Source organism: Synechococcus sp. HJ21-Hayes (assembly GCF_024345835.1).
GTDB lineage: Bacteria > Cyanobacteriota > Cyanobacteriia > PCC-6307 > Cyanobiaceae > Vulcanococcus.
In genome coordinates this window covers 1-113064 of the sequence record NZ_JAGQBW010000004.1, presented here as the reverse complement: position 1 = coordinate 113064, position 113064 = coordinate 1, and the positions used below count along the sequence as shown (strand labels likewise).

General features: G+C 63.7%; 106 protein-coding genes, 1 tRNA gene, 1 other RNA gene and 1 riboswitch (1 of these 109 only partly in view). Of the genes, 85 read left to right on the top strand and 23 right to left on the bottom strand.

Annotated features, from left to right (window positions below; translation table 11 throughout):
- Nucleotides 1–228: the 5' portion of an ergothioneine biosynthesis protein EgtB gene (egtB, locus tag KBZ14_RS04860; RefSeq protein WP_255117184.1), read on the bottom strand. The gene continues 1026 nt to the left of window position 1, outside the view; 228 of the gene's 1254 nt are visible here — the first part of the coding sequence; its start codon is at nt 226–228; the stop codon falls past the left edge of the window.
- A 78-nt stretch (nt 229–306) separates the two neighbouring features.
- Between egtB and KBZ14_RS04855 the strand changes: the two genes are divergently transcribed.
- Together KBZ14_RS04855 and KBZ14_RS04850 are read left to right on the top strand one after the other, a co-directional pair.
- On the top strand, nt 307–1314 hold the full coding sequence (locus KBZ14_RS04855) for a cysteine synthase A (RefSeq protein WP_255117183.1): 1008 nt from the start codon (nt 307–309) through the stop codon (nt 1312–1314).
- Nucleotides 1311–3236 (top strand): serine/threonine protein kinase, encoded by a 1926-nt coding sequence (locus KBZ14_RS04850; RefSeq protein ID WP_255117182.1) that lies wholly within the window; start codon nt 1311–1313, stop codon nt 3234–3236. The genes KBZ14_RS04855 and KBZ14_RS04850 overlap by 4 nt, the downstream gene beginning before the upstream one ends.
- Before the next feature lie 42 nt (nt 3237–3278).
- Here KBZ14_RS04850 and smpB read toward each other — a convergent pair whose 3' ends face one another.
- Nucleotides 3279–3776, bottom strand: a complete 498-nt coding sequence (gene smpB / locus KBZ14_RS04845; protein WP_255117181.1) for an SsrA-binding protein SmpB — start codon at nt 3774–3776, stop codon at nt 3279–3281.
- A gap of 62 nt (nt 3777–3838) precedes the next feature.
- On the opposite strand from smpB, the gene ruvB reads away from it, so the two are divergent.
- The 6 genes from ruvB to thiC all read left to right on the top strand — a co-directional run bounded on the left by ruvB (nt 3839) and on the right by thiC (nt 9397).
- Nucleotides 3839–4891, top strand: a complete 1053-nt coding sequence (gene ruvB, locus KBZ14_RS04840) for a Holliday junction branch migration DNA helicase RuvB (protein WP_255117180.1) — start codon at nt 3839–3841, stop codon at nt 4889–4891.
- The gene (locus tag KBZ14_RS04835; RefSeq protein WP_255117179.1) at nt 4888–5706 is read left to right on the top strand and encodes a tetratricopeptide repeat protein; all 819 of its coding nucleotides are present in this window, start codon (nt 4888–4890) and stop codon (nt 5704–5706) included. Before ruvB ends, KBZ14_RS04835 begins: the two co-directional genes overlap by 4 nt.
- On the top strand, nt 5703–6953 hold the full coding sequence (locus KBZ14_RS04830; RefSeq protein ID WP_255117178.1) for an amidohydrolase: 1251 nt from the start codon (nt 5703–5705) through the stop codon (nt 6951–6953). The genes KBZ14_RS04835 and KBZ14_RS04830 overlap by 4 nt, the downstream gene beginning before the upstream one ends.
- Nucleotides 6950–7198 carry a DUF3188 domain-containing protein gene (locus KBZ14_RS04825; RefSeq protein ID WP_255117177.1) on the top strand — a complete coding sequence of 83 codons (249 nt, stop codon included), beginning with the start codon at nt 6950–6952 and terminating at the stop codon, nt 7196–7198. Before KBZ14_RS04830 ends, KBZ14_RS04825 begins: the two co-directional genes overlap by 4 nt.
- 4 nt (nt 7199–7202) lie before the next feature.
- On the top strand, nt 7203–7790 hold the full coding sequence (locus KBZ14_RS04820) for a HEAT repeat domain-containing protein (protein ID WP_255117176.1): 588 nt from the start codon (nt 7203–7205) through the stop codon (nt 7788–7790).
- 62 nt (nt 7791–7852) lie between these two features.
- Nucleotides 7853–7956, top strand: a riboswitch (TPP riboswitch).
- 58 nt (nt 7957–8014) lie between these two features.
- Complete coding sequence (thiC, locus tag KBZ14_RS04815) at nt 8015–9397, top strand: phosphomethylpyrimidine synthase ThiC (protein WP_255117175.1); 1383 nt, start codon at nt 8015–8017, stop codon at nt 9395–9397.
- Between the two features lie 160 nt (nt 9398–9557).
- Here thiC and tkt read toward each other — a convergent pair whose 3' ends face one another.
- Genes tkt through acpP form a run of 3 tightly spaced genes read right to left on the bottom strand, consistent with a single transcriptional unit; the run spans nt 9558 to nt 13133 of the window.
- Nucleotides 9558–11576, bottom strand: coding sequence for a transketolase (tkt, locus tag KBZ14_RS04810; RefSeq protein ID WP_255117174.1), 2019 nt, complete (start codon nt 11574–11576; stop codon nt 9558–9560).
- Nucleotides 11577–11635: 59 nt separating this feature from the next.
- The gene (fabF, locus tag KBZ14_RS04805) at nt 11636–12883 is read right to left on the bottom strand and encodes a beta-ketoacyl-ACP synthase II (RefSeq protein WP_255117173.1); all 1248 of its coding nucleotides are present in this window, start codon (nt 12881–12883) and stop codon (nt 11636–11638) included.
- 7 nt (nt 12884–12890) lie between these two features.
- Entirely contained in the window at nt 12891–13133 is a 243-nt protein-coding gene (gene acpP, locus KBZ14_RS04800; RefSeq protein WP_255117172.1) for an acyl carrier protein, read from the bottom strand.
- Nucleotides 13134–13297: 164 nt separating this feature from the next.
- Here acpP and psaC point away from each other — a divergent pair, with 164 nt between their 5' ends.
- Together psaC and glmS are read left to right on the top strand one after the other, a co-directional pair.
- Entirely contained in the window at nt 13298–13543 is a 246-nt protein-coding gene (psaC, locus tag KBZ14_RS04795) for a photosystem I iron-sulfur center protein PsaC (protein ID WP_006850103.1), read from the top strand.
- A 112-nt stretch (nt 13544–13655) separates the two neighbouring features.
- A complete protein-coding gene (gene glmS / locus KBZ14_RS04790; protein ID WP_255117171.1) occupies nt 13656–15560 on the top strand; it encodes a glutamine--fructose-6-phosphate transaminase (isomerizing) in 1905 nt (634 codons plus the stop codon).
- Here glmS and KBZ14_RS04785 read toward each other — a convergent pair.
- Together KBZ14_RS04785 and rimM are read right to left on the bottom strand one after the other, a co-directional pair.
- On the bottom strand, nt 15547–17025 hold the full coding sequence (locus KBZ14_RS04785) for a mannose-1-phosphate guanylyltransferase/mannose-6-phosphate isomerase (protein ID WP_255117170.1): 1479 nt from the start codon (nt 17023–17025) through the stop codon (nt 15547–15549). The genes glmS and KBZ14_RS04785 overlap by 14 nt on opposite strands.
- A 127-nt stretch (nt 17026–17152) precedes the next feature.
- A complete protein-coding gene (rimM, locus tag KBZ14_RS04780; protein ID WP_255117169.1) occupies nt 17153–17725 on the bottom strand; it encodes a ribosome maturation factor RimM in 573 nt (190 codons plus the stop codon).
- A 56-nt stretch (nt 17726–17781) separates the two neighbouring features.
- On the opposite strand from rimM, the gene KBZ14_RS04775 reads away from it, so the two are divergent.
- On the top strand, nt 17782–17964 hold the full coding sequence (locus KBZ14_RS04775) for an NAD(P)H dehydrogenase subunit NdhS (protein ID WP_255117168.1): 183 nt from the start codon (nt 17782–17784) through the stop codon (nt 17962–17964).
- On the opposite strand, the gene rnc is transcribed toward KBZ14_RS04775, so the two are convergent.
- On the bottom strand, nt 17930–18679 hold the full coding sequence (gene rnc, locus KBZ14_RS04770) for a ribonuclease III (RefSeq protein WP_255117167.1): 750 nt from the start codon (nt 18677–18679) through the stop codon (nt 17930–17932). The genes KBZ14_RS04775 and rnc overlap by 35 nt on opposite strands.
- A 22-nt stretch (nt 18680–18701) precedes the next feature.
- An RNA gene (gene rnpB / locus KBZ14_RS04765) (RNase P RNA component class A) lies at nt 18702–19080 on the bottom strand.
- Nucleotides 19081–19102: 22 nt separating this feature from the next.
- On the opposite strand from rnpB, the gene KBZ14_RS04760 reads away from it, so the two are divergent.
- From KBZ14_RS04760 to KBZ14_RS04750, 3 genes are all read left to right on the top strand, one after another.
- Nucleotides 19103–19176: transfer RNA gene (locus KBZ14_RS04760), tRNA-Arg, on the top strand.
- A 190-nt stretch (nt 19177–19366) separates the two neighbouring features.
- Nucleotides 19367–19702 (top strand): DUF8670 family protein, encoded by a 336-nt coding sequence (locus tag KBZ14_RS04755; protein WP_255117166.1) that lies wholly within the window; start codon nt 19367–19369, stop codon nt 19700–19702.
- Nucleotides 19703–19766: 64 nt separating this feature from the next.
- Complete coding sequence (locus tag KBZ14_RS04750) at nt 19767–20240, top strand: DUF8661 family protein (RefSeq protein ID WP_255117165.1); 474 nt, start codon at nt 19767–19769, stop codon at nt 20238–20240.
- Here KBZ14_RS04750 and KBZ14_RS04745 read toward each other — a convergent pair.
- The 3 genes from KBZ14_RS04745 to KBZ14_RS04735 are packed head-to-tail and all read right to left on the bottom strand — an operon-like array spanning nt 20237 to nt 26249.
- Nucleotides 20237–21289 (bottom strand): acetate/propionate family kinase, encoded by a 1053-nt coding sequence (locus KBZ14_RS04745; protein WP_255117164.1) that lies wholly within the window; start codon nt 21287–21289, stop codon nt 20237–20239. The two genes, KBZ14_RS04750 and KBZ14_RS04745, sit on opposite strands and share 4 nt — an antisense overlap.
- An 11-nt stretch (nt 21290–21300) precedes the next feature.
- Nucleotides 21301–23826 carry a glycogen/starch/alpha-glucan phosphorylase gene (locus KBZ14_RS04740; RefSeq protein ID WP_255117163.1) on the bottom strand — a complete coding sequence of 842 codons (2526 nt, stop codon included), beginning with the start codon at nt 23824–23826 and terminating at the stop codon, nt 21301–21303.
- The gene (locus KBZ14_RS04735) at nt 23823–26249 is read right to left on the bottom strand and encodes a phosphoketolase family protein (protein ID WP_255117162.1); all 2427 of its coding nucleotides are present in this window, start codon (nt 26247–26249) and stop codon (nt 23823–23825) included. The genes KBZ14_RS04740 and KBZ14_RS04735 overlap by 4 nt, the downstream gene beginning before the upstream one ends.
- A 92-nt stretch (nt 26250–26341) precedes the next feature.
- Here KBZ14_RS04735 and KBZ14_RS04730 point away from each other — a divergent pair, with 92 nt between their 5' ends.
- Nucleotides 26342–27679 carry a cation:proton antiporter gene (locus KBZ14_RS04730; RefSeq protein ID WP_255117161.1) on the top strand — a complete coding sequence of 446 codons (1338 nt, stop codon included), beginning with the start codon at nt 26342–26344 and terminating at the stop codon, nt 27677–27679.
- Entirely contained in the window at nt 27648–28211 is a 564-nt protein-coding gene (locus KBZ14_RS04725; RefSeq protein WP_255117160.1) for a methyltransferase family protein, read from the top strand. The genes KBZ14_RS04730 and KBZ14_RS04725 overlap by 32 nt, the downstream gene beginning before the upstream one ends.
- A 4-nt stretch (nt 28212–28215) precedes the next feature.
- On the opposite strand, the gene KBZ14_RS04720 is transcribed toward KBZ14_RS04725, so the two are convergent.
- Nucleotides 28216–28527, bottom strand: coding sequence for a hypothetical protein (locus KBZ14_RS04720; protein WP_255117159.1), 312 nt, complete (start codon nt 28525–28527; stop codon nt 28216–28218).
- 59 nt (nt 28528–28586) lie between these two features.
- Here KBZ14_RS04720 and KBZ14_RS04715 point away from each other — a divergent pair, with 59 nt between their 5' ends.
- Genes KBZ14_RS04715 through KBZ14_RS04700 form a run of 4 tightly spaced genes read left to right on the top strand, consistent with a single transcriptional unit; the run spans nt 28587 to nt 31504 of the window.
- Nucleotides 28587–29468 (top strand): alpha/beta fold hydrolase, encoded by an 882-nt coding sequence (locus KBZ14_RS04715; RefSeq protein WP_399210324.1) that lies wholly within the window; start codon nt 28587–28589, stop codon nt 29466–29468.
- 16 nt (nt 29469–29484) lie between these two features.
- The gene (locus KBZ14_RS04710) at nt 29485–29880 is read left to right on the top strand and encodes a GtrA family protein (protein WP_255117158.1); all 396 of its coding nucleotides are present in this window, start codon (nt 29485–29487) and stop codon (nt 29878–29880) included.
- A gap of 26 nt (nt 29881–29906) precedes the next feature.
- Complete coding sequence (locus KBZ14_RS04705; RefSeq protein WP_255117157.1) at nt 29907–30617, top strand: glycosyltransferase family 2 protein; 711 nt, start codon at nt 29907–29909, stop codon at nt 30615–30617.
- Nucleotides 30614–31504 carry an aldose epimerase family protein gene (locus tag KBZ14_RS04700; RefSeq protein WP_255117156.1) on the top strand — a complete coding sequence of 297 codons (891 nt, stop codon included), beginning with the start codon at nt 30614–30616 and terminating at the stop codon, nt 31502–31504. Before KBZ14_RS04705 ends, KBZ14_RS04700 begins: the two co-directional genes overlap by 4 nt.
- Here the strand turns inward: KBZ14_RS04700 and KBZ14_RS04695 are convergent.
- Nucleotides 31495–32700: an FAD-binding oxidoreductase gene (locus KBZ14_RS04695; protein WP_255117155.1), complete on the bottom strand. Its 1206-nt coding sequence runs from the start codon at nt 32698–32700 to the stop codon at nt 31495–31497. The genes KBZ14_RS04700 and KBZ14_RS04695 overlap by 10 nt on opposite strands.
- A gap of 14 nt (nt 32701–32714) precedes the next feature.
- On the opposite strand from KBZ14_RS04695, the gene KBZ14_RS04690 reads away from it, so the two are divergent.
- Nucleotides 32715–34091: a four-carbon acid sugar kinase family protein gene (locus KBZ14_RS04690; protein ID WP_255117154.1), complete on the top strand. Its 1377-nt coding sequence runs from the start codon at nt 32715–32717 to the stop codon at nt 34089–34091.
- On the opposite strand, the gene KBZ14_RS04685 is transcribed toward KBZ14_RS04690, so the two are convergent.
- On the bottom strand, nt 34045–35424 hold the full coding sequence (locus tag KBZ14_RS04685; protein WP_255117153.1) for an APC family permease: 1380 nt from the start codon (nt 35422–35424) through the stop codon (nt 34045–34047). The two genes, KBZ14_RS04690 and KBZ14_RS04685, sit on opposite strands and share 47 nt — an antisense overlap.
- Nucleotides 35421–36758, bottom strand: coding sequence for a (Fe-S)-binding protein (locus KBZ14_RS04680; RefSeq protein ID WP_255117152.1), 1338 nt, complete (start codon nt 36756–36758; stop codon nt 35421–35423). Before KBZ14_RS04680 ends, KBZ14_RS04685 begins: the two co-directional genes overlap by 4 nt.
- Nucleotides 36759–36815: 57 nt before the next feature.
- Between KBZ14_RS04680 and KBZ14_RS04675 the strand changes: the two genes are divergently transcribed.
- Genes KBZ14_RS04675 through KBZ14_RS04665 form a run of 3 tightly spaced genes read left to right on the top strand, consistent with a single transcriptional unit; the run spans nt 36816 to nt 39235 of the window.
- Entirely contained in the window at nt 36816–38654 is a 1839-nt protein-coding gene (locus tag KBZ14_RS04675; RefSeq protein ID WP_255117229.1) for a carbamoyltransferase family protein, read from the top strand.
- 5 nt (nt 38655–38659) lie between these two features.
- Entirely contained in the window at nt 38660–39067 is a 408-nt protein-coding gene (locus KBZ14_RS04670) for an SxtJ family membrane protein (protein WP_255117151.1), read from the top strand.
- A 6-nt stretch (nt 39068–39073) separates the two neighbouring features.
- The gene (locus tag KBZ14_RS04665; RefSeq protein WP_247909660.1) at nt 39074–39235 is read left to right on the top strand and encodes a DUF5989 family protein; all 162 of its coding nucleotides are present in this window, start codon (nt 39074–39076) and stop codon (nt 39233–39235) included.
- A 22-nt stretch (nt 39236–39257) separates the two neighbouring features.
- Here KBZ14_RS04665 and KBZ14_RS04660 read toward each other — a convergent pair whose 3' ends face one another.
- On the bottom strand, nt 39258–40688 hold the full coding sequence (locus KBZ14_RS04660; protein WP_255117150.1) for an NADP-dependent isocitrate dehydrogenase: 1431 nt from the start codon (nt 40686–40688) through the stop codon (nt 39258–39260).
- A 102-nt stretch (nt 40689–40790) separates the two neighbouring features.
- The gene (locus KBZ14_RS04655) at nt 40791–41480 is read right to left on the bottom strand and encodes a hypothetical protein (protein ID WP_255117149.1); all 690 of its coding nucleotides are present in this window, start codon (nt 41478–41480) and stop codon (nt 40791–40793) included.
- 88 nt (nt 41481–41568) lie between these two features.
- Here KBZ14_RS04655 and KBZ14_RS04650 point away from each other — a divergent pair, with 88 nt between their 5' ends.
- The 5 genes from KBZ14_RS04650 (at nt 41569) to KBZ14_RS04630 (ending at nt 48101) form a co-directional block, all read left to right on the top strand.
- Nucleotides 41569–42018 (top strand): hypothetical protein, encoded by a 450-nt coding sequence (locus KBZ14_RS04650; RefSeq protein WP_255117148.1) that lies wholly within the window; start codon nt 41569–41571, stop codon nt 42016–42018.
- 76 nt (nt 42019–42094) lie between these two features.
- Nucleotides 42095–42808, top strand: coding sequence for a biliverdin-producing heme oxygenase (locus tag KBZ14_RS04645; protein ID WP_255117147.1), 714 nt, complete (start codon nt 42095–42097; stop codon nt 42806–42808).
- Nucleotides 42809–43864, top strand: coding sequence for a glycosyltransferase (locus tag KBZ14_RS04640; protein ID WP_255117146.1), 1056 nt, complete (start codon nt 42809–42811; stop codon nt 43862–43864). It abuts the gene before it with no gap.
- Between the two features lie 23 nt (nt 43865–43887).
- A complete protein-coding gene (locus tag KBZ14_RS04635; RefSeq protein WP_255117145.1) occupies nt 43888–45708 on the top strand; it encodes an ABC transporter ATP-binding protein in 1821 nt (606 codons plus the stop codon).
- Nucleotides 45709–45725: 17 nt separating this feature from the next.
- Nucleotides 45726–48101, top strand: a complete 2376-nt coding sequence (locus tag KBZ14_RS04630) for a UvrD-helicase domain-containing protein (protein ID WP_255117144.1) — start codon at nt 45726–45728, stop codon at nt 48099–48101.
- Nucleotides 48102–48153: 52 nt separating this feature from the next.
- Here the strand turns inward: KBZ14_RS04630 and asnB (KBZ14_RS04625) are convergent, their stop codons facing one another.
- Nucleotides 48154–49881, bottom strand: coding sequence for an asparagine synthase (glutamine-hydrolyzing) (gene asnB, locus KBZ14_RS04625; protein ID WP_255117143.1), 1728 nt, complete (start codon nt 49879–49881; stop codon nt 48154–48156).
- Between the two features lie 62 nt (nt 49882–49943).
- Here asnB (KBZ14_RS04625) and KBZ14_RS04620 point away from each other — a divergent pair, with 62 nt between their 5' ends.
- Complete coding sequence (locus KBZ14_RS04620; RefSeq protein WP_255117142.1) at nt 49944–51197, top strand: tRNA nucleotidyltransferase/poly(A) polymerase family protein; 1254 nt, start codon at nt 49944–49946, stop codon at nt 51195–51197.
- On the opposite strand, the gene KBZ14_RS04615 is transcribed toward KBZ14_RS04620, so the two are convergent.
- Nucleotides 51149–52075 carry a glycosyltransferase family 92 protein gene (locus tag KBZ14_RS04615; RefSeq protein WP_255117141.1) on the bottom strand — a complete coding sequence of 309 codons (927 nt, stop codon included), beginning with the start codon at nt 52073–52075 and terminating at the stop codon, nt 51149–51151. The genes KBZ14_RS04620 and KBZ14_RS04615 overlap by 49 nt on opposite strands.
- A complete protein-coding gene (galE, locus tag KBZ14_RS04610) occupies nt 52018–53052 on the bottom strand; it encodes a UDP-glucose 4-epimerase GalE (protein WP_255117140.1) in 1035 nt (344 codons plus the stop codon). Before galE ends, KBZ14_RS04615 begins: the two co-directional genes overlap by 58 nt.
- A 69-nt stretch (nt 53053–53121) precedes the next feature.
- Here galE and hisS point away from each other — a divergent pair, with 69 nt between their 5' ends.
- From hisS to KBZ14_RS04380, 46 genes are all read left to right on the top strand, one after another.
- Complete coding sequence (hisS, locus tag KBZ14_RS04605) at nt 53122–54393, top strand: histidine--tRNA ligase (protein WP_255117228.1); 1272 nt, start codon at nt 53122–53124, stop codon at nt 54391–54393.
- Between the two features lie 18 nt (nt 54394–54411).
- Nucleotides 54412–54642 carry a FitA-like ribbon-helix-helix domain-containing protein gene (locus KBZ14_RS04600; RefSeq protein ID WP_255117139.1) on the top strand — a complete coding sequence of 77 codons (231 nt, stop codon included), beginning with the start codon at nt 54412–54414 and terminating at the stop codon, nt 54640–54642.
- Entirely contained in the window at nt 54632–55054 is a 423-nt protein-coding gene (locus KBZ14_RS04595) for a type II toxin-antitoxin system VapC family toxin (RefSeq protein WP_255117138.1), read from the top strand. Before KBZ14_RS04600 ends, KBZ14_RS04595 begins: the two co-directional genes overlap by 11 nt.
- Nucleotides 55051–55812, top strand: coding sequence for a glycosyltransferase family 2 protein (locus KBZ14_RS04590; RefSeq protein WP_255117137.1), 762 nt, complete (start codon nt 55051–55053; stop codon nt 55810–55812). Before KBZ14_RS04595 ends, KBZ14_RS04590 begins: the two co-directional genes overlap by 4 nt.
- 29 nt (nt 55813–55841) lie before the next feature.
- Nucleotides 55842–56021 carry a hypothetical protein gene (locus KBZ14_RS04585; RefSeq protein ID WP_255117136.1) on the top strand — a complete coding sequence of 60 codons (180 nt, stop codon included), beginning with the start codon at nt 55842–55844 and terminating at the stop codon, nt 56019–56021.
- 165 nt (nt 56022–56186) lie between these two features.
- A complete protein-coding gene (locus tag KBZ14_RS04580; RefSeq protein WP_255117135.1) occupies nt 56187–57233 on the top strand; it encodes a glycosyltransferase family 4 protein in 1047 nt (348 codons plus the stop codon).
- A 246-nt stretch (nt 57234–57479) separates the two neighbouring features.
- Nucleotides 57480–58079, top strand: a complete 600-nt coding sequence (locus KBZ14_RS04575; protein ID WP_255117134.1) for a hypothetical protein — start codon at nt 57480–57482, stop codon at nt 58077–58079.
- Nucleotides 58076–58606, top strand: a complete 531-nt coding sequence (locus KBZ14_RS04570; protein ID WP_255117133.1) for a hypothetical protein — start codon at nt 58076–58078, stop codon at nt 58604–58606. The genes KBZ14_RS04575 and KBZ14_RS04570 overlap by 4 nt, the downstream gene beginning before the upstream one ends.
- Before the next feature lie 256 nt (nt 58607–58862).
- The gene (locus tag KBZ14_RS04565; RefSeq protein WP_255117132.1) at nt 58863–59885 is read left to right on the top strand and encodes an NAD-dependent epimerase; all 1023 of its coding nucleotides are present in this window, start codon (nt 58863–58865) and stop codon (nt 59883–59885) included.
- 9 nt (nt 59886–59894) lie between these two features.
- Nucleotides 59895–61241 (top strand): nucleotide sugar dehydrogenase, encoded by a 1347-nt coding sequence (locus KBZ14_RS04560; protein WP_255117131.1) that lies wholly within the window; start codon nt 59895–59897, stop codon nt 61239–61241.
- Between the two features lie 19 nt (nt 61242–61260).
- Nucleotides 61261–61869 (top strand): acyltransferase, encoded by a 609-nt coding sequence (locus tag KBZ14_RS04555; RefSeq protein ID WP_255117130.1) that lies wholly within the window; start codon nt 61261–61263, stop codon nt 61867–61869.
- Nucleotides 61869–63032: a DegT/DnrJ/EryC1/StrS family aminotransferase gene (locus KBZ14_RS04550; protein ID WP_255117129.1), complete on the top strand. Its 1164-nt coding sequence runs from the start codon at nt 61869–61871 to the stop codon at nt 63030–63032. Before KBZ14_RS04555 ends, KBZ14_RS04550 begins: the two co-directional genes overlap by 1 nt.
- Nucleotides 63033–63038: 6 nt before the next feature.
- Entirely contained in the window at nt 63039–64151 is a 1113-nt protein-coding gene (locus KBZ14_RS04545) for a Gfo/Idh/MocA family protein (protein WP_255117128.1), read from the top strand.
- Nucleotides 64152–65936 carry an ABC transporter ATP-binding protein gene (locus KBZ14_RS04540; RefSeq protein WP_255117127.1) on the top strand — a complete coding sequence of 595 codons (1785 nt, stop codon included), beginning with the start codon at nt 64152–64154 and terminating at the stop codon, nt 65934–65936.
- Nucleotides 65933–67165 (top strand): L-2-hydroxyglutarate oxidase, encoded by a 1233-nt coding sequence (gene lhgO / locus KBZ14_RS04535; RefSeq protein WP_255117126.1) that lies wholly within the window; start codon nt 65933–65935, stop codon nt 67163–67165. The genes KBZ14_RS04540 and lhgO overlap by 4 nt, the downstream gene beginning before the upstream one ends.
- Nucleotides 67165–68163, top strand: a complete 999-nt coding sequence (locus KBZ14_RS04530) for an NAD-dependent epimerase/dehydratase family protein (protein WP_255117125.1) — start codon at nt 67165–67167, stop codon at nt 68161–68163. Before lhgO ends, KBZ14_RS04530 begins: the two co-directional genes overlap by 1 nt.
- 1 nt (nt 68164) lies before the next feature.
- Nucleotides 68165–69313, top strand: coding sequence for a DegT/DnrJ/EryC1/StrS family aminotransferase (locus KBZ14_RS04525; RefSeq protein WP_255117124.1), 1149 nt, complete (start codon nt 68165–68167; stop codon nt 69311–69313).
- Entirely contained in the window at nt 69285–70334 is a 1050-nt protein-coding gene (locus KBZ14_RS04520; protein WP_255117123.1) for a class I SAM-dependent methyltransferase, read from the top strand. Before KBZ14_RS04525 ends, KBZ14_RS04520 begins: the two co-directional genes overlap by 29 nt.
- Before the next feature lie 3 nt (nt 70335–70337).
- Complete coding sequence (gene asnB, locus KBZ14_RS04515) at nt 70338–72233, top strand: asparagine synthase (glutamine-hydrolyzing) (RefSeq protein WP_255117122.1); 1896 nt, start codon at nt 70338–70340, stop codon at nt 72231–72233.
- The gene (locus KBZ14_RS04510; RefSeq protein WP_255117121.1) at nt 72218–72793 is read left to right on the top strand and encodes an acyltransferase; all 576 of its coding nucleotides are present in this window, start codon (nt 72218–72220) and stop codon (nt 72791–72793) included. Before asnB (KBZ14_RS04515) ends, KBZ14_RS04510 begins: the two co-directional genes overlap by 16 nt.
- 4 nt (nt 72794–72797) lie before the next feature.
- Entirely contained in the window at nt 72798–73568 is a 771-nt protein-coding gene (locus KBZ14_RS04505) for a polysaccharide deacetylase family protein (RefSeq protein WP_255117120.1), read from the top strand.
- Nucleotides 73565–74287 (top strand): WbqC family protein, encoded by a 723-nt coding sequence (locus KBZ14_RS04500; RefSeq protein WP_255117119.1) that lies wholly within the window; start codon nt 73565–73567, stop codon nt 74285–74287. Before KBZ14_RS04505 ends, KBZ14_RS04500 begins: the two co-directional genes overlap by 4 nt.
- Nucleotides 74287–75489: a glycosyltransferase family protein gene (locus tag KBZ14_RS04495; protein ID WP_255117118.1), complete on the top strand. Its 1203-nt coding sequence runs from the start codon at nt 74287–74289 to the stop codon at nt 75487–75489. The genes KBZ14_RS04500 and KBZ14_RS04495 overlap by 1 nt, the downstream gene beginning before the upstream one ends.
- Nucleotides 75477–77282 carry an asparagine synthase (glutamine-hydrolyzing) gene (asnB, locus tag KBZ14_RS04490; RefSeq protein ID WP_255117117.1) on the top strand — a complete coding sequence of 602 codons (1806 nt, stop codon included), beginning with the start codon at nt 75477–75479 and terminating at the stop codon, nt 77280–77282. The genes KBZ14_RS04495 and asnB (KBZ14_RS04490) overlap by 13 nt, the downstream gene beginning before the upstream one ends.
- A complete protein-coding gene (locus KBZ14_RS04485; RefSeq protein WP_255117116.1) occupies nt 77279–78046 on the top strand; it encodes a formyltransferase family protein in 768 nt (255 codons plus the stop codon). Before asnB (KBZ14_RS04490) ends, KBZ14_RS04485 begins: the two co-directional genes overlap by 4 nt.
- A gap of 59 nt (nt 78047–78105) precedes the next feature.
- A complete protein-coding gene (locus KBZ14_RS04480) occupies nt 78106–78975 on the top strand; it encodes a polysaccharide deacetylase family protein (protein WP_255117115.1) in 870 nt (289 codons plus the stop codon).
- 173 nt (nt 78976–79148) lie between these two features.
- Nucleotides 79149–79949: a Gfo/Idh/MocA family oxidoreductase gene (locus tag KBZ14_RS04475; RefSeq protein WP_255117114.1), complete on the top strand. Its 801-nt coding sequence runs from the start codon at nt 79149–79151 to the stop codon at nt 79947–79949.
- A gap of 8 nt (nt 79950–79957) precedes the next feature.
- The gene (locus tag KBZ14_RS04470) at nt 79958–80938 is read left to right on the top strand and encodes a Gfo/Idh/MocA family protein (protein ID WP_255117113.1); all 981 of its coding nucleotides are present in this window, start codon (nt 79958–79960) and stop codon (nt 80936–80938) included.
- Nucleotides 80938–81633, top strand: coding sequence for an acylneuraminate cytidylyltransferase family protein (locus tag KBZ14_RS04465; protein WP_255117112.1), 696 nt, complete (start codon nt 80938–80940; stop codon nt 81631–81633). Before KBZ14_RS04470 ends, KBZ14_RS04465 begins: the two co-directional genes overlap by 1 nt.
- Nucleotides 81624–82562, top strand: coding sequence for an NAD(P)-dependent oxidoreductase (locus KBZ14_RS04460; protein WP_255117111.1), 939 nt, complete (start codon nt 81624–81626; stop codon nt 82560–82562). Before KBZ14_RS04465 ends, KBZ14_RS04460 begins: the two co-directional genes overlap by 10 nt.
- Nucleotides 82559–83587 carry an N-acetylneuraminate synthase family protein gene (locus tag KBZ14_RS04455; protein WP_255117110.1) on the top strand — a complete coding sequence of 343 codons (1029 nt, stop codon included), beginning with the start codon at nt 82559–82561 and terminating at the stop codon, nt 83585–83587. The genes KBZ14_RS04460 and KBZ14_RS04455 overlap by 4 nt, the downstream gene beginning before the upstream one ends.
- A complete protein-coding gene (gene neuC / locus KBZ14_RS04450; protein WP_255117109.1) occupies nt 83584–84723 on the top strand; it encodes a UDP-N-acetylglucosamine 2-epimerase in 1140 nt (379 codons plus the stop codon). The genes KBZ14_RS04455 and neuC overlap by 4 nt, the downstream gene beginning before the upstream one ends.
- A gap of 12 nt (nt 84724–84735) precedes the next feature.
- Nucleotides 84736–86229 (top strand): capsular polysaccharide export protein, LipB/KpsS family, encoded by a 1494-nt coding sequence (locus KBZ14_RS04445; protein WP_255117108.1) that lies wholly within the window; start codon nt 84736–84738, stop codon nt 86227–86229.
- Nucleotides 86226–86996, top strand: coding sequence for a glucose-1-phosphate cytidylyltransferase (rfbF, locus tag KBZ14_RS04440; protein ID WP_255117107.1), 771 nt, complete (start codon nt 86226–86228; stop codon nt 86994–86996). Before KBZ14_RS04445 ends, rfbF begins: the two co-directional genes overlap by 4 nt.
- Nucleotides 86981–88129: a CDP-glucose 4,6-dehydratase gene (gene rfbG / locus KBZ14_RS04435; RefSeq protein ID WP_315856126.1), complete on the top strand. Its 1149-nt coding sequence runs from the start codon at nt 86981–86983 to the stop codon at nt 88127–88129. Before rfbF ends, rfbG begins: the two co-directional genes overlap by 16 nt.
- Nucleotides 88119–88667, top strand: coding sequence for a dTDP-4-dehydrorhamnose 3,5-epimerase family protein (locus tag KBZ14_RS04430; RefSeq protein ID WP_255117106.1), 549 nt, complete (start codon nt 88119–88121; stop codon nt 88665–88667). Before rfbG ends, KBZ14_RS04430 begins: the two co-directional genes overlap by 11 nt.
- Nucleotides 88664–89878, top strand: coding sequence for a class I SAM-dependent methyltransferase (locus tag KBZ14_RS04425; RefSeq protein ID WP_255117105.1), 1215 nt, complete (start codon nt 88664–88666; stop codon nt 89876–89878). The genes KBZ14_RS04430 and KBZ14_RS04425 overlap by 4 nt, the downstream gene beginning before the upstream one ends.
- 1 nt (nt 89879) lies before the next feature.
- Entirely contained in the window at nt 89880–91004 is a 1125-nt protein-coding gene (locus tag KBZ14_RS04420; protein WP_255117104.1) for a DegT/DnrJ/EryC1/StrS family aminotransferase, read from the top strand.
- Nucleotides 91005–91034: 30 nt separating this feature from the next.
- Complete coding sequence (locus KBZ14_RS04415) at nt 91035–91781, top strand: formyltransferase family protein (protein WP_255117103.1); 747 nt, start codon at nt 91035–91037, stop codon at nt 91779–91781.
- Nucleotides 91778–92536, top strand: coding sequence for a cephalosporin hydroxylase family protein (locus KBZ14_RS04410; protein ID WP_255117102.1), 759 nt, complete (start codon nt 91778–91780; stop codon nt 92534–92536). The genes KBZ14_RS04415 and KBZ14_RS04410 overlap by 4 nt, the downstream gene beginning before the upstream one ends.
- Nucleotides 92537–92543: 7 nt before the next feature.
- Nucleotides 92544–93413 carry a glycosyltransferase family 2 protein gene (locus KBZ14_RS04405; RefSeq protein ID WP_255117101.1) on the top strand — a complete coding sequence of 290 codons (870 nt, stop codon included), beginning with the start codon at nt 92544–92546 and terminating at the stop codon, nt 93411–93413.
- Nucleotides 93410–94564: a glycosyltransferase gene (locus tag KBZ14_RS04400; protein WP_255117100.1), complete on the top strand. Its 1155-nt coding sequence runs from the start codon at nt 93410–93412 to the stop codon at nt 94562–94564. The genes KBZ14_RS04405 and KBZ14_RS04400 overlap by 4 nt, the downstream gene beginning before the upstream one ends.
- Before the next feature lie 18 nt (nt 94565–94582).
- Nucleotides 94583–96532, top strand: a complete 1950-nt coding sequence (gene asnB, locus KBZ14_RS04395) for an asparagine synthase (glutamine-hydrolyzing) (protein WP_255117099.1) — start codon at nt 94583–94585, stop codon at nt 96530–96532.
- Nucleotides 96511–97701, top strand: a complete 1191-nt coding sequence (locus KBZ14_RS04390; protein WP_255117098.1) for a glycosyltransferase family 4 protein — start codon at nt 96511–96513, stop codon at nt 97699–97701. The genes asnB (KBZ14_RS04395) and KBZ14_RS04390 overlap by 22 nt, the downstream gene beginning before the upstream one ends.
- Before the next feature lie 83 nt (nt 97702–97784).
- Nucleotides 97785–98714, top strand: coding sequence for an MraY family glycosyltransferase (locus tag KBZ14_RS04385; protein ID WP_255117097.1), 930 nt, complete (start codon nt 97785–97787; stop codon nt 98712–98714).
- A gap of 14 nt (nt 98715–98728) precedes the next feature.
- Nucleotides 98729–100651 carry a polysaccharide biosynthesis protein gene (locus KBZ14_RS04380; protein WP_255117096.1) on the top strand — a complete coding sequence of 641 codons (1923 nt, stop codon included), beginning with the start codon at nt 98729–98731 and terminating at the stop codon, nt 100649–100651.
- 633 nt (nt 100652–101284) lie between these two features.
- Here KBZ14_RS04380 and KBZ14_RS04375 read toward each other — a convergent pair.
- Nucleotides 101285–102304 carry a hypothetical protein gene (locus tag KBZ14_RS04375; RefSeq protein ID WP_255117095.1) on the bottom strand — a complete coding sequence of 340 codons (1020 nt, stop codon included), beginning with the start codon at nt 102302–102304 and terminating at the stop codon, nt 101285–101287.
- A 248-nt stretch (nt 102305–102552) separates the two neighbouring features.
- On the opposite strand from KBZ14_RS04375, the gene KBZ14_RS04370 reads away from it, so the two are divergent.
- From KBZ14_RS04370 to KBZ14_RS04360, 3 genes are read left to right on the top strand one after another with little or no spacing between them, the layout of a single operon-like run.
- Nucleotides 102553–102993: a transposase family protein gene (locus tag KBZ14_RS04370; protein ID WP_255117094.1), complete on the top strand. Its 441-nt coding sequence runs from the start codon at nt 102553–102555 to the stop codon at nt 102991–102993.
- Entirely contained in the window at nt 102990–103184 is a 195-nt protein-coding gene (locus tag KBZ14_RS04365) for a hypothetical protein (protein WP_255117093.1), read from the top strand. Before KBZ14_RS04370 ends, KBZ14_RS04365 begins: the two co-directional genes overlap by 4 nt.
- A 5-nt stretch (nt 103185–103189) precedes the next feature.
- Nucleotides 103190–103675, top strand: a complete 486-nt coding sequence (locus KBZ14_RS04360; protein ID WP_255117092.1) for an ISAs1 family transposase — start codon at nt 103190–103192, stop codon at nt 103673–103675.
- A 292-nt stretch (nt 103676–103967) separates the two neighbouring features.
- Here KBZ14_RS04360 and KBZ14_RS04355 read toward each other — a convergent pair whose 3' ends face one another.
- A complete protein-coding gene (locus KBZ14_RS04355) occupies nt 103968–105347 on the bottom strand; it encodes an exopolysaccharide biosynthesis polyprenyl glycosylphosphotransferase (RefSeq protein WP_255117091.1) in 1380 nt (459 codons plus the stop codon).
- 60 nt (nt 105348–105407) lie between these two features.
- Here KBZ14_RS04355 and KBZ14_RS04350 point away from each other — a divergent pair, with 60 nt between their 5' ends.
- The 6 genes from KBZ14_RS04350 to KBZ14_RS04325 are packed head-to-tail and all read left to right on the top strand — an operon-like array spanning nt 105408 to nt 112779.
- A complete protein-coding gene (locus KBZ14_RS04350; RefSeq protein WP_255117090.1) occupies nt 105408–106670 on the top strand; it encodes a sugar transferase in 1263 nt (420 codons plus the stop codon).
- Entirely contained in the window at nt 106667–107788 is a 1122-nt protein-coding gene (locus KBZ14_RS04345) for an SGNH/GDSL hydrolase family protein (protein WP_255117089.1), read from the top strand. Before KBZ14_RS04350 ends, KBZ14_RS04345 begins: the two co-directional genes overlap by 4 nt.
- Nucleotides 107788–108918, top strand: coding sequence for a glycosyltransferase family 4 protein (locus tag KBZ14_RS04340; RefSeq protein WP_255117088.1), 1131 nt, complete (start codon nt 107788–107790; stop codon nt 108916–108918). Before KBZ14_RS04345 ends, KBZ14_RS04340 begins: the two co-directional genes overlap by 1 nt.
- Nucleotides 108915–110087 (top strand): glycosyltransferase family 4 protein, encoded by a 1173-nt coding sequence (locus tag KBZ14_RS04335; RefSeq protein ID WP_255117087.1) that lies wholly within the window; start codon nt 108915–108917, stop codon nt 110085–110087. The genes KBZ14_RS04340 and KBZ14_RS04335 overlap by 4 nt, the downstream gene beginning before the upstream one ends.
- On the top strand, nt 110087–111319 hold the full coding sequence (locus tag KBZ14_RS04330; RefSeq protein ID WP_255117086.1) for a hypothetical protein: 1233 nt from the start codon (nt 110087–110089) through the stop codon (nt 111317–111319). The genes KBZ14_RS04335 and KBZ14_RS04330 overlap by 1 nt, the downstream gene beginning before the upstream one ends.
- Nucleotides 111316–112779 carry a hypothetical protein gene (locus KBZ14_RS04325; RefSeq protein WP_255117085.1) on the top strand — a complete coding sequence of 488 codons (1464 nt, stop codon included), beginning with the start codon at nt 111316–111318 and terminating at the stop codon, nt 112777–112779. The genes KBZ14_RS04330 and KBZ14_RS04325 overlap by 4 nt, the downstream gene beginning before the upstream one ends.
- The last annotated feature ends 285 nt before the right edge of the window (nt 112780–113064 follow it).

Below are 113064 nucleotides of genomic sequence, written 5' to 3'. Positions count from 1 at the left end.
ATCGGCGGGCTCATAGCCAGGGATCAAAGGCGCCAGCTCCGGTGCCTTGAGCAGGAATTCCTCGAAGAACCAGCTGGTGTGGCCCAGGTGCCATTTCGGCGGACTCGAGTCAACCATGCCCTGCAGGCAGAGATCCTCCGGCTGCAGGCCGGCGATCAGGGCCTCGCTGTGGCTCCGCACATCCCTCAACCGCTGCAACAGGGCGGAAGCGGTGGGGGGAAACGCCATCAGGGCGGTGTGTCTGTGGCGACCCTAGAGGGCCCCAGCTCAGGCGTCAGTCGCCCCTACGATCCCACCACCAGTGCGATGGCAACGGACGTGGCGATGGGTGGCATCACCTCAGGATTCGTTGGCGCCGTTGGCAACACGCCCCTGATTCGGCTCCATGGGCTCAGTGAGCTCACGGGCTGCGAGATCCTCGGCAAGGCCGAGTTCATGAATCCCGGCGGCTCCGTGAAGGATCGCGCGGCCCTGGGGATCCTGCTGGAGGCTGAGGAGCAGGGGCTGCTGCAGCTCGGCGGCACCGTGGTGGAGGGCACCGCGGGCAACACCGGCATCGGCCTCACCCACCTCTGCAATGCCCGCGGCTACAAGGCCCTGATCGTGATTCCGGACACTCAGTCCGCGGAGAAAATCGGCCTGCTGCGCAGCCTGGGGGCCGAGGTGCGCACCGTGCCGGCGGTGCCCTACCGCGACCCCAACAACTACGTGCGCTTGTCCGGCCGCATCGCCGAGGAAACGCCGGGGGCGGTGTGGGCCAACCAGTTCGACAACCTCGCCAATCGCCGCGCCCACGCCCAGTCCACCGGTCCGGAGATCTGGCAGCAAACCGCCGGCAAGGTGGATGCTTGGGTGGCGGCCACCGGTACCGGCGGCACCTACGCGGGCGTGGCCCTTTATCTCAAGCAGCAGAACCCACGGGTGCGCTGTGTGCTGGCCGATCCCCACGGCAGCTCCCTCTATGGCTGGGCCACGGCTGGTGAGCTCAGCAGCGAGGGCAGCTCCATCACCGAGGGCATCGGCAACAGCCGCGTCACGGCCAACCTCGAAGGAGCCCCGGTGGACGATGCCGTGCGCATCCACGACCAGGAGGCCCTCGACACCATCTACCGGCTGCTTTGGCAGGAGGGGCTGTTCCTGGGCGGTTCAGTGGGCATCAACGTGGCAGCGGCGGTGGAGACGGCCCGGCGCATGGGGCCTGGCCACACGATCGTGACGGTGCTGTGCGACAGCGGCGATCGCTATCGGTCACGGCTTTATGACGGCGACTGGTTGGCCAGCAAGGGTTTGCAGCAACCTGTGCGCGCTGCATGAGGAATCGCGTGATCGGCGAGCGCTACCGGCTCGAGGCGGAGCTGGCCCATGGCAGCCAGGGCCGGCTCTGGCGCGCCAGTGACCTGCTGGCCGGCGAGGCCCCGGTGGTGTTGCGCCAGCTGGACGCCGATCAGCCTGAGCTCCAGGCTCGCTTCAAGGCTCTGTGGCCGCGGCTGCAGGGGGTGCTGCATCCCCAGGTGCCCCGCTGCGGTGGCTTGCTCGAGGAGGAGGGCACCCTCTGGTTGGCCCGCGAGTGGCAGGAGGGCCGCACCTACGCCGAGCTGCTGGCCGGCCGGCGTGAGCGCCAGATGGTCTTCGGTGCCGGTGAGGTGCTGCTGCTGCTGCGCCAGTTGTTGCCGGTGTTGGCGGTGCTGCACAGCCAGCAGTTCCTGCACGGTGATCTCACGCCCGCCAACTTGCTGCGCCGCGACCGCGATGGCCTGCCAGTGCTGCTGGATTTCGGCCTGGTGCGCGGGCAGGGGGCGCCAGCCGAGGGGGTCACGCCGGGCTATGGCGCCCCTGAGTTGGGCCGCGGCGATCCGGCCGAGCCCTGGATGGACCTCTACGGCTTGGGGGTGGTGGCCCTGGTGCTGCTCAGCGGTGAGGAGCCCGCCCAGCTGCTGGATCCGGTGTCGATGCAGTGGCGCTGGCCGGCCTGTCTCGACGCCGAACCACAACTCAAGACGGTGCTGGAGCGGCTGTTGAGCAGCGAAGTCCAGGGGCGTTACCCCTCGGCGGCGGCGGCCCTGCAGGCCGTGCAGCAGTTGCCCATGCCGGACAGCACTGGCCCCGTGCCTCGGGCTGATCGCACGGTGGCGCTGGTGCCGCCGCCCCCTGAACCTGAACTGCCCGCCCTGCGCCAGCCCACGCCTGAGCCCCCCCCGGTCCGCTCCCGCCAGGAGGAGAAGGAAGAGGCCGCCGAGGGCAGTCTGTGGCCGGTGGTGCTCGCCCTGGTGATCTCCGCGGTGGTGGGCACGGCCCTGGGCTGGCTGGTGCTCAGCCGCGGCAAGGTGGCTACCACCGATGCCGGCAGTGTTTTGCAGCTGCCCAGCAGCCTGCCGCCCGCGGAGGTGGATCAACGCCAGCAGCTGCTCAACCGCCTGCGGGCGCTGCAGATCGATCGCGGCTGGTTCTTGCGGTTGGTGGATGCCAGCCTGCTGGCCCAGTTCCCCGAGCGCGGTGGCCGCCTCCCCACCGACTCCCTCGACGACGCGCCCCTGCGCAAGGTGTGGAACGGGCTGGCGGAGGAGTGGTTGAGCCGGGTGGAACAGCTGCCCCTGGAGATCCGCCCCCGCCTGGGCAGCTTCAGCGCCGGCGACTGGCGTAAGCGGCAGGCCACCCTGGTGGCTCAGGGCCTGAGCGCCGATGTGCTGCGTCAACTGGTGTCCGGTAGTGCCCAGAACCTGCTGCCCGGCCGCTCCAGTGATGACATCCCCCCTGAACCCTTTCGTCAGCTCTGGTATGCCGCCGCCGAGCAGGGCCTGGCCAACGTTCGCATCGAGCCGATCCAGTCGCGCCTGGGGCAAACCAACGTGGTATCGGCGTCTGTGGCGGCCGGTGGTGCCCGCCTGTTCCCGATCCGGCTACCCGCCGGCAGCCGGCTGGTGCTGGGGGTGAACGGCTCGCCGCTGATGCAGATGACTGTGTTCGGTGCCGATGGCAGTGTGCTGGAGGCCAAAGGGCCCTTGCGGGTGGTGAGTGTGGGCAAGGTGAGCCGCTCGCCGGTGCAGCTGCTGGTGACCAATGAGGGCGTGGCGCCCGGCCTGATTACCCTGTCCCTGCGGGCGGATCCGGCGCCTGAGCCACCGCCGAGTCGCGTATCAGAAGCCCCCGCCGGGGTCGAGCCAGGGGCCCCGGCTGCCCCGGCGGAAGCTGGGGGCCCCGCCCAGCCCACCGCCCCGCCGCCACCACCAGTGAACTGACGCCAGAGGCCGTTCGCGAAGGGCGAGTGCCCGGCCCCGGAACTAAAGGCGCGCGATGGCGGCCTTGGCGTCCTTGATGTCCTGTTTGCGCCGTTCCTCGTGGCGCTTGTCGTGCAGTTTGCGGCCCTTGCCCAGGCCCACCGTCACCTTGATCCAGGAGCCCTTGAGGTGCAGGTTCAGGGGGATCAGGGTGAGGCCCTTCTGCTCCAGGGCGATCCGCAGTTTCTCGATCTCGCGGCCGTGGGCCAGCAGTTTGCGGGTGCGCAGGGGGTCGTGGTTGAAGTAGGCCCCGGCGTGGCTGTGGGGGGAGATGTGCACGTTGTGCAGCTGCAACTCGCCCTTGCGAATCAGGCAGAAGCCATCGCGCAGGTTCACCTGCCCCGCTCGGATCGATTTCACCTCGGTGCCCAGCAGTTCGATGCCGCACTCCAGGGTTTCGAGAATCTCGTATTGGTGGCGCGCAAAGCGGTTGTCCGCCAGCAATTTGTTGGCGGCGTCGCGCTGGGCCTTGGCGCTCTTCTTGCCTCCGCCCTTCGCCATCGCCGCTCCGGAATCGTCCCTGGGGTCTCCCGACCCTAGGGAGCCCCCGGTACCCTCAGGCCATGGCGATCGTGTCCTCGGGATCTGCAGGGGTAGCGCCGGAGCCTCACCAGCGGCTGGTGGATCCGGCGCCCGTGCCTGAAGAGGCAGCTGCAGAAGCGCCGATCCTGCGGGAAGATTCGCTGCGGCCGAGGCGGCTGGCGGACTACATCGGCCAGAGCGAGCTGAAGCAGGTGCTGGGCATTGCGGTGGAGGCCACCCAGGCCCGCGAGGAAGCCCTGGATCACGTGTTGCTCTACGGCCCGCCGGGTCTGGGCAAAACCACCATGGCCCTGGTGCTGGCCGAGGAACTGGGGGTGCGTTGCCGCATCACCAGTGCGCCCGCCCTGGAGCGCCCGCGCGACATCGTGGGCCTGCTGGTGAACCTGCAGCCCCGTGAGCTGCTGTTCATCGACGAGATCCACCGGCTCAATCGGGTGGCCGAGGAGATTCTCTATCCCGCCATGGAGGACTTTCGCCTCGATCTCACCGTGGGCAAGGGCACCACGGCTCGCACCCGCAGCTTGCCGCTAGCCCCGTTCACCCTCGTGGGCGCCACCACCCGCGCCGGGTCGTTGAGTTCGCCGCTGCGGGATCGCTTCGGCCTGATCCAGCGGCTGGAGTTCTACGGGCTCGAGGATCTCCAGGCGATCGTGCAACGGGCGGCCGGGTTGCTGCAGCTCGAGCTGGATTCCGCCGCGGCCCTGGAGGTGGCCCGCCGCTGCCGTGGCACCCCCCGCATCGCCAACCGCCTGCTGCGGCGGGTGCGCGATGTGGCTGCCGTGGGCGGCCATGGCCGGGTCACGGCTGTTCTGGTGCATGAAGCCCTCAGCCTGCACCGGGTGGATGGCCGCGGCCTCGATGCCAGCGATCGGCGATTGCTGCAGTTGCTGCAGGACGGCTATGGCGGCGGCCCGGTGGGGCTCGACACCCTGGCGGCGGGCCTGGGGGAAGATCCCGCCACCCTCGAGGCGGTGGTGGAGCCCTTCCTGTTGCAACAGGGTTTGCTGCAGCGCACCCCCCGGGGGCGCGTGATCACCGAGGCGGGTCGGGCCCATCTGGATGCCGCCGCATGACACGCCTTCTAGCCCTGCTGCTGGCCGTGCTGCTCAGCGGCGCTGTCGGGCTGCTGCAGCCCCACCCTGCCCTGGCGGCCGGGGACGCCTCGCCCTCGGCTCAAGCCCTGTTTGAGCAGGCCCTGCGGGCCAGCCGGGAGGGCAGCTTCGAGCAGGCCCTGCCCCTCTGGAACCAGGTGCTGGAGCAGGCCCCCGGCGATGCGGCGGCCTGGAGCAACCGCGGCAATGTGCAGCTGGCCCTCGGCGATGCCGCCGCCGCGATCCGCGATCAAACCCGGGCCATGGAGCTCGATCCGGTGAGCGCCGATCCCCATCTCAACCGCGGCACCGCCGAGGAGGCCCTGGGCCAGTGGGCCGCTGCCGAGGCGGACTACCGCTGGATTCTCGAGCGCGATGCCGAGGCGGGACGCGATCCCGATGCCTCCGCCCTCTATAACCTCGGCAACGTGCAGGGGGCCCTGGGGGATTGGGGTGCGGCGCGGGCCAGCTTCACCCAGGCCGCCGATGGGCGGCCGGGCTTTGCCATGGCCCGCTCCAGTGCGGCCCTGGCGGCCTTTCAGCTCGGTGATCTGGATGCGGCGGAGCAGCAGCTGCGCAACCTGATCCGCCGCTACCCGCTGTTTGCCGATGCCCGCGCCGGCCTCACCGCCTTGCTCTGGCAGAGGGGCGCCAGCGGCGAGGCGGAGAGCAACTGGGCGGCCGCCTCGGGGCTGGACACCCGCTACCGCCAGTCAGAATGGCTGTTGCAGATACGGCGCTGGCCCCCCCAGCCGGTGCACGCTCTCGAGGCTTTCCGCGCCCTGGCCAGCCGATGACCCCAGCAGCCCCCGTGGCATCCAGTGCGGCCAGCGAGCTTCCGCAGCTTGAGGCCGCGTTGGGGTCTGCGCTGGAGGCTGCCCTGCCGGAGCTGATTGCCCTGCGGCGTCACCTGCACGCCCACCCTGAACTGAGCGGCAACGAGCACCAGACGGCCGCGCTGGTGGCCGGGGAGCTGCGGGGCCTGGGCTGGCTTGTGCAGGAGGGGGTGGGCCGCACCGGGGTGTTGGCGGAGCTGGGGCCCGAGCTCGATGGTGCCGGCCGGCTGGCCCCGCTAGTGGCCCTGCGGGTGGATATGGATGCCCTGCCGGTGGAGGAGCGCACGGGGGTGGCCTTTGCCTCGCGCCACCAGGGCCTGATGCACGCCTGCGGCCACGACATCCACACCACTGTGGGCCTGGGGGTGGCGCGGCTGCTGGCGCCCTTGGCCGATCAACTCACGGCGCGGGTCCGGCTGCTGTTTCAGCCGGCCGAGGAAACGGCCCAGGGTGCGGCCTGGATGTTGGCGGATGGCGCCATGGATGGCGTGGAAGCGCTATTCGGGGTGCACGTGTTTCCGAGCTTGCCGGTGGGCACGGTGGGGGTGCGTAGTGGCAGCCTCACGGCCGCGGCGGGTGAGCTGGAGGTGGAGGTGCTCGGGGAAGGTGGCCACGGCGCCCGGCCCCACCAGAGCACCGATGCCATCTGGATTGCAGCCCGGGTGGTGAGTGGGTTGCAGGAGGCCATCAGCCGTCGCCTCGATGCCCTGCATCCGGTTGTGGTGAGCTTCGGGCGCATTGAGGGGGGCAAGGCCTTCAACGTGATTGCCGACCATGTGCGCCTGCTGGGCACCGTGCGTTGCCTGGATCTTGAGGTCCATGCCCAGCTGCCCGGCTGGATTGAGGACACGGTAAAGGCCCTGTGTGAGGGCCACGGGGGTGAGGCCCGGGTGCGTTACCGCTGCATCTCCCCCCCAGTGCACAACGATCCGGCCCTCACGGCGTTGGTGGCCGAGGCTGCCGTGGAGGTGCTGGGCCGCAGCAACGTGCGCTGGCTGGAGCAACCCTCGCTGGGGGCCGAGGATTTCGCCGAGTTGCAGCGGGATACCCCGGGCACCATGTTCCGCCTGGGGGTGGCGGGGCCCCAGGGCTGCACGCCGCTGCACAGCAACAGCTTCGAGCCCGATGAAGGCTGCCTGGCGGTGGGGATCCAGGTGCTGAGCCTCAGCCTGCTGCGCTGGATGCAGGCCCGGAGGGCGCAAGCGTGAGCGGCACCCGCCAGTTCAGCCGCGATCTGCTGGCGCTCTCCTCGCCGCTGCTGGTGTTGGTGGGTCTGGTGGGGCTGCTGATGCGCCAGGGTTCAGACCGGCTGCAGGCCCTGCCGGCCCTGGGCATTGGCGTGGGCCTGCTGGTGCAGAGTGCCTGGAGCTGGCGCCGCCGGCGCAAGGCGCTGCTCTCGGCCCTGCGGGAGGCCACCTCTGACCCCTGCCCAGCGCCTCCACCCGAGCCCTGACCTCATGGATCTGGACCAACTCCGCGAGGCGATCGTGTCCGGCGATCCCAGCCGGGCGATGCCTGCCCTGGCGGCGCTCAGGGAGGTGCCGGAGGAGCAGGCCGTGCCGCTGTTGTTGCTGGGCCTGGAGCAGAGCACCTTCATGGTGCGCTCGCTCAGCTGCGCCGGCCTGGGCATGAAGCGCAATGAAGCCGGCTGGCTGGCCCTGGTGCAGGCCCTCGAGCACGACGACGACGCCAACGTGCGGGCCGAGGCGGCCAATGCGCTGGTGAGTCATTCGTTGCAGCGGGCCTGGCCGCTGCTCCTGCCGGCTTTTCAGCGCGACAGCCAGTGGTTGCTGCGCTGCAGCATTCTTTCAGCGGTGGCGGAGCACCCTGAGATCCCCGCCGAGGATCTGCTCCAGTTGGCCCGCCTGGCCATCGCCGATGCCGATGGCACTGTGCGGGTTGGGGGTGCCGAGATCCTGGGGCGCCTGGTGCATGAGGGTGGGGGGCAGGCCGTGGCCCAGCAGGCTCGCGCTGAGCTGGTGACCCTCCAGCAGGACAGCGACCATCGGGTAGTGGCGGCCGCCCTGAATGGCTTGCAGGCCTGAGGGAGGGACCGCACGGAGCCCTTACCCCTGCGCCCCCTGTGGTTTCGGCCTTGCTAGGTTTCCTAAGTCACTAGGGGTGCCCGGCCGGCAGCGGCCATGGGCTGAGATCACACCCTCCGAACCTGATCCGGGTCATGCCGGCGCAGGGAAGTGAGACGAACTCCAGCTGCGCCCCAGAACCGCTGACCCCCCGGGTCTGTAGTCCTAACTTCGCCGTAGCTCTAATGCGTAGCGCCTGGATCGAGAAGCGCCAAGGCCAAGGCAATGTGTCCCAGATGCACTTCGCCCGCCAGGGCGTGGTGACTGAGGAAATGGCCTTCGTGGCCCAGCGGGAGAACTTGCCCGAATCCCTGGTGATGGAGGAGGTGGCCCGGGGCCGCATGATCATCCCGGCCAACATCAACCACCCCAACCTGGAGCCGATGGCGATCGGCATCGCCTCGCGCTGCAAGGTGAACGCCAACATCGGCGCCTCACCCAATGCCAGCGATGTGAGCGAAGAGCTCAAGAAGCTCGAGCTGGCGGTGAAGTATGGCGCTGACACCGTGATGGATCTTTCCACCGGTGGCGTGAATCTCGATGAGGTGCGCACAGCGATCATCAACGCCTCGCCGGTGCCTATCGGCACGGTGCCCGTGTATCAGGCCCTCGAGAGCGTGCATGGCTCGATCGAGAAGCTCTCCGAAGATGATTTCCTGCACATCATCGAGAAGCACTGCCAGCAGGGCGTTGATTACCAGACCATCCACGCCGGTCTGTTGATCGAGCACCTGCCCAAGGTGAAGGGGCGCCTCACCGGGATCGTGAGCCGCGGCGGCGGCATCCTGGCCCAGTGGATGCTCTATCACCACAAGCAGAACCCGCTGTACACCCGCTTCGACGACATCTGCGAGATCTTCAAGCGCTACGACTGCACCTTCTCCCTGGGTGATTCCCTGCGTCCCGGTTGTCTTCACGATGCTTCCGATGAGGCCCAGCTGGCCGAACTGAAAACCCTGGGTGAGCTCACCCGCCGCGCCTGGAAGCACGACGTGCAGGTGATGGTGGAGGGTCCGGGCCACGTGCCGATGGACCAGATCGAGTTCAACGTGAAGAAGCAGATGGAGGAGTGCAGCGAGGCCCCCTTCTATGTGCTCGGCCCGCTTGTTACCGACATCGCCCCCGGCTACGACCACATCACCAGTGCGATTGGTGCGGCCATGGCCGGTTGGTATGGCACGGCGATGCTCTGCTACGTGACCCCCAAGGAGCACCTGGGCCTGCCCAACCCCGAGGACGTGCGCAATGGCTTGATCGCTTACAAGATCGCCGCCCACGCCGCCGATATCGCTCGCCACCGTCCCGGCTCCCGCGACCGCGACGACGAACTGAGCCGCGCCCGCTACGCCTTCGACTGGAACAAGCAGTTCGATCTCTCGCTGGATCCTGAGCGGGCCCGTGAATATCACGATGAAACCCTGCCTGCAGATATCTACAAGCAGGCAGAGTTCTGCTCGATGTGTGGCCCCAAGCACTGCCCGATGCAAACCAAGATCACCGATGAGGATCTAGCGGGCTTGGAGCAGGTGTTGGCGGAGCAGAAGGCCGGAGAGCCGGCGGCAGTGTGAGTTCTGGCTCACTACTCCACTAAGGCCCGGGGGTTCGCCCCTGGGCCTTTCTTTTGGAAGCGTTTTAGAGGTTGTACACAGCAAAAAGCCCCGCCGTTAGGCGGGGCTGGAGTGTTGCAGATATGACCGCGCCGTTGCGGCGATCCCCAGGCTCGGGTGATCAGCCCAGCGCCTTGGCCTTGGCTACCACGTTGTCCACGGTGAAGCCGAACTTCTCCATGAGAAGGGGGCCGGGGGCGGAGGCGCCGAAGCGGTCGATCGACACGCTGTCGCCATCGAAGCCGGTGTACTTGTGCCAACCGAAGGAACTGGAGGCTTCCACCACCAGGCGCTTGCGCACGGAGGAGGGCAGCACGCTCTCGCGGTAGGCCTCATCCTGCTCTTCGAACAGTTCCACACAGGGCATCGACACGACACGCACGTTCTTGCCTTCGGCCCGCAGCTGGGCAGCGGCCTTGGTGCAGAGCTCGAGCTCGGTGCCAGTGCCGATCAGGATCAGATCGGGGGTGCCGGTGCTGTCTTCCAGGATGTAACCACCCTTGGCCACGCCGGCGGCGCTGGAGTTGGCCTGGTTGGCCATGGCCTGACGGCTGAGGAACAGCACGGTGGGACGCTTGCGGTTGGCAATCGCCACTTGGTAGGCACCGCTGGTTTCGTTGCCGTCGCCAGGACGGATCACCAGTATGTTGGGCAGGGCCCGGAGGCTGGCCAGGGTCTCGATCGGCTGGTGGGTGGGGCCGTCTTCACCGAGGCCGATGGAGTCGTGGGTGAGCACATAGATCACGCCCAGTTCGCTCAGGGCGGAGAGGCGCATGGCGCCCACCATGTAGCCGGCAAACACGGCGAAGGTGCCGCCGTAGGGCACCAAGCCGCTGCCGTGGTAGGCGAGGCCGTTGAGGATGGAGGCCATGGCGTGCTCCCGCACACCGAAGTGCAGGTAGCGGTTGGCCTCGGCACCCTTCTGGAAACCCTTCTCCCCCTTGATGTCCGTGAGGTTGGAGTGGGTGAGGTCGGCGGAACCGCCGATCAACTCGGGCAGGTTGGGGCCGATGGCGTTGAGGCAGTTGTAGGAGTGCTGGCGTGTGGCCAGGCCTTTGTCATCGGCGCTGTAGCTGGGAAGGTTGGCATCCCAACCCTGGGGCAGCTCACCGCGCAGCTGGCGCTCAAACTGGGCGGCCTCGCTGGGGTACTTGGTGCGGTAGTCAGCCAGGGTGGCGTTCCACGCGGCCTCGGCGGCGGCACCGCGGCTGATGGCCTGGCGCCACTGGTCGTAGGCGTCCTGGGGAACTTCGAACTCGCCGTAGCTCCAGCCCAGGGCCTCACGGGTGAGGGCCGCTTCTTCGGCGCCCAGGGCTGCACCGTGCACCCCAGCCGTGTTGGCCTTGTTGGGGGAGCCGTAGCCGATGGTGGTGGTCACCTTGATCATCGAGGGCCGATCGGTCACGGCCTTGGCCTCGGCGATGGCCTTGGCGATGGCATCCACATCGGTGTTGCCATCGGGCACGTGGATGGTGTGCCAGCCGTAGGCCTCGTAGCGCTTCAGCACATCCTCGGTGAAGGAAACATTGGTGTTTCCGTCGATGGTGATGTGGTTGTCGTCGTAGAGGGCGATCAGCTTGCCCAGGCCCAGGTGGCCGGCCAGGGAGGCGGCTTCGCCGCTCACGCCTTCCTGGTGGCAGCCGTCGCCCATGATCACGTAGGTGTAGTGATCAATAACCTTGCAATCCGCCTTGTTGAACTTGGCGGCGAGGTGCGCCTCGGCCATGGCCAGGCCCACGGCATTGGCGATGCCCTGACCGAGGGGCCCGGTGGTGACTTCAACCCCAGGGGTTTCGAAGGTTTCGGGGTGGCCGGGAGTCTTGGATCCCCACTGGCGGAACTGCTTGATGTCCTCGATGCCCACCGAGTCGTAGCCGGTGAGGTGCAGCAGCGCGTACAGCAGCATGCAGCCGTGGCCGGCGGACAGCACGAAGCGGTCGCGGTTGAACCACTTGGGGTTCTTGGGGTTGTGGCTGAGGGCCTTGTCCCACAGGGCATAGGCCATGGGGGCGCAACCCATGGGCAGGCCGGGGTGCCCTGAATTCGACTTGTTGATCGCATCAACCGCCAGGAAGCGGATGCTGTTGATGCAGAGGGTGTCGACGGATTGGTTTCCGAGGGCGGGGGCTGCGGCGACCATGGGTTACGGGTAAGGGAGTGGTGTGAGGGCGTCTGGATAGGGGCTGGGCTGTGGAGGGCTCAGCGCATCCGCCGAAACGCAAGGCAGACGTTGTGACCACCAAACCCGAAGGAGTTGGACAGCACGACGTTCAGTTTCTGTTCCCGGGCCTGATTGGGAACGACATCCAGATCACATGCCGGATCCGGATTTTGGTAATTGATCGTAGGGGGTACCAGGTTGTGGCCTATGGCCAGCACGGCAGCCACGGCTTCGATGCCGCCGCTGCCCCCGAGGAGGTGGCCCGTCATCGACTTGGTGGAGCTCACCGGGATCTGATGGGCCCGATCCCCCAGCGAGGCCTTGATGGCGGAGGTCTCGTTGCTGTCGTTGGCCTGGGTGCTGGTGCCGTGGGCGTTCACGTAATCCACGGCCTCGGGCTCCAGGCGGGCATCGCGCAGCGCAAGGCGCATGGCCTCGGCACCACCCACCCCTCCAGGGGAGGGCGAGGTGATGTGGTGGGCATCGCAGGTCATGCCGTAGCCCACCACTTCAGCCAGGATCTCGGCGCCGCGGGCCTGGGCGTGCTCCAGGCTCTCCAGCACCAGCACGCCGGCGCCCTCCCCGATCACGAAGCCATTGCGCTCCGCATCGAAGGGGCGGCTGGCGGTGGCGGGGTCGTCGTTGCGGAACGACAGGGCCTTGGCACTGGCGAAGCCGGCTACACCCAGCGGGGTGATGGCGGATTCAGCGCCACCGGCCACCATCACGTCGGCCAGGCCGAGCTGGATCAAGCGGAAGGCATCGCCGATGGCATTGGAGCCCGCAGCGCAAGCCGTGGCCACAGCGCTGCTGGGCCCCTTGGCACCAAGGGCGATCGCCGCTAGGCCGGTGGCCATGTTGGGGATCATCATCGGCACGGTGAAGGGGCTAACCCGGTCGGGACCGCGATCCGCCAGCACATGGGCCTGGGTTTCCATCATCAGCAGTCCGCCCACGCCGGAACCGATGGCCGTGCCCACGCGCTGCTGGTTGGTGTCGTCGATGGTCAGCCCGGCATGGGCCACGGCCTGCTTGGCCGCCACCACACCGAACTGACAGAACCGATCCCAGCGCTTGGCATCCTTCGGCTCGATGTATCCGGCTGGATTGAAACCCTTCACCTCAGCGGCGAAGCGGCAGGCGTGGCGCGAGGCGTCGAACAGGGTGATGTCGGCCACCCCGTTGCGCCCGCTGCTCAGGCCTTCCCAATAGGAAGCCACGTCGTTGCCGATCGGTGTGACCGCGCCCAGTCCTGTGACGACGACGCGGCGGAGACCCTCCACCATCGGATCCTCAGGCCTGCTTGTCCAGGATGTACTTAACGGCGTCACCCACGGTGGTGATGCCCTCGGCGGCCTCGTCGGGAATCTCGATGTCGAAGGCTTCTTCCAGGGCCATCACCAGCTCAACGGTGTCGAGGGAGTCAGCGCCCAGGTCGTTTTGGAAGTTGGATTCCGGCTTTACCTCGCCAGCGTCCACACTCAGTTGCTCGACAACGATCGAGCGCACTTTCTCGAAGATCGCTTCCTGTGACATGGCCGCACTGTCGGACGCCGCATCCTACGGGGCGGTCTGCTGCGGGCCTTCAGGTTGGCTGGCAATGCCCCGACTGCTCGTATGAACAAGGGTGACGGCCCTTGAGCCCGAGTGAATTCCTCCCGTCCGCCTTGGGTACCTTGGGTGTCGCGTCCAGAGGCGACATGTCCCACGCCGTCAAGATCTACGACACCTGCATCGGTTGCACTCAGTGCGTGCGGGCCTGCCCTCTCGACGTGCTCGAGATGGTGCCCTGGGATGGCTGCAAAGCCGGCCAGATTGCCTCCTCCCCCCGCACTGAAGATTGCGTGGGTTGCAAGCGTTGTGAAACCGCTTGCCCCACCGACTTCCTCTCCATCCGCGTCTATCTCGGCGACGAGACCACCCGTTCCATGGGCCTGGCCTACTGAAGCGTTCAGTGCTCTTCCCATAAGCTCGAGCCCGGCACAAGCCGGGCTTTTTTGTGGCTCGCCTGCGCGGCCGCTTTCACAGCTCACCAGCCCACCACCCTGAACACCACCTATGTGCGGCATCGTTGCGGTGATCGGTTCCAGGGAGGCAGCTCCCTTGCTGCTGGATGGGTTGCGGCAGCTGGAATATCGCGGCTACGACTCCGCTGGCATTGCCACCGTGGCCGGCCGCGGCGCGCTCACGTGCCTGCGAGCCGAGGGCAAGTTGGTGAACCTCACCAACCGCTTTGACCAGAGTGGCGCTGCCGGCCAGTGCGGCATCGGCCACACCCGCTGGGCCACCCATGGCAAGCCGGAGGAGCGCAACGCCCATCCCCACCTCGATGGCCCCGGCCAGGTGGCGGTGGTGCAGAACGGCATCATCGAGAACTACCGCATTCTGCGGGAACAGCTCCAGGCCGAGGGGGTGGTGTTCCGCTCCGAGACCGACACCGAGGTGATCCCTCACCTGGTGAGCCGCCAGCTTGGACAGCTCCAGGCCGAGGGCCGGGCTCTTAGCGGCAGCCTGTTGTTGGAAGCGCTGCAGCAGGTGCTGCCTCTGCTCCATGGTGCCTACGCCCTGGCGGTGGTGTGGGCCGAGGTGCCCGGAGCCCTGGTGGTGGCCCGCAAGGCGGCGCCGTTGTTGATTGGTCTGGGGGAGGGGGAGTTCCTCTGCGCCAGCGACACCCCTGCCCTGGCCGGTTTCACCCGCACCATCCTGCCCATGGAGGATGGCGAGGTGGCCCTGCTCACCCCCTTGGGGATTGAGCTGTACGACGCGGCGGGCAACCGGGTGCAGCGCAGCCCCAGCCTGCTCAGCGGCACCGAGCACGTGGCGGACAAGCGCAGCTTCCGCCACTTCATGCTCAAGGAAATCCATGAGCAGCCCGAAACGGCGGCCCTGTGGGTGGCTCGCCACCTGCCGGAAGGCGGCCAGCCTGGGGCCTCTCTGGTGGCCCTACCCCTCGACAACAGTGTCTACGAGGGGGTGGAGCGGATCCAGATCCTGGCCTGCGGCACCAGCCGCCATGCCGCCCAGGTGGGTGCTTACCTGCTGGAGCAACTCGCTGGCATTCCCACCAGCGTGTTCTATGCGAGTGAGTTTCGCTATTCGCCGCCGCCGCTCTCGCCCCACACCCTCACCATCGGGGTCACCCAGTCGGGCGAGACGGCCGACACCCTGGCCGCCCTGGCGATGGAGCGCAATCGGCGGGAGCTGGCGGCTGATCCAGCCTTTGCCCCGCGCCTGCTTGGCATCACCAATCGCCCGGAGAGCTCCCTGGGCCGCATGGTGGATCACATCCTCGATATCGGTGCTGGCATCGAGGTGGGAGTGGCCGCCACCAAGACCTTCCTGGGCCAGCTGCTCGCCTTCTATGGCCTGGCCCTGGCATTCGCGGAGCGCCGCGGAGGGGGTGTCGGTGGCGGTGGGCCCGAGCAGCTGCGCCAGCTGGCCTCAGCCCTGCGGTTGATTCCGGCTCAGCTCAAGCAGCTCGTGAGCGATCACGACCAGCGCTGTGAGCAGCTGGCCCACCTGTTTGCGGATACCCAGGACGTGATCTTTCTGGGCCGGGGCATCAACTACCCGATCGCTCTTGAGGGCGCCCTCAAGCTCAAGGAGATCAGCTACATCCATGCGGAGGGCTACCCCGCCGGTGAGATGAAGCACGGACCCATTGCACTGTTGGATGCCCGGGTGCCGGTGGTGTCCATCGCCGTGCCCGGTGTGGTGTTCGACAAGGTGCTGAGCAATGCCCAGGAGGCCAAGGCACGGGATGCCCAGTTGATCGGTGTGGCCCCGGACTGCCCCGATAGCGAGCTGTTCGACACCCTGCTGCCGGTGCCCGTGGTGGATGAACTGCTGAGCCCACTGCTCACGGTGATCCCGATGCAGCTGCTCAGTTATCACATTGCGGCCCACCGCGGCCTGGATGTGGATCAACCCCGCAACCTGGCCAAGAGCGTCACTGTGGAGTGAGCGAGGCGGGAGTGGCGCCAGTTCCGTCACTGCGGCCGTACCGGTCTTCGAAGCGCTTGATGTCGTCTTCGCCCAGGTAGGCGCCGCTCTGCACCTCGATCATTTCCACGGGGATCTTTCCGGGGTTCGATAAGCGGTGCTTGGCGCCCAGGGGGATGTAGGTGCTCTGGTTCTCGCCCACCAGTTCTTCCACCCCCTCCTTTTCCACCACGGCGGTGCCCTGCACCACGATCCAGTGTTCGGCGCGATGGTGGTGCATCTGCAGGGAGAGGGAGGCGCCAGGGTTCACCACGATCCGCTTCACCTGCCAGCGGCTGCCCTCCGTGATGCCGTCGTAGGAGCCCCAGGGGCGATAGATCTTGCGGTGGGCCTTGCTCTCGCGGGCCCCTTCCCGCTCCAGCAGGCCCACCACCGATTTCACATCCTGGGCCTTATCGCGGTGGGCCACCAGCACCACATCGTCGGTTTCCACCACCACCAGGTTTTCAACGCCGAGGCCCACCACCAGGCGGTGTTCACTGCGCAGGTAGCAGTTGCGGGAGGCCTCGCTGATCACGCGGCCCCGCAGCACGTTGCCATCGGCATCCTGATCGGCGGTTTCCCACAGGGCGCTCCAACTGCCCACATCACTCCAGCCCGCCTCCAGGGGCAGCACTGCCCCGAGGGTTGTGCGCTCCATCACGGCCACGTCGATGGCCACGTTGGGGCAGCTGCCGAAGGCTTCGCGCTCGAGGCGCAGGAAGTCGAGGTCGGGAGACTCATGCTCCAGGGCTGCACGGCAGGCGCTCACCACCTCAGGGGCGAGCCGCTCCAGTTCCGCCAGGATGGCGCTGGCCTTGAACAGGAACATGCCGCTGTTCCAGGTGAACCGGCCCGTGCCCAGGAACTGTTCGGCGGTGGCGCGATCGGGCTTCTCCACGAAGCGGGCGATCGGCACGGCGCAGGGGCTGCTGCCGGCTCCAGTGCTCAGGGGCTCGGCGGCCTCGATGTAGCCATAGCCGGTTTCCGGGGCCGTGGGCACAATCCCGAAGGTCACCAGTTGGCCGGCTTCAGCGGTCGGCATGGCCGCCACCACGGTGTCGCGGAAGCGGGCTGAATCGCGAATCACGTGATCGGCGGCCAGCACCAGCAGCAGGGGGTCTTCGCCATGGGCAGTGGCCTGAAGGGCTGCCACCGCTACGGCAGGAGCGGTGTTGCGCCCCATCGGCTCCAGCAGGATCGCCGCTGGCTCTACGCCGATCTGGCGCATCTGTTCGGCCACGATGAAGCGGTGGTCTTCGTTGCAGACCAGCAGTGGGGCTGCCAGCCCTGCAATTCCATCCAGCCGCTGGTGGGTTTGCTGCAGCAGGGTGTCCTCACCATCGCCGGCCAGGGCCCAATACTGCTTGGGGTAGCTGGCACGGGAGAGCGGCCACAGCCGGGTGCCCGTGCCGCCGCAGAGGATCACCGGAACCAGGGCCGCCATGGGATTGAGCGAGTGCTCTTATTTCACTCCAGAACGGAGCGGAGGAGGGGGCTCGCTGCGGGTCTGCGCAGGGATGGGAGCGGCTGTTCTGCGCGGCCTCTGCCGTTCTGTACAGCCCGTACAGGTTTCAGGAGCGTGCCGGAGGCTCGGATGGTTCACGCGGATCGGCGAGCTCCAGCAGTCCTTGTGGTGGGGTGATGCCGATCCAGCCCTCGTCCAGGTGCACGCTGGGCACGATGGCCTGCACGAAGGGGATCAACAGGGGCTGCTGGCCGCCGGAGGCCAGCTCCACCTCCAGCAGGTCGTTGCCGGCATGGAGCAGGTCTTTGACGCGTCCGATCACCTGGCCGCTGGCCTCCAGGCGCACCTCCAGGCCCACGAGATCGAGCAGGTGGAATTCGCCCTTGGCCAGTTTGGGGCGGTCGGCGGCGGGCACCAGCAGCTCCTGGCCCACCAGGTTTTCGGCATCGCTGCGGCTGTTGATGCCCTCGATCCGCACCACGTAGAGCTCCTTACCCGGCAGCTGCCGGCCGCTGAGCAGGTTGATCTCCTGGTCTGGCCCTTGGCGCTGCCGCAGCCAGCGGCGCCCAGGCCTCGTGAAGCGCTCCGGGAAATCACTGAGGGGATTGATGCGCACCTCGCCCTGGAGGCCTTGGGCGGCCACGATCCGGCCCACCACCATCAGCTCTCCGTCCGTCATCACAACCCAGCCTTGTGCCCTCAGCCTCGATAATGGCCCCACGACTGGGCCTCACCATGGCTGACACCCTGCCAATCCTCCCGGGCTCCACCGTGGTGGTGCGCGACGGCCGCTCCATCTACAACGGCTACAAGGGCTTCGTGCAGCGCATCAGCGGCAGCCGTGCTGCCGTGTTGTTCGAAGGCGGCAACTGGGACAAGCTGGTCACGATGCCGATCCAGCTGCTCGAGCAGGTCTGAGGCCCAGTGCCTCCAGGGCCGAGCGGGCCGCATCCTGTTCCGCCTGGCGGCGGGAACCGCCCCAGCCCTCGCCGAGGAGCTTGCTCTCCAGCTGCACGCGGCAGTGGAAGCGGCGGGGATCGGCGTGCACCTGGCTCACCTGGTCACAGCTGTAGCTGGGCAAACCCCGCTTCCCGGCCTGGCTCCATTCCTGCAGGGCGGATTTCCAGTTGTGGCGGTGGGGGTCGGCCTCCAGTTCCGCGGCGGCCCCCTGCCAATGGGGGGTGAGCCACTGCAGCACCGGTTCGAGGCTCCCCCAGATGCGGTAGAGCGCTCCGATCACGGCCTCACAGGCTTCTGCCCGCAGGGTGGCCCGTCCGGCTTGGTCGCCGGCGGCGATGGGGCCGATGCGCAGGGCCGCCTCAATGCCGCACTGACTGCCCAGCTGCGCGAGCCACCGGTCGCTCACCAGTTGGGCTCGCAGGGCTGAGCTCTGGCCGACGGAGAGCTGGGGGTAGTGGCGCTCCAGAAATTCTGAGGCGGCCAGCCGCAGCACGGCATCCCCCAGGAATTCCAGCCGTTCGTGGTGGATGACGAGGCCGGCGGAGGTGTGGGTGAGGGCCTCGTCGAGGGGGGCGAGTTGGGCCTCCAGGGATGGGCGGTTGGCCTGGTGGGGCAGCTCCAGGCCCAGGGCTGCCAGGAACCCCAGCAGCTGCTCGCGGCGCTCGGTGTTCATGGCGCTGGGGTGGTCAGCAAAGGGGTGAAAGCAGGACGTAAGCCGGGTTCTGTTCTCCCGCCGGCATGCCGGCGGGGGGTGATCATCTGTCTGGGACCGCCGTTACCGACGGCCTCGAGCGGCGCACTTGAAGCGGGACGGGTGTCATGGCCAACCGTTGTCCCTGGGCCTTGCTCCCAGCCGGGGTTTACCGAGCCAGCACCTCTCGATGCTGCTGGTGCGCTCTTACCGCACCTTTGCACCCTTGCCTGTGCTCCCGGGGGAGCCATCGGCGGTGTGTTTCTGTGGCACTCTCCTCACGGTCGCCCGCACTGGGCGTTACCCAGCAAGCCTGGCCATTGGGGAGCCCGGACTTTCCTCAACCGACGCGGGCGCCGGTTGCGATCACCTCGCCTGCTTTCAAGCCCCATAATGCCGCTGCAGGGGGCTGTAGCTCAGCCGGATAGAGCGACGGTTTCCTAAACCGTAGGTCGTGGGTTCGAGTCCCGCCAGCCCCGTTGATGAGCTCCCTGAGGGGTTGTTCCTCCCGATGGCCTCACGCAGTGGGCCATCGGGAGGAACAACCCCTCAGGTGTGGGGATGGGAGAGCACTGGCCGAGGGATCTTTGATTGGGTAGTACCCACTACAGGTAGTGGGGTTTTCAATTGCACCACTGCCGCTAGCGTGTTGCCAGTCGTCACGACGTCATGGCACAGCTGCATGATCTCCGGCTGAGACTGCTCGTGCAACAGGAGAGTGAACGGATCGTTGACAGCCTTCCCGACGGCCTCGATCTCTCGGTGATGCAGGCCCGTTGCCTCTGCTGGCTGGCCCTGCTCGCCGAAGCCCATGAGGAGAGCGCCAATGAGGCCGTGGCGGAAGGCGATGTGGATCAGGCCATGGCCTGGTTTGCCGATTCCATGCGCTTGCGCGACGTGATTCAGGTGGTGAGCTCCATCGAGATCCCCATCCCCGGTGCCCGTGAGACACCCGAGGAGGACGATTTCACTGGCCTGGCGGGCAACGATTCCCGCGCCGCTTGACGGCTGGGCTCAAAGTGCCCCTGGCCTGGTGCCATGATGGGCGCTGAGAAGCGAAGGGACTGCGGTGCCGGAAGAGCCCTGCCAATGCCCTGATTGTCAGCGGTTCTACCGAGAGCACGACCGCCTGATCCGCGAGAACCCCACGCTGCGGCAGCAGCAGGAACTCAGCTGGGCCGCGTTGCAATCCTTCCGCACCCTGGCGGGTCGTGTGCTCGAGGAGCTGCAGAAAACCCACGGCGATGGCGAGAGCCCGGCTGCTGCGTCCCCGTCGCCGGCGGCTCCGGCTGGCGCTGGCTCTGCTGAACCCCCGGAAACCGACGCGATCCAGCAGGCCATCGGCGATCTGGAGAACATCAACGCCCACCTGTTCTCGATCGAGGCCTTGATGGAGCGCATCTTTGATGTGCGCGTTCCGGACGACGTGGAGCAGAAGTTCCGCGAGCTGGCCGGAGAGCTGGCTCCTGATCCCCTCAACGCCGATCGGCTGCGCCTCAACCGACTGTTGCACCAGACGCCCGACTTGCCCGATCGCAGTTAACCGGCGCTGGCCCGCAGGCACTGGCGGGCCACCATGCCCTCCTCGTCGGCAGCAACCTGTAGCAGCTCACAGGGGCCCAGCCATTGCACCGCGAGCCGTAGCTCCTCCAGTAGTTGGTTGTCGTGGGCGCCGATGCCGCCGCTCAGGCCGATCTGATCCACGCCCCCCAGGCTGGCGGCCATGGCCCCGATACCGGCCCGCAGGCGATGCAGGAACACGGCCATGGCGAGCTGGGCCTCGCCATGGCCCGCAGTGGCGGCGCGGCGCAGTTCCTGCCAGTCGCCGCTGAGGCCCGAAAGGCCCCGCAGGCCGCTCTCATGGCTGAGGGCCTGGTGGAGTTGATCCGCGCTGAGCCCCTGGCGCAGCAGTTCCAGCAGCAGTCCCGGATCCACCGAGCCACTCCGACTCGCCATCACCAGCCCCTCCAGGGGGGTGAAGCCCATGGTGGTGTCGATGCTGCGGCCCTCGCGGATGGCCGCCAGGGAGCAGCCGGCACCCAGGTGGCAGCTGATCAGGCGGGGCAGGCCCCTGCGGCCGGCGGCGCGCCAACGGGCCGCGGCCGTTTCCGCCACGTGTTGATGGTTTAGGCCGTGGAAGCCAAAGCGGCGCAAGCCCTGATCCCGCCAGGCCCGAGGCAGGGCGTAGGTGTAGGCCTCCGGCGGCAGGCTGGCGTGAAAGGCGGTGTCGAAGCAGGCCCATTGGGGCAGCTCCGGCCGGGTGGCCATCAGCCAGCGGATGGCGGCCAGGGCCGGGCCGTTATGCAGCGGTGCCAGGGGCACCAGCCTGTCCAGCTCCTGCACCAGTGTGGGCTGGATTCGGGTGGGGGCCGTGAACCGGGCGCCGCCATGCACCACGCGGTGGCCGGCCAGCTGGATCCGAGGCCACCAGGGCTGCAGCTGGGGGGCCAACCACTGTTCCAGGGCGGCCTCGATCGGCGCTCCCTCCCGGTTGTGCTGCCCCTGCCAGGGCCGATCAGGGCCGATCAGGGCAGCCTTGAGGCTGGAGCTGCCCACGTTCAGCACCAGCACCAGGGTTGCCTCAGCCGCCATGGCCCTGGATCTCAGCCGTCCAGCTCGCAGGAGATGGTCACGGGGAACGGCTCCGCCTGCCAGATGCGCGAGGCGTACTCCTTGATCGAGCGATCGGAGGAGAAGAAGCCGGTTCGGGCTGTGTTGATCAGCGACATGCGGTTCCAGGCCGTGCGATCGGCCCAGGCACGGCTCACGCAGTCCTGCACGCGCATGTAATCGGCGAAGTCGGGCAGCACACAGAAGGGATCGCGGCCGGTGAGGTTCTGTAGCAGTGGCCTGAATAGGTCGCCATCGCCGCCACTGAAATGGCCCTGCTCAACGAGTTTGAGCACCTCCCCCAGTTCCGGCATGGTGGGGATCAGCTCCCAGGGGCGGTAGCCCTCGGCGTGGAGGGCAGCGATCTCGCTCTCGTTCTTGCCAAACAGGAAGAAGTTCTCCGCGCCCACCTGTTCGCGGATCTCCACATTGGCGCCATCCAGGGTGCCGATGGTGAGGGCCCCGTTCATAGCGAATTTCATGTTGCCGGTGCCGGAGGCTTCCAGGCCGGCGGTGGAGATCTGTTCGGAGAGATCGGAGGCGGGGTACACCCGCTCCCCCAGCTTCACGTTGTAGTCCGCCAGGAACACCACCCGCAGGCGGCCGTCCATGTCGGGATCGGCATTCACCGTTTCGGCGATGCCATTGATGAAGCGGATGATCAGCTTGGCCATGTAATAGCCCGGCGCTGCCTTGCCGCCGAAGATCACCGTGCGGGGCGCTAGCCCCTGGGCCTGGCCGTTCTTGATGCGCAGGTATTGGGCCACCACCTGCAGGGCATTGAGGTGCTGGCGCTTGTATTCATGAATGCGCTTCACCTGCACGTCGAACAGCGACGCCGGATCCACCAGCAGCCCGCTCTGGCGGTGGATGTACTGGGCCAGTTTGCGCTTGCTGGCCAGCTTGGTCTGCTGCCAGCGCTCCAGGAAACTGGCGTCGTCCTGGAATTGCTCCAGCTGGCGCAGCTGGTCGAGATCGGCCACCCAGCCGTCGCCGATGGTTTCCCGCAGCAGCTCCTTCAGTGGTGGGTTGGAGAGGGCCATCCAGCGCCGTGGGGTCACGCCGTTGGTCACGTTGGTGAATTTGTCCGGCCAGAGGGCGGCGAATTCCGGCAGCAGCTTGGTTTTCACCAGCTCGCTGTGCAGGGCGGCCACACCATTCACGTGGTGGGCTGCCACGGTGGCGAGGTTGGCCATGCGCACGGCCTTGTTGCCCTCCTCATCAATGATCGACACCTTGCGCAGAATCTCCTCATTGCCCGGATAGCGCAGCCGCACGGTCTGCAGGAAGCGGCGGTTGATCTCGTAGATCAGCTCCAGGTGGCGCGGCAGCAGCGAGCCGAACAGCTGCAGCCCCCACTTCTCCAGGGCCTCCGGCAGCAGGGTGTGGTTCGTGTAGGCCAGGGAGCGGCAGGTGATGTCCCAGGCTTGATCCCATTCCAGGTGCTTGTCGTCAAGCAGCAGCCGCATCAGCTCGGCCACGGCAATCGAGGGGTGGGTGTCGTTGAGTTGCACCGCCCAGTGGTCGGGGAATTCCTGCACGGGAAGGCCCCTCTGCTCGAGGCTGCGCAGCATGTCCTGCAGGGAGCAGCTCACGAAGAAGTGCTGCTGCTTGAGCCGCAGCCGACGGCCTTCATCGGTGCCGTCGTTGGGGTAGAGCACCTTGGAGAGGGTTTCAGAGCCCACTTTTTCTTCAACGGCGCCGTAGTAATCGCCGATGTTGAAGGCGTAGAAGTCGAAGCTCTCACTGGCATCGGCCCGCCACAGCCGCAGGCGATCACAGGTGTTTACCCGGTAGCCGAGCACCGGCACGTCGTGGGGAACGCCGATGGCATGTTCGTCGGGGATCCAGCGCACTCGGTAGTTGCCCCGTTCATCGCGATAGCTCTCGGTGCGACCGCCGAAGCCCACGAAGCAGGCCTGATCCGGATGGGGAATTTCCCAGGGCCAGCCCCCCTTGAGCCATTTGTCGGTGATCTCCACCTGCCAACCATCGCGGATCAGCTGGTCGAAGATGCCGAATTCGTAGCGGATGCCGTAGCCGGTGGCGGGAATCTCCAGAGTGGCCAGGGATTCCATGAAGCAGGCGGCCAGCCGTCCGAGGCCGCCATTGCCCAGGCCGGGTTCTTCCTCCACTTCGAGGATTTCCTCGAGGCTGTTGATGCCGAAGCGCTGCAGCGCCTCCGCTGCCGCATCCTGGATGCCGAGCATCAGCAGGTTGTTCTCCAGCTGCGGGCCGATTAGGAACTCGGCGGAGAGGTAGGCCACCGCGCGGGTGGGGGTGGCTCGGATGGCTTCGATACCGGCCAAGTAGCGGGTCATCAGCCGGTCGCGCACCGCATAGCTCAGGGCCATGTAGAGGTCGTGGCGGCTGGCGGTGGGGGCGAGCTTGCCCAGCGTGTAGAAGAGGTGTTCGGCCATGCCGTCGAACACGTCATCGGAGTTCAGGCCGCTGCGGTCGGGGTCGGCGTAACAGCCCGGGGTGGGCAGTTGTAGGTGTCGGGCTTGGTGTTCGCTCATCGGGCTGCCTCCAGGTTGGCGGTGGTTGTGGCGTTCCAGCGCCAATCGGTAATGTCCGGCGCATCCATGCCGTGGTCGTGGGCGTAGGAGCGGTTGGCGAGGATGGCCTCCTTCATCCGCTCCTTCACGTGGGCGGCGCGGGGGCCTAGGCGAGGTACGCGGTCGATCACGTCGATCACGAGGTTGAAGCGGTCGATCTGGTTGTTCATCGCCAGCTCCAGGGGGGTGTTGATGTTGCCTTTTTCCTTGTAGCCGCGCACATGGATGTTGGAGTGGTTGGTGCGGCGGTAGGTAAGACGGTGAATCAACCACGGGTAACCGTGGAAATTGAAGATCACCGGCTTGTCGGTGGTGAAAAGCGCATCAAAATCCCGGTCGCTGAGGCCGTGGGGGTGTTCGCTCGGTTGGGTGAGGGAGAACAGCTTCACCACGTTGAGCACACGGATTTTCAGGCTGGGGATCTCGTGGCGCAGGATTTCCACCGCCGCCAGGGTTTCCTTGGTGGGAATGTCCCCCGCGCAGGCCATCACCACATCCGGTTCGTCGGGTTCCTGGTCCATGTGATCGTTGCTGGCCCAGCTCCACAGGCCGATGCCCTTGGCCACATGGGTGCGGGCCTGCTCGAGGCTGAGGTACTGGAGGTGCTTTTGCTTGTCGGACACGATGATGTTGCACACATTGGTGTCCACCAGGGCCTGTTCCGCCACCGCCAGCAGGCAGTTGGCATCGGCAGGTAAGTAAACGCGCACCACCTCGCCACTCTTGTTGCCGGCCAGATCGATGAAGCCGGGATCCTGGTGGGTGAAGCCGTTGTGGTCTTGTCGCCACACGGTGGAGGAGATCAGGCAGTTCCAGGGGCCGATCGCAGCCCTCCAGGGGGCGTGATGGATGCAGCTTTCCAGCCATTTGGCGTGCTGGTTGAACATCGAGGCGATCACATGGGCGAAGGCCTCGTAGGTGTGGAAGAAGCCATATCTCCCGGTGAGCAGGTAACCCTCCATCATCCCCACCAGGGTGTGCTCGCTCAGCATTTCCACCACCCGGCCCTTGCGGGAGAGTTCGCCGCCGTCGGCGTCTTCCGGGAGGAGATCTTCCATCCACACCTTTTTGCTGCGCTCGTAGATCGCCTGCAGGCGGTTGGAGGCGGTTTCGTCGGGGCCAAACACCCGCAGGGAGTTGGGGTTGCGCCCGATGGCATCGCGCAGCAGTTCCCCCAATGGAGCCGTGTTTTCGTGTTCCACCTGGCCAGGGGCGGCCACGGGCACGGCGTAGTTGGCGCTCTGGGGCAGGCTGAGTTTGCGGCGCAGCAAGCCGCCGTTGGCGTGGGGGCTGGAGCCCATGCGGCGCGGGCCCTGGGGTGAGAGGGCCTGCAGCTCTGGCACTAGGCGCCCATGGGCATCAAACAAGTCTTCGGGGCGATAGCTGCGTAGCCAGGCCTCCAGCTGTTGGAGCTGGGCGGGATCCTGTTTGGGGTTGGGCAGGGGCACCTGGTGGCTGCGCCAGAAGCCCTCGAGCTTGTGGCCGTTGAGCGCGGCCGGCCCCGTCCAGCCCTTGGGGGAGCGCAGCACCAGCATCGGCCAGATCGGCCGGGTGGCCTCAGCGTGGGTGCGGGCCTGATGGCGAATCGCCTGGATTCGGCCGATGGCCTGGTCCATGGCGGCGGCCATCGCCTGGTGCATGACCATCGGCTCGCTGCCCTCCACGAACAGGGGCTCCCAGCCGTAGCCGCGCATCAGGCTGGCCAGTTCCTCCCGGGGGATCCGGGCCAGCAGGGTGGGGTTGGCGATTTTGTAGCCGTTGAGGTGCAGCACGGGCAGCACGGCGCCGTCGCTCACCGGGTTCAAAAACTTGTTGATATGCCAGCTGGTGGCCAGAGGGCCCGTTTCCGCCTCGCCATCACCCACGCAGGCCAGGGCGATCAGGTCGGGGTTGTCGAATACCGCCCCGCAGGCATGGGAGAGCACGTAGCCCAGCTCACCGCCTTCGTGGATCGAGCCTGGCGTTTCCGGCGTGCAGTGACTGCCGATATGCCCCGGGAACGAGAACTGCTTGAAGAACCGCCGCAGGCCAGTCGCGTCCTGGGATTTGTCGGGATAGATCTCGCTGTAGGAGCCATCCAGGTAGGTGGGGCCCAGCACCCCCGGCGCCCCGTGACCAGGGCCTGAGAGGTAGATCATGTCGAGCTGGTGCTCGCGGATCACCCGGTTGGCGTGGGCCCAGATGAACGCCTGCCCGGGGCTCGAACCCCAATGGCCGAGCAGGCGGTTCTTGATGTGTTCCGGCCGCAGCGGTTCCCGCAGCAGCGGGTTGTCCTGCAGGTAGATCATGCCAACCGCCAGGAAGTTGGCGGCCCGCCACCAGGCATCCAGCCGATCCAGCTCAATCGTGGTGCTGGAGAGCGACGGGCCCGGGCTGACGGCCATTACAGCGGCAAGGTGTTGGCTGGACCGTAGCCCTGGTCACAGGGGTTGACGCTCACCGGCGAGACTCTCGTGGTGATTTGCCCACGCCCCTGATGCCCGAGATCGGCGCCCATCAGCTGGAGGTGGCTGAAACCCTGATCGGGGTGGGCCGTTTCCTGATCATTTTTGTGGCGGCACGCCTCCTGGCCGAACTGCTGGTGCGGCTGCAGTTGCCCACGATCCTGGGGGAGTTGGTGGCTGGGGTGCTGATCGGCGTGTCGGGTCTGCACCTGGTGGTGCCGCCGGAAACCCAGGGGGTCGTGAGCCAGGGGCTGCTGCAGCTGCTGGGGTCGCTGGCGGATCTGCCCGCGGATGTGGTGCGCGATCTCTATGCGGAGAGCTTCCCCAACCTCCAGGAGGTGGCCAACATCGGCCTGTTCGCCCTGCTGTTCCTCACGGGGCTGGAGAGCGAACTCGATGAGCTGGTGGCGGTGGGCACCCAGGCCACCACGGTGGCGGTGGCCGGGGTGCTGCTGCCCTTCGCCCTGGGAACCCTGGGCCTGATGACCCTGTTCCATGTGGACGTGATCCCGGCGGTGTTCGCCGGTGCCTCGATGACGGCCACCAGCATCGGTATCACCGCCAGCGTGTTCGGCGAGCTGAAGATGCTGCGCTCGCGCGAGGGCCAGATCGTGATCGGCGCCGCCGTGCTCGACGACATCCTCGGCATCGTGATCCTGGCGGTGGTGGTGAGCCTGGCGGGTGGCGGCAGCCTGGCTATTGGCCCGATCCTCAAATTGGTGGCGGCGGCCGTTGTGTTTGTGGTGGCGGCCATCGGCCTCAGCCGGTCGGCGGCTCCTGCCTTCGATTGGCTGATCGACCGCCTCAAGGCCCCCGGAGATGTGGCGGTGACCTCCTTTGTGGTGCTCACGGCCTGTTGTTTTGCCGCCACGGCTATCGGCTTGGAGGCCGCCCTGGGTGCCTTTGCCGCCGGCTTGATCCTCAGCAACTCCCGCCACACCCACGAGATCGAGCAGGCGGTGAAGCCGATCGTGGCCTTGTTCGCCACCATTTTCTTCGTGCTGATCGGCACCGGCATGGATCTCTCCGTGCTCAATCCGATGGATCCCGCTAACCGGGCCGGCTTGGTGGTGGCCGCCTTCCTGCTGCTGGTGGCTGTAGCCGGCAAGGTGGCCTCCGGCTGGAGCTTTCTGTCCCAGCAACCCACCAACCGCCTGGTGGTGGGCCTCGGCATGATGCCCCGCGGTGAGGTGGGCCTGATCTTTCTTGGCCTCGGCACCCAGGCCAAGTTGCTCACCCCGGCCCTGGAGGCCGCGATTCTGCTGATGGTGATCGGCACCACTTTCTTGGCGCCGGTGCTGCTCAGACTGGTGGTGTCCGGCCAGAGCAACGGTCCCGATGTCGACCCCCTCGCCGAAATCCCCACCTGAGCCGGCAGTGGGAGCCTTCTCCGGCTGGGGCCTGAGCTGGGGCGGCTGGCTCGACAATCGCCACGGCGAGTGGTGGTTGCTGGCCCAGCTGGCCCTGATCGTTGCCCACCTGCTGCCCCCCTGGCCGGCCCCCGGCAGCTGGGGCTTCGCTTGGCCGTTGCCCTTAGCCCTCACGGGAGCCGTGTTGTTCGTGCTGGGCCTGGTGCTGGCGGCCCAGGCCTTCGGGCGGCTGGGGCCGAGCCTCACGCCCTTGCCGGATCCCAAGGCCGGCGCGGCTCTGATCACGGTGGGGGCCTACGGCCGCTGCCGGCATCCCCTTTATCAGGCGGTGTTGCTGTGTTCCCTGGGGGTGGCCCTGGCCCTGGGCAGCCTGCTGCACCTGGCGCTGCTGCTGGGGCTGTGTGCGGTGCTGGGCGGTAAGGCCCGGCGTGAGGAGCGGTCCTTGGTGCGGTTGCACCCGCAGTACGTGGCCTATCGGGCGGCCACGCCGGCGATCGTTCCGGGGCTCCCCTGGCTCGACTGGCGTTGTTGAGGGTTCAGTCGTTGCTGCGGCTGGCCGCCAGGCTCCAGAACAGGCCGTAGAGCGCGGCCATCACCCCCAGGCTGGTGCCCCAGCCGGGGCCGAGGGTCCAGGCCAGCCCCAGGTTGGTGAGCGCACCCACCGCCAGGGCCAGCGCCAGGCTGGCCACCACCAGCACGGCTTGTTGCCCCGCCTCGGAGAGTCCCCCTTCCGCCAGGGCCTCCTCGAGCCTCGCGAGCGGTGCGCTCAGCGGCACGTACAAGGCCAGGGCCCACAGGGCTGTGCCGGGCAGCAGGGCCGTCCAGTTCAGCAAGCTCCAATCCGCCAAGGGCCGGCATCCCGCAGGGTTGAGCTCCCTAGCATCAACCACCCTGTGCTGCTTTGCCGGTGACTTGCCTGACAGCTCAACCCTGGAGCTTTCAGGGCCATGCCATCCATGCGGTGAGCCAGGCTCCCGCCAGTGCCGCCCAGCAGCACGGCCCGGCGATTCTGCTGGTGCATGGCTTCGGTGCCTCCACAGACCACTGGCGTTTCAACATCCCTGTCCTGGCGCAGCATTACGAGGTGCATGCCCTGGATCTGCTGGGGTTTGGTCGCAGTGCCAAGCCAGACGGCCCCAGCTATGGCGGAGCCCTCTGGCGCGATCAGCTGGTGGCCTATGTGCGGGAGCGGATCGGCCGGCCCACGGTGCTGGTGGGCAACTCCCTCGGGGGCTATGCCGCCCTGGCCGCGGGCGCTGCCCTGGGGGATCAGGCGGCGGGGGTGGTGCTGCTGAATGCGGCTGGCCCGTTCTCCGATGAACAGGCGGCACCCAAGGGCTGGGGGGCCATCGCGCGCCGCACCATCGGCGCGGCGCTGTTCAAGAGCCCAGTGCTGCAGCGACTGTTGTTTGAAAACCTGCGCCGCCCCGCCACCGTGCGCCGCACCCTCAACCAGGTGTACATCGATAAAACCAATGTGAATGAGGCGCTGGTGGAATCGATCCTGCGGCCCTCGCGGGATCCCGGCGCCTTCGGGGTGTTCCGCACGGTGTTCGATATCCCCAGCGGCCAACCCCTCGATGAGCTGTTCGCCCAGTTGCAGGCCCCCCTGCTGCTGGTGTGGGGCATCCGTGATCCCTGGATCAATGCGGCTGGACGCCGCGGTGCCTTCCAGCGCCATGCACCGGCCAACACCACGGAGGTGGTGTTGGAGGCCGGCCACTGCCCCCACGATGAAGTGCCCGAGCAGGTGAACCGGGCGATGTTGGAGTGGTTGGCATCCCTCTGATCGGATGCCCCCGCGGATGCCTCAGCCAACCGGACGCAAGCGCCGCTTTCTCGGTTACGGCGCCCTGAATGTGGCCCTCACCAACCTGGTGCTGCAGGGGTTGTTGGTGGTGATGGCCACCGGCTGGGCCACCCTGTTGAGCCAGCTGTTGAATGTGGGGCTGGGCTTCGTGCTCTACGGCAAGCGTGTGTTTCAGGTGGAGCGCCTACGCCGCCGTTCGGCACTGCACTACGGGCTACTGGCCCTGGTGCTGTGGTGGTGCAACTGGGGCGGGATCGCGCTGCTCTCGGGCTGGGGCTGCTCCCGCAATCTGGCGGCTCTGCTGTTGATCCCGGCACTTGCCGCGCTGTCGTACACAGCTCAGAAGCTGGTGGTGTTCCGCCAGAGCAATCAACCTGCCGTGCTGGACTAGGCCCGCGGGTTCAACGGATCGGGTTCATGGCACCGAGTGCTTCGCGGCCGCTGCTCTCGGTGGTGATCCCCTGTTTTAACGAGGCCGCGACGATCCTCGATTTGATTGAGCGGGTGCGGCAGGCGCCGGTGGCCTCCAAGCAGATCATCGTGGTGGACGACGGCTCCAGCGATGGCACCCGCGAGCTGTTGCAGGGGCTGCAGGCCAGCGACCTCACCGTGTTGTTGCACGAGCGCAACCAGGGCAAAGGTGCCGCTCTGGCCACGGGGTTCCGGGCGGCCCGTGGCGAGATCTGCATCGTGCAGGATGCCGACCTGGAGTACGACCCGGCCGAATATCCCCTGGTGATTGGCCCGATCGTGCAGGGCAAGGCTGATGTGGTGTTCGGCAGCCGTTTTCAGGGCGCGGCGCCACACCGGGTTGTGTACTTCTGGCACCGGGTGGGCAACGGGTTTCTCACCCTGTTGAGCAACATGTTCACGGACCTGAACCTCACCGACATGGAGACCTGCTACAAGGCCTTCCGCACGGAGATCATTCAGGCCATTCCGATTCGTGAGAAACGCTTCGGCTTTGAGCCGGAGATCACCGCCAAGTTGGCCCGGCGCCGCTGCCGCATCTTTGAGGTGGGCATTTCCTATTACGGCCGCACCTACGACGAAGGCAAGAAGATTGGCTGGAAAGATGGTGTGCGTGCCGTGTGGTGCATCCTCAAGTACAACCTCTGGGCCCGATGACCCTGCTTCGCTGCGCTGGGCCTGCTGAGCTCTATCCCCACTGGCTGTTCACGGCCGCCGCTGGCGATCAGTTGCGGGTGGTGCCGGAACGGGGTGGGCTGGTCACCAGCTGGGTGTGCGAGGGCCGCGAGCGCCTCTATTTCGATGCGGAGCGCTTCGCCGATCCGGCCAAGAGTGTGCGGGGCGGGATCCCGGTGCTGTTTCCCATCTGCGGGAACCTGCCCGGCGACACCCTGGTGCTGCCGCGGGGCACCTTCCCCATGGCGCAGCACGGCTTTGCCCGTGATTTGCCCTGGAGCCTGGAGGCGCTGGCCGATGGCCAGGGGGTGCGGCTCACGCTCGAGGATTCGCCCACCAGCCAGGCCGCCTATCCCTTCGCCTTTGGCCTGACGTTGGACTACCGGCTGGAGCCCGGCGCCCTGGCCATCAGGGCCACGGTGCACCATCACGCCGGCCCGCAAAACCGGCCGGATCCCATGCCGTTTGCCCTCGGCCTGCATCCCTACTTCGCCGTGTCCGCCCTGGAGGCGGCCGTGGTGCAGGGGCTGCCGGAACACTGTGTGAACCACCTCACCATGGAGCCGGCTGCCACGCTGGAGCAGCTGCAGCAGCTGGCCGGCGGCATTGATCTTCTGGCCGGGCCAGCGGCTGGCGTGTGCCTGTGGGATCAGGCCACGGGCCAGGGCGTGGAACTGCAAACCACGGCGCCCCTGGATCTGGCCGTGGTGTGGACCGACCCTCCCCGCCCCATGGTGTGCCTTGAACCCTGGACGGCGCCCCGCGGCGCCCTCGCCAGCGGGGATCGCTGCTTGCGGCTCGAGCCCGGCGAGCAGCTGCAGTTGCAGTGCCGCTACGCGCTCTGCAGCACCCCCACGCGTCAGGCCTGAGGGGCGGGGGGCTTCACCCCCGGCAAGCGGCCGCGGGCCAGCTGCTGCAGGGGATCGAACTCGCGTTTCAGCGCCTCGATCACCGGCCGGGCCGGTGCGTTCTCCCAGGCAGGCAGGGCTGAGCCGGCCGGCTGCTCCAGCACCATGAGATAGCCCCCCAGTTCCAGGCAGCGGCGGCGCAGGGCTTCCACCCGGTAACCGGGCAGTTGGTCTGCCTCGGCCCAGGCCAGGCCCACGCCACTGCCGGCGGCCAGGTTGAGCGGCAGGCCCGCCACCAGGGGATCCACCAGCAGCGCGCCGGCCCGGGCCGGCAGCACGCCCAGGCGCAACAACCAGCGGCTGCGTTGCCCCATGGGCTCGCCTTGATCCGGGCCCAGGCTGATGGCCCCCAGGGCCTCCAGTCGCTCGGCATCCAGGGCCTGGGGGTTCAGTCCCGTTGCTGCCGCCAGCTCGCTCCAGGCCCGCAGTTGATCCGCGATCGCCTCAGGGCTCACGCTGGCCAGGCTGATCAGCAGGCTGGCCTCGCTGGCTGCACCGGAAGCCCGGGCCAGGGCCGGGCTCCACCAGTCGATCAGCTCCGGCATGAGGGCGGAGCTGAGGCAGTGGCGGCGCAGCTGATCCAGGGCCGGCAAGGGCCCCTGCAGCAGCAGGCCTTGGCGCAGCACTGGCCGGGGGAAGGTGCGCAGGGTGAGCTCGGTGATCAGGCCCAAACTGCCCCAGCTGCCCGTGAACAGGCGCATTAGGTCGTAACCGGCCACGTTCTTCACCACCTTGCCGCCGGCTTTGGCGGCGGTGCCATCGGCCCGCAGCAGGGCCAGGCCAATCAGTTGGTCGCGCACCCCCAGATAGCGCTGGCGCAGCCCTCCGGCCATGCCGCGGGCCACCAGGCCCCCGACCGTGCCGGATCCCGCGCCATCGGCGCCGCTGCCCCAGGGCCAGTCGAGCGCCAGCCACTGGCCCTGGGCCGCCAGCTCCTGCTGCAGCTGCCGCAGCGGCACGCCGGCCTGGGCGGTGATGGTGAAGTCGCCGATGCAGTGCTCCACGATCCGGTTGAGCCGGGCGGTGCTCAGCACCAGCCCCTGCACAGGGGGCCCCCAGTGCAGCCGTGTGCCGTGGCCTGCCGGTTGCCAGGGGGTGGACTGCCGGTGCAGGTCTTGCACCAGCTCCTGCAGTTCGCTGGGCTCGGGGGTGATCACGGCACGATGGTGCCATGGCAGATCGGCTCAAAGTTGTTGTTCTGGACGACGACCCCACCGGCTCTCAGACCGTGCATGGCTGCCCGCTGCTGCTGCGCTGGGATGGGCAGGCCCTGCGCCGGGGCCTCGAGCACCCCTCGCCGCTGCTGTTCGTGCTGGCCAACACAAGGGCCCTGGATCCAGCGGCGGCCGCCCAGCGGGTGCGGGAGATCTGCCGCGCCCTCAAGCCCGCTCTGGAGGCGGCCCTGGCGGCTGGGGCCATCGACCACTGGCTGATCGTGAGCCGTGGCGATTCCACCCTGCGGGGCCACTTCCCCCTGGAATGCGAGGTGATCAGCGAGGAGCTGGGCCCCTTCGATGCCACCTTGCTGGCCCCGGCCTTTCTCCCCGGTGGGCGCACCACCGTGGATGGGGTGCATTGGTTGCATGGCGAGCCCGTGCACACCACCCCCTTTGCCCGCGATCGGTTATTCGGCTACAGCACCAGTTTCCTGCCGGATTGGGTGGCGGAGAAAAGCGGCGGCCGGATCCCGGCGGCCGCGGTGCAGCCCATCACGCTGGCGGAGTTGGAGGGCGATGGCGAGCGCCTCTGCCGGCGCCTGGCCGGGCTGGAGGGCCATGCCTGGGGGGTGGTGGATGCGGAGCGGCCGCAGCACCTGTTGGCCCTGGGAGTCGCGGTGCGGGAGCTCACGGCTCCATCCGCTGCCGAGCGCTGGGGCCGGCCGCGGCGGTTCCTGTTCCAATCCGCCGCCAGCCTGCTCAACGGCCTGGTGCCGCTGCCGCCCCAACCTCTCGATTCCGCCGGCCTGGTGGGCCTGCGGCGCCGGGATGCGGCGGAGGTGCAGCGCCCGGGCCTGGTGCTGGTGGGCTCCCATGTGCCCCTGGCCGATGCCCAGCTGGAGGCCCTGCTGGCCGATCCGCGCTGCGTTGGGGTGGAGATCGCTGTGGAGCGGCTGGCGCGGGTGCTGGAGGGGCCACTGCCCGATCGGCTGCTGGTTTCGCTGGAGCAGGCCTGGCTGCAGCAGCTGCGAGATGGGCTGGCGGCGGGCCTAACGCCGGTGTTGTTCAGCAGCCGTGGCGAGCTGCTCTGCCGCAATGCCGCCGAGCGCCGCCGCTTCGGCCTGGCGCTGGCGGCCCTGATGGCCCGCCTGGCCGCCACCCTGGCGCCGGAGCTGGGCTATCTGATCAGCAAGGGCGGCATCACCACCCACACCCTGCTGGCCGATGGCCTGGGGCTGGCAGCGGTGGAGCTGCAGGGCCAGCTGCTGCCGGGGCTGTCGCTGGTGCTGGCGGGGGATCTGCCGCTGCTCACATTTCCGGGCAACCTGGGCGATGCCAGCACCCTCAGGGAGGCGTGGGCTTGGATGGAGGGCTTTCTGGCTCCGTCGTGAGCCAGCCCAGGTGCTCGGCCAGCAGTGCACCTGGCAGGGCCAGTGCCACTAGGGCCGCGGCAGCCAGGCCGATGGGCGGATCACTGGCGGCGGCCGCGACCAGGAAGGCCAGCGACACTGTGGCCACCAGCAGCGGCGGCAGCGGGTAGGCCCAGCTGCGGAACGGTCTGGGCAGATCCGGTTCCCGCCAGCGCAGCGCCACTAGCGCGGCGATGCCCGTCAGGGGCAGGCTCACGTAGAGCAGGGCCCCCAGGGCCAGCAATTGCTCGAAGGATCCGGCCAACACCAGCAGGGCGGCCGCGCCGCTGGTGAGGAGCAGCGCCGCTGTGGGGGTGCCGCCGGCGTTCACTTGGCTGGTGAGGGCGGGCAGTAGGCCGTCGCGGCCGAGGCCATAGAGGATCCGCGGCGCGGCCATCACCACGGTGTTGATCAGCCCGAGCAGCGCCACCAGCGCCACCGCCGTGATCAGGGCGCCCCCCAGAGGCCCCACCAGCGCCGTGGCCGCCAGGGCTGCCGGCAGGGTGACCTGGGCCAGCAGCGGCAGGGGCAACACGTGCAGCAGGGCGGCGTTGATCAGGAGATAGAGCGCCAGAACTGCGAGTACCCCGCCGATCAGGGAGCGGGGAAGGTCGCGGGCCGGGTCGCTGAACTCCTCGGCGAAATACACGGGGCTGGCCCAGCCGTCGTAAGTGGTGATCACCGCCTGCAGGGCCAGCACGGCAGCCAGGTTGGGCTCCACAGCCAGCTGCGGCGCCAGCTCGGGTTGAGGGGCGGCGGCCTGGAGCGGCGAGGGCAGCAGAAAGCAGCCCGCCACCAGCACCAGGAAAGCCACCGCCTTGGCCAGGCTGAGCCACTGCTGGCTGGCGCTGCCGGCCCGCAGACCCCGTAGCTGGATCAGGGTGAACAGGCCGATCGCGAGCAGCGCCAGGAGCCTGGCTACGAAGGCCTCCTGGGGGATCGTCGCCGGCAGCAGCGCCTGGCCGTACTCCCCCACCGTGGTGGCCACCCAGGCCAGGCCGATGCAGTGGGCGAGCCAGTCGCTCCAGCCCACCAGCAGGCCAGTCCGGCGCCCGAAGGCCCGCTCGGCGTACACATACCAGCCACCGGCCCGCGGCAGGGCCGCCGCCAGCTCGGCGAGGCACACCGCCCCCAGCAGGGCATAGAGCCCCCCGGCCAGCCAGGCCGCCAGCACCAGGGGGCCTGAGGGCAGCTGGGCGGCCACCAGCCCAGGCGTGCGCAGGATGCCGGCGCCGATTGTGCCGCCCACGGCCCCCGCCAGCCCGAAGCCCAAGCCGAGGATGTTCAGCAGCCGGCCCGGGGGTGCCTGGCTCATGGGCGCTGGCCGGCTCGCCAGCTGCGCTGCAGCAGTTCGATCGGATGGTGCACCGGGATTGGATGCTCCTGCTCGGCCATGTGGCGGCGGATCTGCAGGGTGCAGCCGATGTTGGCGCTGGCGGCCAGCTCGGCGCCGGTGCCGGCCAGGTCGGCCGCCTTGATCTGGCCCAGTTCCGCGGCCTCCAGCGGTTGTACCAGGTTGTAGATGCCGGCACTGCCGCAGCACACGCCTGCTTCCGTGGCCTCACGCAGCACTAGGTGCGGGATCTGGCGCAGCAGGGCGCGGGGCTCGGCACTGATGCCCTGGCCGTGGAGCATGTGGCAGGCGTCGTGATAGGCCACTGCGAGGGGGCGCTCGGCGCTGGCGGGGCTGCCGTCGGCATGGGCCAGGGGCGCCAGTTGGGCCCGGAAGGCCTCGCTCAGGCCCAGGGCCTGCAGGAATTCGTGAACGTCCCGCACTTGGGACGCAAAGGCGCCGCCGCGCTCGCTGCTGAGGATGGTGGCGTAGGCCTTGAGGGTGTGGCCGCAGCCGGAGGCCGCCACCAGCACCGCATCGAGCGGGCCCACGCCCGCAAAACTGCTGATCACGCCGCTGGCGAGCTGCTGGGTGTGCTCCAGCTCGCCCTGGTGATGGGTCACGGCGCCGCAGCAACCCTGATCTGGCGGGATCACCACTTCGATGCCGTTGGCGCTCAGCACCTCCACCACGGCCCGGTTCACGGCGGGGTCAAACAGCCGCTGCACGCAGCCCAGCACCAGCCCCACCCGCGCCCGGCGCTCGCCATGGGCCGGCACCACCGGCGGGAAGCTGGCTTGGAAGGCGTCGGGGGGCAGGGGCGGTAGCAGCTGCTCCATGGCCTCGATCTGGGGCCCGAGCAGGCGCAGCAGGCCACTGCGGCGGGCCAGGGCCTGTAGCGGCGTGCCGGCATAGGCCCGCAGCGGTGCCAGCACCCCCCGCAGCCGCTTGGGGTAGGGCAGCAGGGCCAACAGCAGGTGGCGGAAGGCCCGCTGGGCGGGGGTGCGCAGCTCGGGCGCGTTCAGCTTGGGGCGAGTGGCCTCGATCAGTTCGTCGTAGCGCACGCCCGAGGGGCAGGCGCTCACGCAGGCGAAGCAGCCCAGGCAGCTGTCGAAATGGCTGGCCACTGTGGCGTCGAGCGTGAGCTCGCCGGCCTCGATCGCCTTGAGGGCGTGAATCCGGCCCCGGGGCGAATCCATCTCCGTGCCCAGCACCCGATAGCTGGCACAGCTGGGTAGGCAGAAGCCGCAGTGCACGCAGGGGTCGGTGGTACTCAGGGCCGGGGGGACCGGAGCGTTGGTGGCGGCTGGATTCATGCCGGCCAGTCTGTCTGGCGCGCGGCAATCCTGTAAGAATCGCACGGTTAGGTGGCCATTGTGAGAATCCTCGGCATCTCCGCTTACTACCACGACAGTGCTGCTGCGTTAGTGGTAGATGGAGAGATCGCCGCTGCGGCACAGGAGGAGCGCTTCAGCCGCAAGAAGCACGACGCGCGCTTCCCGGTGCAGGCGGTGCGTTATTGCCTTGAGAGCCAGGGGCTGACGCTTGCCGATCTGGATGCGGTGGTGTACTACGAGAAACCGCTGCTCACGTTCGAGCGCCTACTCGAAACCTATCTCGGTGCTGCCCCTCGCGGTGGGCGATCGTTCGTGGCCGCCATGCAGGTGTGGCTGAAGGAGAAGCTGTTCCTCAAAACCGAGATCAAGAAGCAGCTCAAGGCGCTGGCCCCTGAGGGTGCCAGGCTCCCGGAGCTGCTGTTCAGCGAACACCACCTCTCCCATGCTGGAGCGGCCTTCTATCCCAGCCCATTTGAGAAGGCCGCGGTTCTGTGCATGGACGGGGTGGGCGAATGGGCCACCACCTCGGCCTGGCTGGGTGAGAGCAATGCACTCAAGCCGCTGTGGGAGATCAATTTCCCCCATTCACTAGGCCTGCTCTATTCCGCGTTCACCTACTACTGCGGTTTCAAGGTGAATTCCGGTGAGTACAAGCTGATGGGTTTGGCTCCCTATGGTGAGCCGCAGTATGCCCAGCTGATCAAGGATCACCTGATCGATATCAAGGACGACGGCAGTTTTCGCCTTGATCTCAGCTACTTCAAGTTCCACCGCGGCTTCCGAATGACGGGTCGCAAGTTCCACAAGTTGCTTGGCTGCCCTCCCCGTAAGGGCGAAAGCGAGCTCAGCCAGTTCCATATGGATCTGGCGGCTTCGATCCAGGTTGTGACGGAGGAGATCGTGCTCAAGCTGGCCCGCTCAATCCACGCCGACACCGGAGCCACCAACCTCTGTCTGGCTGGTGGCGTGGCGCTGAACTGCGTGGCGAATGGCAAGCTGCTGCGGGAGGGGCCCTTTGAGCAGATCTGGATCCAGCCCGCCAGCGGGGATGCAGGGTCGGCGCTCGGCGCGGCCCTGGTGGCCTGGCACCAGCATTTCGGCAAGCCCCGCGCCGTTCAGCTGGGTGATGCGATGAAGGGTACCTATCTCGGTCCCCGCTTTGCCAATGACGAGATTCGCTCCTATCTCGAGCAGATCAAGGCACCCTTCCACGTTCTCGACGACGGCCCGCTGTTTGAGCGGCTGGCGGAACTGCTCGATCAGGGAAAGGTCATTGGCTGGTTTAACGGCTCTATGGAATTTGGCCCCCGCTCCCTCGGCGGTCGTTCGATCATTGGCGATCCACGTAATCAGCAGATGCAGAGCGTGATGAACCTCAAGATCAAATACCGCGAGAGTTTCCGCCCCTTTGCTCCCTCGGTACTGGAGGAGGAGGTGGGCAACCAGTTTGAATTGGATGCCAAGAGCCCCTACATGCTGTTGGTCGCACCGGTGAAGCAGTCGCTCTGCAAGCCGATGACGCCCGAACAGGAGCAACTGTTTGGCATCGACAAGCTCAATGTGCCTCGCTCTGTGTTGCCCGCTATCACCCATGTGGACTATTCGGCCCGGGTGCAAACCGTTAGCCAATCAACCAATTCGCGTTACTATAATCTGATTAAGGCCTTCCAGCGCCGCACTGGTTGCCCTACGGTTGTGAATACGTCGTTCAATGTGCGCGGCGAGCCCATCGTGTGCACGCCACAAGATGCCTACCGCTGCTTCATGCGCACGGAAATGGATGTGCTGGTGTTGGAGAACCAGCTGCTGCTCAAACAGGAGCAGCCACAGCAGGAGCGCGATGAGCGCTGGATGCAGGACTTTGAACTCGACTGATCCGCATGGCTTCCCAAACCTCTGATCCAGGCCCCAGCAAGAAGCAGCTGCGGGACTTCGGCTTGCTAATCGGCATTGTGTTCCCGGTGGTGTTTGGTTGGCTGTTCCCGAGCCTCAGGGGCCATTCGCTGCCGTTGTGGCCGTTCGTGATTGGCGTCCCAGCCCTCCTTCTGGGCCTGCTGGCGCCCCGCACGCTTGCCTGGCCTTACCGGGGCTGGATGGCCCTGGGCCATGGCCTGGGCTGGGTGAACAGCCACCTGATCCTCGGGGTCGTGTTCCTGCTGGTGCTCCAGCCGATTGCCCTGGTGATGCGGCTCACGGGTTATGACCCACTACGCCGCCGCCGCGATGGCGCCAGCAGCTACCGCCAAGTTCGGCAGCATCCCACCATTAACCTCACCCGTATCTTCTGAGTTGCCATGGAAGCCTTTCTCGACCTGCTGAAGGACGTCTGGGACTTCCTCAAGGTGCGCAAGAAGTATTGGCTGGCACCGCTGATCATCACCATTGTGTTGATGGGTTCCCTGCTGGTGTTCACTCAGGGATCAGTGGTGGCTCCGTTCATCTATTCGATCTTCTGAGCCCAAGGTCTTGGGGGAGCCATTAGCCCCCGAAGTGGCGCACCACAGCCTCGGCGAAGCCGCTGCAGCTCACGGGCTCCACGGGGGGCTCCATTAGGCGGGCGAGGTCGTAAGTCACCTCGCCATTGGCGATGGCGGCGCTCAGCCCCTGGGTGATCAGGTCGGCGGCCTCCTGCCAGCCCATGAACTCGAGCATCATCACGCCGCTGAGGATCACCGAGCCGGGGTTGATGCGATCGAGACCGGCGTGCTTGGGCGCGGTGCCGTGGGTGGCCTCGAAGATGGCGGCGTGGTCGCCGATGTTGGCGCCGGGGGCCATGCCCAGGCCGCCCACCACGGCCGCGGCGGCATCGGAGATGTAGTCGCCGTTGAGGTTGAGGGTAGCCAGCACCGAGTAGTCGGCCGGGCGGGTCTGGATTTGCTGGAAGATGCTGTCGGCGATGCGGTCGTCTACCAGCACCATCTGCTTCCATTGGCCACCGCCGTGGCTGGTGCCGATGGCGTCGATCACGCCCTGCACTTCGGCGTCAATGGCCGCCTTCTTCTCGGGGGTGAGGCTGTCGTAGCCGGGCTCGATCATGCGGGCATTGGCCTCGATGCTCAGGCCGGGGTCCTGGTCGAGGTTGCCGAGGATCCAGCTCTCCCGCTCGGTGATGCACACAGCGCGGAATTCGGTGGTGGCCAGCTCGTAGCCCCAGTCGCGGAAGGCGCCCTCCGTGAATTTCATGATGTTGCCCTTGTGCACCAGGGTCACGTGGCGCTTGTCGCCCTCCAGACGCAGGGCGTGCTGGATGGCCTTGCGGATGTGGCGCTGGCTGCCGTGCTTGCTCACCGGCTTGATGCCGATGCCCGAGCCCGTGGGGATCTGGCGCTTGCCGAGCTTGCCGTTGGCGGGGATCACCACCTCGTTGAGGTGCTTGATCAGGTCGAGGCCAACGGGGTCGTTGGCTTCCCACTCGATCCCCATGTAGATGTCCTCGGTGTTCTCGCGATACACGATCACGTCGAGGTCTTGGGGCCGCTTGTGGGGGCTGGGGGTGCCGGCGTAATAGCGGCAGGGCCGCACGCAGCAGTAGAGGTCAAAGATCTGCCGCAGGGCCACGTTCAAGGAGCGGATGCCGCCGCCGATCGGCGTGGTGAGTGGCCCCTTGATGGCCACGCCATAGGTGCGGATCGCCTCAAGGGTGTCCTCCGGCAGGTACTGGTAGGTGCCGTAGAGGTCGCAGGCCTCATCGCCGGCGTACACCTTGAACCACTCGATCCGGCGTTCACCGCCGTAGGCCTTGGCCACCGCCGCATCCAGGACCTTCTGGGTGGCGGGCCAGATGTCCACGCCGGTGCCATCGCCGCGGATGAAGGGAATGATCGGGTCGATCGGCACCACCGGCTGGCCGTTCTCGAAGCGGATGGCCGTGCCCGTGGCTGGGGCGGTGAGCTTCTCGTAAGTGGCCATGGTGCGCCCCGGCGTGACAGCGATTGAGCGAGCCTATGCCTGCGGGTGGGCCTGAAAAGGTTGGTGGTGATCAGCGCCTCGGCCGGTCGCTTTGCTGGGGGGTCAGACCAATGACCGCGTGAGCTGCAGGATCCGTGCAAAGGTCAGGGCATACAGCCCCAGGATCATCCCCAGGTAGACCAGCACCAGGATCCGCCCCGTGCGCGTCACCCCCACGAGCGTGGGCTTGCTCTTGTTCAGGAGGGTGCTGATCGAGGCGTGGTAGTAATCAAACGACGTAATCCCCTTGGTTGGATTGGCGTCGCTAAGTTGCACTACGAGGCCAGGTTGCGCCTGGCCGACCAGATCCAGCCGATGGAAGATCCATCCCCAACTGATCACGAAGTAGGGCAGATACAGCACGATCTGGCCCAATAAGACGCCGGGTTGAACCTTGGAGCCTTCGAAGATCAGTCCGTTGATGGTGAGGTATTCGGCCAACAGCCGCAGGCAGAACCACGCCCCCAGGGCGTCAAAGCTCCAACGAGGTACCCGGAGCCCACGCCACAGGGCCGTTGTCATGGCAACCAACCCAACCCCGCAGATCACCATCGCCACGGGATGGATACGGTCGGCTTGCAAGAGGGTCAAGTCGGCGACGATGCGGCCGCTGGCGGTCCCGGTCAGCTGGCTGTCGAGGGAGCCGGCCGCACGCCGCAGCATTTCGGCGTTGATGTTCTGGAGCAGGTAGAGCAAGCCCAGCACGGCCAGCTCCTTGGTCTGTGCGCGGCGCCCTGCAGGGGCGATCACCATGGTGGGTTCCGGGCAGCAAGCCGAAACCCATGTTGGCAACCGCCGATCCGGACTGCCAAGGCTTGCCACCGTCATCAGCATGGGGGGCATGAACGCCGCCGATCAGGCCCAATCACTGGAACTGGCCCAGGCCATCGCCTCGGCAGCCGCCCTGTTTCGGGGCCACTTCCCTGATGCCCGGGCCAATCTCACCCCCTGGCGCGACGATCCCCAGACCCGCGCCTTCGCCGAGCTGGAGAGCCTGGATCTGTCGTTTCATCTGCCGGGCTGGAGCCCCCGCAGCCAGTGCCGCTCGTTTCTGGTGCAGTTGCGGCTGGAGCAGGCCCCGGTCTCGGCCGGGGGGCTGCCGCGCCTGCTGGGCGTCACGATCCGGGGGCTCACCTACGACGCGGAGCGCTGGCGGCTCGCCACCGTGGGCGACTGGCAGCCAGCGGGGAGCCACCTGCCCCAGCCGGCGGTGGTGGCGGCCCTGCAGGGCTTCTGCCGCGACCTGTTCGATCTGTTCGATGGGGCGGCTGGCGAGGGCTGCGCTGCGTAACCCTTCGCAACCTTGGCGGCAGGCTCGCGAATAGCGCGCCTACCTTGATCCCTCGGCTCAAGCAGCACCTCAGGACATGTCTGTCGCCCTTGCGTCCCAACTGCGGGAAGGGACCAAAAAGTCCCACACCATGGCGGAGAACACCGGCTTCGTGAGCTGCTTCCTCAAGGGTGTGGTGGACAAGGCCAGCTACCGCAAGCTGGTGGCCGATCTGTACTTCGTGTACGGGGCCATGGAAGAGGAGATCGCCAAGCTCAAGGAGCACCCGGTGGTGGCCCCGATCGCCTTCCCGCAGCTGAACCGCCGCGAGGCCCTCGAGCAAGACCTGGCCTATTACTTCGGCTCCGACTGGCGCCACCAGATCCAGCCTTCACCCTCGGCGGCGGCCTACGTGGCCCGCATCCACCAGGTGGCTCAGGACTCGCCCGAGCTGCTGGTGGGCCACCACTACACCCGCTACCTGGGCGACCTCTCCGGTGGCCTGATTCTCAAGAACATCGCCCAGAAGGCGATGAACCTGAGCGATCACGACGGCCTCAACTTCTACACGTTCCAGGCCATCGACGACGAGAAGGCCTTCAAGGGCACCTATCGCGCCGCCATGGACACCTTGCCCATCGATCAGGCCATGGCCGATCGCATCGTGGAGGAGGCCAATGAGGCCTTCCACCTGAACATGAACATGTTCAAGGAGCTGGAGGGCAACCTGGTGGCCGCCATCGGCAAGGTGCTGTTTGGCTTCCTCACCCGCCGCCAGCGGGCCGGCAGCACCGAAGCCGTTGCCGCCTGAGTGCGCCCTGTTCGCTTTCTGGTTCCCGGCACCACCGGCAAGTTCCGCTGCGGCGGCTTGCTCGTAGAGCTGCAAACGGCGCGGCTGGTGAGCCAGCTGGCACCGGTGCAGGTGGTGACCTACCGGCAGCGGGAACCGGATCATCCCTTCCTCGACGATCTGTTGCGCACGGAGCCCCCGGACGAGCCGGCTCTGTGGATCGTGAGCTGGGGCTTCGATGTGCCCAGGCTGTTGCGCCGCCTCACGGGGCGGCCTGTGGCTTATCACGCCCATAGCAGTGGCTACGGCTTTGATCTGCCGCCGGGGGTGCCGGTGCTGGCGGTGAGCCGCAACACCCTGGGCTACTGGGGGGACCGCAGCCCCCGCAGTCCGCTGTTCCTGGTGCCGAATGCCCTGGAGCTCCAGTGGATCGAGCGGGGTGCCCGCGATCGCCAGGAACCCCGCCCCATCGATGTGCTGGTGCAGCAGCGCAAGAGCAGTGCCTACGTGCTCCAGAAGCTGGTGCCGGCCCTGAGGGCCCGGGGCCTGCGGGTGGAGGTGCAGAGCGGCTGGGTGGACGATCTGGTGGATCTGTTCAACAGCGCCACCGTGGTGCTCTACGACTCGGCCGACTACTGGCGTGGCCGGGGCGTGAGCGAGGGCTTCGGGCTGCCGCCGATCGAGGCTCTGGCCTGCGGCTGCGTGGTGTTCAGCAGCCTCAACCATGCCCTGGCGGACACGCTGGATCCGGGTCTGCTCGGCCACCAGATCGGCTGCGGCAGCTTGGAGAACGACCTGGAGCGCATGGCGGCGGCGGCGGCGAACCCGGCTCCCTGGCGGCCCCAGCCGGCGGCCCTGGATGCCCTGCTGGAGGGGTGCAGCGAGGCGGCCCTGCTGGAGCGCTGGCGCCAAGCCCTCGAGCAACTCGGCCGCCACTGGGATCGCCTCGGTGAGGGGGCGGTGGTGCTGCGCAGCCCATCGCCCCGCCGCCTGCGCTGGCAGCAGCGGCTGCAACGGCTGCAACCGCTCCCCGGGCCAATCGGTTGGCTGGCTGGCCGCGTGCTGTTGATGCGCTGACGTCTGCGCCATAGCGTGAGGCCATGCGTAGCCAGACGTTCGATCAGATTCGGCAGCTCCTCGGTTATTTGCCTGAGCGTCGGCTGCGATCGTTGTTGGTGTTGGTGCCCTGTTCGGTGCTGCCGGGGGTGATTGATCTGGTGTCGGTGGCGGTGATCGCTCGCCTCACCGGCGCCCTGGTGGGTTCAGAACTGGAAGATCGCCTGCCCGGCGTGCATGTGTTCGGCGGCGATGGGGTGGATCAGAGCCTATGGCTGATCCTGGTGTTCATCGTGTTGGCCTGGCTGGCCTCACTCTCCAAGATCTCGCTGAAGTTCTTTCAGCAACGGCTCTCGGCCCAGATCTGGCGCGATCTTTCCGATCAGGTGCATGCCCGGCTCCTGCAGCAGGGCTATGCCTATCACCTCGGCAAGAGCACCGCTGAGCTGAGTTCGCAGCTGCTGAACAATCTCAATCGGGTGGCCACCAATGTGGTCACGCCGATCCTGCAGATCCTCAGCGCGTCGGTGTCGATCGTGTTGCTGTCGATCGGCATTCTGTTCGTGGGCCGCTGGCTGGCAGTGCTGCTGGTGGGCAGCCTGGTGCTGGCCTATGCCGTGATTTCCTCCAGCGTGACCCCGCGGCTGCGCCATGGGTTTCGCCAGAAGATGCGCCTGGAAACGGAATCCGCCAGCATCCTGTTTGAATCGCTCGGCTCGATTCGCGACATTCAACTCACCGGCTCTGAGCCCTATTTCGAGCGGATGTTTCAGGCCTCCGGCGAGAAGGCCCGGCATTACGCCTGGATCACCGAATGGTTGCCCGATCTGCCCCGTGGCTTGATCGAGCCCTTCGGGATCACGATGATCTTTGCGGTGGGGGCCGTGCCGGCCCTGATCAGCGGCGAGCCCAGCAAGGTGCGCGAGATCCTGCCCTTCCTCGCCACGATTGCCGTGGCGGCGCTGCGGCTCACGCCCCCCCTGCAGGATGCCTTCCGCTCCCTCACCCAGCTGCGTGGCGGCCTGCCCCTGCTGAATGGCGCCTTGCAGCTGCTCAACCTGCCGGCCGATCGCCCCACCCTGCGCAGTGCCGGGGTGCCCTCGGCAGCGGGGGTGTTTCCGCGGCACAGCATCCGCCTGCAGGATGTGTGGTATCGCTACCCCAGCTCCGAGGAGTGGGTGCTCAAGGGGGTGAATCTCTCCATCCCGGTGGGCTCGCGGGTGGCCCTGGTGGGGAGCACCGGCAGCGGCAAGAGCACCACCGCCAATCTGCTGCTGGGGTTGTTGCTGCCCAGCCGCGGCCACCTGGAACTGGATGGCATTCCGGTGGAGGGCTTGGATGTGCCGGCTTGGCAGGCCAACTGCGCCCAGGTGCCCCAGGCGATCAACCTGCTCAATGGCAGCGTGCTGGAAAACGTGGCCTTTGGCATCCCTCCGGACCAGGCCGATCAGCACCGGGTGTGGGAGGCCCTCGAGGCGGCCCAGCTGCAGGATTTTGTGGCGGAACTGCCCTATGGCCTTCATACCCCGGTGGGGGAGAACGGCCTGCGGCTCTCCGGCGGCCAGCGCCAGCGGCTGGCCCTGGCCCGTGCCTTCTACCGCCAGGCCAAGTTCCTGGTGCTGGATGAGGCCACCAGCGCCCTGGATAACCGCACTGAATCGGAGGTGATCGAGGCCCTGGAGGTGGTGGGCCGCCGCTGCACCACCGTGGTGATTGCCCACCGGCTCAGCACCGTGCAGCGCTGCGACCGGATCTATGAGTTCCACCAGGGCGAGGTGAAGGCCTACGGCAGCTTCCACGAACTGCAGGAGCGCTCCGCCAGCTTCCGGGAATTGGCGATGCTGGAGAACCGACTGGCCGGTTAGGTCTTGGTGACTGCCCCATGAGTTTTCTCGCCGGCCTCAACGATGCCCAGCGCAAGGCTGTGGATCACCACACCGGCCCACTGCTGGTGGTGGCAGGTGCCGGCAGCGGTAAAACCCGGGCCCTCACCCACCGCATCGCCCACCTGATCGGCCACCACGGCGTGGATCCGGCCGAGTTGCTGGCCGTGACGTTCACCAACAAGGCCGCCCGGGAGATGAAGGAGCGGCTGGAGTTGCTGCTGGCCCAGAAACTGGCCCAGAGCCAGTTCGGCCAGCCCTGGAGCACCCTGCCGCCGGTGGAGCAGCGCCAGCTGCGCTCGCGCATCTACCGGGAGGTGATCAAAGATCTGTGGATCGGCACCTTCCACGCTCTGTTTGCGCGGCTGCTGCGCTTCGACATCGACAAGTTCAAGGATCCGGAGGGTTTGAGCTGGACCCGCCAGTTCTCGATCTACGACGAGACCGACACCCAAAGCCTGGTGAAGGAGATCGTGACCCAGGAGCTGGGGCTCGATCCCAAGCGGTTTGAACCCAAGAAGGTGCGCTGGGCCATCAGCAGCGCCAAGAACCAGGGCTGGATGCCTGAGCAGCTGGAGGCTGAAGCCGGCGGCCAGCGGGGCAAGTTGATGGCCGAAACCTACCGGCGCTACCGCCGGGCCCTGGCGGCCAACAACGCCCTGGATTTCGATGATCTGCTGTTGCTGCCCGTGCAGCTGCTGCGCCAGAACGAGCAGGTGCGGGGCTACTGGCACCGGCGCTTTCGCCACGTGCTGGTGGATGAGTATCAGGACACCAACCGCACCCAGTACGACCTGATCAAGCTGCTGGTCACCGATGGCCAGGATCCTGAGGTGTACGACAACTGGGAGGGTCGCTCTGTGTTCGTGGTGGGCGATGCCGACCAGAGCATCTACAGCTTCCGGGCCGCCGATTTCACGATCCTGATGGGTTTTCAGGACGACTTCGGTGATGGCGCCGCTGATGACGCCACCCGCACGATGGTGAAGCTGGAGGAGAACTACCGCTCCACCGCCACGATCCTGGAGGCGGCCAATGCCCTGATCGCCCACAACTCAGAGCGGATCGATAAGGTGCTGCGCCCCACCCGCGGCGAAGGGGAGCTGATCACCCTCACCCGCTGCGACGACGAGATCGCCGAGGCCGAAGCCGTGGTGCATCGCATGCGCATGCTCGATGCGGCCCACCCCGATCTGCGCTGGGGTGATATGGCGGTGCTGTATCGCACCAATGCCCAATCGCGGGCGATGGAGGAATCGCTGGTGCGTTGGGGCATCCCCTACATCGTGGTGGGCGGCCTGCGCTTCTACGACCGGCGCGAGATCAAGGATGTGCTCGCCTACCTGAAGCTGCTGGTGAACCCGGCGGACACGGTGAGCCTGCTGCGGGTGCTGAACACCCCCAAGCGGGGCATCGGCAAAACCACGATTGAGCGGCTCACGGATGCCTCCAACCAGCTGGGCATTCCCCTGTGGGAGGTGGTGCGCGATCCCGAGGCCGTGCGCACCCTGGGGGGCCGCTCCGCCAAGGGCCTGTTGCAGTTCTGTGAGCTCATCAACGATCTGCAGGGCCGATCCCAGGAGGCAGCGCCCTCGGAGCTGGTGCAGCGGGTGATGGAGCAGAGCGGCTATGTGGCCGAGCTGATCGCCGATGGCACCGATGAGGCGGAAGATCGGCGCCGCAACCTCAACGAGCTGGTGAATGCGGCCCTGCAATACCAGGAGGAGAACGAGGAGGGATCCCTGGAGGATTTCCTGGCCTCCGCGGCCCTGGCCAGCGGTGCCGACAGCAAGGACACCGAGCAGGACCGGGTGACCCTGATGACCCTGCACGCCAGCAAGGGCCTGGAGTTCCCGGTGGTGTTCCTGGTGGGGATGGAGCAGGGGCTGTTCCCCAGCTACCGCTCCCTGGAGGATCCCGCCGCCATGGAGGAGGAGCGGCGCCTCTGCTACGTGGGCATCACCCGGGCCAAGGAGCGCCTGTTCCTCTCCCATGCCAGTGAGCGACGCCTGTGGGGGGGCATGCGCGAGCCGGCGGTGCCCTCGGTGTTCCTCTCGGAGCTGCCGGAGGAACTGGTGCAGGGCGATATCCCCCGCAGTGGTGGTGCCGCCATCCGCCGCGAGAACCGGCTGGAGCGCCTCACTCGGGTGGACCGGGATGCGCCCAGTGCTGCGGCCGCCCCCGCCAACGCCGTGCGCCGGCGCAGCACCAGCAAGGCCTGGGCCGTGGGGGATCGCCTGTTGCACAGCTCCTTTGGCGAGGGCAAGGTGACCCACCTGTTTGGCAGCGGCGAGAAGATCTCGATCGCCGTGAAGTTCGAAGGGCTGCCCCCCAAGATTCTCGATCCGCGCCTGGCGCCGATTGAGCCGCTCTGAAGGCCGGCGCGGCCGCAAGATCCGCCCTCACGGCCTTCGCATCAACAGCTCGTTAGAACCCACCCCGTTCCAGCCACTCAGCCAGCACCACCCAGCGCCAGTAGGGCCCCCAGCGGCCGCTGCTCTGCAGCAGGGCCCAGCTGCCCCAGAAGCCCCGGCGGCCCACGCGCAGTCCCTGGGGGCTCAGGTGCCGGTGCAGCAGGCCCAGAATTCGGCGTGGCGCAAAGCGTGGTGCGCCCTGAAGCCAGGGGGCCAGGGCGAGGTTGAACCCCCGCTTTGGCGCCGAGAGCACCTCGGCCGGCAAACGCCTTGCTGCCAGGCACCGCAGCAGGGTTTTCGGGCCTTCGGCCCGGTGCAGGGGTTCCGGGATCGCCAGGGCCAGCTGCACCAGATCCCGATCGAGGAAGGGCACGCGCAGCTCCAGGCCGTGGTGCATGGATACCGCATCGCCATCGCGCAGCAGGGTGTTCTGCAGGTAGCCAGCTAGCTCCAGCTGGCTGCAGTTGCGGAGCGGCACCACGGGGCCGCCATGGGCCTGGCCTCCGGGCACCAGCTGGGCCTGCTGCGCGATCAGCTGACGCTGCCGGTGCCGGGGCAGCCCGTGGCCATGGATGCGGCGTACCCGCAGCAGCGCTCGAGCATCCAGGCTGCCCATGTGGCCGTAGCCGCCGAACAGCTCATCGGCGCCCAGCCCGGAGAAGGCCACCCGCATGCCCCCGGCGGCGGCGGCCCTGGCCACCAGGAAGCTGTTGAATCCATCGATGCTCGGCTGGTCGATGGCGTCGAGGAAGCCATCGAAGCTGGCCTCCAGCTCGGGCCTGCCGATCCGCAGCGTGGTGTGGCTGAGATGCAGCTGCCGAGCCGTGGCTTCGGCCAGGTTGCTCTCGTCCACCGCCCCGGGCAGGTTGCGGAACCCCACCGACACACTGTGGATCGTGCCGCCGTGCTGCTCCCGCAATAGGGCCCCCAGCAGGCCCGAATCGAGGCCGCCGCTGAGGAACAGGCCCACCGGCACATCGCCGATCACCTGGCGTGTCACGGCCTGCTGCAGGGCCTGCTCCACCGCCGCGGTGGCCTCCGGGAGGCTGGTGGGCACCGCGGCCAGGGGGGCCTGGCTGTCATCGAAGCGCTGCAGCTGCCAGCCCCGCTCCGCCGTCCAGTGGCCCCAGTGCCCCGCCGGGAACACCTCCACACCGGCCAGCAGGCTGGCGGGTGCCGTCACCGCGCCCCAGAAGCTGTAGCTGTCCAGGGCATCCGGGTTGAGTTGGCGCCGGCTGGCGAGGCCGGTGGCCTCGAAGGCGCTGAGTTCGGAGCCAAAGGCGCAGCTGTTGCCATCCCGATGCCACAGCAGCGGTTTCACGCCGAAGCCATCGCGGGCCAGGGTGAGCCGCTGCTGTTGGGGCTCCCAGGCCGCCACGGCAAAGATGCCGTTGAGGCGGTCCCATAGGCCTGATCCCCACTGCCGCAGGCCCTGCAGCAGCACCTCGGTGTCGCTGTGGGAGTGGAAGCTCCGGCCGTGGCCTTCCAGCTCGCGCCGCAGCTCCTGCTGGTTGTAGATCTCCCCGTTGAACACCAGCACAAGATCGCCGCTGGGCGATGCCATCGGCTGGTGTCCCAGGGGGGAGAGGTCTTGGATGGCCAGGCGGGTGTGCAGCAGCGTTGCCTGGCCATCGCTCCATTGCCCCTGGCTGTCGGGGCCGCGGCCGCGCAGGGCATTGATGGCGGCTCTCTGCTGCGTTGGCGTCAGTGCCAGCCCCACACTGCCGAACAGTCCGCACATGGCTTGCCGTCTGTTGCCAGGGCAGGGTCTTCGCCATGATGCTGCCTTGAAGGCCACGGTTCGTGGCACGTGCCGTGGAGATCCCTGGCGTTCCGCCCCAGCTTGTTCAGGCCCTGATCGCTGTGGCGGCGGGCCAGCGGCTGGCGCTGGTGGGCGGTGCCGTGCGCGATCTGCTGCTGCACCGCGTGCACAACGACCCCTGGCGCGGATTGCCGGATCTCGATCTGGTGGTGGAGGGTCAGGCGGCTGCGCTGGTGGAACGGCTGCAGCTGCCGGCCAGCGCGCGCGCCCATGGTGCTTTCGGCACGGTGGAGCTGGAGCTGCGGTTGCCAGGCGGCGGAGCCTGGCTCGTGGATCTGGCCTCCGCCCGCCAGGAGGTGTACCCCCAGCCGGCCGAGAACCCCAGCGTTCAGCTCGGTCGCCTCGACGACGACCTGGCCCGGCGCGACTTCAGCGTGAATGCCATGGCCCTGCTGCTGGCGGGGGATGGCTCTGGTGCCGTGTTGCTGGATCCCCATGGCGGCCAGGCGGATCTGGCCCGCCGGCAGCTGCGGCTGCTCCATCCCCACAGCCTGCGCGACGATCCCACCCGGCTACTGCGGGCGGCCCGCTACAGCGCTCGGCTGGGGTTTGCGCTGGCGCCCGAGAGCGCCCAGCAGGCCTCCGCCACCCTGGCGGCCTGGCCCTGGGCCTGGACGCCAGGAGACGACCCAACCCAGGCGCCGCCCGCCCTGGGCACGCGGTTGCGGATGGAGTTGGAGCTCTTGCTGGAGCGGGAGCCCTGGTGCCAGGCCCTGGCGGCCCTGCAGGGTTGGGGTGGGATGGCTCTGCTCGATGCCCAGCTCCAGGCCGATCGCCACTGGCGCCGCCGCCTGGCCTGGGCCCAGCGGCTGGGCCTGCCACTGCTGGCGGCCCTGGTGGCGGGTGCGGCGGACCCGCTGGCCCTGGCGGAGCGACTGCAATTGCCCCATCGCCAGCACAAACTTCTGGCCCAATGGCTGGAGCTGCGCCGGCGGCTGGCCGAGCCCTTACCCGGCTGTCCCTCGGCCTGGTGCGCCCTGCTCGAGGCCCCGGGCCTCAGCCCTGAGGCGGTGGCCCTGGCCCTGGCCACTGGGATTGGTCCCAGGCGGCCGCTGCTGCACTGGTGGGCCCACTGGCGGCATGTGCCCGCTCCCCTCAGCGCTGCGGAGCTGATGGCCCAGGAGGGCCTGAATCCGGGGCCGGCCCTGGGGGAACGCCTGCGGCAACTGCGGGCGGAGCGGCTGGATCAGCACCGCCTGGCCAGTTCCTCATCCCGTAGTTCGTTCACGTCGTAGCGGTGGAAGTAGGCTAGATCGCGCACGTTGCTGTAGTCGGTGCTGTTTACATCGCCGCGGCTCATCTTCACGCTGCGGAACAGCTCCTCAGATTGGATGGCGTAGTGGTTGAGATGCAACGCGCTGCGGGTGAGTAACGCCTCGCTGATGGGCTGGAAGCTGCCGCGCCGGGCGGGGCTGCCATCGGGAAGGATGCGCCGGCCCCAGAGCAGGTTGCAGCTGTGTACATCGAGGCTGCGGATGCGGGAGCTGCGGGCGATGGTTTTGCCGGCGATCGCGTGGGGAGTGGGCATGCAGGGATGGGGCTGCAGCCGGTTGTCGGCATTGGCCCGGTGGATGAAGCCTGCCCGCACTCCCTCGGCCGGTTGCCGCCCATGGCCGGAGGAGCCGAACATCTTCCAGGGGATCTGCACGCTGCTCACCAGGGGGCTGAGCTGCCGCAACGCATCGACGCAGCGCTGATGGCTGCCGCGGGCATACACGAACTCGTCGAGATCGCACACCAGTAGCCAGTGGCAGAGGGGCCGCAGGCGCTGGAGCTGCTCGTTGTAGATCGTGCGCTGGGCATGCAGGCGACTGTCGTGGTGGAGCGTGACCAGGCCGCTGGCGAGGAAGGGAGCCAGCGGGGTGAGGTAGTTGTCGGTGCTGTTGTTGTTCACCAAGTGGATAGCCGTGGCCCCCTCGGCGGCGTAGTGCTCCACCCATTCGGCCAACACGTGGGCCTCGTTCTTGAACAGGGCCAGCACCGCCAGTTGATGGGGCTTGTGCCAGCGCAGCGAGGCGAGACAGGCGGTGGCTTCCCGCAGGATCCGCTGGGCCTTCACGCGGCGCCGTAGCCCTGGGGATTGGCGCTCTGCCAGGCCCAGCCGTCGCGGCACATGTCCGCCAGGCTGCGGCGGGTGCGCCAGCCCAGCACGTCTGCTGCCAGGCTTGGATCGGCCACGGTGGTGGCGGCATCGCCGGGGCGGCGATCCACCACGGCGTAGGGCACCGGCCGGCCGCTGGCCTGGGCAAAGGCCTGCACCACCTCCAGCACCGAGTGGCCGCTGCCGCTGCCGAGGTTGAGGCTGAGCAGCTGGGGGCCCTGGCTCAGCAGGTGCTCCACGGCGCTGCGGTGGCCCTCGGCCAGGTCCATCACGTGGATGTAATCGCGCACGCCGGTGCCATCGGGGGTGGGCCAGTCGCCGCCAAACACCTCCAGCTGCTGGCGCCGGCCCACGGCCACCTGGCTCACGAAGGGGAACAGGTTGTTGGGGATGCCGTTGGGGTCTTCGCCGATGCGGCCGCTGGGGTGGGCCCCCACGGGGTTGAAGTAGCGCAGCCGGGCGATGCGCCAACCCGCTTCACTGGCGGCCAGATCGGCCAGCAGCTGCTCCACGGCCGCTTTGCTGTGGCCGTAGGGGTTGATCGGGCGGATCGGCGCGGTTTCGGGGATCGGCACCTGCTCCGGCATGCCGTAGAGGGTGGCGCTGCTGCTGAAGGCAATGGTGCGGCAGTTGTGGGCCTGCATGGCGGCAAGCAGGCAGCGGCTACCGGCCAGGTTCACATCCCAATAGCGCAGGGGATGGGCCACCGATTCGCCCACGGCCTTGAGCCCGGCGAAGTGGATCACGGCCTCCATGGCGCCCATGCGAAAGGCGCGATCCAGATCAGCCGGGCTGCGGATGTCGCCCTCCAGCACCTGCAGCCGCTGGCCTGCGGTGGGGCCCGCCAGCTCAGCCACTCGCCGCAGCGCTTCGGGGGAGCTGTTGGCGAAGTTATCGAGCACCACCAGGCTGTGGCCCGCCTCCAGCAGAACTAGGCAGGTGTGGCTGCCGATGAAGCCGGCACCGCCGGTGATCAGGAGCTGGGCCACAGCGGTTGGGGGCGTTGCGCTGTGAGGCTAGGGCTCCCCTGCAGACTGGCTTTCAGCGATGGGCTGATGGTGGCGAAATTGCAGTGCATGCGGGGCATGGTGGATCTGCTGCCGGGGCAGACACCCCTGTGGCAGCGGGTGGAGGCCACGGCCCACGAGCACTTCCGCCGCGCCGTTGTGCAGGAGATCCGCACCCCGCTGCTGGAGGCCACGGAGCTGTTCGCCCGCGGCATCGGCGAGGCCACCGATGTGGTGGGCAAGGAGATGTACACCTTCACCGATCGCGGTGATCGCAGCTGCACCCTGCGGCCGGAGGGCACGGCCTCGGTGGTGCGGGCCGTGATCCAGCACGGCCTGCTGAGCCAGGGGCCGCAACGGCTCTGGTATGGCGGGCCGATGTTCCGTTATGAGCGCCCCCAGGCCGGCCGCCAGCGCCAGTTCCACCAGATCGGCCTGGAACTGCTCGGCTTCGCCGACGCCCGCTCCGATGTGGAGGCAATCGCCATCGCCTGGGATCTGCTGGCGGATCTGGGCGTGCAGGGCCTGGCGCTGGAGCTGAACACCCTCGGCAGCGGCGCCGATCGGGCCCGCTACCGCGAGCAGCTGGTGGCTTTTCTGCAGCAGCACCGCGAACAGCTCGATCCCGATTCGCAAGACCGGCTGGAGCGCAATCCCCTGCGCATCCTCGATTCCAAGAACGCCACCACCCAGGAGCTGCTGGCCGGTGCCCCCACGCTGGCGGATGCCCTGGCCCCCGAGAGCCGCGAGCGCTTTGAGCTGGTGAAGGCGGGCCTGGCGGCCCTGGAGATCCCCTTCACGCTCAATCCCCGGCTGGTGCGCGGGCTCGACTACTACAGCCACACTGCCTTTGAGATCACCTCCAGCCAGCTGGGGGCCCAGGCCACCGTGTGCGGCGGCGGCCGCTACGACGGCCTGGTGGAGCAGCTGGGTGGTGACCCCACCCCCGCCATCGGCTGGGCCCTGGGGATGGAGCGGCTGGTGCTGCTGCTGGCCCAGGGGGAAGCCAACCCGGCCCCTGCGCCGGATCTCTATCTCGTGAATCGCGGCGAGGCCGCCGAGGCGGCCGCCTCGGTGCTGGCCCGCCAGCTGCGCCGATCGGGCCTCAGTGTGGAGCTGGATGCCAGCGGCTCGGCCTTCGGTAAGCAGTTCAAGAGAGCCAACCGCAGCGGCGCCACCTGGGCCGCCGTGCTCGGCGAGGGCGAGCTGGAGCGGGGCGTGGTGCTGCTCCAGCCGCTGCGCGGGCAAGCTGCGGAGGAGATGGCGTTTCCCCTCGCTGATCTAGCCGGGCTGCTTGAGCGGCTGAAGCCGGTAGCATTTTGAGATCACCAGAGTGCCGTGATGGCTTCGTTGAGCCTGCGAGGAATTCCGGATGAGGTGTACGAGGGCCTGCGAGAACTGGCGGCCCTCAACCATCGCAGCATGCAGGAACAGGCTCGCTTGATGCTGGAGCGCGAAGTGCGTGGCGCACGGCCGCAGATGTTGGTCTCGGTGCACCAGTGGCGAGAGCGGCTTCAAGGCCGCTCATTCCCTGATCTTCTGGACGATCTTCGGAGCGATCGTGAGCGTTGAGCCCGATCTGTTTGTGCTCGATGCCTCAGCTGTTTTGCGGCTCTTTCTGGTAGATGGCGCCCTACCTCCAAGGCTTGAGTCTGCCGTTGAGCGGGGGTGCAGAGGGGATGCCTGGTTGCTGGCGCCGGATCTTCTCTGGATCGAGTGCACATCCGTGCTGCTCAAGCAGCTGAAGCGAGGTTTGCTCTCGGCTGAAGAAGCCATTGAGCTGCAGGCTGATCTCTGCCAGCTGCCCATTCGCGCAGAGCCTGCAGGCAGCCTGTGTGGCATGGCCTTGCAGTTGGCAACTCAGCATCAACTCAGCGCGTACGACGCTCTGTATCTGGCCTTGGCATTGCGCGACAAGGCTTGCCTGATCACCGCGGATCAGCAATTGCATCAGGCCGCCCGTCGTTGTGGGTGTGTTCAGTGAGTTCCCAGAACCCCCAGCTCTCGATCCTGGTGGCCACCTGGAACTGCGCGCCCCAGCTGGCGGCCTTCCTGGAGAGCCTGGCGGCCCAGAGCTTCAGCCACTGGGAGCTCTTGCTGCTCGACAACGCCTCCCAGGACGGCACGGCTGAACTGGTGGAGGCCTTCCAGCAGCGGTTCTCTAGCCCTGGGCAGGTGATCTGGAGCAGCCAGCCCGACAGCGGCATCTACGACGCCTGGAACCGGGGTCTGCCGCTGGCGCAGGGCCACTACCTGAGCTTCATCGGCGCCGACGATCTGTTCCTCGATCCCCACAGCCTGGAGCGCATCGCGGCCCTCGCAGCCACCGGTGTCCATTTGATCACCGCCCGCAACGCTTATCACGCCGCCGACGGCCGGTTCCTGCGCCACTGGGGCTCAGGCTGGCAGTGGCAGCGCATGCGCCAGTCGATGAACATTGCTCACCCAGGCATGTTGGTGCGCCGCGAGCTATTCGAGCGCCTGGGCCCGTTCGATGCCAGCTTCCGCATCTGTGGCGATTACGAGTGGTTCCTGCGGCTGCCGCCGGATCTGCGCACGGTGCACACCAGCGATCCGATCCTCAAGGTGGTGCAGGCCGGCGTGAGCCACACCCGCATCGGCCAGGTGTACGCGGAAACCTTCCGGGCCCAGCGCCGCCACCTGGGCGCACCCCTGAGCGCCGCCTGCTGGACGCTGAACTGGGCTAAGTACGGCCGCCGCCGTCTGATCGGGCTGGCCTGACCCGAGCATTAGGTGGCTAGGTTGTTGTAATGGCATCCCTCCAGATTCGAGACATGCCGGATGCGGCGCATCGCCAGTTGCAGCTGCGTGCGTGCCGGCATCACCGACTCGATGCGCAGGTGCGCCTGAAAAATCTTTGGCGTCAGCTGCCAAGGGTGGAATGGCCGGAGTCGCCCGAGGTGATGGTGCGGGCCGATCGCGAGCGCTGAGGTGGGCGTTTGTGTGATTGACGCCTCAGCGTTGCCGGCAGGGGTTGATCCTCAGGAGCCGGATCGGCATCTGCAGGCAGAAGCTCTGACACTCGCGCGTCGTGAGGCGGCCACGGTGTTGAGTTGTGATCAGCGCCCGTTGAGGTTGGCCGAGCAGGTGCTGCCATGACCCTGCTGCTCAACTACCGCCCGGTGCTGCGCCAGCCCACGGGCATCGGCGTGTATGCCAATGCGGTGCTGCCGGAGTTGCAGCAACTGCCCCATGTGCTGATTCCCGGTGGCGAGGAGGGCAGCGCCAGCCAACGTCTGAAGCGCCTGGCCTGGACCCAGCTCGAGCTGCCGCGCCTCGCCAGGCGGCATGGTGCCTCGCTGATTTTCACGCCCGCACCGGAGGGCTATCTGGGGCCGCAGACCATCCCCCAGATGGTGATGGTGCACGACCTGCGGCCGATCAGTCACCCGGAGCGCTCGCTGCAGAGCCTCTATTTCCGCAGCTGGGTGCCGCCGTTGTTGCGGGCAGCTCGGCATGTGCTCACCAATTCGCAATTCACGGCCGGAGAAATTCAGCGCTGTACTGGCCTGCCGACCGACCGCATCACGGTGATTCCCCTCGGTTACGACGCCCAGCACTTCACCCCTGGCGATCCCCAGGGGCCGATCCCCCAGCAGCCCTACCTGCTGCACGTGGGCCAGGCCTACCCCCACAAGAATCTGCGGCGCTTGCTCCAGGCCTTTGCCCAGGTGGCGCCCGCCCATCCCGAGCTGCGGCTGGTGCTCGCGGGCAAGCCCCATCCCACGGAGACCCCGCAACTCCAGGCGCTGGTGGCCGAGCTGGGACTGCAGCTGCGAGTGGAGTTTCGGGCCTACGTGCCGGCCAGCGCCTTGCCCGATCTCTACCGGGGGGCGCTGGCCTTGGTTTATCCGAGCCTGTGGGAGGGCTTCGGGCTGCCGGTGCTGGAGGCCATGGCCTGTGGCACGTCGGTGATCACCAGCGTGGGCTCGGGCACTGAGGAGGTGGCAGGTGATGCGGCCCTGCTGGTGGATCCGGCCCACACCGATGCCCTGAGCCAGGCCCTGCGCCGCCTGCTCGATCAGCCCAGCCTGCAGGAGCAGTGCCGCCGCCAGGGGCTGGAGCGTGCTGCGCAGTTCAGCTGGGCGGGCACGGCGGCGGCCACTCGGGCTTTGCTGGAAAGCCTGAGCGGGGCAGCGTGATCCCCAATCTTCACATCGCTTTCCAATTCGGCGGAGGGGGATGTCCCGAGGTCTCTTTGGCACGGCCTGGATCACCGCGGTGCGATCAGCGGGCTGGCGTCGGCGATCACGATTGCAGCCCCTGCTCAAGGGTGTAGAGATTCGGTGTTGGCTTCGGCAGTGCCGCCCACACCCCGTGCTGTGACAGAGCCCTGCACGGGGTCATTGGTTTCGCGGGCAGGCTCGCAACCGGAGCAAGATCGGATCATGAGTGTGATCCGTTTGAAGGCCAAGCGAGCTCGGCCAATGCCCACGCCGGTGAGCGAGGCCCGTTCCGTACACGCGTGGTGCGCATGGGGGGTGGTGGCGCCTTCGGCCACAACGGCGGCAGCGATGGAGGGTTTGCTGCGTCGGGGGATCTGTACCAAGGCAGCCCAGCAATGGCTCTCCCGGAAACCGGCAGGCGGTACCAGTCGCGATCAACTTCTTGCCGAGGTTTCCGAACGCCTGGAGGAGTGCCCGTCGCCTGATACGGAGTGGCAGAGCGTGCGCGAGGTGCTCGACGACGACCTGCTGGCTGGGCTGCTCGCGATCAGCCAGGTGTCGTTGCGCCGCTATGCCAAAGGAGAGCGCCCCTGCCCGGATCTCACCGCCGTGCGGCTCCATTGGTTGGCCTTGGTGATCGAACAGCTGGAGGGCACCTACAACGCCTGGGGCATCCGCCGTTGGTTCCAGCGGCCCCGGGCTGCTCTTGATGGCCAGGCGCTCCTGGATCGTCTCCAAGGTCCATGGGATCCAGACGACAACGCCATCCAACCGATTTTTTCTTTGGCGCAGTCGGCGAGCTTCGGCATGGTGGCCAGTTGAGTCCGTTGCGCCTGGGCTTTTGCGTCTGTGATCGTCGCTACCCATTCCTGTGGTCCAACCCTGGCCAATCCGCGGGGCATTGGAATCGCGCCGGTGATCAACCTGTGCACTACCTGGCCAGCACCCCAACGGTGGCCTGGGCGGAATGGATCCGACATCAGGAGATCCATGAGCCAGAAGACCTGGCGGGTGTGGCCGCAGCCCTGTGGGCTGTCCTGATCCCGGAGTCCTGGAGTTGTGAAAAGCTGCCGGAGGCGTCTTTGCCTCTGCAGGCCGTGCTGGGCACCACAGCGGATGCGCACACTGCCAGGCTCAACCTGGTAGCGCTGCATCAGAGCCACCACTCCCTGCCTTGCATGCAGGTGATCGCTGATGGCGAGCAGGCAACAACCCTGGCAATTCCTGCTCACGTGATCCTTCTCTGGTGCCAGGCGGAGCAGCTACCCGGCTGGTGCTGCGTTCCGAAAGGCCGCCCCGGCCCAGAGCTGTTGCCGCTGGTGCGGCGCGACGGAAGGTTGGTCGAATAGACCATGCCACCTCACCGCTGCTGGTGGTGCCGATCGGTGTGGCACGGCCCTTCAAGGCGGTGGCCTGAACGGGCAGACCCAAAACCACGTCTCGCTGGGCTCGGGACGGCCTAGGCATCCAGTAGCTGGATGTGCGAGGCTTATTTGGTGTACGGATCGAGGTGGTTGAGCTTTGCTCCCTCCCGGTGCGGAGCTAGGCACACCACTGTAGTGCTGATATGCACAACCCTGCCCCTTTGTTGTATTGCCTGTCTCGATGACTGTTCTGGTGACGGGTGCCGTCGGGTTTATTGGCTACCACCTAAGTACGCGGCTTCTGGAGCGGGGTACGCCGGTGGTAGGGCTTGACAACCTCAATCCCTACTACGACCCAGCTCTTAAGCGCTCGCGGTTGGAGCAGTTAGAGACCACGGCAACGCGAACGGGTACCAGCTTTCAGCTGATTGAGGCCAATCTGGAGAATCAGCAGGCAGTAAACGCCGCTTTCGTTGAGCACAATCCCACCCAGGTCGTGAACCTGGCAGCCCAGGCTGGAGTGCGTTACTCCATCGAAAACCCAGCGGCCTATATCCAAGCAAATCTAGTGGGCTTTGGCCACATCTTGGAGAGCTGCCGCCACCATGGTATTGAACACCTTGTATATGCCTCCAGTAGCAGTGTGTATGGCGGCAATGCCAACCTGCCTTTTTCTGAGCACCAGAGTGTCGACCACCCAGTGAGCCTCTACGCGGCCAGCAAAAAGGCCAATGAGCTGATGGCGCACACCTACAGCCATCTCTATGGGTTGGCGGCTACGGGGCTACGCTTCTTTACGGTATATGGCCCCTGGGGCCGGCCAGACATGGCTTTGTTCATGTTCACCAAAGCCATGCTGGAAGGCCGGCCAATCCAGGTGTTCAATAACGGTCAGATGGTGCGCGATTTCACCTATGTCGACGACATCGTCGATAGCCTGATTCGGGTGCTCGACAAACCGGCTGCTCCCGATCCCGCCTTTGATCCCGCCAATCCGGATCCAGCAACCAGCTGGGCGCCGCATCGGGTGTTCAACATCGGCAACAGCAACCCCACGCCGCTGATGGACTACATCGAGGCGATCGAGAACGCCCTAGGGATCATCGCCGAAAAGCAGTTCCTGCCGATGCAGCCCGGCGATGTGCCCGCCACAGCGGCCGATACCTCAGCGCTGGAAGCCTGGACGGGATTCAAGCCAAACACGCCCGTAGCGGAGGGGGTAGCTCGGTTTGTCGCCTGGTATCAAGATTTTTACGGCGTTTGAGGTGCACTGGTGAATCGCTTCCCTGAACTCAACACTTGCACCGTGGCAGTGATCGGCCTGGGCTATGTGGGCCTGCCACTGGCGGTGGAATTCGCCAAACCCCAGGCCTGCCGCCGCACTGGCGCCCCGCTGCGCCGACGGGTGATCGGTTTCGACATCCATCAGCAGCGTCTCAGGGAGCTGCGTGCCGGCCATGACCGCACCAACGAAACCAGCGCCGAAGAGCTGCAGGGTGCGCAGCTGCTGGAGTTCACCACCGATCCAGCCCTGCTGGCTGCAGCCGATGTTGTCGTGGTGACGGTGCCCACCCCGATCGATAGCGCCAAGCGTCCCGATCTCACGGCTCTGGAAAAGGCCAGTGCCACGGTGGGCAAGGTACTCAAAGCCCGCGCCGCCCAGGGTGCCAGCGCCATGCCGGTGGTGGTCTACGAGAGCACGGTGTATCCCGGCGCCACCGAGGAGGTGTGCGTGCCGATCCTGGAAAGTGAATCCGGCCTGCGCTTCAATGAATCTTTCTGCTGCGGTTACAGCCCCGAGCGGATCAACCCGGGCGATTCCGAGCACAAGCTCACTACGATCATCAAGGTGACCAGCGGCAGCACGCCGGAAGCGGCGGCGTGGGTGGATGGCTTCTACGGCTCGATCATCGAAGCCGGCACCCACCTGGCTCCGAGCCTGAAGGTGGCGGAGGCTGCCAAGGTGATTGAAAACACCCAGCGCGACCTGAACATCGCCTTGGTGAACGAGCTGGCTTTGATCTTCCGGCAGATGGGGATCGACACGCTGGACGTACTGGAGGCGGCGGGTACCAAGTGGAACTTCCTCCCATTCCGCCCGGGCCTCGTGGGAGGCCACTGCATCGGCGTGGACCCCTACTACCTCACCCACAAAGCCGAGGAGTTGGGTTATCACCCGCAGGTGGTGCTCGCGGGCCGGCGGATCAATGATGGCATGGGGCGTTGGCTAGCCGAGCAGCTGGTGTTGGGGCTGGCCCAGCGGCGCTTGCCAGTGGTGGGAACACGAGTGCTGGTTCTGGGTCTGACGTTCAAGGAGAACTGCCCCGACCTGCGCAACACCAAGGTGGTGGATCTGATCGAGGGCCTGCAGCGCTACGGCATGGAGGTGGACGTGGTGGATCCTTGGGTGGATCCGGAAGAGGCCCAACGGGAATACGGTCTAACCGTCAACCCCGCCATGCCGACCCAGGACACCTACGGCGCGGTGGTGGCCGCCGTGGCTCACCAACAGTTTGCGCAGCTGTCGGCGGAGCAGTGGCTGCAGCTGTTGATCACTAACGGCGTGATGCTGGATCTCAAGGGCATCGTGCCCAGGGAGCTGGAGCCCATTCGGATTTGATGCGCCAATCTCCTTTCTCATGAATACAGGGATTCACCCCACAGCAACCATTCACTCCTCAGCTATTATTGACGAGGGAGCCATAATTGGCCCGAATAGCCGCGTCTGGCACTGGGTGCACATCTGCTCGGGAGCCGTGATTGGCGAACGCTGCTCGTTTGGCCAGAACGTGTTTGTAGGAAACTGGGTTCGGATTGGCAACAACGTCAAGATCCAGAATAACGTTTCGGTGTACGACAACGTGACACTGGAGGATGATGTGTTTTGCGGGCCTAGCATGGTGTTCACCAATGTGTACAACCCGCGCTCGGCAGTCAGCCGCAAAGATGCCTATCGCGACACGCTTGTAGAGCGGGGGGCAACGCTGGGGGCCAACTGCACGATCGTGTGCGGCACCCGCATCGGCCACCATGCTTTCATCGGTGCCGGGGCGGTGGTGAATCGTCCGGTGAAATCCTTTTCTCTAATGGTGGGGGTGCCAGCACGGCAGGTGGGCTGGATGAGTGCCTATGGCGAGCGTGTGGAGCTGCCGCTTCAGGGGCAAGGCGAATGGATCTGCCCCCACACCGGCGATCGCTACACGCTGCGGGGCGATCAGATGTTGCGCACCCCGGCAGAACCAACCTGATGCAGTTCATTGATCTCAAGGCCCAGCAACACCAGCCGTTGGCCGACGGCCGTAACCTGCGCCAGGCGATCGATGCGCGCATTGCTGGGGTGCTCGAGCACGGCCAGTACATCCTTGGCCCGGAAGTAGCAGAACTGGAGCAGCGGCTGGCCGGCTATGTGGGAGTGGACCACTGCGTGGCTGTGGCCAGCGGCACCGATGCCCTGCTTATCGCGCTTATGGCGCTGGGGGTGCAGGCCGGCGATGAGGTGATCACCACGCCCTTCTCGTTCATCGCCACCGCTGAGACCATCGCCCTGCTAGGAGCGGTGCCGGTGTACGTGGACATCGATCCAGCCACCTACAACCTTGACCCCGACCGACTGGAGGAGTCGATCACGCCCCGCACCAGGGCGATCATCCCAGTGAGCCTCTACGGCCAGCCGGCGGACTTCGGGGCGATCAATGCCATCGCCAAGCGCCACGGCCTCCCCGTGATTGAAGACGGCGCCCAGAGCTTCGGGGCGACGCACCATGGGCAACGAAGCTGTGGCCTCAGCACGATCGGCACCACCAGCTTCTTTCCCTCCAAGCCCCTGGGCGGCTACGGCGATGGCGGTGCCTGCTTCACGTCGGATGGGGAGTTGGCCGAGCGGATGCGACGGATCTCGCGCCACGGCCAGAGCAGCCGCTACTTCCACACCGACGTGGGTGTGAACGGGCGGATCGACACCCTGCAGGCGGCGATCGTGCTGGCCAAGCTGGAGCTATTCGAGGTGGAAGTGGAGCTCCGCGGCCGAATCGGCGTTGAACTAAGCGCCAGGCTGCAGGCTGTCGGGATCGCTAGCACCCCGCAATTGGCGCCTGGCAACACCAGCGTGTACGCCCAGTACACGATTCAGGTGAACAACCGGCCGGCGGTGCAAGCCGCCTTGAAAGAGCAAGGCATTCCCACGGCTGTGCACTACCCGACACTGCTGTGCGAGCAACCAGCCCTGGCTGCGCAGGGCCCCTGCGCCCAGCAATGCCAGAAAATCTGTGGCTGCCAGGTTGCCCAGTCTGCCAGAGAGCGAGTGCTGAGCCTGCCGATGCATCCCTATTTGAGCGAGGCCGATCAGGAGCAGATTGCAGCTTCCGTTGCCGCTGCCATGGCTTCCACCGTTCCAAAGAAAGCTGTGATCTGAGATTTTATGCTCCATCCCATTGCTCCGATCACCGATCGCCGCATCCGCATCGCCCTGGTGGGCTGCGGCCGGATCAGTCGAAACCACATCAAGGCCATCGCGTTGCACCACGACCGGGCCGAGCTGGTGGCGATATGCGACACCCAGCCCGAGCGGCTGGATAAGGCCCAGCAGCTGGTAACCGAGGCTGGTGCCGAGCACCCCGGCGCCGCAACGAACTCTGCACAATTCGGCACCTATAGCGAGCTGCTCGCGGCTGTGCAAACCAACATTACTCCCGTGGATCTGGTGGTGTTGGCCACCCCCAGCGGCCTGCACCCAAGCCAGGCGATCGCCGCCGCTGAGGTTGGCCTGCATGTTTGCACCGAAAAGCCGATGGCCACCCGCTGGGCCGATGGGGTGGAGATGGTGAAGGCCTGCGACGATGCTGGTGTGCGCCTGTTTGTGGTGAAGCAGAACCGCTTCAACAGCACCCTGCAGCTGGTGAAACGGCAGCTGCGGGCTGGGCGCTTCGGCAAGCTGGCGATGGTGGCGGTAAACGTGTTCTGGCAGCGGCCGCAGAGCTACTACAACCAGGACAGCTGGCGCGGCACCTGGGAGTTTGACGGCGGCGCCCTGATGAACCAGGCCAGTCACTACGTGGACCTGCTGGACTGGCTGGTTGGGCCTGTGGAGAGCGTCAGTGCCTCGATCGCCACCCTGGGCCGCGTCATTGAAGTGGAAGACACGGCGGCGCTGCAGCTGCGCTGGCGCAATGGCGCCCTGGGTACCATGGCCGTAACGATGCTCACCTATCCCAAGAACCTGGAGGGCTCTATCACGCTGCTGGGAGAAACCGGCACGGTGCGCATCGGAGGCCCGGCGGTGAATCAGATCGAGCACTGGGCCTTTGCTGATGAGAGCTCCGACGATGCGCTGGTGGAGCAGGCCAGTTATGCCACCACCAGCGTGTATGGCTATGGCCATCCCCCTTATTACGCCAATGTGCTCGATGCATTGCAGGGCAAGGAGGATGCTCTCTGCGACGGCCGCGAGGGCTTGCGCAGCCTGGAGCTGCTGATCGGGGCGTACCGTTCAGCACGGGATGGGCGCGCGGTTCATCTGCCAATGGAGTACTGAGTGAGCAAAAAAGCAGAGCCCACAGTTATTCTGCTGCAGGGAATCTGGGGCTATCTGAGTCAACGGCGCCGCATTCAGATGGGGCTACTTCTCCTGATGATGTTGGCCAGCGGTGTCGCAGAGCTCGCCTCGCTTGGCGCAGTGCTGCCATTCCTGGCAGTTCTCAGTGACCCTGCAAGACTTTGGCAGCAGCCCTTAGTGCAGGGTCTTGCCAGCTCCGCGCGGCTCACAGAGGCGAGGCAACTGATCCTGCCAGCCATGGCAATCTTTGCAACAGTTGCGGTGCTGGCTGCAGTGGTTCGGCTGGCGAACCTGTGGTTGAATAGTCGCCTGGCGGCCGCAGTCGGGTCCGACCTGAGTTGCGAGGCCTATAGGCGCACGCTTTATCAGCCCTATGAAGTCCATCTTCAGCGCAACAGCAGCACAGTTATCACAGCAACCATTACGCAAATCAACCTTTCAGTGGCTGCACTCAATGCACTGCTGCAGCTGATCACAGCAGCCATTGTAGCTACTGGATTGCTGATCGGTTTGCTGCTGATTGATTGGCCTGTAGCCTTGGTCGTGTCCATTCTTTTTGGTGGTGCCTACGGCTGGCTGGCTGGCTCTACCCGCTGGAAACTCCGCAGTAACGGTGAAAGAATCGCTGTAGCGACAAATCAGCAACTCAAGGCTTTGCAGGAGGGGCTTGGTGCCATTCGCGATGTCTTGCTGGATGGTAGCCAGCCGACCTATCTGGAGATTTACCGGCGAGCTGATCGACCGCAGCGGCAGTTGCAGGCCCAGAATCAATATTTATCAGCGTTCCCCCGTTATATTCTGGAAGCCTTGGGTACCGTAGCTCTTGCTCTGCTGGGTGGGCTTCTGGTGTTGCAGCGGGGCAGTGGAACCGTCGTCATTCCTGTGCTCGGCGCCTTTGCTTTGGGCGCCCAACGCTTGCTTCCAGCACTCCAGCAAGTGTATACCGGCTGGGCGGCCTTAAAGGCATACAACCCTGCTCTATCTGACGTCCTTGCAATGCTTCGGCAGCCATTGCCTGCCGGAGGGCGATTGGCGGCGCCAATGTCTTTTCGGAAGTGCCTGCAGCTTGAGACTGTCTGCTTTCGCTATGGTGAAGACCTGCCTGAGGTTATCAGTCATTTAGCCCTCGAGATTTTCCCAGGTGAGCGGATCGGCGTGATCGGCAGTACCGGCAGCGGCAAGAGCACCTTGGCTGATCTGTTGATGGGGCTACTTGAGCCTACGTCTGGCAGGATTTTGGTTGACGGCGATGACATTCACGAACGAAAGAATCCAGAGCGCCTTCACTCTTGGCGAGCATCCATTGCCCACGTACCCCAAGACATTTATCTGGCAGACAGCTCGATTGCAGAGAATATCGCCTTTGGAGTGCACCCTCATGAGATCGATATGGAGCGGGTCCGCCGTGCCGCGAATCAGGCTCAAATTGCCAGCTTCATTGAGGCTAATGATCAAGCCTATGAGGGATTGGTGGGAGAACGAGGCATTCGCCTCAGCGGCGGGCAGCGCCAACGCATTGGTATTGCGCGAGCGCTTTACAAAGAGGCCAACGTGCTTGTTTTTGATGAGGCGACAAGCGCACTCGACAACGGCACCGAACGTGCGGTGATGGACGCCATAGAGGGCTTAAGCCGGAATCTCACCTTGGTGATGATTGCCCACAGGTTGAGCACCGTGTCCAATTGTGATCGTGTGATCGAATTGCTCGGTGGACGGATTCACAGGCAAATGAAAGGGGTGGAAGTATCCCGCCACAATCCATGAGCTCCGTCCATGCAGACATCGCCATCCTCGGCGGCGGCATGGTGGGTCTGGCTCTGGCCCATCAGCTCCTGGAACGGCATCCCGGGTTGTCGATCGTCGTGATCGACAAGGAACCTGAAATCGGCCGCCACAGCTCTGGTCGCAATAGTGGCGTTCTGCATGCCGGAGTTTATTACCCCCCAGGCACGCTCAAGGCGCAGGTGTGTGTGCAGGGTGCACGGCGGTTGCGTGCCTGGTGTGAGGCCGAACGGTTGCCAGTTTTGGCCTGTGGTAAGGTGATCGCGCCCCAGGCGCCGGAGCTGGATGGCCAGCTCGACCTGCTGCTTAAGCGAGGTCAAGCAAATGGGGCTGAGGTTCACCTGATCGATCGAGCGGAGTTTCAGCGCCGTGTGCCCGATGGTCTCACGGCCAGTGGTCGAGCCCTCTGGAGCCCAGGAACCTGCGTGGTCAAGCCCAAGCTGGTGCTGCAGCGGTTGCAGCAGAGGCTCAGGGAGAGGGGGGTCGTCTTTCAGCTCGGCACACGAATCGCCCGAGTGCAACCTGAAGCGAGAACCTTGACCCTACAGAACAGTTCCTGGGCAGGGCACGTGCTGACCTATGGCTATCTCTTCAATGCCACCGGTCTTCATGCCGATCGGGTGGCGCAGGCCTTCGGGCTAGCCCAGCAGTGCACCTTGCTGCCGTTCAAAGGCGTGTACTGGCAGCTGGATCCTTGCGCCCCTTTCCACTTCACCACCAACCTCTACCCGGTTCCGGATCTGAACGTGCCATTCCTGGGGGTGCATGTCACTCCGAGCCCGGATGGCAGCATCAGCCTGGGGCCAACGGCCATCCCAGCTTGGGGTAGGGAGAACTACCGGGGGCTGGAGGGAGTGGAGCCCTGGATGGCCGTCCAGTTCCTGGGCGACCTAGCCAGCCAGTGGTGGCGCAATGCCGGAGGGTTCCGCCGTTATGCCCGCGAGCAGGCGCTCCACGGACTCAAGCCGCTCTTCCTGAAGGCGGTACAGGCACTTGTCCCCGAGCTGCGCTCTGAACACCTGATCCCCAGTGAGAAGGTGGGCATCCGTGCTCAACTCTACGACCGGCGGTCTGGCACCTTGGTGCAAGACTTCAGGCTGGAGCAGGGCGAGGCGAGCACCCATGTGCTCAATGCCATCTCTCCCGCTTTCACCGCCAGTTTTGCTCTGGCCGACCTCATCCTCGATCAATCGACCTTCACTTCCATCTAATGGACATCCGCGGCAAGAAACTCCTGGTGATCGGTGGCGCTGGCTTGATTGGCTCCCACACGGTTGATGCTCTTCTGCGAGAGGATGTAGGTGAGGTGATTGTCTACGACAACTTTGTGCGTGGACGCATGGAGAACCTGGTAAATGCACGCCACGATCCTCGCTTCAAGCTGTATGATATTGGCGGAGATATTCTACAGGCGGATATTCTTGAAGCGGCGATGCAGGGCATCGATGGAGTCTTCCATTTAGCCGCTCTTTGGCTTCTGCAATGCCATGAGTTCCCGCGTTCAGCTTTCGATGTGAATGTGCTTGGCGTCTTCAATGTAATGGAGGCCTGCATCAAGGCCGGCGTGCAGCGATTGGTTTATTCCTCCTCCGCATCGGTGTATGGCGATGCCCTGAGTGAGCCGATGACGGAGGCGCATCCATTCAACAATAAAAACTTCTACGGAGCCACCAAGATCTGTGGAGAGGCGATGCTGAGATCGTTTCATCATCGCTATGGCCTGGATTATGTGGGCTTGCGCTACATGAATGTCTATGGACCTCGCCAGGACTACCAGGGCGCGTACATTGCCGTGATCATGAAGATGCTGGATGCAATTGACCGTGGCGAAAGCCCCACCATCCTGGGCGACGGTTCCGAAGCGTTCGACTTTGTGGCGGTTGAAGATTGTGCCCAAGCCAATGTGTGCGCCATGAAGGCCAGCAGCAGCGACGCTTTTTACAACGTCGGTACCGGTACCCGCACCTCGCTCAAGCAACTGACTGAACTCCTCTTGGAGCTCACTGACTGTGAACGGCCGATTAACTATGCGCCACGCAGCCAGGCCACGCTGGTGCGCAATCGGATCGGTTGCCCTAAAAAAGCGAGTGAGGAGATTGGATACACCGCCTCGATTGAGCTTCGTGAAGGTCTGCAGCGCTTGATCGATTGGCGGGCCGCTCACAAAACTGAGGTAGATGCACGTCGTTCTGCCCAGAGGGTGTCCTAAAATGTCCGAGAATCGTTTGATTCAAATCTCTCTTCCTTCAACATCAGATGAGGAGTGGCAAGCTTGTCGCGAGCCGATTCTGAGCGGTTGGCTCACGCAAGGTCCGAAGGTTGCTGCGTTTGAGCAGGCTTTTGCTAAGCGGCATGCTGTCGCGCATGCACTGGCGACCACCAGCTGCACTACGGGTTTGCATTTGATTCTCGCCGCCATGGGCATCGGCCCCGGGGATGAGGTGATCATTCCTGCTTTCACCTGGGTGGCGACCGCAAATGTTGTGGTCTATTGCGGTGCAACACCGGTCTTTGCTGACGTCAGCAGAGTGACGTACAACATTGATCCTGCTGATGTGGCGCGTAGGGTCACCTCGCGCACCAAGGCGGTGATCGCCGTGCATCTGTTTGGCCTCTGTGCCGACATCGACGCCCTGCGTGCTGTGCTGCCGAAGGAAGTTCCGATCATCGAGGATGCTGCGTGCGCCGCGGGCGCCGTCTACAAAGGTATCTCTGCCGGCGCGCTTGGATTGGCCGCTTCGTTCTCCTTCCATCCCCGCAAGTCGATCACCACCGGTGAGGGCGGCATGGTTACCAGCAACGACGATGCGCTCGCCGACGTAGCGAACATGCTGCGCAACCACGGAGCCTCGATCTCGGAGGAGCAGCGTCACAAGGGGCCACGCCCCTATCTGTTACCCGAGTTCAATCTGCTCGGCTACAACTACCGCATGACTGACCTACAAGGGGCAGTCGGCCTGGTTCAGTTGCAGAAGCTTGATCGTTTCATCGCCGAACGAGAGCAGTGGGCCACCTACTACCGCGACGCATTGGCCGGCCTCAGTTGGCTGTACATGCCGCAGCTGCCGGCGGAAGGCGGACGCCATTCCTGGCAGGCCTTCGTCACTTACGTCGATCCCGAGACAGCACCTCTGCCGCGCAACGAGATCATGGCGCGCCTCCAAGAGCGAGGAATTGCAACGCGGCCAGGGACTCACGCCGTGCATCAGCTCGGCTACTACCGTGAACGCTGTGGCATTTCACCTGATGATTATCCAGGTGCTCGTGACTGTGATGCGAACACGATGGCCATCCCCCTGCACAACAGAATGACAAAAGACGATTATAAATATGTTGCTCAATGCCTCCATGACATTTAATCCCGCAATGTTGCCTTCTTTGCCCTCATGGCTTGCCGACACTCTCGGCGTCGCCTCGCTCGATGAAGGCGTTCAGTTCACGTTGGGTGGGCAATCATTTGTTATTCAAGATGGCCTGCCTCGTAGCAGCAAGTTGGTTTCATATGAGCAGGCACAGACCCGTGAAACCTTCGGTTTCAAATGGAAGAAAGTAGAGACGTTTGGCTCTCCTTCATCTCTGGCTCGCATGCGTGCCTGGCTGATCGAACGTTATGGTGATCTTTCAGCGGTTAAGTGGCTGGAAGAGCATGGGGAGCAGCCGCTATTGATTGATGCAGGGTGTGGTGCCGGCATGTCAGGGCTTGAGCTGCTTGAACCGTTGCTTCCCCGTATTCGCTATCTCGGTGTTGATGTCTCCGAAGCCGTGGATGTAGCCCGCCAGCGCTTTGCCGAGCGTGGGCATAGCTGTGGATTTCTTCAGGCGGACATAAGCGAACTGCCCTTGCCTCCTGAATCGGTAGATCTAATCTTCTCTGAGGGAGTGCTACACCATACAAATTCGACCGAGCATGCCTTAAAGTCGCTAGCCACTTTGCTTCGAAAGGGTGGTCGTTTCATGTTCTATGTCTACAAGAAAAAAGGCCCAATCCGTGAATTTGCTGACGACTTCATTCGCGAACGGCTGCAACCGATGTCACCTGATCAAGCCTGGATAGCGATGGAGCCGCTCACGCAGCTAGGCATTTCACTTGGCAAGTTGAATGCAGAGATAGAAATACCAGAGCCCATTGATCTTCTCGGCATCCCCGCTGGAAGAACCAGCGTGCAACGCCTTTTCTATTGGCATGTTGCCAAAATGTTTTACCGATCCGATCTTACCTTCGACGAGATGAACCATATTAATTTTGATTGGTATGCGCCCGCCAATGCAACACGTCAAACACCTGAAGAGGTTCGGACATGGTGTGACGAAGCGGGGATGATTATTGAGCGCGAAGTTATTGAGGAAGCGGGTATCACGATCATTGCTCGCAAGGCCTAAACGATGTGCGGTATCGCAGGCTATTTTCAGTTCAACGGTGAATCAGTTTCACCAGTCCTATTGCGCCGGATGGGCGATGCAATTGCTCATCGAGGCCCTGATGGCGAAGGTCTCTTCTCAGACGGTCCATGTGGTCTTGTTCATAGACGTCTAGCTATTATCGACTTATCGCCCGCAGGTCATCAGCCAATGTCGACGGAAGATGGCAGATATGTTCTCTCTTACAATGGTGAGATCTTTAACTTTCAAGAGCTTCGAATCCAGCTTGAAGCGTTGGGATGGCAATTCCATTCGAGGACCGATAGTGAGGTGGTTCTCAAAGCACTTGCACAGTGGGGCATTGACGCTCTTGCACGCTTTAACGGCCAGTTCGCATTCGCGCTTTGGGACTGTCGAAAGCGGCGGTTGCTGATTGGACGCGATCGTTATGGCATAAAGCCTGTGTATGTTTGCCGAACAGCTCGAGCTCTTGTATTTGGATCGGAAATTAAAGCCCTACTTCGCCATCCTGAGTGCCACACTGCGATAGACAAAGAAGGTCTTTTTGAGTATCTCTCATTTCAAAACTTCTTCACAGACCGCACACTTTTTAAGGGTGTCAGCATCCTTCCGGCTGGTTCATGGTTGTCGGTAGTTGAGACGGGAGAGCAGCAGACTGGAACTTATTGGGACTTTAACTTCTCAGAGCCCGATTCAATAAGCTGCAATAGTGACTCAGAATATCGTGAAGAGCTAGATAGGTTGCTTCGTCAAGCTGTGAAGCGTCAGCTCGTTGCCGATGTCGAGGTAGGTACATATCTGAGCGGTGGCATGGACTCTGGCACCATTACGGCGCTTGCAGCAAGAGAGTTACCAAATATGCGCACATTTACCTGTGGTTTCGATCTTCGATCGGCATCAGGGATGGAGCTTGGCATGGATGAGCGTGAAAATGCAGAGTACATGGCTTACCTCTATAAGACAGAGCACTATCAAATGGTGCTTAAGGCAGGCGATATGCAGCAGGTTCTTCCAAAACTAACTTGGCACTTGGAAGAGCCCCGCGTTGGCCAAAGCTACCCTAACTTCTATGTTGCACAGCTTGCAAGTAAGTTCTGCAAGGTTGTATTATCAGGCGACGGCGGAGATGAATTGTTTGCAGGATATCCATGGCGCTATTATCGGGCGGTTGTTAATGACGACTTTCGGCATTACATCGACAAATACCATATGTATTGGCAGCGGCTTCTCCCTGCAGATTGCGTCTCCAAGATATTTGCGCCAATTTGGCCTGATGTTTCTCATGTATCTACGCGCGATATCTTTTGTGGGGTCTTCCACGAGCACGCCCACCAACTAACGCGTCCGGAAGACTATATTAATCATTCGCTATATTTTGAGGCCAAGACATTCTTGCATGGTCTCCTCACGGTTGAGGATAAAATCAGCATGGCGCATGGCCTTGAAACTCGTGTTCCATTTCTTGATAATGACCTTGTGGATTTTGCAATGAAAGTTCCTGTTAAGTGTAAACTAGGAAATCTAGGCGAAGTTGTTCGACTTGACGAAAATGAACCTGGCCCAAAGACGTCTAAATACTTTCATAAAACACGCGATGGCAAGCTTCTATTGCGTCGTGTAATGGAGCGTTACGTTCCTGAAGAGATTGCTGATGGCGTTAAGAAAGGATTCTCCGCTCCTGATGCCAGTTGGTTTCGCGGCGAAAGCATTGATTATGTACGCAGTAGCCTAATGGGGAGCAATGCGCATATCTTTAATTATCTTGATCGTGAAACAGTCCAGTCAATTATTAATGATCATCTTGATGGAAAGGAAAACCGTCGCTTACTTATTTGGTCGTTACTTACGATTGAGGAATGGATGAAACACATGGAGGCAAATACATGGAACAGCCATTAAAAACAGAAGACCTGCTAGCTTTATTGCGACAAGTCTATTTGGATTGCGATAACAGCATGCGAGAAAGATTCAAGCGTAGTCTTTCATTCCAGGATACTATTCTTGATCGTTGGGATCGTGCTATACGTTTGGGCTTTGCTCCTGATGCCAGCATCTATAATAGCGCATCTGTATTTGGCGAGGTTACCGTAGGTACCGCTACATGGATTGGGCCAAATGCCCTGCTAGATGGCAGTGGTGGCGGCATTTCTATTGGCCGCTTTTGTTCTATATCAAGTGGCGTCCACATCTACACTCACGATACTGTCATGTGGGCTCTTACTGGCGGCAAACGCCCACGCAACACTAAGCGAGTAGATATTGGAGACAATGTCTACATAGGCAGTCAATCTATTGTTGCCCCTGGTGTTTCGATTGGAAGCAAATGCGTCATTGGCGCCAATAGTTTTGTCAATCGTGATGTCAACGAGTTCGCTATCGTTGCTGGTTCGCCTGCAAAAGAAATCGGACGAGTCATCGAGCAGGGAGACTCGGTGCTTTTGGACTACTTTCAAAAATAAATTAGTGGCTATGAACGGTTTTTCAACGCATGCAGTCACGGGCATCGATTTCACCATCGATGCCTATGCCGTGCTAGTTTCAGCAGCGGCGGCCCGCTACCGCTTTCTGCGCTTCGCTGAATCCTCGAACGAAGGCGAGGTCGCGCTATGGCGGCATGACATCGATTTTTCACCCCAGCGTGCTCTAGCACTGGCTAGGGTCGAAGCCGCCAGTGGAGTTCTTGCGACCTATTTCGTCCAAGTCTCCTCCCGATATTACAGCATCTTCGAGCCCGAAATCGGCGGCATACTCCGGAAGATCGTCGCGCTAGGCCACGACATTGGCCTGCATTTCGATGCGGAGGTTTGCGCCCATCAAGCCGCCCCGCATTACGATCGTCGCATCGCCTTCGAGGCCAGAGTGCTTGAAGAAGTCGTCGAGTGCAGCGTCGCCGCGTTCACTCTGCACAACCCGACGACGCTGGTTGGCGTATCGCTGAATGAGCCGTACCTGGTAGGGCTGGTGAATGCCAGCTGCTCTGATATGCGAGCAGCTTATGCCTATTGTTCGGACAGCAATGGCCTCTGGCGCTTCCGTTCGCTGTTGGAGATGATCGCCGACTCATCAGTCGACCGGCTGTATGCATTGACTCATCCCGAGTGGTGGCAGGCGGAGCCGATGCCGCCACGACAACGACTGCAGCGCTGCATCGAAGGACGAGCGCAATTCTGCAGTAGCTTTTACGATGGCCTGCTCGCAGAAAACAACCGTCCCAACATTGGAGTTCAGCCATGAGCGATCCCTGTCGTGACCTGCTCGTTGCTGGCCATCAGCCAAATTTTCTTCCTTGGTTCGGTTATTTCGAGAAGATGCTTAAGTGTGATCTGTTCGTCTATTCCGATGACGTCCAGTTCCCCAAGCAGTGCTATGTAAACCGCGTTGAGATTCCCGTCCGCCAAGAAGCTGCCTTCCTTACATTGCCAGTCAAGAAGGGTGATGATGCGCGCATTGCCGACAAGCGTTACGTAAAGGATGCAGCCACGCTCATCCGTCTCTCCAAGACGCTACGCATCAATTTCGGTGGTCTGCCACACTTCGCCGATGTTGAGCCGGTGATCGACGAATTCGAGCGTGCATACGCGCAGCACGATATGGTGGCCGATCTCAACATTCACATGAACCAGTATCTGGCCGCTTCGTTTGGTATACGCACGGCTGTGTGGCGCGGAACGGATCTTCGATTGGAGGCCTTCCATCGCAATGAACGACTGATTGAGCGCTGCCGCCTACTGGAGTCGCGTAACTACCTCTGCGGGCAGGGTGCTGACAGCTATCAGGACGAGGCAATGCTGGAAGACGCTGGCATCCATTTGCACCGAATCGACTACTCCATCGGGGGTGCCCTGTTCGGAGAAGCCTTACGTTACTCGGTCCTATATGGTCTTGGCCGGGTGGGACTGATACGAATTTGTGACGCTGTTGCCGACTATCAACGTCACTCTAGGGGGCAATAGTGCGGGTTCTCTACCTAGATGCCAACGTTTGGCACATCAATCCCACCGCTAATCTTCTGCCGGCACTTGTCCGGGAGCGTTTCCCGGGCGCTCGCTTTTACGGCCCAGGCTTCGTCGATGAAGGGGTGCTTGCGGGCGGGCTTCAGGCTTTCGCCGGCCGATACGGACCTTTCGATGTGGCGATGCTTGGGCCAGCAACGCCTTTCCTCGGTGAGGGGGAGGATGATGACATTGGAGCGGCCGCCTTCCTGCGACGTTATGCTTCCCACCGCCTGTCTGATCGGAGCCTTCTGGCATTCTTTGCCGACGTGCGGCTTGAGTTCGGACAACTGCCGTTTGCCGTACGTCTGATCTCTCTACTCAACTTCGACTACTACGCCGCTTCCCAAAAACAGGTCGATGTACTGCTTAAACACTCGATTTCTGTGCTCGGCCCCAACGACCAGTTCGTGCTGGCACTGGCAGACCTGCCCGATTTTGCCAGCCGTGAAAAGCATTATGTTCGCAAGGTGGGCCGGTTTACCGACGTATGGCTGAATTTCCTGCGTCGACATCCGGAACGGATCGTCACAGCTACCCATTTCGTCGGACCGCAGGAATACTGCTTCGATCCACTTGCCGTGCGTCCCTATGAAGTCGCCATTCCCGGCGCCGAGTACCTATTACGCAAGGATGCTGTCAGGCGGCTTTCCGGAAACCGGCTGCGCAGCGCGTCGAAGGTTTATTTCCATTTCTACCGACTGGCTAATCGACTAGGTCTGCCAGCCTACTCCCATCCGTTGGCGCTGCGTCTATATAATCTTTTCTTCCAGCAGACGCTTTTCGAAACGCGCTGCATTTATACTGCGCGTGGCGGTTTTGGGATGCCCATCCGCAAGTTTTTTGAGATTCCCGCCGCGGGCGGTTTGCTAATCTGCAACCCTTGCACCGGATATGCTGATCTTGGTTTCGAAATCGGGCGCCACTATGTGCAGGCGGAGCCCGACGCGCTGCTCGACGTTCTGTCCGAATGGCTGTTTAGCCCGGACGCGCAGAAGGTTGCAAGGACAGGCCAGCAATTGGTAATCGCTAGGCATTCGATGGCTGCGCGCGGTGAGCAGATCGAACGTTGCCTGCGTTCAATGGTTGCGGGAACCTATCGCGGTGCCCGTTGGTGCCATGGTGAATACTTAGTTGACGAGGTTTCGCCATGTGCGGCCTGATCGCCACCTGGGATCCTTCCGGCCTCGCCGATGCGCCGCTGGCCTTAGCGCTGGCCGACATCCGTCATCGTGGACCTGATGCACAGGCTAGTCTCTGGCGCGAGCATCACCGGCTGCATCTCGCGCATGCCCGACTGAAGATCATCGATACCACCGACGGCGCCAACCAGCCGTACGTTTCGCCCTGCGGCCGCTGGGCGCTTGTCTACAACGGCGAGATCTACAACTTCCGGGAGCTGCGCCAAGAGATGGCCGACCGCTGGCCGTGGCGGACGCAAAGTGATACCGAAGTGCTGATGGCCGCCTGGTCCCTCTGGGGCGAGGGCTGCCTGTCGCGCTTCGTCGGTATGTTCGCGTTCGCCATCCACGATGCGGAAGAGCATGCCCTTACGCTGGTTCGCGACCGTTTCGGCATCAAGCCTCTCTACCACGTCGCCATCGGCGCGCGACGGGTTTTCGCCAGCGAGATCCCGCCCCTGCTGCGCTTCCGCCCCGCGGTGGCCGATGAGTCGACGATCCGGACCTATCTCGAACTAGGCCTCTACGACCATGGCACCCGTACCTTCTTTAAGGACGTGCGCTCGCTCGAACCAGGTACGTTGACTCGGATCGACCTGCGCAGCGGCGGCGAGGCTACCCGGCGATGGTACAGCCTTGCGGAGCACGTGCCGGACCTGAGCGGCGTCTCCGAAGAAGAGCTGACGGACCGGGCAGAGACGCTTGTCCTGCAGGCGGTATCGTCACATCTCGTGGCTGATGTCGAGGTCGGTCTGAACGTGTCGGGTGGCGTCGATTCGTCGATGCTCGTCCGTTCAACGGTCGAAACTCTGGGTCATGCGCATCTCTTCACGCAGGACTACGACGGATATAGCGAACTGCCGTGGGTTCGGGAGATCGCAGGCGGCGGCAGCCTCCACGTTGCCAGTCTCGATCTTGATGCCATATCCACCTACCTTGAAGAGACTGTCCGGTCGCAGGCGGAGCCTTTCGGTGGCGTCTTTGTCTGTGGTTACAATGCACTTTACGAGGCAGCTGCGAGAGAAAACGTCACTGTGCTGCTTGACGGGAACGGAGTGGACGAGGCCTTCCTCGGATACAAGCGGTATCACCAAATACATGTTGCGTCGTCGCCTGATGCCGCTATCAGGGACGTCCGTGAGAGGGAATTCGCGGAATTCTGGGGTCAGGCGCCGGCTCCGATCGTGGCGGGGGCGTCGATCGACGGTACCGATGGCTTGCGTCCGCAGGCGGTCTCATCATCCTTGAAGTCCGCCGGGTTGCTCGACCTGACTGGCCGCGACGGTGGATTCGATGATTCGGTTCGGCAGGCTGCGGCACAGGATCTGCTGTACGCCAAGATTCCTCGAGGTCTCCGCTTCAACGACCGAGTCTCGATGGCGCATTCCCGAGAATTGCGGGTTCCGTATTTGGATCACCGCTTGGTCGAGTTCGCGTTTGGTATACCCACCCGAGTTCTCCTTAACCGGAAGGGAGGAAAGGCGCTGTTTCGTGACATTTTGGCACGTCGAGCGCCTGCATCCGTGTCTTACGCGCGAAAGCGATCTGTCCAGACACCGCAGCGTGAATGGCTGGCTGAAGGGTGGCGTGCCATGGTGGAGTCCATTCTCGCATCGGAACGCTTTGCCGCGCGCGGCTGGGTCGACGCAGGCCAGGCGCGTCGTGCGTACGCTGAGTATCTTTCGGGGGCACGGGAAAACTCGTTCTTCGTCTGGCAGTGGGTCAACCTAGAGCTTTGGGCCAGGGAGTATCTCGACAGGGAGGCGTGCCGATGAAGGCCTTGATTCTTACCAGCAATAGTTTGCGGCACGCGTATTTCGCCCGTGCCGTCGCCCGCTGTTTCGATGCGCCTACGACGCTCGTTGAAGAAAAGAAAAATTACTATGCGCAACAGCGCGACCAGTCGGCGGTCGTGTGCGCACACTTTGAAAGCATTGCTGCTGCCGAGAAACTGTGGTTTGCCGATGCGGTCGATGCGCCCTGTCCGGATATGCGTCAGGTCGGCGATATCAATGCCCCGGACCTCGTGACTTGGGCCGGGTGGCAGGGCTTCGATGTGCTCTGCCTGTTCGGTACCGTTATCCTCGGGCAGCATTGGCTGGATGCCTTTCCCGCGAAGATTGTCAACCTGCATCTCGGGTTGTCTCCGTTCTACAGAGGGTCGGCAACCCTGTTCTGGCCCTTCGTCAATCGTGAGCTGGAATATCTCGGAACAACGATCCACCTGGCCACGTCCAAGGTCGATGCAGGCCAAATTCTTGCGAGGATTGACCCCGACCTGTGGTCGGGGGAGACGTATTATGACATCACCTCCCGCTTGATCCGCGACTCAATTGATCAATTTCCCTCTGTAGTGTCTGCATATCTAGAAGGATGTATACGGCCTGCCTACCAAGAAGACATCGCTGGCAAGCTTTATCGCAAGTCGGATTTCTCGGAAGCGGCGCTGCTGCAGGCGCTTGCCTATGTCGGGGTAGGGCTTTCCGAGGCCGAAGTAAGACGAATCGAGGCGCGAAGAGAATGCCGCTACTCGCAATAAATCATCACTACTATCGTGAAGCTGGGACTGGACGGGGAATCTACCCGACGACTCCCCGGATGCTTGCCGAAGAGGTGCTGAAGATTCGTTCGGCCGGTTGGCGGATCGGCATCGAGGAAGATATCTTCGCGTTCCTGTCCGGCCGCCTGGCGGCTGATTCCAAAGTCGCCATCCTGACCTTCGACGACGGTCTGGCCGAGCAGATGGACGCGCTGGGGCAACTCGAGGCGCTGGGAGCGTCGGCCATCTTCTATGTGCCGACCGCACCGATCGTGGAGCGTTTCGTTCTCAATGTTCATAAGCTCCAGATGATCAGGGCGCGCGTTGAGGATGTGGTAATCGCCGCAGAACTTGATAAGACTTTTTCCTTTGGCACGAAGGAATTCGACGATGACCTACTCGCGATCCAGTATAGGTACGACGACAGACTTGGTCGCAGGGTCAAGTACTTCCTCAACTTCATGCTTGAAGAGGATGCACGGCTGTCATGGACGACCAAATACTTCGCAAGCCTGTTCGGTGACGAACGCGAGGTCGCTGCTTCTCTGTATATGTCGTCTGACGACCTGCGCAGATTGTCGGTGAAGAGGCTGCTAGGCTCCCACGCGCATTCGCATCTGCCTCTGGCTACGCTGGGGGATGATCAAATGCTCCATGAACTCGCGTATTCCCGCAGGCTGATCCAGGAAATGACGACCAGTTTTCCGGCCGGCGTTTCTTACCCGTTTGGTGGCAAATCTTCCGTCGGGCATGAGGTATTTGAACGAGCATCTTCCTCTGGTTACATATACGGGTTTACTATGGAGCGCGGAATCAATGATCTTCCGGTGAAGGCAAACCCGATGGCGCTTAGGCGGATCGACGTCAACGATCTGGATCGCTGGCTTGTCGTTGGGGCTGGTGACAACGAAAGACTGGGAGAACAATGAAAGCAAGGTTTGACACAGCATTTGTTTCCGCTCTAGGTGCGATGGGGCGGCGCCATGTCAAGGGGCTAGTTCGCGCAGGATTCAGCGTTGTTGCAGTCGACCCTAATCCTGCCGTTTTGGACGTCACGCGAAGAGAGTTACAGGAAGCTGGGCTCGATTCCGGAAAACTGAGCATGGTTGACCGCCCGACCGGCAAGTTTGGTGTGGCCGTATTTGCGGAGACGACCCCGGACCGGCTGGCCAATTTCACTAGTTTTCTGAACGTAGCCTCTGCGAGCCGGATATTCCTCGAAAAACCGCTGTCGGCTGATCCGGCTGAATACGACCGGTTTCTGGATGTTGCCCGTGGTCGCGGTGTGGCAAACGTTACGCAGGTGAATTTCATCCGCCGCACTTGGCCGCACGTGCAGTACCTAGCCCACATGTGTTTGCGGGAAAAGGAGTTCGCGATGACGCTGAATGGTGGTGCGATCGGACTCGGCTGCATGGGCATCCACTATCTGGACACCTTTCTCTGCCTGTCTGGTGACGAATTGCCCGCCGTGAGCTGGGCGAGCTTGTCGGCCGAGACGGTGAAGAGCGGGCGCGGCCCACAGTTTGAGGATTTTGGCGGCGATTTCATGCTGGTTGGACCGCGCGGGCGCTTGCTGGCGTCGCTTTCTGCAGAGAGCAGCGCCAACGTCGTGATGACCGTCCGCGGCGAGCATTTCATGGCGCAGGTCGACTACAACGAGATGCAGTGGAAGATATCGCGCCGCAACGCCGACAGCACGATGCCCTTCTATCGCTACGGCGCCGATTACGAAATCGTCGAGCAGGGACGTCTTGAACTCCCGGCAATGGATGCCGTTACCGAGGACTGGGCACTCGGCAGGATCGACCTTCCCGTTCTGGAGCAGGCGCTCGTGACGCACCGCCTGCTGGACGAGATCCTTCAAGCCGGCGGTGCGCAGCCCCCTTATCGATTCACCTGAGCAAAGCCATGACAGTACGTTGCCTTGTTATCGGGGCGGGCAAGATGGGCTCGGCACACCTGCAGGCGCTGGCCGCTCTGGAGCCCGATGCGCTGGCCGGATGGGCACCGAGCGGCCGACGGCGTGACGCGGCCGAGTCGGTCGGCGCCGAATTCTTCCATGGTCTGCTGTGCGCGGCGCTCGACGCCTTCCAGCCCACGCACGTCGTTGTCGCCTCGCCCGTCGAGACTCTGACGCCGATTTCGCTTCAGCTCATCGCTTCAGGAGTGCGCCGTCTTCTCGTTGAGAAACCTTTAGCCCTCAGCGGTGCAGATGGAAAAGATTTGGAAGCAGCCGTCAGGGCAACCGGTACGCAGCTCCACGTCGGCTTTAATCGTCGCTTTTATTCGTCGATACGCACTGCGCAACGGCTTATCTCCGATGAGGGGGAGGAAATCGAAAGCGTTGCCTTTGAATTCAACGAGGTGATGCCCGATCCGGCAGGGCCGCTCGGGCATGCGCCTGCCGTCCGCGAACGCTGGCTTCTCGCTAACAGTCTGCATGTGATCGACAGTGCCCTGTTTCCTGTAGGGCATCCGGATCCGGTGCGCTCGTCCTTTGCTCGCGGCGGCTCGCTTGCTTGGCATCCTGCCGGTAGCGTCTTTGTGGGATCGGGGGTAACCACTGGCGGCAAGCCGTTTGCGTACCATGCCAATTGGGCTGCGCCCGGGCGCTGGGGCTTCGAGTGGATGACACCTTCCACACGTTATGTTTTCAGGCCGCTGGAAAAGCTGGCGGTCATGCGCCGAGGCAGTTTCAACCTGGAGGAGGTTCCGCCCGACGACGAGCTGGACCGCCGCTTCAAGCCTGGTGTCTATCTGCAGAATCGAGCCTTCCTTTTCGGTGGCGAGCAAGCCGCCTGCCTGGTGTCCCTGGAGCACGCTTTGTCGCTTGTTCGCCTCGGCGAGGCCATGGCCGGCTACGTAGGTCAGCAAAATTATCGACCATGATGCGCATCCTTGGAATCATTCCTGCCCGTGGCGGATCGAAGGGCATTCCCCGCAAGAATCTTGTGGATGTCTGCGGCCGTCCGCTGATCGCTTGGACGATCGAATCGGGGAAGCAACTGCTGGCGAACGGAGTGCTCGCCCGCTGCATCGTGTCGACGGATGACGATGAGATCGCTGCCGTCGCTCGTGCACATGGTGCCGACGTCCCTTTTTTGCGCCCGACCGAGGCGGCGACCGATTCGGCAAAGGCACTCGCCTACGTGCTGCACGCACTCGACACGCTGGAGCCGACAGACGGGGCTTTCGATGCCGTGATGATCCTCCAACCGACGAGTCCGCGGCGCCATCCCGCGGCAATCGCGGAGGCAGTCGCACGGCTGGCCGTTTCCGATGCTGAATCTCTGATTTCCTGCTACCAGGAGGACTACATCAACGAACTGGTGATGTATGAGGACGAGGGTGATGGCCGCATTCGGCCGCGCCACCCGAATCACAACAAGGGCGTGCGTCGCCAGGAGCACGGGCCGACGATGGTGCGCAACGGGGCGATTTATGTCACGCGCGTTCCCTACCTGCGGGCGACTGGGCAACTGGTCTGCAACCACCCGGTGCTGTTGCGGATGGAGAAGATCGAGTCGATCGATGTCGATACGCCGGACGACCTTGAACTGCTTCGGGTGGTGTTGTGCAGATAGGCATTCTCGAACCTGACGGTTTTTCCCCGGAAGCGTTGATGTGTCTGCGACGCCTCGGAAAGGTGCGAGCCTTTGGCGGCGTCGACCTCGCGGGGTTCTTGGCCCCGCTAGATGCGCTATTCGTTCGCCTTGCCCATCGCATCGACGGCACCTTCCTTGAAAAGACACCCCGTCTTCGGTGGTTGTGCAGCCCGACGACCGGGCACAATCACATCGATGAACAGGCGCTGGCCGCTCGTGGTGTTCGTTTACTCAGCTTGCGCGGGGAAAGGAAATTTCTCGAGACGATCCGCGCCACGCCTGAACATACCTTCGGCTTGGTCATTGCCTTGTTGAGACATTATCGCCGGGCATTTGACGATGTTGCTGCCGGAAAGTGGGACCGGGATACCTGCCGGGGAGGCGAGTTGTATGGCAATCGTGTCGGGATCGTCGGTCTCGGTCGCGTTGGTTATCGCTTGGCATCCTATTTCAGTGTATTCGGTGCATACGTCACATGGTTTGATTCGGCCAATGTCCCGTCGCTTCCTGAGTGGCAACGATCCTCAGATATTCATGAACTGATCGAAACGAGCAGGATTGTCCTGCTGTGTGCCAGTTATCGTGCCGGGCAGGAGCCTGTCATCGGCAAGCATGAGATAGATGCGTTGGAGGGGCGCTACTTCATCAATACAGCTCGCGGCGAACTTGTCGATGAGCGGGCATTGCTGGCGGCCGTGCGTTCGAATCGGCCGGCAGGTGTGGCAATCGACGTGATTGTCGGCGAGAACGGAGAGAATCATCTTGCCGAATGGCGCGCGCTTTTGCCAAGCCGAAACCTGATCGTAACGCCGCATATTGCCGGGGCAACTTTTGATTCGATGGCGCGAACTGAACTGTTCATTGCTGAGAAGCTGAAGGCAGCCCTATCGGGAGGAGCCGCAGCGTGAACCTTGCCGAACACGAACGCGTCGGTCGAACCTTGGTCATTGCCGAGATAGCTCAAGCCCACGACGGCAGCCTCGGTATCCTTCATTCTCTCGTCGATGCAGTCGCCTCCACCGGAGTGGATGCGATCAAATTTCAAGTGCACATCGCCGATGCCGAAAGCAGTGCGCTTGAGCCGTTCCGGGTGCGCTTTTCACCTGTCGATGCGACTCGATACGATTACTGGAAGCGCATGGAACTGTCGCTCGCGGAATGGCGCTTGCTTAAGGAAGGATGCGAAGCACGCGGCGTCGAGTTTCTTGCGACGCCGTTTTCGAATGCGGCGGTAGATCTGCTCGAAGAGGTGGGCGTAAATCGCTACAAAGTCGGCTCTGGCGATATGGCGAATCCCTTGCTGCTTGAGCGCATTGCAAGGACTGGCAAGGAAGTCATCCTGTCAACTGGCCTAGGATCACTCGAAGAACTGGATGCCGCGACGGCGATGCTGCAAGAGCGCGGCAACCCGTATGCCGTGCTGCAATGCACGACGCGCTACCCGACGGTGGCCGAGGATGTGGGACTTGCCTGGCTCGCCCGTTTTCGGGAACGTTATCGCTGTCCGGTCGGTCTCTCCGACCATTCGGGGACCATCTACGCCGGACTTGGCGCCGTGGCCCTAGGCGCAGTTGTTGTTGAGGCGCACGTGACCTTCGATAGGCGGATGTTCGGGCCCGATGCTAAGGCGTCGCTGACCGTCGATGAGTTCGCCCACATGGTTGATGGTATTCGTTTTCTGGAGAAGGCGCGCACTTCGGGGCCAGACAAATCCCTCGACGACGGCAAGCGGAAACTGCGCCGGATGTTCGGGAAGTCGCTGGCGGTCAATCGCGATCTTCCAGCAGGGCATGTCCTGATCTTCGAAGATCTGGAAGGTAAGAAGCCGGCCGATGCCGGGGTCGCGGTAGGCGAACTGGATAATGTGATCGGCAGAGCGCTGACCCATGGAAAACGACGCTGGGAATTCCTGCAACAGGACGATTTAAAATGAAGAGAAAGATATGCGTGGTAGTAGCCAGCCGTGCCAACTACGGGCGCGTGAAGTACCTGATGCGAGCCGTTCAGTCGCATCCGGACCTGGAGCTGCAGGTGATCGTCGGTGCATCGACGCTGCTCGAACGCTTCGGCAAGGCGATCAACGTCATCAAGGCGGACGGCTTCACCCCCGTCCGCTCCATACACTACGTGATCGAAGGGGAAACCCTGGCGACACAGGCGAAGTCGACCGGTCTCGGCATCGTCGAGCTGTCGTCCGCTTTCGAGGATCTGCAACCGGACATGGTGGTGACGGTCGCGGATCGCTTTGAAACCATGGCGACCGCGATTGCCGCGACTTACCTCAACATTCCGCTCGTGCATCTTCAGGGCGGCGAGGTGAGCGGCAATATCGATGATCGGGTTCGTCACGCCATCACGAAACTGGCCGACCTCCATTTCGTCGCTTCCGAACTCTCCGCGAAGCGGGTGGTGTCGATGGGCGAGGATGATCGCTATGTCTTCAACTATGGCTGCCCGGCGATGGATATCTTGGCGAACGAAGATTTGTCGATATCCAATGAGCAGATGTCTCGCTACCTTGGGGTAGGAAGGCCAATCGACTGGTCTAAGCCCTACCTGTTGATGATCCAGCACCCAGTGACGACAAGCTATGGTCGTGGATTCGATGAGGTCAGCCAGACGCTTCAGGCGCTAAAATCAATTCCTGAATTGCAGAAGGTTGTGATGTGGCCCAATGTCGATGCTGGCAGTGATGATGTATCAAAGGGAATTCGCCACTTCCGCGAGCTCAATATGAATGAGCCGATCTATTATTATAAGAACTTCTCTCCCGAGGATTATGCTCGGGTCCTAAGTAATTCCATCTGTTGTGTTGGCAACTCGTCATCGTTCATCCGAGAAGGGGCATATCTCGGAGTGCCTTCAGTGATCGTTGGCGATCGCCAGCAAGGGCGTGAGCACGGCCGTAATGTCGCCTTCGCTAACTACGATTGTGAGCAAATCCGTGCAAGGATCCTCGCGCAGGTTCATCGCCGGCGCTACGAGCCAGACTATGTGTTCGGGCGTGGAGATGCCGGGAAGCGAATTGCAGTGGAGCTCGCGACGACCGATTTTCGGCATGGCACTTAGGAGATCGCAAGAATGAAGATTCTGTTTATAGGTAATCAGGGCGGACACGACGTCATTGCGTTCTATGCAGGGATGGCCCAACCCTTGCAAGATAAATTCGAATGTTGCTGCCGCTTTGCTGTCTGGCTTGAAGCAGAGCGATCTGAGCTGCTCAGTCAGGGAGCCCCAGAGGCAGAGTGCCTCAGTTTTGAGGCGCATGTACGCAATTCTTCAGCTGCAGGTCATGACGAGCTTAATCGCCTTGTACGCGACTATCGCGAAGTGAACTGGTCTGAGGTCGTGGCGGCGGAGCGTGCCTTCACCGACTATTCGATGTTGCTTGGCGCTGCTGGTGATCGTCGGGAGTCGCCCGAGTATGTTCAAAGCCTCGTTCTCTCCATCGTCCGTTTTCAGGAGCAAGCGCTCGATGGCTGTGGTGCAATGGTATGCCAAACGGCGGATACACTCTTCTCGCTGATTGCTTTCAAGGTGGCGCGCCATCTGCGGATTCCTGCCTATGCGATTGCGCCGGCCTGGCTGCTAGAACCCGGCAAAGGGGGAGGCTTTTTCGCCAACAATGAGTTCTTAGAGTGTAACCGCATGATACAATCGTTCGCATCACGAGCAGCGAAACCCCTTGCGGCCGCCGAACGCACGCGTGTTGAGACGCTGATCCAGTCGATTCGCGGCTTCAATGGAAAGACAGCGTTCAACATGACGACGTCCAAAGGCAAGACGGCCGGTCGTCGCGCCTTGTCACCGAATACCGGTCGTTTTCTTTCCTACCTGCGTGAGAACGCTCGGCGAGATAAGCGTGTCGAATACGTGAAGATCGACCCGTTGAGCAAGGTTCGCGCTAATTTGCTGCGCATCACCCGCAAGCAGCTGACTCGGAACGTCTTTGGGCCGTCCGACCCGGATTCCATTCCATCCCGCAGTGTTTTCTTCGCGATTCACTACCAACCCGAGCAATCGACGCTTGCGCAAGGCATCTGGCATGTGAACCAGGTGGCGCTTATTGAGAACATCTCCAAGTCTTTGCCGCTTGGATACACGTTAGTGGTCAAGGAACATCCCTGGGGCCGCGGCAACCGACCGTGCTGGCAGTACAAGCACCTGGCACGCTTCTACAACGTCGTCTTCTCCGATGCGCCCGCCAAGGAAATCATCAAGCGCGTTGATGTGGTTGTCGCCGTTTCCGGCACTGTTGCTATGGAAGCGCTTGTTTTCGACAAGCCGACTGTCCTGCTCGGCCGGAACTTCTTTGAATTTTCTGATCTCATCTATCGAGTTCCAGTCATCAATGATCTTCCCGAGGTGCTCGCCAAAATCCTGGTTGACGGTGACTATGCAAAGCAATCAGACTGTGAGGCACGCCTGCATAGATTTCTTATGGCGTATCTCGACGGTTTGATCCCGCACTTCCCACTCCTCGAGTTTGCCGGTGAGTGGGGGTACGCCCTTGCCGGAGAATTAGGACTGGAACCAGTTGACACTGCAAACGAACGCAAAGGGACGGCAGCATGAAGGCGGTGATTTTGGCTGGCGGTCTTGGTACCCGCCTCAGTGAAGAGACCCATCTCAAGCCCAAGCCAATGGTCGAAGTTGGCGGCAAGCCAATTCTCTGGCACATCCTTAAGATTTACAGCCATTACGAGATTAATGACTTTATCATTTGCTGTGGCTACAAGGGCTATCTTATCAAGGAGTATTTTGCTAACTATTCTTTGCATACCAGTGATGTAACATTTCATATGGATGATGACAACCGGATGCAAGTGCATCACCGCAAAAGCGAGCCATGGAAGGTTACTCTTGTCGATACGGGAGATCACAGCCAAACGGGCGGGAGGCTAGGGCGCGTGAGCTCTTTTCTTAATGATGACACCTTTTGCTTCACCTATGGTGATGGGGTAGCCAATATTGATATCAGTGCTTTGATCGAACATCACTATAGAGAAGGAAGGCATGCCACGCTCACTGCCGTCCAGCCACCGGGCCGTTATGGAGCATTGCATCTGGAAGCTGGATCTGTGCAGCAATTTCAGGAGAAACCCGATGGCGACAATGCTTGGATCAATGGTGGATTCTTTGTTCTCGAACCAGCTGTCCTTGGGTTGATTGATTGTGATTCCACCAGCTGGGAAGCCAATATTCTTCCCAGACTTGCTATGACTGGCCAGCTCAGTGCCTATCGTCATACGGGTTTCTGGCAGCCGATGGATACTCTCAGAGATCGAACACGTCTTGATGAGCTCTGGAATAGCGGTCAAGCGCCGTGGAAGCTCTGGTGATGCCTCCGTTTGCGAGTCCAAACCCTGAATTCTGGACTCAACGTCGAGTCCTTCTCACAGGGCACACTGGTTTTAAGGGGAGTTGGCTTGCGCTCTGGCTGCATCATCTGGGAGCACAAGTCCATGGCGTTGCTTTGCCACCAGAAACAAACCCTGACTTGTTTGCACAGCTCAATCTTTCTCATCGGCTTGCAGGCCATCAGTTGCATGATATCGATGACGCCAAGGGCCTAACAGAGCTGGTCGTAGATGTTCAGCCTGAGATTGTGCTCCATCTTGCAGCCCAGCCCCTAGTGCGGAGGAGTTATTACGATCCCCTGCAAACCTGGAGCACCAATGTGATGGGATCGTTGCACCTTTTGGAGGCACTCAAGTCCCTTCGCCATCCCTGCGCTGTCGTGATGGTAACCACGGACAAGGTCTATGCCAACCAAGAATGGGACTACGGGTATCGGGAGGAGGACCGACTTGGCGGTCATGACCCCTATAGTGCCAGTAAAGCTGCTGCTGAGCTGGCTATCTCAAGCTGGCGCGCTAGTTTCTGTGGGACTAGTGACCATCAAACGCCTTATCTGGCAATCGCGACCGCTCGAGCTGGCAATGTTATTGGAGGCGGTGACTGGGCCTGTGATCGCCTCATTCCTGATGCAATGCGCGCTTTGTGTGCTGGCAAGTCGATTCCCGTGCGTAGCCCAAAGGCCACTCGGCCTTGGCAGCATGTCTTGGATCCCCTTGCAGGATATTTAAGGTTGGCTGAACGACTTCACAGTACCCAGAGTGATCTAGTTCGGGTTTCTGATGTCGCAGGTAATCGTTTCATGACAGCTTTCAACTTCGGGCCCAGTCTCGAAGGCAATCGCACCGTTGTTGAGCTGATCAAGGCTGTTCTTGGTCATTGGCCCGGCGAATGGGTTGATCTTTCAGACCCTTCCGCACCCCATGAAGCCTCACGGTTGCATCTGCAGATCGACAAGGCCCACCATCAGCTCGGCTGGCAGCCCCGCTGGGATTTCGCCACCACTGTGGCTCGCACCGTGGGTTGGTATTGCGCCGTGCATGAGGGCGCTAACCCACTGGACTGCTGCCTAGCGGATTTAGAGGCTTATCAAGAGCAGAGCGCCCATGCCCATTGAAGCCCGCCCCACCCCGATCGCCGGTGTGCTGGAGCTGGTGGGCCAGGCTTTTGCCGACCACCGCGGCCTTTTCCTCAATGCCTTTCGCAGCCAGGAGCCGGCCTTTGCCGAAACCTGGGGGGATCGCCCCATCGCCCAGGTGAACCTCAGCCGCAGCGAAGCTGTAGGAACAGTGCGCGGCCTGCATCTCCAGGCGCCCCCCCACAGCGAAGCCAAGCTGGTGCGCTGCCTGCGCGGGCGTGTGTGGGACGTGGCGGTGGATCTGCGACCCGAATCAGCCACCTATGGCCAGTGGCATGCCGTGGAACTCTCGCCAGGTACCGCCAATTCGCTACTGATCCCGGAGGGTTGCGCCCATGGCTTTCAGGTGCTGGAGGCGGGCAGTGAGCTGCTCTACCTGCATTCAGGCGCCTGGGTACCAGAGTCGGAAACCGGTGTTCGCTTCGACGACCCCTTATTGGCGATTTCGTGGCCTTTGCCGCCCACGGGCCTGAGCGCGCGAGATCGGGAGCTGCCGCTGCTTGAATCTTTGCCATGAGCCAGAACCCCTGCCGCCACTGCGGATCGCCGCTGCAGCACACGGTGATCGATCTGGGCCACCAGCCGCCCAGCAACGCCTACCTGCGGCCTGAGCAGCTGGCGCTGCCCGAGATCACCTACCCGCTGCAGGTTTTCGTGTGCACCAGCTGCTGGCTGGCCCAGCTGCCCGCCCACGCGGCAGCTGAGGAGCTGTTCACGGCGGATTATGCCTACTTCTCCAGCACCTCCAGCAGCTGGTGCGCCCATGCCGAGCGCTTTGTGGCAGCGGCGGTGGAGCGGCTGGGGTTGGGGCTCCAGAGCCAGGTGGTGGAGCTGGCCTCGAACGACGGCTACCTGCTGCAATACGTGCAGCAGCGCGGCATCCCCTGCCTGGGCATCGAGCCCACCCATGCCACGGCTGAGGCCGCGAGAGCCAAGGGCATCACAACGATCGAGCGCTTCTTCGGGGTGGCGCTGGCGGCGGAGCTGGAGCCCGCCGATTTGGTGGTGGCCAACAACGTGCTGGCCCACGTGCCCGACATCAACGATTTCTTTGCCGGCATTGCCCGGCTGCTCAAACCCCAGGGCCGCGCATCGATCGAGTGCCCGCACCTGCTGCGGCTGCTCGCGGGCAACCAGTTCGATACGATCTATCACGAGCACTACAGCTACCTGAGCCTGAAGGTGGTGCAACGCATCGCGGCGGCGGCGGGCTTGGCTGTGGTGGATGTGGAGGAGTTGCCCACCCACGGTGGGAGCCTGCGTATCTGGCTGGCTCACCAGGGCGCAGCCCAGTCCAGCTCAGCGGTGGCGGCGGTGCTGGCGGTCGAAGCAGCGGCGGGGCTTGAAACCCTGCAGGCCTATGCCGGCTTCCAGCAACGCGCCGAAGCCGCCAAGCACGGCCTGCTGGCGTTTCTGCTGCAGGCCAAACGCGACGGTCGCCGGGTGCTGGGCTATGGCGCCGCCGCAAAAGGAAACACCCTGCTCAACTACGCCGGCATTCGGGCCGACCTCTTGCCCGCCGTGGCCGACCGCGCCCCCAGCAAGCAGGGCAAGCACCTACCCGGCAGCCACATCCCGGTGGTCAGCCCCGAACAGCTGGCCGCCCAGGCACCTGATGAGCTGCTGGTGCTGCCGTGGAACCTGATTGAGGAGCTGCGGCAGCAGCTGGCGGGGTATGAGCTGGTGACAGCGATTCCGAAGTTTCAGCATTGGGGATGCCACAACTGAAATGACCAACACCCCCATCCGCAAAATCCCTTACACCAAGCCATCCATCACCGAGCTGGAGGTGCAATACGCCACCGACGCAGCGGCCAATGGCTGGGGCGAGCACTGCTACGACTACATCGTTCGCTTTGAGGAGGCGTTCAAGGCTCACCTGGGCGTGACGTACGCCATCGCCACCAGCAGCTGCACAGGTGCGCTGCACATGGGCATGCATGCCCTGGGGATTGGCCCCGGCGACGAGGTGATCATGGCCGACACCAACTGGATCGCCACCGCTGCACCGATTGTGCACCTTGGCGCCACGCCGGTGTTTGTGGACATCCTGCCGGACAGTTGGTGCCTGGATCCCGATCAGGTGGCAGCCGCGATCACGCCCAAAACTAAGGCGATTGTGGCAGTGCACCTCTACGGCAACCTCTGCGACATGGATGCGCTGCTGGCGATCGGTGAGCGCCACGGCATCCCCGTGATTGAAGATGCCGCCGAAGCCGTGGGTTCGGTGTACCACGGCAAGCGTGCCGGGACTATGGGCCGCTTTGGGGCCTTTTCGTTCCATGGCACCAAGACGATCACTACGGGGGAGGGGGGTATGTTCGTGACCAATGACTCCGATCTCTACGAGCAGGTGTTGACGCTCTCCAACCATGGGCGGGTGCGGGGGCAGAGCAAGCAGTTCTGGCCCGATGTGGTGGGATTCAAGTACAAGATGAGCAATATCCAGGCGGCTATCGGCTGTGCGCAGATGGAGCGCATTAAGATCCTCACGCGCGCAAAGCGGGGCATCTTTTCGATGTACCAGGACTACCTCCAGGATCTGCCGATCCGCATGAATCCCGAGCCAGAGGGATGCACGAATGGCTACTGGATGCCAACCTTTGTGGTGGACGAAGGGATCCCGTTCAAGCGTGACGACCTCATGGACGAGTTGAAATCAAAAGGGGTGGATGCCAGGGTTTTTTTCTGGCCTCTGAGCTCAACTCCTGCGGGCGGGCGCAAAGCCTTCGATAAGACCTATCTCTCTGAAGCCATCTACCTCCGGGCGCTCAATCTGCCTTCTCACTACCTTCTGAGCGACGAAGATTCAAGCTTTATTTCATCTATCATCAGAACGTCCCTCAGTCTTTAAGTGTAATCAGTGCCTCTTGGGACGCCAATCATGCCACCATTGTTAGCTGTCTTCGCAGACGCAGAAGTAGGACTTCACTGCACCCATTGGTTGATCAAAAACTATAAAGCGGACCTTGGCGCCGTAGTTACAACTGGCCAAAACGAGATCTACCGTATAGCGCTAAGAAATGGCCTCAATGCTCATGCCTATACGGACGATGCTTCCTATTTTCAATTTTGTGATAACAGCAAAACTGGCTGCGACCTGGGATTGCTCTTGTGGTGGCCAAGGATAATCAGTCCTCGCATCATTGGATCAACAAGGCTTGGCTTCGTCAATACCCACCCTAGCCTCCTGCCATTTAATCGAGGCAAGCATTATAACTTTTGGGCGCTTGTAGAACAGTGCCCCTTTGGGGTGAGTCTGCACCTTGTCGAAGAAGGAATCGATTGCGGCGATCTTATTGCGCAAAGGGGAATCGATTACACTTGGGAAGACACGGGTGAAACTCTTTACCGCAAAGCAATTGCAGGAATGAAAGAGCTATTTATAGACACCTACCCGCTAATTCGGGAGCAAAAACTCGCGACCAAACCCCAAGTCCTGTCAAAGGGCTCTATCCATTTCTCATCTGAACTCGAAGCCGCATCGAGAATTGCCTTAGACGAGCCCACAACGGCTCGTCAGCTACTTAACCTCTTGAGGGCGAGAACATTTGAAGGGCATCCGGCCTGCAGCTTCTGCGACAATGGCGTAGAGTACGAGGCGAGGATTGAAATCACCAAGAAAAAGTGAGCTATTCTGACTTCAAGGAAAACTGCGCTACTCAAATCCAGGCACAGGGCGTAGACGATGGCCTTTTAGCTGCTACAAGTGCATGGTTCTTGCTTGCCAATAGTCATGGTTACTCATACCATTTTGAATGCCTTGGAAGGCCTTTAATCCAGTATCCTCAAGATATAGTACAAGTCCAAGAGCTAATGTCGCAGGTTACTCCTGATCTTGTTGTTGAAACAGGTATTGCGCATGGTGGCTCTCTTGTTCTGTCTGCTTCCATGCTTTGCCTTCTGGATGTGATGGAAGGCTTGGATCCCCGGCAGTCCCCTCGTAAAGTCGTCGGCGTAGACATCGATATCCGCCCCCATAACCGCAAAGCCCTCGATGAGCATCCCTTGCGCTTTAAAATGGAACTAATTGAGGGTTCTTCGATCGATCCTGACACCATCCAGCAAGTGCGCAGCTATGCCGATGGGGTCGATCGGGTACTGGTGTCTTTGGATTCCAATCATGCGCACGAGCATGTGCTTGCCGAGCTTAATGCTTACGCCGATCTGGTGTCCGTCGGCAGCTACTGCATCGTGTTCGACACCGTGGTGGAGGACCTACCCGCTGGATCTTTCCCCAATCGCCCCTGGGACGTTGGCAACAACCCCAAAACGGCCGTTCATGAATGGCTCAAGACCCATCCCGAGTTCGAGATCGACAAGGACATCGACAACAAGCTGCTGATTAGCGTGGCGCCGGATGGGTATCTTAGACGCTTGAGCTAGGCCCCTTATGAAAAGACCTCGTGTAACGATTGGCGTACCTGTTCGCAACGGAGGCGATTTATTTGCGACTGCAATGCGCTCAATAATTAATCAGTCTGAGCAAGACCTGGAAATTATCATTTCCGATAATGCCTCGGATGATGGCACGGGCGAATTCGCAAAGACAATCGCTGAGAGTGATCGTCGAATCCATTATTTCTTGCAGCGCTCGCCACTTAGTGCTTATGATAATTTCCGCTTCGTGCTCTCAAAGGCTAACGGCCAATATTTTATGTGGGCAGCACATGACGATTCTCGAGATCTAGATTTCATTGCTAAACTTGCGGATGAGCTGGATCAGGATCCTGCTGCTGTTCTCGCCTTTGGTGATGTACAGATCATCACAGCAGCTGATCCAGTAGGGCGACCATACCCCTTCGATTTCTCAACAACTGGCCTAGGTCGTCTCGATCGGCTAATTAAGACTTCAAGCATGCAATGTTTCCATATTTATGGGTTGTGGCGTTTGCCTGTCATTCAACGTGTTCCTTATGCTTTTTGTCCGTGGTGGCCTGATCTGCCGATAATGATGGCGGCGGCCTCGTTTGGCCCTTTCAGATACGTTTCGGGAACTCGCTTTTATTATTATGAGGTTGTCAAGCAAAATCTTGATCGTGTTAAATACCAGGATTACTCAAGGCGCTTCGATCTTCCTTCGGCCGTGCTACAGCTAGTCGGCGCCACCTATAGTTCCTGCTCTCTTGTGGCTAACCGTTGGGTCGGCTGTTTTGCTGCTGGACTTGTTCTCTGGAAGCAAGCTAGAGGTTTGCCTGGTCATCTATATCGCAAAATGATTCGTCTTTCGTTGCCTTGCATGGGCAAGCCATTCAATCGGTGACAGGTCCCATTCCCGTTTTAATCGTGATTAATGGACTGAATTGTGGGGGGGCGGAACAGCATCTGCTCCAGGTTTTGCCGCGCTTGGATTCAAGGCGATTTAAGGTTCGAATTCATCCTTTGCAGCCTGGTGGTCGACTAGCCGATGAGTTTGCGTCTCGAGGTGTCTCCTTTGTTGCCGCGCAAGAGTCCGGCAAAGCCTGGATCGATCTCTGGAAGCTTGGTGCCACCATCTATCAAGAGCGTCCTATTGTTCATTGTTTTTTGCCTAAAGCTTATCTCTTCGGTGGATTCACCGCGCTTGTCTTTAGGGCCCGCTGTCTAGTCATGAGTCGCCGCAGCCGAAATCACTATCAAAGCCGCCGCCCGATTGCTGCCTGGATTGAGCGCTGTCTATATCGTTACACAGATGCAATGCTAGGCAACTCACGGGTCGTTATGCAAGATCTGCTAGATGAAGGAGCGCCGCCAGAGCGCGCTCGCTTAATTTACAGCGGCCTCGACTGCAATCGCTTTGCGGCGGGCGATGAAAGGAGTGCGCGGCGTCAAGCGATGCGTTCTGCGCTTGGATTGTCGGATGATCGTATTGCTTTGATCTGTGTAGCTAATCTCTTTTCCTATAAGGGTCATGCTGATCTTCTGAATGCCCTCGGCTTGCTTCGCAATCGACTCACCTCAAACGTTGATCTGTTGTTGGTTGGCCGCGACGCCGGCGAGCGCGCGGCGCTGGAAGCGCAAGCCGCCCGCCTCGGCCTCTCCGCGAGCGTGCGCTTTCTCGGCGAGCGCGGCGACGTTCCCGATCTACTGGCCGCCAGCGATATCGGTGTCCTTGCCTCGCACGAGGAAGGTTTTTCCAATGCTGTCCTCGAGGGCATGGCCGCCGGCTTGCCGATGGTCGTTAGCGACGTTGGCGGCAACGCCGAAGCCGTGACCGGCGGCGAGTGCGGCCATGTCGTTCCGGCGCGCGCTCCGGACGCGCTGGCGCTGGCGCTGGCGGATCTGATCGGCGATGCCGGTCGCCGCCAGACGATGGGCGAGGCCGCCCGCCGCCGCGTCGCCGCGTCGTTCTCGCTCGACGCCTGCGTCGCCGCCTACGAGTCCTTGTACGAAGAGCTGTGGGATCGCCATATTGAGGCGGCGTCCCGGAAATGACAAAAGGATGGTCTTAAGGTGTGTGGCATAGCCGGCTTCATTGCCGCCGCTCCGCTTACAGATGCCGATGCGATGCGCACCCAGGCGCACGCGATGGCCCATTCGATCCTCCACCGCGGGCCGGACGACGGCGACATCTGGATCGACGCCGGGTCGGGAGTGGCGCTCGCCCATCGCCGCCTATCCGTTCTCGACCTTTCGCCTGCCGGTCATCAGCCGATGCAGTCGGCCTGCGCACGCTATCTCCTCGTCTACAACGGCGAGATCTATAACTGGGCTGAGCTGCGTGGCGAACTGGATGCGGCTGGCCACGCGCCGGTTTGGCGTGGCTATTCCGATACCGAGGTTCTCCTCGCCAGCATCGTCGCCTGGGGGCTCGAGGTGACCCTGCGCCGCGCCCGGGGCATGTTTGCGCTGGCGCTCTGGGACCGTGCCGAGAAAACGCTGACGCTGGCGCGCGACCGCATCGGCGAGAAGCCGCTCTACTACGGCCGCGTTGGCGACGGCTTTGCCTTTGGCTCGGAGCTGAAGGCGCTGCGCGCGTTGCCGGCCGCCCGCTTCGAAACCGACCCCGGGGCACTGGCGCTCATGCTTCGCTACGGCTATGTGCCGGCCCCATACTCCATCTACCGGGGAATCTTCAAGCTGCCTCCGGGCACCCTGCTGCGAGTGGGGGCTGACGGTCGCTTCGGGGATCCCGAACCGTGGTGGTGCTTCGCCGCTGTCGCTCAGGAGGGTGCCGCAAACCATCACGCTTTGAGTGACGGCGCTGCGCTCGACGAGCTCGAAGCGGTGCTCGGCTCAGCGATCGACGAACAAATAGTCGCCGACGTGCCGCTTGGCGCGCTGCTTTCCGGTGGGCTGGATTCGTCGATTGTGGTGGCGCTGATGCAGGCGCGCAGCACACGATCTGTGCGTACCTTCACCATCGGCTTCACCGAGAACGACTACAATGAAGCCGCGCATGCCAAGGCGGTGGCCCGTCATCTCGGCACCGAGCACACTGAATTGCATGTTGACCCAGAGCAGGCACTAGAGATCATTCCGCGTCTGCCCGACATCTATGACGAGCCGTTTGCCGATTCCTCGCAGATTCCTACTGCACTGGTCTGCTCTCTGACGAAACAACACGTCACCGTCTGTCTGTCAGGCGATGCCGGCGATGAACTCTTCGGTGGCTACAACCGCTACTTCTGGGCGACTTCGCTGTGGCGCCGTATCGGCCCTATACCGCCGTGGCTGCGCCGCGCGGCCTCAGGTGCTCTCACGGCCATGCCTGCCGCTACTTGGAACGGCCCCTTCGACGTGATCGGCCCTTGGCTCCCGACACAACTGCGCGTCAGCAATCCTGGCGACAAGCTGCACAAACTTGCCGAAGTTATCGCCGCGCCGTCCCCGGAAGGCCTCTACCGCGAGTTGGTCAGCCAATGGCGCGGCCCGCTGCCGCTGGGCGGCATCGCCGAGCTACCGACGCTGGTCGCCGACCCAGGCCGATGGCCTGCTCTCCCCAGCTTCGCTGAGCGCATGATGGCGGTCGATTCACTGACCTATCTGCCTGACGACATCCTGGTCAAGGTCGACCGTGCCGCAATGGCTGCCAGTCTGGAAACGCGGGTTCCTTTCCTTGATCCGCGGGTGATCGACTTCGCATGGCACTTGCCGTTAAGACAAAAAGTACGCAACGGCCAGGGCAAGTGGCTGCTGCGCCAGCTGCTCTACCGCTATGTTCCCCGCGAACTGGTGGAGCGCCCCAAGCAGGGCTTTGGTGTGCCGATTGAGCACTGGTTGCGAGGCCCCCTGCGTGACTGGGCGGAAGATCTCCTCTCTCCCGCTGCATTGGCAGCTGACGGACTGCTTAATCCAGCACCGATCCGTGCCATGTGGCAGCGCCACCTCTCAGGTAGAAATGTTCAATATGCCCTGTGGAATGTCTTGATGTACCAGGCGTGGAGAAGGCGTTGGGCCTAAAGGTATGCCAGCTCTGTGCTGTGGATTTCACGCTCAAGAATTTCCTGCTGCCCTTGGTCGACGGGATGCGTGAAGAAGGATGGCAGGTGGTTGCTATCTGTTCGGATGGCAAGGAGATCGCCGGGCTGCGCGCTCAGGGATATTGCATCAAGACAATCCCAATAGCTCGCAGCATGAATCCCTTTTTCGCGTTGCGCTCACTGATTCAGCTGACGCGATTTTTTCGTCGGCAATCCTTTGATGTGCTCCATGTCCATACGCCTGTCGCAGCGCTGATTGGTCGCATGGCCGCCAGACTTGCTGGTATTCCGCTGGTCGTCTATACGGCACACGGTTTTTATTTCCATGATCATATGCCGCAGTGGAAGCGTGCATTCTTTGTACAGCTGGAGCGGATCGCCGGCCACTTCACCGATCTGCTGTTCTGCCAGAGCAAGGAGGACGCGGCCACGGCGATCCATGAGGGAATCGCTCCTGAAAGCCGAGTTGTTGCGATTGGAAATGGAGTCGATCCGAGACGCTTCAATCCCCAAAATGTCGCCACCAGCGAAACCGTCAGATTTGCCCTGGGAATACCCAGAGATGCTTTTGTGGTTGGCCTAATCGGCCGCCAAGTGCGCGAGAAAGGCATTGGTGAGTTTTTAGGGGCCATGACATCGCTCGCCAATCGCCACACGCATCTTTGGGTATTGCTGATTGGAGAGCGCCTTGCTAGCGACCATGATCAAGGGGTGGTTGCCGCGTTTGCCGCAGCCCAGGATGTGCTAGGCCATCGCCTGATGGCTCTGGGATCCCGTGAAGATATTCCACAGTTGCTGGTAGCTATGGATCTGTTTTGTCTTCCTTCGTGGAGAGAGGGGATGCCACGCACCATCATCGAAGCAATGATGATGGCCAAGCCAGTGGTTGCCACGAACATTCGTGGAGCCCGTGAAGAGGTTGTGCCGGAGGAAACGGGATTGCTTGTGCCCGTGCGATCACCTGGTGAATTGGCAGCCGGCGTTGAAAGAATGTTGCTCAACCCTGGCTGGGGCACACGCCTGGGAAAAGCAGGCAGAGAAAGGGCCTTGCGGCTTTATGATGAGAATCATGTCATTGCTGCACAGATCAAGCTCATCAATAAAGAAGTTGCATCATTACGTTCCGACCACGGCGGGATGCATAGCTGACCGTTGTGTTCTAGTCAGCGTCAATGTCCATACCTGCATCTCCCTGGCCAACGGCAACGCTCGCTGCTCTCTGCAGTTGGCTTGTGCTGCGCGCCCTGATCCCCCAACTGCGTCTCCGCCTGCTCGATCAGCCCAACGCCCGCAGCTCCCACCACAAGCCCACCCCCCGTGGCGGCGGCATGGCCTTCGTGCTGGTGGCAGCTGTTGCCAGCGGGCTGCAGTTCTTGTCGACAGGCTTGGCCCAGCACGCAGCCGTTTCGGTGGTGGCTTTGCCGCTGATCGCCCTGCCTCTGGCGCTTATTGGTGTGCTTGACGACCGCCACAACCTCCCCGCCAGCTGGCGTTATGGAGTGCAGCTGACAACGGCCCTGGCGATGATCCTGCTCTGCCCCTTGCCACGGCCCTGGCTCGCGATGCCGTTGTTGCTGATTGCCATTACGGCGGTGATCAACTTCACCAATTTCATGGACGGGCTGGATGGCCTGGTGGCCGGCTGCATGGCTGTTGCCATCAGCGCAACAGCCATCAAGCTCACGGCCCTCTGGCCCCTCTGGGCGCTGGTGGGTGCGCTGCTCGGATTCCTGCTCTGGAATTGGAGCCCCGCCAAGGTGTTCATGGGTGATGTGGGCAGCACTTTCCTGGGCGCAGTGTTTGCCGGTGTGGTGTTGCAAGCCCCCACCTGGCCGGATGCCCTGGGGATGCTGCTGCTGGCCACCCCCTTGCTGGCGGATGCCGGCCTCTGCGTGCCCCGCCGTCTGCTGGCCGGCCAGCCCGTGTTCCAGGCCCACCGCCTGCACCTGTACCAGCGCCTGCACCAGGCCGGCTGGAGCCATTCGCAGGTCTCCAACCTCTATGTCGCCGCCACGACTGCTTTGGCCGTCACCCTGCTCTGGGGAGGCTGGCCAGCAGTGATGGTGGGTGCTGGCGTAGAGCTGCTGGTAGGAGTCTGGCTCGATCAATGCGTTGCCGTGCCCTTCACCGCATCCCTGGCCGCAGTCAACGCCAAGCAGTAGGCACTCACGAATTAATGCAGCACAACTCCCTCACCAGAAGGCTGAGTCTTCGGGCCCTGCAGCTCTCACCCTTGCGGCGGCGGTTCCTGCTGATCGCGGCCGATGTGCTGCTGATCCCTCTGGCGCTATGGCTCAGCTTCTGGTTGCGGCTGGCGGATTCTTGGAGCCCCCAGCTACAGGACAGCCTCTGGATGTTACCATTAGCCTGGCTGATCGCCCTGCCCCTCTACGGCTTCACCGGTCAATACAAAGGCCTCACCCGCTACGCGGGCAGCACAGCCCTCTACCGGTTGGCGTGGCGAAATGGACTCCTAGTGCTCCTGCTGGCGATGGCGGGGGTGATGCTGCAACTGCCCTTGCCACCGCGCAGCAGCTGGCTCTTGCTCTGGCTGTTGCTTACCGGCCTCACAGGCACGGTGCGCTTTGCCCTGCGCGATGCCTTGCTCAAACTGCAAGACGGCATCGGCCAGCGCCGGGTGCGGGTGGCGATCTACGGAGCCGGTGCCGCCGGTGCCCAGTTGGCCGCATCCTTGCGCCTCGCTGGCGGCCACAGCATCACCGCCTTTCTCGACGACGCTCCCCAGCTCTGGCGCCGCAGTATCAACGGCATTGCAATCCATCCGCCTTCGCTTCTTAAGCAGGTGCGCAGTGACGTGGATCAGGTGCTGCTTGCGATCCCGTCGTTGAGTCGCCGCCGGCGCCGTGAAATTGTGGCTGAGCTTCAGACGCTCGACATCCCCGTGCTCCAGGTGCCTTCGGTGGAGGAGATCACAAGCGGCATGGCCAGGATTGATGCCTTGCGCCCGATCGCCATCGAAGAATTGCTGGGTCGTGACAGCGTGCCGCCCGATCCCCAGCTGCTGGGTCCTGGCATTGAAGGAGCGGTGGTGTGCGTGACCGGTGCTGGCGGTTCAATCGGCTCTGAGCTCTGCCGCCAGATTATGTTGCTGGGTCCCCAGCTATTGATTTTGCTTGAGCAGAGCGAGCCAAGCCTTTACGCGATCGAACAGGAGCTGCGGGCCGCTGCGCCTGCTTCTACCAGCTTCTGCGTCGTTCTAGGCAATGCTGCTGACAAAAACCTGCTCGAACAGCTGTTTTCTGCTTGGGGGGTGCAGGTGGTTTTCCATGCCGCCGCCTACAAACACGTGCCTCTGGTGGAACTCAACCCCCTGGCGGGTCTCGCCAACAACGTGCTCTCCACCCGAGCGGTGTGCCAGGCCGCCTCCACTGCCGGCGTGCCCCGGGTAATCCTGATCTCCACTGACAAGGCCGTGCGTCCCACCAACGTGATGGGCGCCAGCAAGCGGGTTGCTGAACTTGTCGTGCAGGCCAGTTCCCAGCAGTTCAGCAGCACCTGCTTTGCCATGGTGCGTTTCGGAAACGTTCTCGGTTCTTCGGGCTCCGTTGTGCCCCGGTTCCGCCGGCAGATTGCTGCTGGCGGCCCCATTACCCTCACCCACCCCGAGATTGTGCGTTATTTCATGACCATCCCGGAAGCTGCCCAGTTGGTGCTTCAGGCCGCTCAACTGGCCCAAGGGGGTGATCTGTTTCTGCTCGACATGGGTGATCCGGTGCGTATCAAAGACCTGGCGGAACAGATGGTGCGCCTCAGTGGGCTCAGTCTGCGCAATGCTGACCATCCCGATGGCGATATCGACATTCAAATTACCGGCCTGCGCCCAGGCGAAAAGCTATATGAAGAGCTGCTGATCGACGCCGATGCCCAGCCCACAGCCCATCCGCTGATCTACCGGGCTCAGGAGTGTGCCATGCCCCCCGAGGCGCTTTGGCCTCTCCTGGATGTTCTCGCGGCCGCGATCGAACGACAGGATGTGGCACATGCCCTGGATCTGCTCAGCCAGCTGGTACCGGAGTGGCAACGCGCTTACGATCAGGTCTCAGTTGACACAAGTTCCCCAGTGCGAGTCTGCAGATGATGTGAAACAAGTGTTTATCTCGTATATCCATCCCATCCTTTTCTGATTCTAGAGTATTCGTGTTTGGATCTGCGAGAAGCTTCCCGTGCGGCTTTTGGCGGTTTGTTCATGTACAACAAGCAGCGCGCCATTTCAAGTATTGAGAAATGGAGCGCCCACTGCCAATCTCCTACGCATAGCTTTGTGTCGATGTAATGCAGAATGCGGCTGTTTCTCCGCATCTCAATCGGGCGATTATTCTGCTTGGAAGGCTTGTGGCTGCATAGCAGCGTTTGTGTAGCCTGACTGATTGGTGAGAGCATGCCGAAGCCTCGCCGGATTTCTGATGTTGCAAGGTGTTCTTCTTGTGGCTTGCTTTCCAGGCCCTTTCGGCGTCAAGCCGTTCCACCTCTCTGTTTCCTCCCTGCCGTAATGAGTCAATTCGCTACTCAATCTCCTGATGCGATCTACGTGATACCTGGAAAATCTGATTGTAAGTTATAGCGTGCAAGGGATTCTAATCGGGATGCATTCCGCTGCACTCTGCCATCACATCCATGTCTTTGCGACTTAATTCTTCGCCCACGTATTTTCGCTTGAATGCCAATGCTGTCGAGCTGCATGGCGCCCGTGTGATTATTGTTTTGGCATATGCTATTTATTCTTTCTGTTGACTAAGCTTGCCCGGATCGCCTTCTTCAGTGAACCAATCTTCCATTGCGCCCACGACAACCCATTCCATGCTGCTTCCGTGATGTTCCAGTAAATCCCCTTTTCTCTAGGTTCGATCCCTTGAGACGGCATGAAGTCTGCTGCAAATGCTGGCTGGTGTAGCGGAAACCTTTCGGCCCTGAGCCAGTGCGAGGGGCTCCCAGGGTGAAGGTAGATGCTGTTCGGATTCCAGCGGCGCCACTTTAATTCATACCATAGCCTTGCCGACAGCATTTCATTGGCATGCGCCCATGAGTTGATCTTTCTGATCATCGCCTGATCATCCATAACGTAGCCATAGTGATAGCAGGGCTCGTCAATGACGGTTTTGTAGGATGCATTGGTCGTGCGTGAAAACGTGAACATCACGTTGCTTTCCTTTGCTCGAACCGCGAAGCCCTCGTTGAGCGTCTTTATGCCTGTTCCCCTGTTTACAACTACATATTCAGGGCTCTTCCAAAAGTTGTACCAAGGAGTAATCAGTAGTTCGCTGTTGCTTGCCTCATTCATTTTCTGTCTGAGCCTTGCCCACGACTCCTGCGTATAAAACTCGTCGGCATCTTGTATGACCATCCAGTCGTACCCCTGTTCGCGCGCTCGCTTTAGCAGGCAATTTCTTGTGTCCTCGTCTCGCTCCCAGTCTCCATTCACGATTTCGACAGCGCATTCAAGACTGTCTATCTCCAGGGATTCTAATGCCGTTGGATTTCTGAGATATTCTCTGGCCTTCGTTGAATAGCTCCATGGGCGCGGGGGGTAGGCGATGAAGATCTTGTCCACATTTGGAGCCGCGTTCTTGAGCATTGCATTGATCCATGGATCCACGTTGAATGCAATAACTTGTAAAGCGATTGCCACCACTGCCGCTAAGCCTCTCCTTATGGTACACCCCTGATCCCGTTTGTCTGGATTTTGGCCGAAGCTTTCTATGGTTATCGTTCCATCGGTATGTCCTCGGCGCATCCCCGTACAGCAATGAGCCTATTGATGAGGACACTTCGCGATCGTTCACGACTTTTGCATGTCCTTCAGCGGCCAGATCCGGCCGATCCGGTTATGCGATTCCATTCTGGATCAGGCTGACAAAAGGGTGTGTTGAGGGCTGAGCTGCGTCAAAACAGGCACCCCCAGGGCCTATTAAAGGTCTGTCCCAGCGGGCTCCCAGCCCAGTCCCTGACTGGTTTCTCCTGGAGGCGTTCCGCTCCTGATCCTTGCCCACGCCGCCGATCCAGAGTCCTGCTGCAGCCACTGACCTAATCAGCTTCCTCAAGGCCCTGCCGGACTGCCGCATGCGCCGTGGGGTTCGCTTTCCGCAGTGGTGGATGCTGCTGGTGGCGATCCTCAGCGGTCAGGGCTCACTGCTTGGGATGGAGCGTTTCGCTAAGCGTCATCGCAAGACCCTCAACGCGCTCCTCGGTACCCACATCGCCAAATCACCGTCGGACTCGACGTTCCGCTGGCTGCTGAGCCAGCTTGACGTGGAAGGGTTCGAATCCCTGTTGCAGCAATGGATCACAGCTCAGCCAAGCGTGCCTGAAGTGGTCGACACCCTGGTGTGCGATGGCAAGACCCTGCGGGGATCCATCGCTGAAACCGCCTCTGGAGCAGCGCGTTATGGCCTCCGGCCGACTGCGTCTACATCGCACAGGTGAGCCTGTACTCCAACAGCCTCGGCGTGGCGATCGCCCAGAACACCTACGCCACCGACAGCGGCAGCGAGATCCAGGCTTTGCGCGAGCTTCTCGATCGGGTTGAGCTCAGTGGCCTGCTGGTGCAGGCGGATGCGCTGCATGCCAACCGCCCTTTTCCCTCTACCTCGAGCAGCGTGGCGCCGACTTCCTGATCGCGGTGAAACACAGCCGCCGCAAGGGGTTTCAGATCATTCGTGATCGGCTGACTTATGGCCGCAAGGCCGTGTTTGAGATCACCCATCGCGAGCGCAAGCGTTGCCGTGACCTGAAATGGTCTCTGCGGGGGATGCCCGCACCAGAGTGGGTCACTGAGAACTGGCCCGGCAGCGCCACGATCCTGGCGGTGCATTGCAAGGGCACCCGGCATGGCAAGCGCATTGATGAAACCCGTTACTACGTCACGAGTCTCAGGACCACAGCCACACCCTTGCTCCAGCATGTGAGAGACCGCTGGAGCATCGAGAACTCCTGGCATTGGCCCCGCGATACGCAACTCCGTGAGGATGCGCACCGCTACTGCGAGACCAACGGTGTACAGATCCTGGCCACGCTCCGCAGCCTGGCGATGAACGCCCTGCGGCTCGACGGCTTCTGGTCGATCACCGAGGGCCTGGCTGCTCGGGCGCATGACATCCCGGGATGACTGGCACTGCTGGGCTGGCGAGAACCAGCTCAGGTACTGAGCTCGGCCTAACTTTTAATGAGCCCTGCAGGCACCCCTGAGCAAAAACGTGCATGAACTGGCCTCCATGCGCAAAAAGCAACCGTAGCTCTGAGGGCGGCTGCATTGCGCTTTGGTCTGCCGGTGCAGATGGGTGCTCAGCTGTGGTCTTCCTGATCGCGGAGAAGGGGGGGTCTGGAAGTCGCTTCTGTACCTGCCGTGCAAAATCGGGACACTTCCTGAGAGCCTCAGTGCCTCTGGCCCAGGCTGCGTCTCAGTCGCCTTGCGATGTTCCTGGCCTGGCGCAAAGGGCTTCCGGTTCAGCGCCCTGGCCAGCGAGCACGAGCCGCATGGTCTTGAACAGGATCAACAGATCCAGGGGCAGGCTGGCGTTGCGCAGGTAGTAGAGGTCGTAGCTGAGTTTGCGGCGGCTGTCGGCCACGCTGGCGCCATAGGGGTGGCACACCTGTGCCCAGCCGCTCAGGCCTGGGCGGATCCAGTGGCGCACGCGGTAGTGCGGGATCGCCTGCTCCAGCTCTTCCTCCAGTTCCGGCCGTTCTGGCCGGGGGCCGATCAGGCTCATGTCGCCCCGCAGCACGCTCAGCAGCTGCGGCAGTTCATCGATCCGCAGCTTCCGTAGCCACAGGCCCACGCGTGTGACGCGCACATCGCCGGCGCTGGCCCAGCGGATGCCCTGTGCCTCCGCATCCACCCGCATGCTGCGCAGCTTGTGGATGCGCATTGTGTCGCCATACAGGCCGCTGCGCACCTGGCCGTAGAACACCGGCCCGCCATCCTCCAGCCGCACCAGCAGGGCCGCCAGGGCGAGCAGCGGCAGTGCGGCCAGCAGCAGCAGGCCGGCCACCAGCACATCGCCTAGCCGTTTCAGGCGCCAGCCGAACCGCTCCGGCTGCAGTTCAAAGCCTTCGGCATGCACCAGCCAGCGGCTGCTGAACAGCTCCGGAGGCACCCGTTGCAGCACCTGCTCCGCCCAGTTCAGCAGGCTCACCAGCCTGGTGCCGCTGCCCCGCAGGGCCAGCAGCCGTTGCAGCAGCACCTCATCCAGTTCAGCCTGCTCGCTCACGGCGATGCCGCTGCTGGCGCAGGCAAGGGCGCTGAGGTTGTGCCTGTCGGTTTCACCGCTCGGCACCAGGGTGAGCTGCAGCTGCTGGCCGAGGCCATCGCGGGCGATTTCAGCGGCCACCACCGCCAGCTCCGCGTCGCTGCCGATCAGCACCCAGTGCTGCGGCCGCGTGAGCACCGCCTGGGCCCAGGCCTGGGCCAGGGTCGAGACCAGCGCGCTGGCCGCCACCATCGGCAGCGCGAAGCTGCGCAGTGTGCGGGGATCGTCCAAATCCAGGCCCCAGCTCAGGCCACCGGCCACCACCCCCAGCACCAGCAACGCCACCAGTGCGCTGCTCAGCAGGGCAGGGGCCAGCCCCCGGCGCCGCTGCGGGCGGGAATAGCGGCCGATCAGATAGGAGCCAGCCAGCCACAGGCCGATCAACCCCAGCACCGCATTGCTGAGCCCTGGCCAGGCGCCGAATCGGACCTGATAAAAGATGTTGTAGGCAGCCACCACCGTGAGCAGATCGAAGCCCGCGAGGCCGATCAGCAGCCCACGGCGCCTAAGCCAGGGGGATCGCCACCACATCGCCCGATCCAGCCCCCTGCTCCACTCGCAGCATTCTCCGATGTACTCGGCGCCATAGTCATGAGTAGTTCCGCGCCCGGCCCGGGTGCTGCCTTGGCTGCTGCCACCCGCTTCCCCCCGGTTCTGCGTGCCGCCTGCAGCGATGGCCTGCTGCTGGGCCTGAGCTGGTGCGCTGTGTATGGCTGGCAGTTCGGGGCCTGGCCCCAGCTGAGCCGGGGCCCCCTCGGCCTGATCCTGGCCTGGCTGCTGATCCACTACCTCCTCGGCACCTACACGGCCCTGGCGCGCCACCAGCTTGATCTGGCTCGCCAGCTGCGCAATTGCCTGGCGGCCGCTGCCCTGGTGTTCGCCCTGGCGGCTGCCAGCACCCTTCTGCGAGGGCAGCAGCTCGAGGCCACGATGAGCCGGTCCTTTCTGCTGCCGGGGCTGGCCCTTGGGTTGGGCACCAACCTGCTGCTGGGCCTGGGCCAAAGCACGGCCCACCTCTGGCGGCCGCAGCAGCAGTGGCTGCTGATCGCCGCTCCTGAGGAGCGCGCCGCACTCTCCCAGGCCATCGATGTGGGTGCGTGCGCCATCCCCTGCGGCATCGAGTGGCGTGCCTCCCAGGCGATGCCGCCCCTGCCCGAGGCCCTGCCCGCCTGGCTGGCCCTCGATGGGGTGGCCCTCGGCCTGCAGCACCAGCCCAGCGCCGCCGATCGCGCCACCCTGCTGGCCTGGCAGCAGCAGGGCCTGCGCCTGCTCTCCCTGGCCGGTTGGGCGGAAACCTTCCTGCAGCGCCTGCCTCCGGAACTGCTGGCCACGGCCTGGGCCGAGCGGGTGGAGGCCTTCAGCCATGCCCGCAGCGGCCCGGCGGCCCGCCTCAAGCGCCTCGGCGATCTGTTTGGCAGTGGCCTGCTGCTGGCGCTGCTCGCACCGCTGGCTTTCGCTCTGCGGCCGCGGCTGCACCGCGATGCCTGTGGCGGCCGCGATGGCCGTCCGTTTTCCCGCATTCGCCTGGCCGGATCCGGCCGCTTCAGCGCCCTGCCGCAGTTGCTCAATGTATGGCGCGGCGAGATGAGCCTGGTGGGGCCGCGCCCCCTCAGCCTTGAGGCCCTGGCCCGGCTGGAGGCCCGCTTCCCCGGTGCCGAGCTGCGCCAGTGGATGCGCCCGGGAATGACGGGCTGGGGCCGCATCATCGGCCCGCCGCCCGAGGAGCCGGACACCCTGGCCTGGGAGCTGGCTCGCGACCTGTATTACCTGCGCAACCACTCGCTGCTGCTCGATCTGCGCCTCCTGGCCACCTCCCTGCTGCTGCTCTGCGTTCCGGCAGCATGGCGGCCATGAAGCGCTGGCTCGACAATCTGGCGGCCCTGAGTGTGGGACTGGTGGTGTCGGTGGGGGCGGCCGAACTGATGCTGCGCCTCGCAGGCCTGCAGCACCCCGCCTTCTACAGCCTCGATCCGGAGCGCGGCTACGGATTGCGCCCCGGGGCGGCGGGCCTCTGGAGCCGCGAGGGGCATGGCCAGGTGCGGATCAATGCCGCCGGGTTCCGCGGTGCTCCCACCAGCCTGGAGCCCCAGCCCGGCCGGCTGCGTCTGGCGGTGCTGGGCGATTCCTTCACGGAGGCCCTGCAGCTCAATGAGCCCAACACCCTGGCGGGCCAGCTGCAGACGCAGCTCTCGGCGGCGCGCCAGTGCCGGCTCAAGGCCGGTCATCCCGATGGTGTTGAGGTGCTCAACTTCGGCGTTGGTGGCTATGGCACGGCTCAGGAGTGGCTCACCTGGCGCCATCTGGCCCGCGCCTACCACCCCGATCTCGTGCTGCTGTTGCTGTATCCCGGCAACGACCTCCAGGACAATGAGCCCCGTTCCAGGCCGGATCGCCCTGTGGTGCGCCTAACAGCCGACAGCCATCTGGTGGTGGACAACAGCTTCCGCAACACCCCTGGTTACCGCTGGCGCACCTCTCTTCCCGGCCAGCTGCTGGAGGGGCTGATCAACCACAGCCGTGTGCTGCAGCTGCTCAATGAGGGGAAGAACCGGATGGCCAACCGAGCGGCCCCCCCTCGCCGTGCCCTCGCCGGCCAGCCACCCGCGCCCACCCCGCCAGCTTCAGCGCAGGCCTGGGCCATCACCGATGCCCTGATCGCCAACCTGAACCGGGAGGTTGCGGCCACCGGGGCCATGTTGGTGGTGGCCAGCGCCAGCAGCCCCGATCAGCTCTGGCCTCGGCCCTCCCAGCGCCCCCCCGATCCCTTCGCGTCGGAGCGGCGGCTGCAGGCGCTCCTGGCGGCCCGGGGCATCCCCTATCTGCCCCTGGCCCCGCTGCTGCAGCAACAGGCCGATCAGCGGGGCCTCACCCTTCATGGCTTCACCGGCCAGGCCCCCGGCGAGGGCCATTGGAATGCCAGCGGCCATCGCCTGGCCGCGACGGCCCTAATCCCTTGGCTCTGCGGGTTGTGATGGCGCGCCGGCTCGCGATCCTGGCTACCCATCCCGTGCAGTATTTCGTGCCGGTGTTCCGAGGGCTTGCCGCAAAACCGGGTTGGCGCTGTCGGGTGTTTGTGGGTTGCCTGCACGGCGTTGAATCCCCAAGTTACGACCCCGATTTCGGCGTGGCCTTCGCCTGGGACTGCGATCTCACCAGCGGTTACGAGCGCACCGCCCTCACCGGTTGGCCCCTCAAGGCCCTCTCCGGCTGGCGTGGTGTGCTCGCCGGCGGTTGGGCGGCGCTGCGGCTGCTGCTCTGGCGGCCAGATGCCGTGCTCATCTACGCCTACAGCCCAAGCTTCATCGCCACCGCTTCCCTGCTGCTGGCGCTGGCTCGTGTGCCGATCCTGCTGCGCGCCGACACCTCCGATGAGGCCTACAGCCGCAGTGCCATCAAGAACTGGCTGCGGGATGCGGTGCTCCGCCGCTACTACCGCTGCTGCCGCTGGATCCTGCCCATCGGTGCCGAGTCGTACCGGCATTTCCTGCGGCTCGGCGTGCCGCCGGCTCGGCTGCGCACGGTGCCCTATGCCGTGGATCAGGCCGTGATTCCGCCCTGGGCTCAGGAGGAGCCGCACCAGCCGCAGCCGGACCGGTTACGCCTGGGCTACGTGGGCAAGTTCACGCCTGTGAAGGATCCCCTGATCGTGGCCCGCGCCCTGGATCACCTGAGCGCCGAGGAGCGGGACCGGCTCAGCTTCGCTGCAGCCGGGGATGGGCCTTTGCTGGCGGCCTGCCGCGCGGCGCTCGAGCCCCTGCTCCCCCAGCTCGCGTTCCACGGGTTCGTGAATCAGAGCGATCTGCCTGCCTTTTATCGCCAGATCGATCTGCTGCTGCTTCCTTCGGTGCAGGGGGAGGTGTGGGGCCTGGTGGTGAATGAAGCCCTCAGCCAGGGGGTGCGTGTGGTCGTGAGCGATCGGGTTAGCTCGCGCCATGATCTGGTGCTCTCCAGCACCCAGGGCTGGGTGTTCCCTGCCGGCCAGTCGCGTGCGCTGGCCCGGGCCATCCGCCTGGCCCTGCAGCAGTGGCCCTGGGCCCGCCGTGCCCACCCCACCCCATCGCCGCAGCAGCTGGTGGCGGCCGTGCAGGAGGTGCTCGGGTGAGGCTGCTGGCCATCCATACCCATCCCGTGCAATACGTGGCCCCCCAGTTCCGCTGGTTGGCGGCCCACACCTCCCTTGAGGTGCTCTACCTCTGCCGCCAGAATTTCAGCCCCGCTGGTCAGCAGCCCGACCCGGGCTTCGGCCAGCCCCTCTGCTGGGATCAGCCCCTGCTGGAGGGCTATGCCAGCGCCTTCCTCACAGAAGGCGGCCTGGCGGCGATCGAGGGCTTACAGGGCCTGCGGTTGCTGCCGGCGGTGCTCCGCTGGGTGCACCGCTCCCGCCCCGATGCCGTGCTGCTGTTCAACCATGCGCCCTGGCTGGTGGGCGGGCTGGCGGGGCTCCTGCCGCGCCTGGGCATTCCGCTGCTGCTGCGCACGGAAGCCACCGATGCGGTGCGGTTGCGCACACCTGGCTTGGCGCTGTTGCGGGATCTCGGCCTGCGCTGGATCTACCGCCGCAGTGCCCTGGTGTGCCCCATCTCCGGCCATGGCCGTCGCCACCTGGAGGTGCGTTGTGTTCCCCCGGAGCGGATCTGCCTGGCCAGCTATGCCCCAGACACCACCTGGCTCGAGGCGCAGCGCCGGCAGTGGCAGCCCCAGGCGGCGGCCCAGCGCCAGCGCATCGGCATCCCTGACCAGGCGCCGGTGCTCCTCTACGCCGGCCGGTTGGCGGAGGAGAAAGATGTGCTGCTGATTGCCGTGGCCCTGGCGCTCCTGCCTCTGGAGGAACGCCGGACGCTGCATCTGATCAGCGTGGGCAGTGGGCCCCTGGAGTCCGAATGGAACCGCCGCCTCTCCGCCCTGCTGGGCGATCACTTCCATCCGCTGGGATTTCTCAACCAGGGCGAGATCGGCCGGGCCTATGCCATGGCCGATGCCCTGGTGTTGCCCTCCCGCCACAGCGAAACCTGGGGGTTGGTGGTGCATGAGGCCCTGGCGTTCGGCTGCCAGGCCCTGCTCAGCCATCGGGTGGGCTGTGCCCGGGATCTCCTGGCCCTCGGCCAGCCGATCCGTTGCTTCCCCGCCGGCCATGCCCCCGGGCTGGCGGCCGTGCTGCGCCAGTGGCTGACCGATCCCCATGCCGCGCCTGTGGAGCCCTGTGCGGATCTGCCGGATGTGCTCGATTTCCCCAAAGCCCTGCTGGCGGCCCTCCAGGCCCGCCGGTTGTGATGGGCCGTCAGGCCTGGTGGCGGCGGCAGACGCCCACCCTCGTGAACCTCGCCACGGTGGGGGTGTCGCTCGGCCAGAACCTGCTGTTCACGGCCCTGATCGCACGCCATTGGTCTGCCCAGGGCCTGGGGCAATGGCTGTCGCTGGAGGCTGCCATCAGCCTGCTGCTGGCGTTGCCGGCGGTGCTGGCGGATCTGGTGGGCTATGAGCTGTTGCGGGCTGATGATCCCGCCGAACGCCAGGCCCTTTATCGCCTCGGTGCCCGGGCCGCCTTTGCGCTGGCCCTGCTGCTGTTGCCGGCCACGCTGCTGTTGGTGGTTGGCCGTTTTCCCCTGCCTGTTCCCCTGCTACTGAGCTACGCCGCTCTGCGCCTGCTGGGCCAGCCGCTGCTGGGGGCGATGAGCAAACGATTTTATAGCGATGGCCACCTCAGCCTCAGCTTCTGCCTGGGTGCCCTGGATCAGCTGCTGATCCTGGCCCCGGCCGCCCTGGCCGCCGGGCTCGGGGGCAGCTTTGCCCAGGCCATCGGGGCCGCGGTTGTGCTGCGCGGGCTGCAGGCCTGTGGGCAGGGGGCTCTGCTGCAGCGCTGTTTTCCCTGGGGTACCGAGGCAGCCTCCACCGACTGGTCTGTGCCGCGCCTATGGCGGCGCATGCTGCTTCTGGCGTCCGCCAGCCTGCCGGCTCCTCTCCTGCAGAACGGCATCACCCTGCTCACCGCCGCCTTGCTGGGGCAGCCCCAGCTGGCGCTGTTCAGCACCCACCGCACCGCCGCAGGCTTTCTGGGCCAGTTCGGCAATGCCCTGATCGAACCCAGGATTCCGGACCTTTTGCGTGAGCCTCAGCCGCTGCGCGCAGCTTGCGCCCTGGCGGGCCGCACGCTGCCGCTGCTGCTGGCGGTGATTCCCCTGATGGTTCTGGCCTTCCCCTGGCTGTATCCGCTGTGGCTTGGGGCCACCTGGCGGCCCCATCTGCTCCTGTTTGGGCTGTTGTTGCTCGTGCAGCTGCTGCGGGTACTGCAGCAGCCTCTGGCCACGCTGATCCGCTCCCGCAACGAACCCCTCTTGGCCCTGGTGGAAGGCTGGCTGCCGCTGCTGTTGCTCTATGGCCTGCTGCTGGTTTGGTACCCCCACCAGCTCGTTCCCTTCGCGCTCCTGCTGTTCGCCGCCGAGCTGCTGCAATGGCCTGTGCGCTGGCAGCTGCTGCGCAGGTCAACACCGGCAACCCCACCATGACCGCTCCACTCCCCACGCCCTATGCCCTCCTGGGCGTAGCCGCCAATATGGCGTTGGCCTTGGCCTGGCTCATCGCCCTGCTGGGGCCCTATCGCCCTTGGCCTGTGCTGCGCCCCCTGCGGGACGGCTGCCTGAAACCGTTGGCCCTGGCCGTTTTGGCCCATTGGCTGCTGTATTTCGGCCCGATCAACGTTGGTGCGCTGGTGCTGCAATCAAATGTGCAGGAGGCCTATGGCTGGGTGATCCGCCGCCCGCTGATGGCGGCAGCAGCACTCCACAGCCTGGTGGCTTACGGGCTGTTGCTGCTCGGTCTGGCAGGCTTGGCCTTGGTGCTGGAGGCCAGGGGGCTCAATCAGCGCCTGCGGATGCTGCCTCGCTGGCCGCGTGTGCAGCTGTTGAGCGTCGCCTTGATGCTGGCATTGATCAGTGCTCTGATCGCACCGGTGATCGGCACCATCGGTGCCAATGATGGCGCCTGGGTGGATGGGCTTCCGCTGCTCTTGCGCCCCTGGGCCAAGGGGCTCTTTCTGATCGAGGCCACTCCCCTGATTGCCGCCGGCTGGCAGGTGCTGGCAGCCCCGGCTTCCCCACCACGGCAGGAGCGCTGGTTCTGGCTGTTGCTGGCGGCGCTGCAGTTGGTCACCTTCATCCTGTTGCGGCAGCGATTTCTGTCGCTGCTGGCGGTGCTGTGGGTGGTGGGTTGTGTGCTGCGCTGGTGGCGGCGGCCGGTGATCTGGGGTGGCTTGTTGTTTGGTCTGTCCTTGGCCTATGCCTTGCCTACAGCGCTGCGTTACACGCGGGTGGCCCGTGCTCCCGGGCAGCCCATGGGGGCTTACCTGGCCCAGTCCTGGCAGAACTTCGCAACGGGCCTGATGCCCACGAACCTCGCGGCGTCTGCCATGAACGACTTCTCGTACAACAAAGCTGGTCTGGCCTCGCTGTCTGTTGTTCTTGACCTGCGCCATCGTGGCTTGCTGGTCAGTCCAGACACCTGGGCTTGGATACCAGCCGATCTCTATCGCGCGGTGCCTGGTGTCTTCAAACCTTGGTTGCCAGCCTGGGGCGCGGCTGGCGCTGAGCCGTCCGTCAGCCGTGCGCTGGGGGTCGGCTTGCCTGGATGGTCGAATCCAGGGGTTTCACCCGAGGTTGCCAGGGGGTGGGTGGTGGATCTGATGGAAACGCCTCTGCTGGATCCCGTCACCACCGGCGGTTGGGCTGGCCTGTTGGGCTTCACGCTGGTGATGACTGCTGGGTTGGTTCTGTTCTGGATCACGGCTTGCTGGTTGCAGAACCGTTGGCCTGTCTTGTGGTTGATTCCCGCCGGCATCCTGTCCGTAGTTGCCTTGGGGCCGTCCTGGCTGGGTGATGTGTTTGTGTCCCTCAAGGTCTGCCTGCCTTGGTTAGCACTCTGTGGTCTCGTTTCCAGGATGGGTGGGCGCTGGGAACGCGATCGGGCTTGACGCCATGCATCAATTGGCGTGTGCGGAATGGTTGTCATCTGATCTGTTTTTTGGTTTTGCTTGCCTCAATGAGGCGAGCGGGAATGCGCTTGTATAGAGGTATTTGATTGAAGTGTTATTCAGCATCCAAAGCATTCTTTTGTTTTTGATCGTGCTAAGGAATCTCTGGACAAACGGGTCTTGATCCGTTCGCGGGACGCAGCAACTCTGCTTTCACCGTGATTTTTCTGTGCGGGCTCCTTCTGGTAGACGTTGTCCCCATGCTCAGCGACCTTGGGCTGGTTT

Bases quoted from the DNA above. Each gene is read 5' to 3' on its own strand.
- KBZ14_RS04855 (WP_255117183.1), top strand. From the start codon at position 307: ATGGCAACGGACGTGGCGATGGGTGGCATCACCTCAGGATTCGTTGGC.
- KBZ14_RS04850 (WP_255117182.1), top strand. From the start codon at position 1,311: ATGAGGAATCGCGTGATCGGCGAGCGCTACCGGCTCGAGGCGGAGCTG.
- smpB (WP_255117181.1), bottom strand. From the start codon at position 3,776: ATGGCGAAGGGCGGAGGCAAGAAGAGCGCCAAGGCCCAGCGCGACGCC.
- ruvB (WP_255117180.1), top strand. From the start codon at position 3,839: ATGGCGATCGTGTCCTCGGGATCTGCAGGGGTAGCGCCGGAGCCTCAC.
- KBZ14_RS04835 (WP_255117179.1), top strand. From the start codon at position 4,888: ATGACACGCCTTCTAGCCCTGCTGCTGGCCGTGCTGCTCAGCGGCGCT.
- KBZ14_RS04830 (WP_255117178.1), top strand. From the start codon at position 5,703: ATGACCCCAGCAGCCCCCGTGGCATCCAGTGCGGCCAGCGAGCTTCCG.
- KBZ14_RS04820 (WP_255117176.1), top strand. From the start codon at position 7,203: ATGGATCTGGACCAACTCCGCGAGGCGATCGTGTCCGGCGATCCCAGC.
- thiC (WP_255117175.1), top strand. From the start codon at position 8,015: ATGCGTAGCGCCTGGATCGAGAAGCGCCAAGGCCAAGGCAATGTGTCC.
- tkt (WP_255117174.1), bottom strand. From the start codon at position 11,576: ATGGTCGCCGCAGCCCCCGCCCTCGGAAACCAATCCGTCGACACCCTC.
- fabF (WP_255117173.1), bottom strand. From the start codon at position 12,883: ATGGTGGAGGGTCTCCGCCGCGTCGTCGTCACAGGACTGGGCGCGGTC.
- acpP (WP_255117172.1), bottom strand. From the start codon at position 13,133: ATGTCACAGGAAGCGATCTTCGAGAAAGTGCGCTCGATCGTTGTCGAG.
- psaC (WP_006850103.1), top strand. From the start codon at position 13,298: ATGTCCCACGCCGTCAAGATCTACGACACCTGCATCGGTTGCACTCAG.
- glmS (WP_255117171.1), top strand. From the start codon at position 13,656: ATGTGCGGCATCGTTGCGGTGATCGGTTCCAGGGAGGCAGCTCCCTTG.
- KBZ14_RS04785 (WP_255117170.1), bottom strand. From the start codon at position 17,025: ATGGCGGCCCTGGTTCCGGTGATCCTCTGCGGCGGCACGGGCACCCGG.
- rimM (WP_255117169.1), bottom strand. From the start codon at position 17,725: ATGACGGACGGAGAGCTGATGGTGGTGGGCCGGATCGTGGCCGCCCAA.
- KBZ14_RS04775 (WP_255117168.1), top strand. From the start codon at position 17,782: ATGGCTGACACCCTGCCAATCCTCCCGGGCTCCACCGTGGTGGTGCGC.
- rnc (WP_255117167.1), bottom strand. From the start codon at position 18,679: ATGAACACCGAGCGCCGCGAGCAGCTGCTGGGGTTCCTGGCAGCCCTG.
- KBZ14_RS04755 (WP_255117166.1), top strand. From the start codon at position 19,367: ATGGCACAGCTGCATGATCTCCGGCTGAGACTGCTCGTGCAACAGGAG.
- KBZ14_RS04745 (WP_255117164.1), bottom strand. From the start codon at position 21,289: ATGGCGGCTGAGGCAACCCTGGTGCTGGTGCTGAACGTGGGCAGCTCC.
- KBZ14_RS04740 (WP_255117163.1), bottom strand. From the start codon at position 23,826: ATGAGCGAACACCAAGCCCGACACCTACAACTGCCCACCCCGGGCTGT.
- KBZ14_RS04735 (WP_255117162.1), bottom strand. From the start codon at position 26,249: ATGGCCGTCAGCCCGGGCCCGTCGCTCTCCAGCACCACGATTGAGCTG.
- KBZ14_RS04730 (WP_255117161.1), top strand. From the start codon at position 26,342: ATGCCCGAGATCGGCGCCCATCAGCTGGAGGTGGCTGAAACCCTGATC.
- KBZ14_RS04725 (WP_255117160.1), top strand. From the start codon at position 27,648: ATGTCGACCCCCTCGCCGAAATCCCCACCTGAGCCGGCAGTGGGAGCC.
- KBZ14_RS04710 (WP_255117158.1), top strand. From the start codon at position 29,485: ATGCCTCAGCCAACCGGACGCAAGCGCCGCTTTCTCGGTTACGGCGCC.
- KBZ14_RS04705 (WP_255117157.1), top strand. From the start codon at position 29,907: ATGGCACCGAGTGCTTCGCGGCCGCTGCTCTCGGTGGTGATCCCCTGT.
- KBZ14_RS04700 (WP_255117156.1), top strand. From the start codon at position 30,614: ATGACCCTGCTTCGCTGCGCTGGGCCTGCTGAGCTCTATCCCCACTGG.
- KBZ14_RS04690 (WP_255117154.1), top strand. From the start codon at position 32,715: ATGGCAGATCGGCTCAAAGTTGTTGTTCTGGACGACGACCCCACCGGC.
- KBZ14_RS04685 (WP_255117153.1), bottom strand. From the start codon at position 35,424: ATGAGCCAGGCACCCCCGGGCCGGCTGCTGAACATCCTCGGCTTGGGC.
- KBZ14_RS04680 (WP_255117152.1), bottom strand. From the start codon at position 36,758: ATGAATCCAGCCGCCACCAACGCTCCGGTCCCCCCGGCCCTGAGTACC.
- KBZ14_RS04670 (WP_255117151.1), top strand. From the start codon at position 38,660: ATGGCTTCCCAAACCTCTGATCCAGGCCCCAGCAAGAAGCAGCTGCGG.
- KBZ14_RS04665 (WP_247909660.1), top strand. From the start codon at position 39,074: ATGGAAGCCTTTCTCGACCTGCTGAAGGACGTCTGGGACTTCCTCAAG.
- KBZ14_RS04660 (WP_255117150.1), bottom strand. From the start codon at position 40,688: ATGGCCACTTACGAGAAGCTCACCGCCCCAGCCACGGGCACGGCCATC.
- KBZ14_RS04655 (WP_255117149.1), bottom strand. From the start codon at position 41,480: ATGGTGATCGCCCCTGCAGGGCGCCGCGCACAGACCAAGGAGCTGGCC.
- KBZ14_RS04650 (WP_255117148.1), top strand. From the start codon at position 41,569: ATGAACGCCGCCGATCAGGCCCAATCACTGGAACTGGCCCAGGCCATC.
- KBZ14_RS04645 (WP_255117147.1), top strand. From the start codon at position 42,095: ATGTCTGTCGCCCTTGCGTCCCAACTGCGGGAAGGGACCAAAAAGTCC.
- KBZ14_RS04635 (WP_255117145.1), top strand. From the start codon at position 43,888: ATGCGTAGCCAGACGTTCGATCAGATTCGGCAGCTCCTCGGTTATTTG.
- KBZ14_RS04630 (WP_255117144.1), top strand. From the start codon at position 45,726: ATGAGTTTTCTCGCCGGCCTCAACGATGCCCAGCGCAAGGCTGTGGAT.
- asnB (WP_255117143.1), bottom strand. From the start codon at position 49,881: ATGTGCGGACTGTTCGGCAGTGTGGGGCTGGCACTGACGCCAACGCAG.
- KBZ14_RS04600 (WP_255117139.1), top strand. From the start codon at position 54,412: ATGGCTTCGTTGAGCCTGCGAGGAATTCCGGATGAGGTGTACGAGGGC.
- KBZ14_RS04585 (WP_255117136.1), top strand. From the start codon at position 55,842: ATGGCATCCCTCCAGATTCGAGACATGCCGGATGCGGCGCATCGCCAG.
- KBZ14_RS04580 (WP_255117135.1), top strand. From the start codon at position 56,187: ATGACCCTGCTGCTCAACTACCGCCCGGTGCTGCGCCAGCCCACGGGC.
- KBZ14_RS04575 (WP_255117134.1), top strand. From the start codon at position 57,480: ATGAGTGTGATCCGTTTGAAGGCCAAGCGAGCTCGGCCAATGCCCACG.
- KBZ14_RS04565 (WP_255117132.1), top strand. From the start codon at position 58,863: ATGACTGTTCTGGTGACGGGTGCCGTCGGGTTTATTGGCTACCACCTA.
- KBZ14_RS04555 (WP_255117130.1), top strand. From the start codon at position 61,261: ATGAATACAGGGATTCACCCCACAGCAACCATTCACTCCTCAGCTATT.
- KBZ14_RS04550 (WP_255117129.1), top strand. From the start codon at position 61,869: ATGCAGTTCATTGATCTCAAGGCCCAGCAACACCAGCCGTTGGCCGAC.
- KBZ14_RS04545 (WP_255117128.1), top strand. From the start codon at position 63,039: ATGCTCCATCCCATTGCTCCGATCACCGATCGCCGCATCCGCATCGCC.
- lhgO (WP_255117126.1), top strand. From the start codon at position 65,933: ATGAGCTCCGTCCATGCAGACATCGCCATCCTCGGCGGCGGCATGGTG.
- KBZ14_RS04530 (WP_255117125.1), top strand. From the start codon at position 67,165: ATGGACATCCGCGGCAAGAAACTCCTGGTGATCGGTGGCGCTGGCTTG.
- KBZ14_RS04525 (WP_255117124.1), top strand. From the start codon at position 68,165: ATGTCCGAGAATCGTTTGATTCAAATCTCTCTTCCTTCAACATCAGAT.
- KBZ14_RS04520 (WP_255117123.1), top strand. From the start codon at position 69,285: ATGTTGCTCAATGCCTCCATGACATTTAATCCCGCAATGTTGCCTTCT.
- asnB (WP_255117122.1), top strand. From the start codon at position 70,338: ATGTGCGGTATCGCAGGCTATTTTCAGTTCAACGGTGAATCAGTTTCA.
- KBZ14_RS04510 (WP_255117121.1), top strand. From the start codon at position 72,218: ATGGAACAGCCATTAAAAACAGAAGACCTGCTAGCTTTATTGCGACAA.
- KBZ14_RS04500 (WP_255117119.1), top strand. From the start codon at position 73,565: ATGAGCGATCCCTGTCGTGACCTGCTCGTTGCTGGCCATCAGCCAAAT.
- asnB (WP_255117117.1), top strand. From the start codon at position 75,477: ATGTGCGGCCTGATCGCCACCTGGGATCCTTCCGGCCTCGCCGATGCG.
- KBZ14_RS04485 (WP_255117116.1), top strand. From the start codon at position 77,279: ATGAAGGCCTTGATTCTTACCAGCAATAGTTTGCGGCACGCGTATTTC.
- KBZ14_RS04480 (WP_255117115.1), top strand. From the start codon at position 78,106: ATGCTTGCCGAAGAGGTGCTGAAGATTCGTTCGGCCGGTTGGCGGATC.
- KBZ14_RS04475 (WP_255117114.1), top strand. From the start codon at position 79,149: ATGGTTGACCGCCCGACCGGCAAGTTTGGTGTGGCCGTATTTGCGGAG.
- KBZ14_RS04470 (WP_255117113.1), top strand. From the start codon at position 79,958: ATGACAGTACGTTGCCTTGTTATCGGGGCGGGCAAGATGGGCTCGGCA.
- KBZ14_RS04465 (WP_255117112.1), top strand. From the start codon at position 80,938: ATGCGCATCCTTGGAATCATTCCTGCCCGTGGCGGATCGAAGGGCATT.
- neuC (WP_255117109.1), top strand. From the start codon at position 83,584: ATGAAGAGAAAGATATGCGTGGTAGTAGCCAGCCGTGCCAACTACGGG.
- KBZ14_RS04445 (WP_255117108.1), top strand. From the start codon at position 84,736: ATGAAGATTCTGTTTATAGGTAATCAGGGCGGACACGACGTCATTGCG.
- rfbF (WP_255117107.1), top strand. From the start codon at position 86,226: ATGAAGGCGGTGATTTTGGCTGGCGGTCTTGGTACCCGCCTCAGTGAA.
- KBZ14_RS04430 (WP_255117106.1), top strand. From the start codon at position 88,119: ATGCCCATTGAAGCCCGCCCCACCCCGATCGCCGGTGTGCTGGAGCTG.
- KBZ14_RS04425 (WP_255117105.1), top strand. From the start codon at position 88,664: ATGAGCCAGAACCCCTGCCGCCACTGCGGATCGCCGCTGCAGCACACG.
- KBZ14_RS04420 (WP_255117104.1), top strand. From the start codon at position 89,880: ATGACCAACACCCCCATCCGCAAAATCCCTTACACCAAGCCATCCATC.
- KBZ14_RS04415 (WP_255117103.1), top strand. From the start codon at position 91,035: ATGCCACCATTGTTAGCTGTCTTCGCAGACGCAGAAGTAGGACTTCAC.
- KBZ14_RS04405 (WP_255117101.1), top strand. From the start codon at position 92,544: ATGAAAAGACCTCGTGTAACGATTGGCGTACCTGTTCGCAACGGAGGC.
- KBZ14_RS04380 (WP_255117096.1), top strand. From the start codon at position 98,729: ATGCAGCACAACTCCCTCACCAGAAGGCTGAGTCTTCGGGCCCTGCAG.
- KBZ14_RS04375 (WP_255117095.1), bottom strand. From the start codon at position 102,304: ATGCGCCGAGGACATACCGATGGAACGATAACCATAGAAAGCTTCGGC.
- KBZ14_RS04355 (WP_255117091.1), bottom strand. From the start codon at position 105,347: ATGTGGTGGCGATCCCCCTGGCTTAGGCGCCGTGGGCTGCTGATCGGC.
- KBZ14_RS04350 (WP_255117090.1), top strand. From the start codon at position 105,408: ATGAGTAGTTCCGCGCCCGGCCCGGGTGCTGCCTTGGCTGCTGCCACC.
- KBZ14_RS04345 (WP_255117089.1), top strand. From the start codon at position 106,667: ATGAAGCGCTGGCTCGACAATCTGGCGGCCCTGAGTGTGGGACTGGTG.
- KBZ14_RS04340 (WP_255117088.1), top strand. From the start codon at position 107,788: ATGGCGCGCCGGCTCGCGATCCTGGCTACCCATCCCGTGCAGTATTTC.
- KBZ14_RS04330 (WP_255117086.1), top strand. From the start codon at position 110,087: ATGGGCCGTCAGGCCTGGTGGCGGCGGCAGACGCCCACCCTCGTGAAC.
- KBZ14_RS04325 (WP_255117085.1), top strand. From the start codon at position 111,316: ATGACCGCTCCACTCCCCACGCCCTATGCCCTCCTGGGCGTAGCCGCC.